Origin of the sequence: Mucilaginibacter sp. UYP27 (assembly GCF_040547175.1) — a bacterium.
Taxonomy (GTDB): Bacteria; Bacteroidota; Bacteroidia; order Sphingobacteriales; family Sphingobacteriaceae; genus Mucilaginibacter.
The window spans coordinates 57,672-170,861 of sequence record NZ_JBEPPE010000005.1 but is presented as its reverse complement, the minus strand read 5'-3'; the positions used below and the strand labels follow the sequence as shown (position 1 = coordinate 170,861).

At 44.2% G+C, this 113,190-nt stretch carries 119 protein-coding genes and 1 pseudogene (2 of these 120 running past the window's edge); 64 read left to right on the top strand and 56 right to left on the bottom strand.

Annotation, left to right across the window (positions count from 1 at the left end):
- Window positions 1–53: the 5' end (the start) of an exo-beta-N-acetylmuramidase NamZ family protein gene (locus tag ABIB39_RS16815; protein WP_354431333.1), read on the bottom strand. Its footprint begins 1,192 nt before the window's first position; 53 of the gene's 1,245 nt are visible here — the first part of the coding sequence; its start codon is at window positions 51–53; its stop codon lies off the left edge, out of view.
- Window positions 54–139: 86 nt separating this feature from the next.
- Here ABIB39_RS16815 and ABIB39_RS16810 point away from each other — a divergent pair, with 86 nt between their 5' ends.
- Window positions 140–1,360 (top strand): ABC transporter permease, encoded by a 1,221-nt coding sequence (locus ABIB39_RS16810; RefSeq protein WP_354431332.1) that lies wholly within the window; start codon window positions 140–142, stop codon window positions 1,358–1,360.
- A gap of 424 nt (window positions 1,361–1,784) precedes the next feature.
- Entirely contained in the window at window positions 1,785–2,939 is a 1,155-nt protein-coding gene (locus tag ABIB39_RS16805) for an amidohydrolase family protein (protein WP_354431331.1), read from the top strand.
- A gap of 320 nt (window positions 2,940–3,259) precedes the next feature.
- Here ABIB39_RS16805 and ABIB39_RS16800 read toward each other — a convergent pair whose 3' ends face one another.
- The 6 genes from ABIB39_RS16800 to ABIB39_RS16775 form a co-directional block, all read right to left on the bottom strand.
- The gene (locus tag ABIB39_RS16800) at window positions 3,260–4,663 is read right to left on the bottom strand and encodes an outer membrane beta-barrel protein (RefSeq protein WP_354431330.1); all 1,404 of its coding nucleotides are present in this window, start codon (window positions 4,661–4,663) and stop codon (window positions 3,260–3,262) included.
- The gene (locus ABIB39_RS16795) at window positions 4,656–5,210 is read right to left on the bottom strand and encodes an RNA polymerase sigma factor (RefSeq protein ID WP_354431329.1); all 555 of its coding nucleotides are present in this window, start codon (window positions 5,208–5,210) and stop codon (window positions 4,656–4,658) included. The genes ABIB39_RS16800 and ABIB39_RS16795 overlap by 8 nt, the downstream gene beginning before the upstream one ends.
- A gap of 127 nt (window positions 5,211–5,337) precedes the next feature.
- Entirely contained in the window at window positions 5,338–5,763 is a 426-nt protein-coding gene (locus tag ABIB39_RS16790; RefSeq protein WP_354431328.1) for a hypothetical protein, read from the bottom strand.
- Between the two features lie 60 nt (window positions 5,764–5,823).
- Window positions 5,824–6,630 (bottom strand): nucleoside triphosphate pyrophosphohydrolase, encoded by an 807-nt coding sequence (gene mazG, locus ABIB39_RS16785; protein ID WP_354431327.1) that lies wholly within the window; start codon window positions 6,628–6,630, stop codon window positions 5,824–5,826.
- A 170-nt stretch (window positions 6,631–6,800) separates the two neighbouring features.
- Window positions 6,801–7,502, bottom strand: a complete 702-nt coding sequence (gene mnmC2 / locus ABIB39_RS16780; RefSeq protein ID WP_354431326.1) for a tRNA (5-methylaminomethyl-2-thiouridine)(34)-methyltransferase MnmC2 — start codon at window positions 7,500–7,502, stop codon at window positions 6,801–6,803.
- A gap of 342 nt (window positions 7,503–7,844) precedes the next feature.
- Window positions 7,845–8,177 carry a hypothetical protein gene (locus tag ABIB39_RS16775; protein WP_354431325.1) on the bottom strand — a complete coding sequence of 111 codons (333 nt, stop codon included), beginning with the start codon at window positions 8,175–8,177 and terminating at the stop codon, window positions 7,845–7,847.
- 210 nt (window positions 8,178–8,387) lie between these two features.
- On the opposite strand from ABIB39_RS16775, the gene ABIB39_RS16770 reads away from it, so the two are divergent.
- Window positions 8,388–9,218 carry an N-acetylmuramoyl-L-alanine amidase family protein gene (locus ABIB39_RS16770; protein WP_354431324.1) on the top strand — a complete coding sequence of 277 codons (831 nt, stop codon included), beginning with the start codon at window positions 8,388–8,390 and terminating at the stop codon, window positions 9,216–9,218.
- A 57-nt stretch (window positions 9,219–9,275) separates the two neighbouring features.
- Complete coding sequence (locus tag ABIB39_RS16765; RefSeq protein ID WP_354431323.1) at window positions 9,276–10,379, top strand: Gfo/Idh/MocA family protein; 1,104 nt, start codon at window positions 9,276–9,278, stop codon at window positions 10,377–10,379.
- A gap of 48 nt (window positions 10,380–10,427) precedes the next feature.
- Here the strand turns inward: ABIB39_RS16765 and ABIB39_RS16760 are convergent, their stop codons facing one another.
- Window positions 10,428–11,057 carry a hypothetical protein gene (locus tag ABIB39_RS16760; RefSeq protein ID WP_354431322.1) on the bottom strand — a complete coding sequence of 210 codons (630 nt, stop codon included), beginning with the start codon at window positions 11,055–11,057 and terminating at the stop codon, window positions 10,428–10,430.
- A gap of 95 nt (window positions 11,058–11,152) precedes the next feature.
- On the opposite strand from ABIB39_RS16760, the gene ABIB39_RS16755 reads away from it, so the two are divergent.
- Together ABIB39_RS16755 and ABIB39_RS16750 are read left to right on the top strand one after the other, a co-directional pair.
- The gene (locus tag ABIB39_RS16755; RefSeq protein ID WP_354431321.1) at window positions 11,153–11,962 is read left to right on the top strand and encodes an alpha/beta fold hydrolase; all 810 of its coding nucleotides are present in this window, start codon (window positions 11,153–11,155) and stop codon (window positions 11,960–11,962) included.
- 113 nt (window positions 11,963–12,075) lie between these two features.
- Window positions 12,076–12,648: a YceI family protein gene (locus ABIB39_RS16750; protein WP_354431320.1), complete on the top strand. Its 573-nt coding sequence runs from the start codon at window positions 12,076–12,078 to the stop codon at window positions 12,646–12,648.
- A gap of 69 nt (window positions 12,649–12,717) precedes the next feature.
- Here ABIB39_RS16750 and ABIB39_RS16745 read toward each other — a convergent pair whose 3' ends face one another.
- Window positions 12,718–13,185 (bottom strand): DUF2147 domain-containing protein, encoded by a 468-nt coding sequence (locus ABIB39_RS16745; protein ID WP_354431319.1) that lies wholly within the window; start codon window positions 13,183–13,185, stop codon window positions 12,718–12,720.
- An 80-nt stretch (window positions 13,186–13,265) separates the two neighbouring features.
- Window positions 13,266–13,721 (bottom strand): DUF2147 domain-containing protein, encoded by a 456-nt coding sequence (locus ABIB39_RS16740; protein ID WP_354431318.1) that lies wholly within the window; start codon window positions 13,719–13,721, stop codon window positions 13,266–13,268.
- 127 nt (window positions 13,722–13,848) lie between these two features.
- Between ABIB39_RS16740 and ABIB39_RS16735 the strand changes: the two genes are divergently transcribed.
- The 9 genes from ABIB39_RS16735 to ABIB39_RS16695 all read left to right on the top strand — a co-directional run bounded on the left by ABIB39_RS16735 (window position 13,849) and on the right by ABIB39_RS16695 (window position 21,915).
- Complete coding sequence (locus tag ABIB39_RS16735) at window positions 13,849–14,646, top strand: hypothetical protein (protein WP_354431317.1); 798 nt, start codon at window positions 13,849–13,851, stop codon at window positions 14,644–14,646.
- 101 nt (window positions 14,647–14,747) lie between these two features.
- Window positions 14,748–17,144: a glycoside hydrolase family 3 N-terminal domain-containing protein gene (locus tag ABIB39_RS16730; protein ID WP_354431316.1), complete on the top strand. Its 2,397-nt coding sequence runs from the start codon at window positions 14,748–14,750 to the stop codon at window positions 17,142–17,144.
- A gap of 135 nt (window positions 17,145–17,279) precedes the next feature.
- Entirely contained in the window at window positions 17,280–17,969 is a 690-nt protein-coding gene (locus ABIB39_RS16725; protein ID WP_354431315.1) for a DUF4288 domain-containing protein, read from the top strand.
- A gap of 37 nt (window positions 17,970–18,006) precedes the next feature.
- A complete protein-coding gene (locus ABIB39_RS16720) occupies window positions 18,007–18,510 on the top strand; it encodes a GNAT family N-acetyltransferase (RefSeq protein ID WP_354431314.1) in 504 nt (167 codons plus the stop codon).
- Between the two features lie 124 nt (window positions 18,511–18,634).
- Window positions 18,635–19,834: an ROK family protein gene (locus tag ABIB39_RS16715; protein WP_354431313.1), complete on the top strand. Its 1,200-nt coding sequence runs from the start codon at window positions 18,635–18,637 to the stop codon at window positions 19,832–19,834.
- A gap of 309 nt (window positions 19,835–20,143) precedes the next feature.
- Window positions 20,144–20,464, top strand: a complete 321-nt coding sequence (locus ABIB39_RS16710; RefSeq protein WP_354431472.1) for an ArsR/SmtB family transcription factor — start codon at window positions 20,144–20,146, stop codon at window positions 20,462–20,464.
- Window position 20,465: 1 nt separating this feature from the next.
- Window positions 20,466–20,936: an SRPBCC family protein gene (locus ABIB39_RS16705; RefSeq protein WP_354431312.1), complete on the top strand. Its 471-nt coding sequence runs from the start codon at window positions 20,466–20,468 to the stop codon at window positions 20,934–20,936.
- 5 nt (window positions 20,937–20,941) lie between these two features.
- Window positions 20,942–21,328 carry a DoxX family protein gene (locus ABIB39_RS16700; RefSeq protein WP_354431311.1) on the top strand — a complete coding sequence of 129 codons (387 nt, stop codon included), beginning with the start codon at window positions 20,942–20,944 and terminating at the stop codon, window positions 21,326–21,328.
- An 8-nt stretch (window positions 21,329–21,336) separates the two neighbouring features.
- Window positions 21,337–21,915: a YdeI/OmpD-associated family protein gene (locus ABIB39_RS16695; protein ID WP_354431310.1), complete on the top strand. Its 579-nt coding sequence runs from the start codon at window positions 21,337–21,339 to the stop codon at window positions 21,913–21,915.
- Between the two features lie 78 nt (window positions 21,916–21,993).
- Here the strand turns inward: ABIB39_RS16695 and ABIB39_RS16690 are convergent, their stop codons facing one another.
- The 5 genes from ABIB39_RS16690 to ABIB39_RS16670 form a co-directional block, all read right to left on the bottom strand.
- Window positions 21,994–22,653 (bottom strand): MBL fold metallo-hydrolase, encoded by a 660-nt coding sequence (locus ABIB39_RS16690; protein ID WP_354431309.1) that lies wholly within the window; start codon window positions 22,651–22,653, stop codon window positions 21,994–21,996.
- A 50-nt stretch (window positions 22,654–22,703) separates the two neighbouring features.
- On the bottom strand, window positions 22,704–23,348 hold the full coding sequence (locus ABIB39_RS16685) for an HAD family hydrolase (RefSeq protein WP_354431308.1): 645 nt from the start codon (window positions 23,346–23,348) through the stop codon (window positions 22,704–22,706).
- A 61-nt stretch (window positions 23,349–23,409) separates the two neighbouring features.
- On the bottom strand, window positions 23,410–23,562 hold the full coding sequence (locus ABIB39_RS16680; protein ID WP_354431307.1) for a hypothetical protein: 153 nt from the start codon (window positions 23,560–23,562) through the stop codon (window positions 23,410–23,412).
- A 318-nt stretch (window positions 23,563–23,880) separates the two neighbouring features.
- Window positions 23,881–24,084, bottom strand: a complete 204-nt coding sequence (locus ABIB39_RS16675; RefSeq protein WP_354431306.1) for a hypothetical protein — start codon at window positions 24,082–24,084, stop codon at window positions 23,881–23,883.
- Window positions 24,085–24,150: 66 nt separating this feature from the next.
- Window positions 24,151–24,612, bottom strand: coding sequence for a VOC family protein (locus tag ABIB39_RS16670; RefSeq protein WP_354431305.1), 462 nt, complete (start codon window positions 24,610–24,612; stop codon window positions 24,151–24,153).
- Window positions 24,613–24,839: 227 nt separating this feature from the next.
- Here ABIB39_RS16670 and ABIB39_RS16665 point away from each other — a divergent pair, with 227 nt between their 5' ends.
- The 3 genes from ABIB39_RS16665 to ABIB39_RS16655 all read left to right on the top strand — a co-directional run bounded on the left by ABIB39_RS16665 (window position 24,840) and on the right by ABIB39_RS16655 (window position 26,722).
- Window positions 24,840–25,010, top strand: coding sequence for a hypothetical protein (locus ABIB39_RS16665; RefSeq protein WP_354431304.1), 171 nt, complete (start codon window positions 24,840–24,842; stop codon window positions 25,008–25,010).
- A gap of 42 nt (window positions 25,011–25,052) precedes the next feature.
- Entirely contained in the window at window positions 25,053–25,310 is a 258-nt protein-coding gene (locus ABIB39_RS16660) for a hypothetical protein (RefSeq protein WP_354431303.1), read from the top strand.
- Window positions 25,311–25,459: 149 nt separating this feature from the next.
- Entirely contained in the window at window positions 25,460–26,722 is a 1,263-nt protein-coding gene (locus tag ABIB39_RS16655; RefSeq protein ID WP_354457398.1) for a metallophosphoesterase, read from the top strand.
- A gap of 26 nt (window positions 26,723–26,748) precedes the next feature.
- Here ABIB39_RS16655 and ABIB39_RS16650 read toward each other — a convergent pair whose 3' ends face one another.
- Window positions 26,749–27,762, bottom strand: a complete 1,014-nt coding sequence (locus ABIB39_RS16650; protein ID WP_354431301.1) for an ABC transporter ATP-binding protein — start codon at window positions 27,760–27,762, stop codon at window positions 26,749–26,751.
- Window positions 27,763–27,913: 151 nt separating this feature from the next.
- Window positions 27,914–28,873, bottom strand: coding sequence for a hypothetical protein (locus ABIB39_RS16645; RefSeq protein ID WP_354431300.1), 960 nt, complete (start codon window positions 28,871–28,873; stop codon window positions 27,914–27,916).
- A gap of 179 nt (window positions 28,874–29,052) precedes the next feature.
- On the opposite strand from ABIB39_RS16645, the gene ABIB39_RS16640 reads away from it, so the two are divergent.
- Window positions 29,053–29,265 (top strand): hypothetical protein, encoded by a 213-nt coding sequence (locus ABIB39_RS16640; protein ID WP_354431299.1) that lies wholly within the window; start codon window positions 29,053–29,055, stop codon window positions 29,263–29,265.
- Between the two features lie 21 nt (window positions 29,266–29,286).
- Window positions 29,287–29,844: a YdeI/OmpD-associated family protein gene (locus tag ABIB39_RS16635; protein ID WP_354431298.1), complete on the top strand. Its 558-nt coding sequence runs from the start codon at window positions 29,287–29,289 to the stop codon at window positions 29,842–29,844.
- A 156-nt stretch (window positions 29,845–30,000) separates the two neighbouring features.
- On the opposite strand, the gene ABIB39_RS16630 is transcribed toward ABIB39_RS16635, so the two are convergent.
- The 4 genes from ABIB39_RS16630 to ABIB39_RS16615 form a co-directional block, all read right to left on the bottom strand.
- A complete protein-coding gene (locus tag ABIB39_RS16630) occupies window positions 30,001–30,360 on the bottom strand; it encodes a DUF1493 family protein (RefSeq protein WP_354431297.1) in 360 nt (119 codons plus the stop codon).
- Window positions 30,361–30,667: 307 nt separating this feature from the next.
- The gene (locus ABIB39_RS16625; RefSeq protein WP_354431296.1) at window positions 30,668–31,177 is read right to left on the bottom strand and encodes a GNAT family N-acetyltransferase; all 510 of its coding nucleotides are present in this window, start codon (window positions 31,175–31,177) and stop codon (window positions 30,668–30,670) included.
- Between the two features lie 234 nt (window positions 31,178–31,411).
- A complete protein-coding gene (locus ABIB39_RS16620; RefSeq protein ID WP_354431295.1) occupies window positions 31,412–31,747 on the bottom strand; it encodes a cupin domain-containing protein in 336 nt (111 codons plus the stop codon).
- A gap of 68 nt (window positions 31,748–31,815) precedes the next feature.
- A complete protein-coding gene (locus ABIB39_RS16615) occupies window positions 31,816–32,892 on the bottom strand; it encodes an acyltransferase (protein ID WP_354431294.1) in 1,077 nt (358 codons plus the stop codon).
- A gap of 114 nt (window positions 32,893–33,006) precedes the next feature.
- Between ABIB39_RS16615 and ABIB39_RS16610 the strand changes: the two genes are divergently transcribed.
- From ABIB39_RS16610 to ABIB39_RS16600, 3 genes are all read left to right on the top strand, one after another.
- Window positions 33,007–33,906, top strand: a complete 900-nt coding sequence (locus ABIB39_RS16610; RefSeq protein ID WP_354431293.1) for a DnaJ C-terminal domain-containing protein — start codon at window positions 33,007–33,009, stop codon at window positions 33,904–33,906.
- 6 nt (window positions 33,907–33,912) lie between these two features.
- On the top strand, window positions 33,913–34,206 hold the full coding sequence (locus ABIB39_RS16605; protein ID WP_354431292.1) for a chaperone modulator CbpM: 294 nt from the start codon (window positions 33,913–33,915) through the stop codon (window positions 34,204–34,206).
- 93 nt (window positions 34,207–34,299) lie between these two features.
- A complete protein-coding gene (locus ABIB39_RS16600) occupies window positions 34,300–34,605 on the top strand; it encodes a hypothetical protein (protein WP_354431291.1) in 306 nt (101 codons plus the stop codon).
- Between the two features lie 84 nt (window positions 34,606–34,689).
- Here ABIB39_RS16600 and ABIB39_RS16595 read toward each other — a convergent pair whose 3' ends face one another.
- From ABIB39_RS16595 to kaiC, 5 genes are all read right to left on the bottom strand, one after another.
- A complete protein-coding gene (locus ABIB39_RS16595; protein ID WP_354431290.1) occupies window positions 34,690–35,463 on the bottom strand; it encodes an enoyl-CoA hydratase/isomerase family protein in 774 nt (257 codons plus the stop codon).
- A 79-nt stretch (window positions 35,464–35,542) separates the two neighbouring features.
- On the bottom strand, window positions 35,543–37,192 hold the full coding sequence (locus tag ABIB39_RS16590; RefSeq protein WP_354431289.1) for a PAS domain-containing sensor histidine kinase: 1,650 nt from the start codon (window positions 37,190–37,192) through the stop codon (window positions 35,543–35,545).
- A 3-nt stretch (window positions 37,193–37,195) separates the two neighbouring features.
- Window positions 37,196–37,519, bottom strand: a complete 324-nt coding sequence (locus tag ABIB39_RS16585; RefSeq protein WP_354431288.1) for a circadian clock KaiB family protein — start codon at window positions 37,517–37,519, stop codon at window positions 37,196–37,198.
- Window positions 37,520–37,537: 18 nt separating this feature from the next.
- Window positions 37,538–37,828, bottom strand: a complete 291-nt coding sequence (locus ABIB39_RS16580; RefSeq protein WP_354431287.1) for a circadian clock KaiB family protein — start codon at window positions 37,826–37,828, stop codon at window positions 37,538–37,540.
- A complete protein-coding gene (kaiC, locus tag ABIB39_RS16575) occupies window positions 37,828–39,570 on the bottom strand; it encodes a circadian clock protein KaiC (protein WP_354431286.1) in 1,743 nt (580 codons plus the stop codon). The genes ABIB39_RS16580 and kaiC overlap by 1 nt, the downstream gene beginning before the upstream one ends.
- Before the next feature lie 335 nt (window positions 39,571–39,905).
- Between kaiC and ABIB39_RS16570 the strand changes: the two genes are divergently transcribed.
- Complete coding sequence (locus ABIB39_RS16570) at window positions 39,906–42,530, top strand: PAS domain-containing protein (protein WP_354431285.1); 2,625 nt, start codon at window positions 39,906–39,908, stop codon at window positions 42,528–42,530.
- A gap of 65 nt (window positions 42,531–42,595) precedes the next feature.
- Window positions 42,596–42,952: a response regulator transcription factor gene (locus ABIB39_RS16565; RefSeq protein WP_354431284.1), complete on the top strand. Its 357-nt coding sequence runs from the start codon at window positions 42,596–42,598 to the stop codon at window positions 42,950–42,952.
- 98 nt (window positions 42,953–43,050) lie between these two features.
- Here ABIB39_RS16565 and ABIB39_RS16560 read toward each other — a convergent pair whose 3' ends face one another.
- Entirely contained in the window at window positions 43,051–43,497 is a 447-nt protein-coding gene (locus tag ABIB39_RS16560; protein ID WP_354431283.1) for a DUF983 domain-containing protein, read from the bottom strand.
- Entirely contained in the window at window positions 43,494–44,369 is an 876-nt protein-coding gene (locus tag ABIB39_RS16555) for a helix-turn-helix domain-containing protein (RefSeq protein WP_354431282.1), read from the bottom strand. The genes ABIB39_RS16560 and ABIB39_RS16555 overlap by 4 nt, the downstream gene beginning before the upstream one ends.
- A 322-nt stretch (window positions 44,370–44,691) precedes the next feature.
- Between ABIB39_RS16555 and ABIB39_RS16550 the strand changes: the two genes are divergently transcribed.
- Window positions 44,692–45,324: an HAD family hydrolase gene (locus ABIB39_RS16550; RefSeq protein ID WP_354431281.1), complete on the top strand. Its 633-nt coding sequence runs from the start codon at window positions 44,692–44,694 to the stop codon at window positions 45,322–45,324.
- Between the two features lie 40 nt (window positions 45,325–45,364).
- A complete protein-coding gene (locus tag ABIB39_RS16545; RefSeq protein WP_354431280.1) occupies window positions 45,365–45,754 on the top strand; it encodes a DUF8785 domain-containing protein in 390 nt (129 codons plus the stop codon).
- A gap of 113 nt (window positions 45,755–45,867) precedes the next feature.
- Here ABIB39_RS16545 and ABIB39_RS16540 read toward each other — a convergent pair whose 3' ends face one another.
- The 3 genes from ABIB39_RS16540 to ABIB39_RS16530 all read right to left on the bottom strand — a co-directional run bounded on the left by ABIB39_RS16540 (window position 45,868) and on the right by ABIB39_RS16530 (window position 47,655).
- Window positions 45,868–46,188, bottom strand: coding sequence for a hypothetical protein (locus tag ABIB39_RS16540; protein WP_354431279.1), 321 nt, complete (start codon window positions 46,186–46,188; stop codon window positions 45,868–45,870).
- A gap of 2 nt (window positions 46,189–46,190) precedes the next feature.
- Complete coding sequence (locus ABIB39_RS16535) at window positions 46,191–46,667, bottom strand: ferritin-like domain-containing protein (protein WP_354431278.1); 477 nt, start codon at window positions 46,665–46,667, stop codon at window positions 46,191–46,193.
- A 211-nt stretch (window positions 46,668–46,878) separates the two neighbouring features.
- Entirely contained in the window at window positions 46,879–47,655 is a 777-nt protein-coding gene (locus ABIB39_RS16530) for a DNA-formamidopyrimidine glycosylase family protein (RefSeq protein ID WP_354431277.1), read from the bottom strand.
- A gap of 127 nt (window positions 47,656–47,782) precedes the next feature.
- Here ABIB39_RS16530 and ABIB39_RS16525 point away from each other — a divergent pair, with 127 nt between their 5' ends.
- From ABIB39_RS16525 to ABIB39_RS16510, 4 genes are all read left to right on the top strand, one after another.
- Window positions 47,783–48,841, top strand: coding sequence for a type III polyketide synthase (locus tag ABIB39_RS16525; protein ID WP_354431276.1), 1,059 nt, complete (start codon window positions 47,783–47,785; stop codon window positions 48,839–48,841).
- 4 nt (window positions 48,842–48,845) lie between these two features.
- The gene (locus ABIB39_RS16520) at window positions 48,846–49,337 is read left to right on the top strand and encodes an isoprenylcysteine carboxyl methyltransferase family protein (RefSeq protein ID WP_354431275.1); all 492 of its coding nucleotides are present in this window, start codon (window positions 48,846–48,848) and stop codon (window positions 49,335–49,337) included.
- Window positions 49,338–49,376: 39 nt separating this feature from the next.
- Window positions 49,377–49,871, top strand: a complete 495-nt coding sequence (locus ABIB39_RS16515) for a hypothetical protein (RefSeq protein WP_354431274.1) — start codon at window positions 49,377–49,379, stop codon at window positions 49,869–49,871.
- A 194-nt stretch (window positions 49,872–50,065) separates the two neighbouring features.
- A complete protein-coding gene (locus ABIB39_RS16510) occupies window positions 50,066–50,500 on the top strand; it encodes a lipocalin-like domain-containing protein (protein ID WP_354431273.1) in 435 nt (144 codons plus the stop codon).
- A 78-nt stretch (window positions 50,501–50,578) separates the two neighbouring features.
- Here ABIB39_RS16510 and ABIB39_RS16505 read toward each other — a convergent pair whose 3' ends face one another.
- Window positions 50,579–53,689, bottom strand: a complete 3,111-nt coding sequence (locus ABIB39_RS16505; RefSeq protein WP_354431272.1) for a DUF2723 domain-containing protein — start codon at window positions 53,687–53,689, stop codon at window positions 50,579–50,581.
- Window positions 53,690–53,831: 142 nt separating this feature from the next.
- Between ABIB39_RS16505 and ABIB39_RS16500 the strand changes: the two genes are divergently transcribed.
- The 9 genes from ABIB39_RS16500 to ABIB39_RS16460 all read left to right on the top strand — a co-directional run bounded on the left by ABIB39_RS16500 (window position 53,832) and on the right by ABIB39_RS16460 (window position 62,621).
- A complete protein-coding gene (locus ABIB39_RS16500) occupies window positions 53,832–55,484 on the top strand; it encodes a capsule assembly Wzi family protein (protein ID WP_354431271.1) in 1,653 nt (550 codons plus the stop codon).
- 128 nt (window positions 55,485–55,612) lie between these two features.
- Window positions 55,613–56,863: a DUF2130 domain-containing protein gene (locus ABIB39_RS16495; RefSeq protein WP_354431270.1), complete on the top strand. Its 1,251-nt coding sequence runs from the start codon at window positions 55,613–55,615 to the stop codon at window positions 56,861–56,863.
- A 129-nt stretch (window positions 56,864–56,992) separates the two neighbouring features.
- Window positions 56,993–57,646: a response regulator transcription factor gene (locus ABIB39_RS16490; protein ID WP_354431269.1), complete on the top strand. Its 654-nt coding sequence runs from the start codon at window positions 56,993–56,995 to the stop codon at window positions 57,644–57,646.
- 158 nt (window positions 57,647–57,804) lie between these two features.
- Window positions 57,805–58,173 (top strand): response regulator, encoded by a 369-nt coding sequence (locus ABIB39_RS16485; RefSeq protein WP_354431268.1) that lies wholly within the window; start codon window positions 57,805–57,807, stop codon window positions 58,171–58,173.
- A gap of 103 nt (window positions 58,174–58,276) precedes the next feature.
- Complete coding sequence (locus ABIB39_RS16480) at window positions 58,277–58,633, top strand: single-stranded DNA-binding protein (protein WP_354431267.1); 357 nt, start codon at window positions 58,277–58,279, stop codon at window positions 58,631–58,633.
- A 95-nt stretch (window positions 58,634–58,728) separates the two neighbouring features.
- Complete coding sequence (locus ABIB39_RS16475; protein ID WP_354431266.1) at window positions 58,729–59,793, top strand: M20 family metallo-hydrolase; 1,065 nt, start codon at window positions 58,729–58,731, stop codon at window positions 59,791–59,793.
- Between the two features lie 410 nt (window positions 59,794–60,203).
- Complete coding sequence (argH, locus tag ABIB39_RS16470) at window positions 60,204–61,538, top strand: argininosuccinate lyase (protein WP_354431265.1); 1,335 nt, start codon at window positions 60,204–60,206, stop codon at window positions 61,536–61,538.
- A 94-nt stretch (window positions 61,539–61,632) separates the two neighbouring features.
- Window positions 61,633–61,833: a YwbE family protein gene (locus ABIB39_RS16465; protein ID WP_354431264.1), complete on the top strand. Its 201-nt coding sequence runs from the start codon at window positions 61,633–61,635 to the stop codon at window positions 61,831–61,833.
- A gap of 98 nt (window positions 61,834–61,931) precedes the next feature.
- Window positions 61,932–62,621: a DUF1345 domain-containing protein gene (locus tag ABIB39_RS16460; RefSeq protein ID WP_354431263.1), complete on the top strand. Its 690-nt coding sequence runs from the start codon at window positions 61,932–61,934 to the stop codon at window positions 62,619–62,621.
- Window positions 62,622–62,746: 125 nt separating this feature from the next.
- Here ABIB39_RS16460 and ABIB39_RS16455 read toward each other — a convergent pair whose 3' ends face one another.
- Window positions 62,747–64,054 (bottom strand): MFS transporter, encoded by a 1,308-nt coding sequence (locus ABIB39_RS16455; RefSeq protein WP_354431262.1) that lies wholly within the window; start codon window positions 64,052–64,054, stop codon window positions 62,747–62,749.
- A gap of 148 nt (window positions 64,055–64,202) precedes the next feature.
- Between ABIB39_RS16455 and ABIB39_RS16450 the strand changes: the two genes are divergently transcribed.
- The 3 genes from ABIB39_RS16450 to ABIB39_RS16440 are packed head-to-tail and all read left to right on the top strand — an operon-like array spanning window position 64,203 to window position 66,192.
- On the top strand, window positions 64,203–64,634 hold the full coding sequence (locus tag ABIB39_RS16450) for a DUF1801 domain-containing protein (protein ID WP_354431261.1): 432 nt from the start codon (window positions 64,203–64,205) through the stop codon (window positions 64,632–64,634).
- 48 nt (window positions 64,635–64,682) lie between these two features.
- On the top strand, window positions 64,683–65,969 hold the full coding sequence (locus ABIB39_RS16445) for a DUF2851 family protein (RefSeq protein WP_354431260.1): 1,287 nt from the start codon (window positions 64,683–64,685) through the stop codon (window positions 65,967–65,969).
- 1 nt (window position 65,970) lies between these two features.
- Window positions 65,971–66,192, top strand: a complete 222-nt coding sequence (locus tag ABIB39_RS16440) for a PspC domain-containing protein (RefSeq protein ID WP_067063748.1) — start codon at window positions 65,971–65,973, stop codon at window positions 66,190–66,192.
- 92 nt (window positions 66,193–66,284) lie between these two features.
- Here the strand turns inward: ABIB39_RS16440 and ABIB39_RS16435 are convergent, their stop codons facing one another.
- The 7 genes from ABIB39_RS16435 to ABIB39_RS16405 form a co-directional block, all read right to left on the bottom strand.
- Window positions 66,285–67,199, bottom strand: a complete 915-nt coding sequence (locus tag ABIB39_RS16435) for a DUF72 domain-containing protein (protein WP_354431259.1) — start codon at window positions 67,197–67,199, stop codon at window positions 66,285–66,287.
- Between the two features lie 142 nt (window positions 67,200–67,341).
- The gene (locus ABIB39_RS16430; protein WP_354431258.1) at window positions 67,342–68,103 is read right to left on the bottom strand and encodes an SDR family NAD(P)-dependent oxidoreductase; all 762 of its coding nucleotides are present in this window, start codon (window positions 68,101–68,103) and stop codon (window positions 67,342–67,344) included.
- Between the two features lie 606 nt (window positions 68,104–68,709).
- Entirely contained in the window at window positions 68,710–69,114 is a 405-nt protein-coding gene (locus ABIB39_RS16425) for a helix-turn-helix domain-containing protein (RefSeq protein WP_354431257.1), read from the bottom strand.
- A gap of 67 nt (window positions 69,115–69,181) precedes the next feature.
- Complete coding sequence (locus tag ABIB39_RS16420) at window positions 69,182–70,795, bottom strand: amidase (protein WP_354431256.1); 1,614 nt, start codon at window positions 70,793–70,795, stop codon at window positions 69,182–69,184.
- 48 nt (window positions 70,796–70,843) lie between these two features.
- The gene (locus ABIB39_RS16415) at window positions 70,844–71,326 is read right to left on the bottom strand and encodes a hypothetical protein (protein WP_354431255.1); all 483 of its coding nucleotides are present in this window, start codon (window positions 71,324–71,326) and stop codon (window positions 70,844–70,846) included.
- A gap of 91 nt (window positions 71,327–71,417) precedes the next feature.
- Entirely contained in the window at window positions 71,418–71,921 is a 504-nt protein-coding gene (locus tag ABIB39_RS16410; RefSeq protein WP_354431253.1) for a hypothetical protein, read from the bottom strand.
- Entirely contained in the window at window positions 71,900–73,258 is a 1,359-nt protein-coding gene (locus ABIB39_RS16405; RefSeq protein WP_354431251.1) for an alkaline phosphatase family protein, read from the bottom strand. The genes ABIB39_RS16410 and ABIB39_RS16405 overlap by 22 nt, the downstream gene beginning before the upstream one ends.
- Window positions 73,259–73,369: 111 nt before the next feature.
- Here ABIB39_RS16405 and ABIB39_RS16400 point away from each other — a divergent pair, with 111 nt between their 5' ends.
- Window positions 73,370–73,852 (top strand): hypothetical protein, encoded by a 483-nt coding sequence (locus ABIB39_RS16400; protein ID WP_354431250.1) that lies wholly within the window; start codon window positions 73,370–73,372, stop codon window positions 73,850–73,852.
- Window positions 73,853–73,949: 97 nt separating this feature from the next.
- Here ABIB39_RS16400 and ABIB39_RS16395 read toward each other — a convergent pair whose 3' ends face one another.
- Together ABIB39_RS16395 and ABIB39_RS16390 are read right to left on the bottom strand one after the other, a co-directional pair.
- Window positions 73,950–74,711: an MBL fold metallo-hydrolase gene (locus tag ABIB39_RS16395; protein ID WP_354431249.1), complete on the bottom strand. Its 762-nt coding sequence runs from the start codon at window positions 74,709–74,711 to the stop codon at window positions 73,950–73,952.
- Window positions 74,708–75,007 carry a hypothetical protein gene (locus ABIB39_RS16390; protein ID WP_354431247.1) on the bottom strand — a complete coding sequence of 100 codons (300 nt, stop codon included), beginning with the start codon at window positions 75,005–75,007 and terminating at the stop codon, window positions 74,708–74,710. The genes ABIB39_RS16395 and ABIB39_RS16390 overlap by 4 nt, the downstream gene beginning before the upstream one ends.
- Window positions 75,008–75,164: 157 nt before the next feature.
- Here ABIB39_RS16390 and ABIB39_RS16385 point away from each other — a divergent pair, with 157 nt between their 5' ends.
- The gene (locus ABIB39_RS16385) at window positions 75,165–76,298 is read left to right on the top strand and encodes an acyltransferase family protein (RefSeq protein ID WP_354431246.1); all 1,134 of its coding nucleotides are present in this window, start codon (window positions 75,165–75,167) and stop codon (window positions 76,296–76,298) included.
- A gap of 113 nt (window positions 76,299–76,411) precedes the next feature.
- The gene (locus ABIB39_RS16380) at window positions 76,412–76,708 is read left to right on the top strand and encodes a GIY-YIG nuclease family protein (RefSeq protein ID WP_354431245.1); all 297 of its coding nucleotides are present in this window, start codon (window positions 76,412–76,414) and stop codon (window positions 76,706–76,708) included.
- Between the two features lie 110 nt (window positions 76,709–76,818).
- Here the strand turns inward: ABIB39_RS16380 and ABIB39_RS16375 are convergent, their stop codons facing one another.
- The 4 genes from ABIB39_RS16375 to ABIB39_RS16360 form a co-directional block, all read right to left on the bottom strand.
- Window positions 76,819–77,697, bottom strand: coding sequence for a diiron oxygenase (locus tag ABIB39_RS16375; RefSeq protein WP_354431244.1), 879 nt, complete (start codon window positions 77,695–77,697; stop codon window positions 76,819–76,821).
- Between the two features lie 62 nt (window positions 77,698–77,759).
- Window positions 77,760–78,563 (bottom strand): hypothetical protein, encoded by an 804-nt coding sequence (locus ABIB39_RS16370; protein WP_354431243.1) that lies wholly within the window; start codon window positions 78,561–78,563, stop codon window positions 77,760–77,762.
- Between the two features lie 67 nt (window positions 78,564–78,630).
- Window positions 78,631–79,302, bottom strand: coding sequence for an outer membrane lipoprotein periplasmic chaperone LolA1 (gene lolA1 / locus ABIB39_RS16365; protein ID WP_354431242.1), 672 nt, complete (start codon window positions 79,300–79,302; stop codon window positions 78,631–78,633).
- A gap of 81 nt (window positions 79,303–79,383) precedes the next feature.
- Window positions 79,384–81,987: an FtsK/SpoIIIE family DNA translocase gene (locus ABIB39_RS16360; protein WP_354431241.1), complete on the bottom strand. Its 2,604-nt coding sequence runs from the start codon at window positions 81,985–81,987 to the stop codon at window positions 79,384–79,386.
- 83 nt (window positions 81,988–82,070) lie between these two features.
- Here ABIB39_RS16360 and ABIB39_RS16355 point away from each other — a divergent pair, with 83 nt between their 5' ends.
- Together ABIB39_RS16355 and ABIB39_RS16350 are read left to right on the top strand one after the other, a co-directional pair.
- Window positions 82,071–82,721, top strand: a complete 651-nt coding sequence (locus ABIB39_RS16355; protein ID WP_354431240.1) for an ankyrin repeat domain-containing protein — start codon at window positions 82,071–82,073, stop codon at window positions 82,719–82,721.
- Window positions 82,722–82,860: 139 nt separating this feature from the next.
- Window positions 82,861–84,191 (top strand): annotated as a pseudogene (locus tag ABIB39_RS16350) (serine hydrolase domain-containing protein).
- A gap of 9 nt (window positions 84,192–84,200) precedes the next feature.
- Here ABIB39_RS16350 and ABIB39_RS16345 read toward each other — a convergent pair.
- Complete coding sequence (locus tag ABIB39_RS16345; RefSeq protein WP_354431239.1) at window positions 84,201–84,386, bottom strand: hypothetical protein; 186 nt, start codon at window positions 84,384–84,386, stop codon at window positions 84,201–84,203.
- Between the two features lie 259 nt (window positions 84,387–84,645).
- Window positions 84,646–85,380, bottom strand: a complete 735-nt coding sequence (locus ABIB39_RS16340) for a DNA-formamidopyrimidine glycosylase family protein (protein ID WP_354431238.1) — start codon at window positions 85,378–85,380, stop codon at window positions 84,646–84,648.
- Window positions 85,381–85,583: 203 nt separating this feature from the next.
- On the opposite strand from ABIB39_RS16340, the gene ABIB39_RS16335 reads away from it, so the two are divergent.
- Window positions 85,584–85,790, top strand: a complete 207-nt coding sequence (locus tag ABIB39_RS16335) for a hypothetical protein (RefSeq protein WP_354431237.1) — start codon at window positions 85,584–85,586, stop codon at window positions 85,788–85,790.
- Here ABIB39_RS16335 and ABIB39_RS16330 read toward each other — a convergent pair.
- Window positions 85,787–86,644, bottom strand: coding sequence for a YitT family protein (locus ABIB39_RS16330; RefSeq protein ID WP_354431236.1), 858 nt, complete (start codon window positions 86,642–86,644; stop codon window positions 85,787–85,789). The two genes, ABIB39_RS16335 and ABIB39_RS16330, sit on opposite strands and share 4 nt — an antisense overlap.
- A 66-nt stretch (window positions 86,645–86,710) precedes the next feature.
- Window positions 86,711–87,472, bottom strand: a complete 762-nt coding sequence (locus ABIB39_RS16325; RefSeq protein ID WP_354431235.1) for an NUDIX hydrolase — start codon at window positions 87,470–87,472, stop codon at window positions 86,711–86,713.
- Window positions 87,473–87,657: 185 nt separating this feature from the next.
- Here ABIB39_RS16325 and bglX point away from each other — a divergent pair, with 185 nt between their 5' ends.
- From bglX to ABIB39_RS16295, 6 genes are all read left to right on the top strand, one after another.
- The gene (bglX, locus tag ABIB39_RS16320; RefSeq protein ID WP_354431234.1) at window positions 87,658–89,967 is read left to right on the top strand and encodes a beta-glucosidase BglX; all 2,310 of its coding nucleotides are present in this window, start codon (window positions 87,658–87,660) and stop codon (window positions 89,965–89,967) included.
- An 804-nt stretch (window positions 89,968–90,771) separates the two neighbouring features.
- A complete protein-coding gene (locus ABIB39_RS16315; protein WP_354431233.1) occupies window positions 90,772–94,044 on the top strand; it encodes a SusC/RagA family TonB-linked outer membrane protein in 3,273 nt (1,090 codons plus the stop codon).
- Window positions 94,045–94,075: 31 nt separating this feature from the next.
- Window positions 94,076–95,926, top strand: coding sequence for a RagB/SusD family nutrient uptake outer membrane protein (locus tag ABIB39_RS16310; protein ID WP_354431232.1), 1,851 nt, complete (start codon window positions 94,076–94,078; stop codon window positions 95,924–95,926).
- Window positions 95,927–96,004: 78 nt separating this feature from the next.
- Window positions 96,005–99,580: a VCBS repeat-containing protein gene (locus ABIB39_RS16305; protein ID WP_354431231.1), complete on the top strand. Its 3,576-nt coding sequence runs from the start codon at window positions 96,005–96,007 to the stop codon at window positions 99,578–99,580.
- A gap of 14 nt (window positions 99,581–99,594) precedes the next feature.
- On the top strand, window positions 99,595–100,914 hold the full coding sequence (locus ABIB39_RS16300; RefSeq protein WP_354431230.1) for a vanadium-dependent haloperoxidase: 1,320 nt from the start codon (window positions 99,595–99,597) through the stop codon (window positions 100,912–100,914).
- Window positions 100,915–100,938: 24 nt separating this feature from the next.
- Window positions 100,939–102,501, top strand: coding sequence for an FG-GAP repeat domain-containing protein (locus ABIB39_RS16295; protein WP_354431229.1), 1,563 nt, complete (start codon window positions 100,939–100,941; stop codon window positions 102,499–102,501).
- Window positions 102,502–102,557: 56 nt separating this feature from the next.
- Here ABIB39_RS16295 and ABIB39_RS16290 read toward each other — a convergent pair whose 3' ends face one another.
- Entirely contained in the window at window positions 102,558–103,778 is a 1,221-nt protein-coding gene (locus tag ABIB39_RS16290) for a multiheme c-type cytochrome (protein WP_354431228.1), read from the bottom strand.
- A 260-nt stretch (window positions 103,779–104,038) separates the two neighbouring features.
- On the opposite strand from ABIB39_RS16290, the gene ABIB39_RS16285 reads away from it, so the two are divergent.
- Window positions 104,039–104,410 (top strand): hypothetical protein, encoded by a 372-nt coding sequence (locus ABIB39_RS16285; protein WP_354431227.1) that lies wholly within the window; start codon window positions 104,039–104,041, stop codon window positions 104,408–104,410.
- Window position 104,411: 1 nt separating this feature from the next.
- On the opposite strand, the gene bla is transcribed toward ABIB39_RS16285, so the two are convergent.
- Together bla and pgmB are read right to left on the bottom strand one after the other, a co-directional pair.
- Complete coding sequence (bla, locus tag ABIB39_RS16280) at window positions 104,412–105,137, bottom strand: subclass B1 metallo-beta-lactamase (RefSeq protein ID WP_354431226.1); 726 nt, start codon at window positions 105,135–105,137, stop codon at window positions 104,412–104,414.
- A 1-nt stretch (window position 105,138) separates the two neighbouring features.
- Entirely contained in the window at window positions 105,139–105,789 is a 651-nt protein-coding gene (gene pgmB / locus ABIB39_RS16275; RefSeq protein WP_354431225.1) for a beta-phosphoglucomutase, read from the bottom strand.
- A 98-nt stretch (window positions 105,790–105,887) separates the two neighbouring features.
- Here pgmB and ABIB39_RS16270 point away from each other — a divergent pair, with 98 nt between their 5' ends.
- Window positions 105,888–106,253: a hypothetical protein gene (locus ABIB39_RS16270; RefSeq protein WP_354431224.1), complete on the top strand. Its 366-nt coding sequence runs from the start codon at window positions 105,888–105,890 to the stop codon at window positions 106,251–106,253.
- 125 nt (window positions 106,254–106,378) lie between these two features.
- Window positions 106,379–106,909, top strand: a complete 531-nt coding sequence (locus tag ABIB39_RS16265; RefSeq protein ID WP_354431223.1) for a ferritin — start codon at window positions 106,379–106,381, stop codon at window positions 106,907–106,909.
- On the opposite strand, the gene ABIB39_RS16260 is transcribed toward ABIB39_RS16265, so the two are convergent.
- The gene (locus ABIB39_RS16260; protein ID WP_354431222.1) at window positions 106,906–107,160 is read right to left on the bottom strand and encodes a (2Fe-2S) ferredoxin domain-containing protein; all 255 of its coding nucleotides are present in this window, start codon (window positions 107,158–107,160) and stop codon (window positions 106,906–106,908) included. The genes ABIB39_RS16265 and ABIB39_RS16260 overlap by 4 nt on opposite strands.
- Before the next feature lie 89 nt (window positions 107,161–107,249).
- Here ABIB39_RS16260 and ABIB39_RS16255 point away from each other — a divergent pair, with 89 nt between their 5' ends.
- The 5 genes from ABIB39_RS16255 (at window position 107,250) to ABIB39_RS16235 (ending at window position 111,425) form a co-directional block, all read left to right on the top strand.
- The gene (locus ABIB39_RS16255; RefSeq protein WP_354431221.1) at window positions 107,250–107,603 is read left to right on the top strand and encodes a VOC family protein; all 354 of its coding nucleotides are present in this window, start codon (window positions 107,250–107,252) and stop codon (window positions 107,601–107,603) included.
- 32 nt (window positions 107,604–107,635) lie between these two features.
- Window positions 107,636–108,199, top strand: coding sequence for a thermonuclease family protein (locus ABIB39_RS16250; RefSeq protein ID WP_354431220.1), 564 nt, complete (start codon window positions 107,636–107,638; stop codon window positions 108,197–108,199).
- A gap of 146 nt (window positions 108,200–108,345) precedes the next feature.
- On the top strand, window positions 108,346–110,778 hold the full coding sequence (locus tag ABIB39_RS16245; protein WP_354431219.1) for a penicillin acylase family protein: 2,433 nt from the start codon (window positions 108,346–108,348) through the stop codon (window positions 110,776–110,778).
- A gap of 2 nt (window positions 110,779–110,780) precedes the next feature.
- The gene (locus ABIB39_RS16240; RefSeq protein ID WP_354431218.1) at window positions 110,781–111,119 is read left to right on the top strand and encodes a hypothetical protein; all 339 of its coding nucleotides are present in this window, start codon (window positions 110,781–110,783) and stop codon (window positions 111,117–111,119) included.
- Between the two features lie 51 nt (window positions 111,120–111,170).
- Window positions 111,171–111,425, top strand: coding sequence for a hypothetical protein (locus tag ABIB39_RS16235; protein ID WP_354431217.1), 255 nt, complete (start codon window positions 111,171–111,173; stop codon window positions 111,423–111,425).
- 397 nt (window positions 111,426–111,822) lie between these two features.
- Here ABIB39_RS16235 and ABIB39_RS16230 read toward each other — a convergent pair whose 3' ends face one another.
- Window positions 111,823–112,497 carry a lipid-binding SYLF domain-containing protein gene (locus ABIB39_RS16230; RefSeq protein WP_354431216.1) on the bottom strand — a complete coding sequence of 225 codons (675 nt, stop codon included), beginning with the start codon at window positions 112,495–112,497 and terminating at the stop codon, window positions 111,823–111,825.
- A gap of 76 nt (window positions 112,498–112,573) precedes the next feature.
- The gene (locus tag ABIB39_RS16225) at window positions 112,574–113,056 is read right to left on the bottom strand and encodes a DUF1203 domain-containing protein (protein WP_354431215.1); all 483 of its coding nucleotides are present in this window, start codon (window positions 113,054–113,056) and stop codon (window positions 112,574–112,576) included.
- A 129-nt stretch (window positions 113,057–113,185) separates the two neighbouring features.
- Here ABIB39_RS16225 and ABIB39_RS16220 point away from each other — a divergent pair, with 129 nt between their 5' ends.
- Window positions 113,186–113,190, top strand: the 5' portion of a protein-coding gene (locus ABIB39_RS16220) for a LuxE/PaaK family acyltransferase (RefSeq protein WP_354431214.1). 982 nt of this gene lie beyond the right edge of the window; 5 of the gene's 987 nt are visible here — the first part of the coding sequence; its start codon is at window positions 113,186–113,188; its stop codon lies beyond the right edge, outside the window.

The window sequence follows — 113,190 nt, the reverse complement described above, 5'->3', positions numbered from 1 at the left end:
AAAAAAAGCAGGCTTAGCGCAATTATGGGGATGTATAATTTGATGCCGGTCATAAGTTTTGATGTTTAAGCAAATTTAAAAGCAGTATGTTTAAGTGTAAAAACGCATCTTTGCGAAGGTACAAAAAATCATTTCAGCATTGAATTTCGCCGGGTTTATATCAAGTCGTATTACGTTTAAGAGTAAGCGTACTTTCTCCAAGTTAATTGTCCGCATTGCCATTATTGGCATTATGCTGGGCCTTGGCGTAATGATATTGTCGCTGGCCGTTATCCGTGGGTTTAAACAAGAGATCCGCGAAAAGGTTAGGGGCTTTGCCGGGGATATTCAAATTGTGCGTACGGATAACAACACTTCGTATGACCGCTCGGCATTTAACGATAGCGCCGCGGTGATAAAAAGCATCAGGTCGGTAAAGCAGGTAGAAGCCGTATATCCGTACGCTACCAAGCCCGGCATCATCAAGGCCAATAACGAAATTGAAGGCGTAATATTAAAGGGGGTTGATAAAACCTATAACTGGAATTACCTTAAAAAAATGCTGGTTGCAGGCACCGTTATCCAATATTCTGATACTGCCGCGGTGCAAACCCAGATCATGATATCGCAAATTACCGCTAATCGTATACGCCTAAAAACAGGTGATGATGTGATGATGTATTTTGTGCAGGAGCCACTGCGCAAGCGCAAGCTTAAAGTTGTGGGCATATTTAGCATAGGGGTTGATGAAGTTGATAAAACATTTGTAATTGGCGACCTTGCCCTTATTAAACGCCTTAACGACTGGAGCCACGGCGAAATTGGCGGCTACGAAGTACGCACAGCCGATTTTACGCAGATAAGCGCTACAGCAAATAATATCGACGATAAACTTCCCATCAAACTAAAATCATACACGATATTAGAGAACTATCCCACCATTTTTAGCTGGCTGGATATGCTTGATGTAAACATAATTGTAATGCTGATATTAATGATAACCGTAGCAGTTATCAATATGATATCGGCACTGCTCATCATGATACTGGAACGTACCGCAATGATAGGCATCTTTAAAGCAATGGGCGCGGCGGACTGGATGATCCAAAAAATCTTTTTGTATAACGCCACCTATTTGATAGGGGTGGGCCTGGTATTGGGTAATGTCGTGGGGCTTGGTGTTGGCTACTTTCAGCAGCAAACCCACTTTTTTAAACTCGGGCAGGCAGATTACTATATGACGTTTGTACCTATTAAGTTTGTATGGACGGATGTTTTATGGGTAAACGCAGGTACGCTAATAGTATGCCTGCTGGTACTTATCGTCCCATCTATGCTGGTTACCCGTATTTCGCCGGTAAAGGCAATCAGGTTTAAGTAAAAAAAGCTGCTTATATTGAGCGGGTAGCACTGGTGTATACACTACTTGTATAGCACCATTAACAGCCCAAAATTCTTCAGTAGATTCCCGGAATAATGCATGTCACCAATCCTGATGCTGGTAAATACCTCTGTTTTTTGAGCGAACATTGGTGTGGCAGTTATAAAACTTCCAAACAATAACATTGCTTTTTTCATACAAGGTTTCGTCCAAAATTATATAACCTAAACATGGGAATATCACGTTTAACTAATTGTGTTAAATAGTTAAATTGCGCTATGTCTAATCATCTAAACGCAATTGTATGAAATTCCATTATTCTTATATTTTAGTTTTTATATTGTGTCCATGTTTTTCTTACGCCCAATTTAAACCACATTGCTTAGTACTTAATGACGCAACCATAATTGACGCCGGTCATCCGGTGCCAGCTACGCACCAAACCATTGTGATCCAGGAAGGGCGTATTACTAAAGTTTTTCCGACAGGAACAGTAGCCATCCCTGATTCGGCTGTAATTATCAACTTAAGCGGTAAGTATTTACTTCCCGGGCTGATCGATAGCCATGTGCATATGGCTACCGACCCAGGCGGTACTGATAACCGTTCGCATACGTTACAAGTATTGCAGCAAATGCTTTACAGTGGCATAACCACTGTAAGGGATATGGCAGGCGATGCAAGGGTGCTCGCCGAGCTCGCCCGTAGCGCTAACGAAGGCGAAATTACAGCGCCCGGAATCTATTATTCTGCGTTAATGGCAGGTACCGTATTTTTTAGTGACCCAAGGACACAATCATCTACAAAAGGCGGCACAGCTGGCAACATGTCTTATATGAAAGCAGTATCGGATACAACAAATATTTCACTGGCGGTTGCTCAGGCCAAAGGAAGTGGTGCATCTGGTATTAAATTATACGCGAATCTATCTGCCGTGTTAGCCAATAAAATTGTAGACGAAGCAAAAAAGCAAAATATACCGGTTTGGTCGCATGCCTGGCTACAGGGCGCCAGACCATCCGATCTCGTTAAGGCAGGGTGCATTTCCATTTCACATGCGCCGTTACTGATCTATGAAAAAGTTGATAAAATACCTGCTAATTGGAAGAAAGGCCATTACGACGCTGCTTTTTGGGACAAAACGGTACCCGCATTTGATGATTTGTTCGGCCAGATGAAACAACATCACACCATATTCGACGCCACGTTGCTTACGTATAAAAAATGGGCTATGAGTGATACGTCAATGAAGTGGGACTACGAGATCGCCAAAAGAATCACCGCCCGCGCATACAGGGCAGGTGTAACTATTTGCGCCGGTACCGACGACGACCAGGAACAATTCGTACAGGATGAGATGCGTTTACTCGTTACCGATGCCGGATTTACTCCTTTCGACGCAATAGTAGCGGCAACAAAAAACAGCGCCTCTTCATTACACCTGGAAGCTGTTAAAGGAAGTATCAGTCCGGGTATGGATGCTGATCTATTGATCCTTACCCGCAACCCATTGGATAATATAGATAATATAAAATCGGTAAACATGGTGATAAAAAAAGGTGGGATCTATCAAAAATAATACTTACCTAAGTTTCACTTAGAAAATGACTATGCTGAATAGTGAAATAATTTATGAATTTGAATCAAGCTAATAAGACAATATTGTAAAATTCGCGGAACTTCTGATTGCTGCCATCCTTACAAGAAATAAAGCCGGCATCTTGTGTTTGTGCATCCAAACTAAGGCGCTGTCTAAATGAGGTATAATGTTCACCTCTTTAATACTTGTTGTTTCATAAATATAATCCGTTGGTAATTATGAGATACATTTTATTAGCCGGGGTGTTTTCGAAATTATAAGGTTTAGATTTTGTTGCGAACGTTTATAGATAAACAAGCTTACTTTCTTCCCTTAAAACTGAATTTTAGGTTTACACCACCGGCACCAAAACGGATATCCTGCGCGCCCAGGCCGCTAAGGGGATATTTAACAAATGGTTCTATCACCAACCTGTTGCCACCCACCGGGTAACCTATACCAAACGATACGTTCAGCGTTTTAGCAAAGTAAAAACTGTTAAAGCTGTTATGAGCGGTTTGCTCTTCGGGCGCGGCATTGGCAGCAAAGCCTGCGCCGCCGCTGTAACCATAACGGTAGGTGTAAGTTTCGTTTATAAATGTACCCGAACTTAAACCCGCCGAAATATAAGCGTCGGTTTTTTGCGGATTGATCTCGTATTTGATATTAATGGGAATATCCAGCCCCACTAAATTTGCATTATAATTTTTAAAGACCGGCAAAACAGCAGCTGTGGCAAAAAGTGTTGATTGCCTTGCAGCCGGTGCCGCACTTGCAAGCCTTTCTGCAGCGGGTGGCGCCTGTGTATTGTAACTTAATGAGTTTTGCGCAAGCGATACCCCGGTAGAAAGCTTAAAGTTTTTGCTCAGCCTAAAATCGGATGTTACACCAGCCCCGGCGTTTACCTGGTTGGTGCTGCCTTCGGCATAATTAAAGTAAGTGGCTGCGTAGATACTAAAGTTTACCTTTTTGCCGGTTTGTTTTTCTGCCTGCTTATTAATGCCAGTTGGGTTTAGCTTGTCCGCCTCAAACATATCAGTTATCGATCTTTTGGCTGGCTGCTGTTTAGTCAAACTATTGGTTGAACCATCCGTGGCTTGCACAACTTTATCATCCGCAGGGGTATTAGTATTTGCCAATTGCGGCTGCTTTGCCAAATTATTAGCAACTTTTTGGCTGTCTATTAATGGTTTTGTCTCCGTCTTTACCGGATTTGTTTGCGCTATGGTATTTGATGGTGTTTGCCAAGGCTGCGGGTGCCCGATCCAGGAATTTGGTTTTATAGTTTGTGTTGTATTATCTGTATTGCCAGGCTTCGAAGTTGAAGTTGTACCGTCAACATATTTTGGGATAACAATCGTGTTATTAAAAGTAGGCGTTGGGTTATTGTTCGCGATAACAGGCTGAATTTTATCCGCAGCGATAGGATTAATTTCTGCAGCGGTATCTTTTAAAACAGGTTGCTGCTGTTGTTTTGCAGCAGGTTTAACCGCCATTTTATTCACCGCTGCATCCTGGTTATTATACCAAAAGGCTACACCAAAAAACACCAGAATTACGGCCGCGGCACTGCTCCACCAAAGCCAGGCAATTTTATTGCCCTTCTCTTCGGCCGGGAACTTTGTCCTCAGCTTTGCCCAGCCATCTTCGGCGCCGGGGTGTTCGTAATTATCAAACACCTGCTTAATGTGGTTGCTTAGTTTTTTATCAAACTGCTCATCCATGGTGTCGTGTTTCGTTTGTTATCAGCTGCCTTAACTTGTCTTTGGCCCTGCTTAAATATACCCTCGATGAGCTTGCCGGTAAATTCAATATCTTACCTATCTCATCGTGGTTATAGCCATCTATCTCGTACATGTTAAAAATGGTAAGCTGTATGTGGGGCAATTGCTTCATCAGCTTTAAAATATCCTGTGCATTTAAACTCTCTATAGCGGTAGCGTTGCTGCCAACATTGTACGCGTCTTCAATATCGGTATTGGCCTGGTGCTTCAATTCCTTGCGGCGCCTGTCAATAGCGCTGTTTACCACAATGGTACGTAGCCATGCCTTAAAAGGTTTGTCGGCATTGTAGGTACTTATATTATTAAAAATTTTTATAAAAGCATCGTTCACAACCTCTAAAGCGTCATCACTGCTAAGGCTGTAGCGCATACTTACACCCATAGCATAGCCATAAAACTGTTTATATAGTAATTCCTGGTGTTTTATGCTCCCTGATTTACATTTACCGACTATCTCATCCTCGGTAATGCGGTGAAGTACATGCATTAATTGTATTACTGCTTAGTTGGACAAATACAGCACGCCTCAAAAACCCGAAACGCAACAACTACAACTAAATATAAAAGGCCGCCTGCTACTATCGTTATTTAAACAAAAGAGCGGTAACAATTAATTAGTTTGTCTTTTTAAGATCGTACTGGTAGCTTACCGTATCGCCGCTTGTGCGTACCAATTGTAAAATGGTGCCGTTGTATACATACAGGTAATCGCCTTGAAGATAGCGTTTGGTGTATTTGTTGGCTTTAAAAGTGCTATCTACAAAGCGTGCACTATTCCCCGAAAATCCGTAATGCCCCCTGCTGCCGGCATGCAAAGTAGTGGTATCTCCCAAAACCTTAAAGCCCACACCGGGCGTTATAACTAATTGTATAGTAGCCTTCTGCGTGTCTATTTTTGTAATGTTAGGCAATTTTCTCAGTAATCTAAACTCACCTGTAAAAGTACCTTCGGGGGCAATAACCGGTGCTGGGTTATCATTGTTAAAACAACCAGCTGCAAGTAGCAGCAAAGCCGGCAAAAAATAAATTAATCTTTTCATTTTATTTGGGTTACAATACCATTACGTATTAAATTGTTAAACGCTACACGCAAGTAATAATTATTTAACCTTTTTGGCTTCGTTCCAAAATACATCCATTTCGGCAAGGTTCATATCTTTTAGTTGTTTGCCATGTTCTTCAGCTTTGGACTCCAGGTACTGGAAACGTTTAATAAATTTACGGTTCGTTTTTTCCAATGCGTCCTCGGGGTTTATGCCGATGAAACGCGCGTAGTTGATGAGCGAGAACAGCAGGTCGCCAAATTCGCCTTCGGCTTTATCATGGTCAATGTCTTTTTCGTCGGCCACGTTATACTCGTCTTTAAATTCCTGTAACTCTTCCTCTACCTTGGCCCAAACCTGATCCTTGCTATCCCAGTCGAAGCCAACGCCGCGGGCTTTCTCTTGTATGCGCGATGCTTTTACCAAAGCGGGCAAGGACGTGGGTACGCCGCCCAAAACAGATTTGTTGCCTTCTTTCAGTTTAATCTGTTCCCAGTTACGTTTTACATCTTCCTCGTTGTTTACCTCGGTATCGCTGTAAATGTGCGGGTGGCGATTGATGAGTTTATCGCAAATGCCGTTTAGTACGCCGGTGATGTTAAAACTCTCGGTTTCTGACGCAATGCGCGAGTAAAATACCAGGTGCAGCATCATGTCACCAAGTTCTTTTTTTATCTCGTCCATATCGCCGCTTAATATAGCGTCAGATAATTCGTAGGTTTCCTCAATGGTTAAATGGCGAAGGCTTTCCAGCGTTTGCTTTTTATCCCAGGGGCAGTTTATCCGCAGGTCGTCCATAATGGTAAGCAAACGGTCGAACGCTGCCGAGGGTGTATAAGCGGTAACAGGAGCAGTAATTGGCATAGTGTATTATTAGATAGATCAAAGATAAGTATTCAGTTGGCGGTTTGCAGTTTGCAGTTTTAATTCAGTTTGCGGTTTTAATTCAGTTTGCAGTTATTAGTTTGCAGTTTGCTGCTTTTTAAATTACAAGTAATTTTGCCCACTGCCCACTGCCCACTGCCCACTGCCCACTATAAACTGCTAACTGCTCTCAACATCTCTCGCTTGCCTGGTGCGCCGGGTGCTTTCTGCACTTTTAGCCCAAGGGCTTTAATGGCGCGTTTTAGGTTGCCGGTAATGGCGTAGGTTACAAATACGCCGCCGGGTTTTAAAAACTGCAGGGTATGGGCTATTGCCTCGTCGCCCCACATTTCGGGTTGGTAGGTGGCAGCGAAGGCGTCAAAATAAATAACGTCAAATTTTTGTACCGTTGTAAAATCGTGAAGTTTTGACGCCGCTACATTTAAATCTACCTGGCCACTCATCTTAACAGATGCCGTTAAAGAGTCCGGGTAATGCGCCAAAAAACTTTCCCAAATAGGAGCGGGCACATATTGGTCATAACCTGTCTGGCTGATCATTTGGTTGTTAAGCGGGTACGCCTCAATGCCGGTGTATTGCAGGTTTATTTGTTGTTCGGTACAAAAATCGGCAGTGAGTAAAAAGTTGAGCCCCGTACCAAAGCCTACTTCAAGTACAGATACTTCGGTGTTACCTTTGCCTGTATTCGCCAAAAAATATTCCAGGCCCGATTGTACAAACACGTGCCTGCTTTCCTGCAGCGCCCCGTGGTGCGAATGATAGTTTTCGCCAACCAGCGCGTTGTAAATGGTATTTGAACCATCGGCAGTTGGTACAATTTGCAAATGGGACTGGTGGGTGTTTTCGGCCATAATGTTGACGGTAAATTTAGAGAAAATTAGGTTATTAGCCGCCCGGATAGTTTACTCAACCCCGTCCCGATAGCTATCGGGATAGCTTCGCTGGTCCCCCCCCCTGCTTCGCAAAGAGGGTGGGAAGGCTAAAAAGTTTTTTTATCCCTCTTTCCGCGCAGCGAAGAGAGGGTGGTCGAGCGAAGCAATGACCGGGTGAGTAAAATCTATTGGTAAAAAACCTGCGTAACAAAAAGCCCCTCGGTAAAAAGGGGCCTTTTATCACAAACTATTCTAACTATCCTATAAACATAAATTTTAAACACTAATATAAATCCTATTCCCGGTAGCTATCAGGACCAACTATGCTGTCATCGCAAGTAGCTGGTTTAGCTTATTGCAGTAATCGGGCAGGCTAATGTGGCCCTGGTCATATTCTTTCACCAGCTCGTCCAGTTGTTTTTCAACCATCCTGCGGTCAATTTTCTCGTCAGATAAGGCAGTTTTTATATTATTTACTTTTTGCTGGGCGGCTTTGCGCATGTACATCGGTTGTACATCTTTGGCTTGCACTAATATTTTATTTCGTTTTTTACGGTTTTGCTTGTCAAATTTCAGTATCAAATACACCAATACAGATCCAATTACCAGGAAGTAAAAAAAGTTAGCTGTAGATGTAGTAAACAGTTCGTTCATATAAATTATTCGTCTTCGTAGTTGAACCCTCGTTTTTCAATTTATAGTCATATGTTTTGGTTTTAATTATTACGAATATGTAACTATATAGGTTACGTGTTTTTTTTAAATGTTGATAAACAGCCCTGCCTGGAGAAAATAATATTTAATTATTTGGAAAATTTGGCAACGGCCATTAACTGCCTGTTATGTTTTACATACCTTTGCGGCATGTTATCCAGGCACTTAAAAGTTTCTTTATATAGTTCTATTTTTTTTGTGTTGATGCTGGGCACTTTGCCGGTATTGTCTCAAACCAAACGAAAGGCCAAAATAGCAACTGATGAGGCTTCGGTGCCTTCATTTAAGTTTAAAACCATAGTTATCGACCCCGGCCATGGCGGTAAAGACCCAGGCGCGCATGGTGCTTATTCCAAAGAAAAAACCATTGCGCTAAGCATTGGTAAAAAACTAAAAGTGGCCATTAACAATGCCATTAGCGGGGTAGATGTGATCATGACGCGCAGCACCGATAAATTTATCGAGCTACACAGGCGCGCCAACATCGCCAATGATGCCAACGCGAACTTGTTTATTTCTATTCATTGCAACTCCTCGCCCCAAAAGGTGAGCCCCAACCGCGGCGTGTTACTGTTGGTTTATGGTTTTCACCGCAAAGGCGAGCAACTGGAAGCCATCCGCGAGAATGCTTCCATATTTATTGAAAAGGATTACAAGAAAAAATATAATGGGTATGGCGAGGATGCGGCGGTTAATGCTATTGTGCTGGCCGCTTTTCAGCAACGCTACCGCAAACAAAGCGTACAATTTGGCAACCTGCTAAACCACCAACTAAAAGCTAACAACGGCCGTAAAAGCCTTGGCGTGCGCGAGCAGGGGGTATTGGTGTTGCAGCAAAGCGGCATGCCCGGCATGCTGTTAGAAACCGGTTTCATCAACAACCCGTCCGACGAAAAATACCTCAACTCCGAAGACGGGCAGAACGACATTGTACAGTCCATATTGGTAGCGATAAAAAAATATAAAGAGAGTTTTGAGTAGAACGACGTTGCAGGTATAAAATTTGTTGTTGTATATTACATCATCAAACCAACGCTTATGAAAACCACCACAGCATCCCGCAGAAACTTTATTCGTAACAGTGCTATCGGCGCGGGTACATTGTTGCTTAGTCCGGCTTTAGCTGCCCTTGCCGAAACGAGGGATAATAAACGCCTGGGTGTAGCCTTGGTTGGTTTGGGCGGTTATGCAGGCGGGCAATTGGCACCGGCCTTACAGCATACTAAAAACTGCTACCTGGCAGGCATCGTTACCGGCACCCCTAATAAGGCAAAGGAATGGGCTGCAAAGTATAACATCCCCTCAAAAAACATTTACAATTATCAAAACTTTGATGAGATAGCCAAAAACCCGGACATTGATATTATTTACGTGGTGCTGCCGGTATCGATGCATAAAGAGTACACCATTCGTGCTGCAAAAGCGGGCAAACACGTTATCTGCGAAAAGCCAATGGCACTTAACGCCGCCGAGTGTCGGGAAATGATAGCAGCCTGCAAAAAGGTAGGCCGTTTACTTTCTATAGGCTACCGCTTACACTTCGAACCTCATACGCAAGAGGTGATGCGCCTTGGCCAGAAACAAGTTTTCGGCAAGGTTATAACAGTTGATACTGCCAACGGCTTCACCTATAACGGCGACCCCAACGCCTGGCGATTAAAAAAGGTGCTTGCAGGTGGCGGCGGCCTAATGGATATGGGTATTTACGCTATACAGGGCGCCCGCTATACCTTAGGGCAGGAGCCGATTGCTGTTAAAGCAACGCAAGAGAAAACGCGGCCCCAACTATTTAAGGACGTAGATGAAACCGTTTTTTGGGAACTAAAATTCCCCGGCGGGCAAAAGGTAACCGGCAAAAGCAGCTATAACCATGATTGGGGTTACCTGCGCGCGCAAGCTGAAAAAGGTACGTTTGAACTGGAACCGGCTTATGGTTATGGCGGGCTTGATGGCAAGATAAACGGCAAACCCATGCAGATCCCCAACATTATTCAACAGGCCGCGCAAATGGATGATTTTGCCACCTGCGTTAAACTCAAGAAACAAAGCCGGGTACCCGGCGAAGAAGGCCTAAAAGACATGAAGGTGGTTGATGCCATTTACCGAAGTTTAGATACCGGCAAGTGGGAGAAGATTGGATAAATGACATTTAAGAGAGCGGGTTTTTAAGCCCTGCCGCTCTACAATATATTAATGTCCAAGCCTAAAAGTAAAGCCAAGAAAGATGCCGCCCGAACTGTAATTTATAGGTGCATAATAGGTTGATCTGAGTTTATTCATCCCACGGCCAAAATTTGAGCTATCGTAACCAAAGCTGATATCATAGCTTACCTTATTGCCGGGTATGGTAACAATAATAGCCGGCGCTACAGCTGCCGAAAATCCCGCCTTAACAGATCGGTTTTCGATCTGCTTATCATCCGAGTTGATGTATGTTTGGGTGACTATGCCCAAGCCCACGTTTTGGCCGCCTTTAACTGCTGCCGATATAAATATCCTCACGTACTCGTCACTGGGGTTAAAGCAGTAACGCGGGGTTAACGCAAGGCCATAGTAAAATGTGGTGGCATCAAGTTGGCGCAAATCGGGCAGGTCTTCTTTATAAATTAAAAAGTCTGCGAAGGCGGTTAGGTCGATGCCAACCCGGCCTTTCAAAAATTCTTTACCATAGCCAGCGTTAACGCCTACCGAGCGGTACCGGGAATCGAGAAAATTATTTGACGGTGTTAGGTTCCTGAGGCCAACCAAAAAACTGCTTTGCGCTTTTGTAGATTGTATGAAAAATAAACTGACGATAATGGTTAGGATAAGAGGCCGCATGCCGATGTGTAATAGGTAAGCCTAATATAAATGCATATAATGAAAAGCAAATGAAAGCGGGCGGAATACTATATTTACATCGTTAAAATAAAACCATGCACCTAAAACGTCTTATCTTAATGGCGCTGATACCCCAACTGATAGCCGCGTTCAGTTTCGCGCAAAAGGCGCCTTATGGCAAAAATGCTGTAGGCAAATATTACGATGTGCGCGGCATAAAGCTTTATGTAGAAGAATATGGCAGCGGCCAGCCCCTGCTGATGATACACGGCAATGGTGGCGATATGAGCGCCTTTAGCGAAAACGTACCCTATTTTGCCAAAAAGTACAGGGTGATCTTGGTAGATAGCCGCTCGCAAGGTAAGTCGATAGATACCCATCCGTATCTCACCTTTGAGCAAATGGCCGATGATTTTGCCGAACTGTTGAATGTACTGCACATCCCCAAAGCTTATGTATTAGGATGGAGCGACGGCGGCATCAACGCCATACTGATGGCCATACGGCACCCGGATAAGGTGATCAGCTTTGCATCAACAGGAGCGAATATTACACCGGATGCAAGCAGCTTTGCCGACCCAAACGGCTGGCCATCGTCAAAAAAATACTACGAGCAAAACAAGAACAAGAAATGGCGCACCGCCGCCGGGCGCAACCGTTGGAAAATGTTTATGCTGGATTGGGAACAGCCCAATATTAAACTAACCGAGCTACACAAAATAAAATGCCCTGCCCTTATCATAGCCGGCGACCATGACGTAATAGCCGATAAACATACCCGCCTTATACAGGCTAATATTCCCGGCTCGCAGTTGTGGATCGTGAAAAATTCGGGACATGGTACACTGATCGAATACGCCGCCGCGTTCAACAAAAAAGTGGACGCTTTCTTTCAGCATAAATAGGGTATTTGTCATTCATTATTCAAAAAAGATGTTTAAACATCTTTTTTATTATACATGTCAAACCTTTATATATCTTTGGCAAACAATTAAATATCAAACTGAAAAATAAAACAATGAAAAAGATCTTAACCTTAGCTGTAGCAGCATTATTTATGCAAACGGCATTTGCCCAAAGCACCTGGAAAGCTGATAAAGCACATTCACACGTTAAATTTACCATCACCCACCTTGCGGTATCTGATGTTGACGGTACTTTTAAAGATTTTGACGCATCTATCGTTGCTGCAAAACCGGATTTTAGCGACGCTAAATACACTTTCTCTGCAAACACCGCGTCTGTAAGCACTGATAATGACAACCGCGACGGTCATTTGAAATCTCCCGACTTTTTTGATGTAGCTAAATTCCCAACGTTAACATTTGTTAGCACAAGTGTTGCCGCTGCCGGTACAAACAAATACAAAGTAACCGGTAACTTAACTTTACACGGTGTAACTAAAGCAGTTGTTTTAGATGTTGCTTACCGTGGCACCATCACCAACCCAATGACAAAAGGCCTTGACGCCGGTTTCAAAATTACAGGTACTATCAAACGTTCTGATTTTGGTTTCGGTGCTAAATATGGCTCGCCAATGCTTAGCGACGAAGTTGAACTTAACGCGAGCGGCGAATTCCTGAAACAATAGTAGTTTTTTAAATAAATAAAAAGGCGGCCTTCAATCACGAAGGCCGCCTTTTTTATGGTTAATGTTTTTTTAGATCCGTTTAAAGGTTAGTGTTTTACCGATGAATTTGTAATGCCAGTAACCCTTTACTTTAAGGGTGCCCTCTTTATCGATGTATGCAGATGAATTCCAAAGGCGGCCGTGTTTAGAATCGTATATCATGCCATCTTCCCAACTGTTACTTTCCTGGTTATAGGTGAGTTTCTCCAGCACATTCATGCCTAAAAGTTTGCGGCTGCGCATTGCCGGGTTTGGGTTGTTCTCGTCTGTCCAGTAATCAAGTTCCTTGCTATCGTCGTGGTCATCAAACCAAACGATCTTGGCTTTAAATTCGTTACCTTCTTTGTAAACTTGCACTATCAGCCTGTCATCCTCAAGTTTCCATTTGCCGCAAACTTTTTCGGCTGCCGCTGCTGTAGTTTCAACAGCAGGTGTGTGGTGATTTACACTACCAACAAGCATTAAAGCCACAAAACTACACAAAAACTGATTTGCCATATTAGTGTCAATTTATAAACACAATATAGGCAATAGTAATGCCAGTTACGCAATTTTTTTTTGAGAAAATTTAAATGATTTTAGAGTATCCGCTTAAAGGTCATGGTTTTACCTATGAATTTCATTTTCCAGTAACCTTTTACCTTTAACAACCCAGCTTTATCGATATAACCAGCGGCACTCCAGTATTTGCCACTCTGCACTTCGTAGATCCTGCCGCCTTCCCAGGTATTTGAGGATGCATTATATTGCAGGTTCTCCACCACGTCAAGCCCAAGCACTTTGCGGCTGCGCAATGCAGGGTCGGGGTTTTTAACATCGGTAATGGTTTCCATGGGTTTGGCTTTCGATACGCCTCCGCTAAACCAAATTATTTTTGCCTTAAAAGTATTTTTGTATGGGTAGACCTCAACTGTAAGGTTCTTTTCGCTCGATTGCCATTTGCCGCAAATAAGATTGGCTTTGCCGGCCTCGTTGGGCCCGACAGTTTTAAAAGAACAAAGCACTGTTAACAATAAAATAAAAACGTAGCGCATATAGGGGAATTAGCCGCTATCAAAATAGCTTATACAATAACGCATAAAATAGCTATTGTTTGGTGAAGCTAAAAATAATAATCGGGAAGAAATATAAAATGTTATTTTAGTAGTTTTAAACCTCAATATGAAAAGAATCTCCCTTGCATTACTTATGTTGTTATCTGTTATTTCATTTCAATCTTGCAAAAAGGATTCGCCTGTAGTAGATAGTCCTCTTATTATAGAACCACCACTGAATTTGGAGCAACCCGACCCTAATAAACTTTACCTGGTTAGTAAAATAACTTTTCATTATGCAAGCCAAAGCAACAGGGTAGAAGAGTATAAATATGACGCGTTGAACCGTATCATTCAATCTCGTAAAGAAAACTATCGAACGGCTCCCGTAGGCTCATGGGAAACTTTTAACTATGAGTATGATAATACCAATAAATTAATTAAAGCAGAAATGGTAAACTTTGAAAATAAAGTTTTAGTTACCAATTTGTTCACTTATAATACAAACATAACCGCTGGCGATGAAGTATACTTTCAAACAACTAATGGTGTAACGGCGTATGTATACCCCATATCGTTAGACGCCAATGGCAAGGTTAAATTTATTGCTCGACGATATGCGGTAAAATACGATGTTAAAGGGCATTTTTCATACTATGGTGCACCCGAATGGATGGATGATTTTGATGCGACTTTTCAATTTGATACTAAAAAGAACCCATTTAATAACGTAGTGGGTTTAAATCCTAATATCAATTATTTGGTTGAGCTTTATCCTGTCAACAGCTTAAATAACTTACTTACAATCAATAATTCCGGAAGTAAATTGATTACCTATAATGTAAATGATTATCCATTACAATCTGTTTATACCGACGCTAATGGAGGTGTAGAGACCGTCGATTATGAATACATCATAAAATAATCCTCAACGAAAACGTTATAGTGAATTGATTGCCTCCGATATGCCTCGAGGGCTTTTCACTTTTATATATTTGAGATGTAAACCAATACACATCTATCTGTATGAAAAAATTGCCACTGCTGCTTCCGTTGCTTGGGCTTGCCTTGTCTGCATCGGCACAACAAAAAAATATATACCACAAGGGCTGGGTAGATTTTAATAAGAACGGCCGCATGGATGTGTTCGAGGACCCCTCGCAAAATATAGAAAAGCGGATCAACGACCTGCTTAGCCAGATGACAGTAGAGGAGAAAACCTGCCAAATGGCTACCCTGTACGGCTACAAACGCGTGCTTAAAGATGAAATGCCCACCGCCAATTGGAAGAATGAGATCTGGAAGGATGGCATTGCCAATATAGATGAAGAACTGAACAACCTTACCTCGCATACCGATGATGCGCCCACTCAATACTCGTACCCGTTTAGCAAACACGCTACGGCTATAAACACGGTGCAAAAATGGTTTGTAGAAGAGACCCGCATGGGCATCCCCGTCGATTTTACGAACGAGGGCATCCACGGCCTAAACCACGACCGTGCAACTCCCTTACCGGCACCGATAGGGATTGGCAGTACCTGGGATAAGACATTGGTTAGGCAGGCAGGCCAAACCGTTGGCCGCGAGGCAAAGGCACTTGGCTACACCAATGTTTACGCCCCGATACTTGACCCCGCCCGCGACCAGCGTTGGGGCCGTGTTGTAGAGTGCTATGGCGAAAACCCATTCCTTATCGCAGAAATGGGCAAGCAAATGGTGCTGGGCATCCAGGAGGAAGGTGTTGCATCAACCTTAAAACATTACGCTGTTTACAGCGTGCCTAAAGGCGGCCGCGATGGTAGCGCCCGTACAGATCCGCATGTTGCCCCGCGCGAGATGCACCAGATTTACCTGTACCCGTTCCGCAGGGTGATCCAGGAAGCGCACCCGATGGGGGTAATGAGCAGCTATAATGATTGGGATGGCGTGCCCGTTACCGGCAGCTATTATTTCCTGACGGAACTGTTGCGCCAGAAATTTGGTTTCCAGGGATACGTGGTAAGCGATAGTGAGGCGGTGGAGTTCCTGTTCTCGAAACACAAGGTAGCTATCGATTATAAAGAAGCGGTAAGGCAGGCGGTAGAGGCCGGGCTTAACGTGCGTACCAACTTTACCCCGCCGCAAACTTTTATTATGCCGTTGAGGGAACTTATCAAAGAGAACAAGATCTCGATGAAGGTAATTGACTCCCGCGTAGCGGATGTATTGCGGGTAAAATTCCGTTTGGGTTTATTTAATTCGCCATACGTAAAAGACCCAAAAGCGGCCGACAAAATAGTACATACCGCCGCCGATGCGGCCATGAGCTTAAAAATGAACCGCGAAAGCATGGTGCTTTTAAAGAACGAGAATAACCTGCTGCCTTTAGATAAAAGCAAGTACAAAAATATCCTGGTTACCGGCCCGCTGGCTGTAGAAAGTAATTACACCATAAGCAGATATGGGCCGTCGCACAATAAGATCATCAGCGTGTTGGATGGCATTAAAACCTATATGGGCAACGCCGGAAAAGTTAGCTATACCAAAGGCTGCGACATGGTAGATGCTACCTGGCCCGAGAGCGAGATCATTGAAACTCCGCTGACCGCTCAAGAACAGGCGGGTATAGATTCGGCAGTAGCACAGGCCAAATTATCTGATGTAGTGATTGCCGTGGTAGGCGAAGATATCGATAGGGTAGGCGAAAGCCTATCCCGTACAGGCTTAAATTTGCCTGGTCGCCAGTTAAAGCTGATCCAGGCGTTACAGGCTACGGGCAAACCCGTGGTTATGGTAATGATAAACGGCCAGCCGCTTACCATCAACTGGGAAAATAAATACGTACCTGCAATTTTAGAGGCCTGGTTCCCGAGCGTACAAAGCGGGCAGGTAATTGCTGAAACACTTTTTGGCGATAACAACCCCGGCGGTAAACTGCCTATCACCTTCCCGAAAACAACGGGTCAGCTGGAGTTTAACTTTCCGTTCAAACCAAACTCGCAGGCAGGGCAAGGCGGACAAAATAGTTGGGGGCATACCAGCGTAAATGGCGCACTTTACCCATTTGGTTACGGCTTAAGCTATACTAAATTCGAGTACAGCAACCTTACAGTATCGCCGGAGAAAGGGCATACCCAGGGTGATGTTAGCGTAACTGTTGACGTTACCAACACCGGCCAGCGCAAAGGCGACGATGTGGTGCAGCTTTACCTGAAGGACGACATTAGCACCGTAACCACCTACGAGTACGACCTGCGTGGCTTTGAGCGTGTAGCCCTTAACCCCGGCGAAAAGAAAACCGTTACCTTCACCCTGCACCCCGACGACCTGGCCCTGCTGGATAAAAACATGAACTGGACTGTAGAGCCCGGCACCTTCCAGGTTTGGATAGGTGCATCATCGCAGGATATTAAGCTGAAGAAGAGTTTTGCAGTGGAGTAAGATTTTATCAGATCGCCCGTTCAAGCGTCCACGCTTAAATGTTGTATGAATTAATCTTTAATTTATTGGTTCAAAAGTAGACGCTTTAACGGCGGGTTTAATAAAATACAGGTTAAACGAGTAACTTGGGTTAGTATGGCTAAAGGACTATTCAATATTGATGATTGGGAGCTGGATAAAAAAATATCGGCGAAGGATACTTTTGCTGATATTTCTATAGGGCTTGTATATCCCGATTATCACCAATTCCTCGAATTTAAACCAAAGCACCGGGTACAAAAGATCGACGAATATCATAAGGAAAACGTAAGTCGCCTGTTAGCATTGGACCTATTTGGTGCTTATGTTATCGACGGTGCAAAAAAACGACCGAGAAGCGTGAAGACGAGGGTGAAGCTTAACGTACTTACTAAGCTAAGCAAGCTTGATTTTATAAATGTAACCATCATTTCAATAGATGGCGCGACAAAGATAAAAAAGGAGTTGGCTAAAAGCGATACGTTCTTCTGTGTCAAGATGACTGTTGCAATCGAAATAGAGAACCTAAGAACAAATAAGCAGGATTTTGAACAGCGGTTTGTTTTAATAAATGCGTTGTCGTTTGAAGAAGCTTACGAGAAGATCGAAGCCGACCGTGATCATTACCTAAGACCCTATCTGAACTCGGACGGGCGGCTGGTTAGGTGGCGAATAGAAAGCCTGGATGATTGTTATGATGTAGGTGCCATTGAAACCGCCGATTTTTACAGCAACGAGGGCATAGAGGTTTACTCAAAATTGAAAACACGTAAGAGAAAGTCCTTTTGGGACGGAAATTCTGATTGATCAACTGAAAGTTGGCTGGGCGTTGTATCTTTACCTTATGCCAAAACGGTTCGACTGGACACCCTCTGCTTATTCAACTATGGAAAACATCACCACCCGCCCGGCTACCATGGCCGATATGGATACTTTGCTGCAATTTGAGCAGGGCGTTATCAGTGCCGAACGCCCGTTTGACCCAACGCTTAAGGCTGGGCACATCAACTATTACGACCTAAACGAGTTTATTACCGCCCCGCATATCCACCTTTTAGTTGCTGAAATTAACGGCGAGGTGATAGGCAGCGGCTACTCGCGTATAGAAACTGCCAAGATCTATCTTCAACATCCGCAGCATGCCTACCTGGGCTTTATGTATGTACTGCCGCAGCATAGGGGCAAGGGAGTCAATAAGATTATCATCAAAGCGCTGAAGGAGTGGTCGGTGCAGCAGGGTGTAACCGAATTTAGGTTGCAGGTTTATTTCGGGAATGCGCCCGCCATAAAAGCTTACGAAAAAGTGGGATTTAACAGCCATATGATAGAGATGCGCATGGGCTTATAAAACATCTGCCTGCCATAAAAATTAAAATTTTAAAAAGTTTTTCAACTTATTGTAGTTTTGCGCTTTATTTATAATTTTATAGCAGGAAACAAACCTGAACTATTTAAAGGCAAGCAGATACCTTATGGAAATTAAGAGCAATGGCGTTAAAAGCGGCTGGTTAAAAAATATGATCATTAAGCGGTTGTATTTTGATAAAGCAATGTCTTGTGCCGCGTTGAGCCAGCTTTTTGATAAAAGCATCCCATCAATCGCGAAAGCGATAAACGAGCTTATTAAAGAGGGTTTTGTGGTAGAGCAGGGCTTTGCGCCGTCAAGCGGTGGCCGCAGGCCGTTGATGTACGCCATAAATACCAACGCCATGTTTATACTGGCCGTGGCTATGGATCAGCTTTCGGCGCGCATCCAATTAATTGATCTTAACAACAACCCCGTTGCCGAAATGGCTACGGTGGAGTTAAAACTCCATAATAACGAAAACGCCCTTCCCGAACTGATCAGTCACCTGAATAATTATGTGGAGGAGAGCGGCATCGCCAAAAAGAAAATTGCCGGTATTGGCATTGGTATGCCTGGTTTTATTAATGCCGTAGAAGGTATAAACTATACCTACCTTGATGCCGGCGGCGAAAGCCTGAGCAAGTACATCGAAAAAGAAACAGGCATCACCACTTATATCGATAACGATAGCAGCCTGATAGCCCTTGCCGAGCAAAAGTTTGGTATTGCCCGCTCGCAGCAGGAAGTGATGGTGATAAACCTGGGCTGGGGTATAGGCCTTGGTATGATCATCGACGGTAAAATTTTCCGCGGCTATAATGGTTTCGCGGGCGAGTTGAGCCACATCCCGTTATCAGACAACGGCGCGCTTTGCGTATGCGGTAAGCGGGGCTGTTTAGAGGCCGAAGCATCTATGCTGGTAGTTGCCGAAAAAGCGGAAGAGGGTATCAAAAAAGGCCGCGTAACCAGCCTAAAAGCACATAACGGCCAGTCGAAATTAATGGGTGAGGACTTGATGGACGCCGCCAACCAGGGCGACCAGTTCGCTATTGAACTATTGACCGATGCCGGTTATAAAATTGGCAAAGCGCTGGCGATCCTTATCCACATCATGAACCCCGCTAATATTGTGCTGAGCGGCCGTGGTGCCAAGGTTGGCCGCATACTAATGGCACCGATCCAGCAGGCCCTTCATAAATATTGTATCCCGCGCCTTTCATCAGGTACCGAATTATTGATCTCATCCCTTGGTTTCGATGCCGAACTCATTGGTGCTGCCGTACTGGTGATGGAAAACTTCGATAAAGAAGAACAGGCGAGGTAGTTTGTTGGTGAGTGTTGTTTATGGCGTTCCGTTCGGGCAGGCTATCCGCTCATACTGCACTGGCCTTAGCCGCATGGCCGGTATCCGCTTCTATCCTTAACGCAAATTTCTTCATTACCATGTTGCGCATAGCGAAACTTCTATCGCTGCCAAGCTCCACTCGCGTAAGTTTAGCATAGCGTAACTTGTGTGGAAACTATAGCGCAAGCTACAACTTGCAAACCAAATTTTTTAATTCAACAAATATTTTCAAATAAAATTTGCGTAGTTAAATAGCTACGCATATATTTGTAGTCAAATAACTACATGATGAATTTACGACGAGATGTGTTCCAGGCCCTGGCCGACCCTACCCGCAGGGCGATACTGCTATTGGTAGCGTCGCAAGCTATGGCGGCGGGGGCGATAGCCGCTAATTTTGACACCGCCCGGCCAACCGTTTCTAAACACTTGCAAATACTTACCGAGTGCGAATTGCTTAAGCAAGAGCAAAACGGCCGGGAGATTTTTTACCATATCAACGCAAAAAAAATGAAAGAGGTGGCCGATTTTATCGAACCCTTCCGCCAAATGTGGGATGAGCGGTTTAACAAGTTGGAAAACATTATGCAACAATATAAAGGCAAATAATATGGAGTTGAAAACAAAAATAACCGCCGAAGACGGCCAGCAAGACTTGGTCATCACCCGTGAATTTGATCTGCCTGTGGCGCTTCTTTTTAAGGCCCATATCGAGCCCGAAATTATTGAGCAATGGATGGGAACCAAAGTGATAAAGTTTGATGCCAAACAACATGGCGGCTGGCAATATGAAACTTCTGATGCGAAAGGCAACGTAGTGTTTGAGGCCCATGGTACTATTCACGATCTTGTAGATAACCAAAAGATAGTGCGCACCTTCGAGATGGCGAACGCGCCTTTTGGCCCGCAACTGGAGTTTTTGGAGTTCGAAAAACTGACGGATGACACCAGTAAACTGAGCATACAGATCATTTACCGCTCCAATGCTCTGCGCAACCAAATGCTGAAGCTGCCATTTGCACAGGGACTAAACATGGCGCATAACCGCCTGCAGGATATAGCAACCAAACTAAAACAATAGCAACCATGAAAAAGGGAAACTTAATTATTTATTGGCTGGCAACGGCCCTGCTGTGCTTCGGTATGTTGGGCAGCGGTGTATCACAGGTGATGCATGTGAAAGACATGGTAGCCTTGCTTACCCCGCTGGGCTACCCCGTTTATTTTATGACCATTATTGGCGTATGGAAGATACTGGCCGTCATAGCTATCTTAATGCCGGGTTTTAAGCTAATAAAGGAATGGGCATACGCGGGGTTATTTTTTGTGATGACGGGCGCACTTTTATCACATTTAGCTGTTGGCGATGTTGGCTTTAAGGCGCTGGTAGGCCCGGTTATGCAAATCGTATTTATTATATTGTCGTGGTATTTTAGGCCTGCAAGCAGGAAAATAATTTTGACCGATCAATAATATACCCCATGAACCCAAAAGTTGATTTTTATTTTAATAAAGACAAAAAATGGCAGCCAGAAATAAGGCAATTGAGGTCCTTTATGCTGGATTGCGGCCTTACCGAAGTGTTAAAATGGGGTTGCCCCTGTTATACCTACCAGGATAATAACATTGTACTGATCCACGATTTTAAAGATTACTGCGCGCTGCTGTTTTTTAAAGGTGTTTTATTGAACGATGCCTACAGTATCCTGATCCAACAAACCGAAAATGTGCAGGCTACCCGGCAGATCAGGTTCACTAATCTTGATGAAATTGTAGAGCAGGAAGCCATCATAAAAGCTTACGCATTCGAAGCCATAGAGGTGGAGAAGGCAGGCCTGCAGGTACAAATGAAAAAGACCACCGAATTTGCTGTTGCCGAAGAATTTAAAATCAGGCTTGACGGTAGCGAGGAACTAAAAACAGCATTTGAAGCCCTAACACCCGGCAGGCAAAAGGCATACCTGCTGCATTTTGCAGCGGCTAAGCAAGTTAAAACCCGCGAAGCAAGGGTACACAAATGCATCCCCCAAATTATGAAAGGAAAAGGATTGGACGATTAAGAATATTTATTATTAAAGTATAACCCGGACTTATTATCCCACAGCCATACACCGGCCTATGGGAAATACATCCCAAGTTTAAATGGTTATACTATCTCCTAATTTGTTTAGATAGTTAAAAATAATGCCTTGTTTCTCAAAGTGCTTACTGTAAGTATTGTATCGCTGTTCAATAAAAAAGTCTTTAGCGTAACCATCATGTACGGGCAAAATTTGTTTAGGCTTAATGGCGTCGGCAAAGCCGGCAATGCGCAATTCGTTGGCGAAAGGCGCCATAGCAACTAATATCAATAGTTCAATGCCTTTGTATTGGAGCAGTTTATCCTCCATCGAATCTACCGGGTGTAATACCTTGTCGTTAATTATAAAACCCGTCATCTGCGGTATTGGGCTATCCAGCAGTGGCTCGTGCTGTACGGAGATAGCCTCTAATTTAAAAGGGCCAATGTTATAAATACCTTCTTCTAACAGGCTGGAGTAAATGCCTTCTTTTTGGATAGCGGCACCAACCTCCAGGTTTGCATAAACGGTAGCTTTACTCAGGGAAACAATCTTTTTAAGGTTGGGGGTATCCAGATGGTCCGGGTGGGTATGGGTGATAACGATGCTGTTCACATCTGCGAACATCCCGGGCGTAACATCGCCCTCGGCAAAGCTGAATTTTCCCGGATCGAACAATAGTTTATGGCCGTCCAGTTCAAAAACAAGGCAGGAGTGCAGGTATTTGGTGATTCTCATATGCTGATAATGATATACACTTAACCTATCCGGCCTTAAAAAGGTTTGGCCTAAAGCAACTGTTTTAACTCCTCGAAGTTGTTTATAGTAGCCACCTGGCCGGTTTCAACTTCGCCAAAACCGTACGATGCAAAAATGAAGGGAACATCGGCCTTGGTAGCAGCTTCGTAATCGCCAATGGTATCGCCTACGTAAACAGGGTTTTTAAGGTTGTGGTCGTTAACAATATCGCGGATATTATCGGCCTTGGGATTGCCCTTGGTGCCGTAGCATTGGTGCGCCAAAAAGTAGGGGTGCATTTGGTGCAGATCTAAAAATAGTTCGATGTATCCGCTTTGGCAGTTGCTTACAATGTAGAGTTTGTATTTTTCGCCGAGATAGGTAAGCGTGTCGGCAAGGCGTGGGTACAGCGTACCTCCTTGTTTGTGCAATATCTCCAGCTCGCTAACCGAGCATAGTTGCTTTACTTCTTCGCGCTGTTCGTTGCTTAAAAACGGGAACAGTTTTTCGAAGATCTTATCATACGTCATTCCTGTAATAGAGCATACCCGCTCGCGGGTCATCACCTCGTTGGCCATATAAGGTGCCTGATTAAGGGCGGTTTGCCACGCGCCTGTAATGGTATCGGTACTATCCCAAAGGGTGCCGTCAAGGTCGAAAATTATGCTGTCGTATGTGTTTTTTAAGCTATCCATTGCTGCGTATTGTGCCGCAAAAGTAGCAGTTTATTTTTAGCGGACAGTCGCCCAAACGTAATTAGTATATTGGGAATTGGCCTGCGCTGAATATTACCGACAGTAACGGAATCGCCATTAAAAAAAATACCCTTGCTTGTTCTACTTTGTCAGAATCGCCTTTTACAAATACGTGGTTAATGTCGGCTAATATGGTGTTGATCGCGTTTTTCATAGTAAACAGTGTTATTGTGATTGCTGTTTTTTTGACGCTGCGAGGGTGGGGAAGGTTTAATGGGAAGTTAAAATTAGAAAGTTAAAAAGTTAAAAGTAAAAGGAATCAGGTTGGATTTTCTCGCTATTTTCTGAGTACAGTGAGAATGCAGCGAGAATATTTACTCGCCCGGTCATTGCTTCGCTCGACCACCCTCTCTTCGCTGCGCGGAAAGGGGGTAAGGAGACATTTTTATTTTTCACCCTTTTTGCACAGCAGAGAGGGTCGCGCACGAAGTGCCGCGGGGTGAGTAAACTACACACGAGCACATAAAGTAAATTACTCCTTCTCGTACAAAACCGTATTGTGAATGTTCCAGTCCTCAATATCAATAAGGCCGGGCCGGGTGTGGTAATGGTTATCGTCCGTGGGGCATTTAACTACATATTCGCCTTCGCTAACAAGGGAAATAATAGGGCGCTCGCCGCACCGTTTACAGGGTTTGCAATAAATAGACCCGGGTATTGTCACATAGCCTTTCATAAAGTGATATACGTAGGTTTTATTCCTTCAGGTTGTGAAAACAGAAAAAAAATATTTCGGCGAATATTATTTCGCGTCGTTTATTTCTATCCAGTAACCATCGGGGTCCTGAATGTAAACCTGCGATACACCATCAACGCGGTGCTCCACCTGGCCGGCAACACCTTTCCAATTACTGTAGGTGATCTTTTTGTCGGTAAGTGTTGCTATAAATTTAGTGATAGATGGCACACTGAAGCAAATATGATCGCCAATGAGTTTTGGCGCGGTAGAGCAACCGGCCTGTATAACGTGCATGGCAACGTTGGGTGCAATGTTGTACCAGGTGTGTACGGTATCTTTAAATGGATTGGGGATTATTTTTAAGCCTAAAACAGAGGTATAAAAGGCATTGCTTTTTTTAAGATCGGCAGAGCAAAGGGCGGCGTGGTTAAATACTGCCTGCGCGTTGCTTGCCAACGGAGTACTTAACAATAGTACAGCGGCTATTTTAAGAGCGCGGGTTTTAATTGATTTATAGACTAACATAGGTGCGGGATTAGAATGCGTTTAAATATACAGTTTATGTAAATGCAAAATAATTTTCCCTTGCATTTTTTTCATATGGCAAGCTGGCGTCATCAAATCATTGTTTGCGTGCTTTAAACGCGCTTTGTAACAACTTAGTGATACTACCTGCTTTGGATTAAACTTCGCAATGCCGCTGTAGTTTAACTTATAACAAACAGGAATTAGAATATAAAAAACATAAGATCATGAAAAAGGAAATTGTAAGATTGTTAGCGTTATTGGTATTTGGCGCAGCAGCATTAACCGGATGTTCAATTGAAAACCAGGGCCGCCACGGTAAATATAATAATAACCGTAACCACCGCGACCACCATGATTACCATAATAACGACCATCATTATAACAACGGTTATTAATAAACATATCAACATCAATAATTACATCTAAATATAAACATCATGAAATATCTAAAAGTATTAGCCGTAGCAGTAGTAACCATGTTTGCCTTTGAAGGGGCAAAAGCACAAGTAGTTGTTAGCGCCCATATTGGCACACCTGCCCCACGCCGTACCGTAGTAGTTGAACGGCCCGTAGAACGCCGTGAGGTAGTAGTAAACAGTCGTCACCGCAGGTATTACCGCCGCCCGGTAGTGGTTGAAAGGCGTGCATACTATCATCGCCCGGCACATCGCCGTGTGGTGGTAAGGCACTATTAATATATACGATAATAAATTTGAAGCCCTCCTGAACTTTCAGGGGGCTTTTTATTTTACACCGGTGCGGGTATCAATTTATTGGCTGTCAGTATTTTTACATCCCAATTACCTTCACTTTTTTATATTGCGGGCTTTATTTCAAATTACAGATGCACAGAAGCGGTTTTCTTAAGTTTTTCCTGGCTATATCGGCCTTTATGTTACTTATGGACTGGTATGTTTTTAACGGCTTGCGTACCCTTACTGCCCATTGGCAAAACCGCCCTGCAAGGCTGATCCTTATCTGGGGTTTCCTGATTATATCGGTGGCTGTAACGGTAGTGTTCCTGGTAGGGCTTAATACTTTAAGTACCGCTAAAGGGATGACGCCTTTCCACGAGTGGATGCTGAGTTTATTTCTCACCTTTTTTGTTACTAAGCTCGTATTTGTAATTGTGCTTTCGCTGGGCGATCTGGGCCGTTTTATAACGGGTATTATACACGCGGTGACAAAGGACGGCAAAACGGGCGAATCCATATTCCCGTCCCGACGTAAATTTATCAGCGAGATTGCCATCCTGCTGGCCGCTATACCTTTTACCGCTTTTTTTTATGCGATGCTGCGCGGCAAATACGATTATAAGGTACATCGCCAAACACTTTATTATGATGAATTGCCGCAAGCTTTTGACGGCTTTACTATTACCCAGCTATCTGATATCCACTCGGGGAGTTTCGACAATGTGAAGGCCATGCAACGCGGTATCGACCTCGCCAAAGGCCAAAAATCCGACCTTTTTGTTTTCACCGGCGACCTTGTGAATAATGCCGCATGGGAAATTGAACAGTATATTGATGATTTTGGGGCGATAAAAGCACCTTTTGGTCAATTCTCTATTTTGGGTAACCACGATTATGGCGACTATATAGCCTGGGAGAGTGAGCAGGCGAAGCATGATAACCTTGCCAAGCTAAAACAACACCACGCCGAACTGGGCTACCGTTTATTGCTTGACGAGAACGTATTAATCGAAAAAGGAGGACAAAAAATAGCTTTGGTTGGGGTAGAGAACTGGGGCGAAGGCTTCGTACAAAAAGGCGATCTCGACCGCGCCCTTAAAGGCGCTGATCTAAACGCTTTCAAGATCCTGTTATCGCATGACCCTACCCATTGGGAAAAGAAGGTGCGCTACCACCCGGTTGATGTGCATTTAACCCTTTCGGGACATACCCACGGCGCGCAGTTCGGTATCGAAGCTGCCGGCCTAAAATGGAGCCCGGTCAAGTACCGCTACCTGGATTGGGCTGGCCTGGTGAACAATAAAAACCGCTACCTATACGTAAACCGCGGCTTCGGCTTCCTGGCATTCTCAGGCCGCCTCGGCATATGGCCGGAGATAACGGTGATAACATTGAAGAAGCGCAGCGTATAGTTAAATGCCGCAATGATGCGTGGCCTTCAACTCAACCATTTTCCAAACTCATAAAACTTTTTAATGCTGATGCTTATTTTGCTGCCAACAGTGTACTTGCGGCGGGCGTAATTGATCACACGCAGGGTTACCTCCTCACGTTCGATGATGAGTTCTTCAAAAAAGCCTTTAAAAAGCACTTGTTTAACCACCCATTTCGGGCCCATGCCCAAGGCAGTAATGCTGATGTGCTCGGCGTAAATTACTACCGTACCACGTTTCGATTTTATGCCGCAAACCTTAGCTTGCGCCGTGGTAAGTTCGCTGCAATTGATTAAAATTTTGGCGGTATAAAGTAATTTAGGGTCGTTATAAAGCGTTTCCGGAGAGCCATATTCCACAATTTCACCTTCCTTTATTACAATCAGTTCATCGGCCATGGAAAGGAGCTCGGCAGGGTCGTGCGATACCAGTATGACGGTAACGCCCCATTCTTTTACGATCTGGCGGATATCGTGCTGCAGGCTTTCGCGGTAGGCGGCATCAACCTGGTTAAAGGGTTCGTCGAGCATCAACACTTCGGGGCGATTAATGAGGGCTTTGGCAATAGTTACCCGTTGCTTTTCGCCACCGCTAAGCTTGCTAAAGGGTTGTTCGCGTAGTTCATAGATCCCCAGTAAGTTTAGCGCCTGGGTAGTTTTCTGGATCTTGTAATTGGCATCTTCGGTAGGCAGGCCGCGGCCTACATTATCCCATACGTTAGCGCTCATGTCCATACCCGTATTATCCTGGCTTACCATGGTAATGGCAACCTGCGCCGCTGTAAAATTAGCCGTGCGAACGGGGAGGGGCTGCCCATGAAAAAATACGTCGCCCGAGTCGGGTTTCATAGCGCCCGACAATAGTTTTAACAGCGTAGTTTTACCGCTGCCGCTTTCGCCCACAATGGCGGTAATTTTGCCCTTAGGTATAAAAATGGTAATGTTATTAACGCCCGAAGATTTATCTCCAAAAAAGTTTTTGGTAACCGATGTGGTTTCGAGTATCAGGTCGTTGTTCATTTATGGGATAAGGCATGGGTGTAACTCGTTTCAAACCTAACCTATAAAACGTACAACTCAAAGAAAAAATAACACAGTACAAAAGAAAGCTATAAAAAAATGCGGCATCTTTTTGGTGGATGCCGCATGTAATCATTGTTTAAAAGATGTGTTACCAAGAAACATTTGTTGTGTTTGTACTTAGCCCATCGGTATTCCAAGGTGGCAATACCCTTGCATAATAAGTCCCTGTTAATGTCAATGTAATATTATCGCTATATGACTGATATGTACATAACACATAATCAAGATTTTGTCCATCTGTCTGTGAAAGATTAATATTTGAACCGGTAATATGTGATTGCGCGCCGGTACCAGTATTTGCGTATGAAACGTCGAATGACATTCCTGTTATTTTTTTTTCGGTTGATTCCCCTGCCGGTTTCCAGTTATACGGACTACTCGCTAAATATTCTTGCTTAATTCTTGTATGTACAATTCCTACATATGTATCTCTGAAGTTTTGTACTTCGTAAACAAATTTGCGCTTACTGTTATTACTGCCGTTTCTTAAAAAATAGTATTGGTAACGTGCATCAATACCATTACCACCTAAACCTATGCTTTGTGTTGAAATGTTTTCTTTTAATGTCACAATAGTTTCATTGCCTACCTTGAACTTTAATTTCCCTAAAGATGGATTCTCTTTTATTTTTTGCAATAATGCCTCATCATTATGGGGGACTAAATACTTGTATCCCTTATTAAAGTATACAATTGTGTCTCCAATCATATATTCACCGCTTTTATTAATAACAGAAGCATAGAAATCAGGAAATCCAAAGCTTTCGAAATGTTCGTTAGCTAAAGAATCTTGTCTTAGGGATGAAAAATTTAAACTTTTCTCCCACTTAGTTAATTTATCTGGAGGGATGTTAGTTAGTGTTTTAAATACCTCTATTAAAGATTTTGTGTCTTTAAAAACAAGGCGACCATTTTGATTACTTACTAAAGCTAACGATGTTTGACTAGTGTTTGCAGGTGATGAGAGTTCATTTTCTTTTTTACAAGAAAACACTGTTAAAGTTAAGATCGATAACGTTAGGGTTAAAATTGATAGGCTTTTTCTCATGGTAAGTGTTTATTTATTTCTCAATGATACTAATTTTAATTATAAAACAAATATTAATTATAAAAAATATAATTTATACAGATGTTAATATAAAGTTAATATTTAGTATCGCTTCAGTTAATCCCCACCTTCGCAAACATTTAGGCCTAAATATTTATTCACCTATTAAATCTATCATCATGAACAGAACCATCGGAATTGTACTTATCGTTATTGGCGCGGCCATGCTCATCTGGACAGGCTTCACGTACACCAAAAAAGAAAAAATAGTAGATGCAGGGCCGATACAGATCTCTGCCGACAGACAAAAATCGGTAAACTGGCCACCATATTTGGGCGGCATATTATTAGTGGGCGGGATTGTTATTGTCGCCACATCAAAAAAAGCCTAACGCTTCCGTATATTAGCGGTAATGGATCCAACTTTTTTTGACGCCCCTGCCGATTTTCGCGACTGGCTGCAAAAGCACGCCCATGAAGAAACCGAACTGCTGGTTGGTTATTATAAAGTGGGTAGTGGTAAACCAAGCATTACCTGGCCGCAATCGGTCGACGAAGCCCTGTGCTTTGGCTGGATAGACGGCGTGCGAAGGTCTGTAGATGCAGAAGCGTATTGCATCCGTTTTACCCCACGCAAACCTACCAGTATCTGGAGCGCCGTAAATATCAAAAAAGTTGCCGACCTTACCGAGAAAGGCCTGATGCAACCCGCCGGAATTGCCGCCTTTGCTAAACGGAAAGCAGAAAAGTCGGCTATCTATAGCTTTGAAGTTGCACCAATGGTGCTGAAGCCTGAATACCAAAAACAATTTAAGGCCAACAAAAAAGCCTGGGCTTTTTTTGAGGCACAGGCACCATGGTATAAACGCTTAACCATCCACCGCGTTATGTCGGCCAAGCAAGAGAAAACACAGCTAAGCCGTTTGGTAAATATTATCGCGGCGAGCGAAAGGGGAGAGATAATAAGATAAGGCGTAACCACCACAACAAAATGCAAAAATACTGTCATCCCGGTTTGTTAGCTACCAAACCAGGCCCCACACTGTAAATAGCAGACCTGTCAAAGCCGTATTTAGTGTGAGATGCTGCCCTCCGGCCGGTGCGCAGCACGACAGTTATCTTCAATATTATATCAGTTTGCCGTTCTCGATAGCATCCTGCAAAACAGCGATCTTAAACTTGGGCTTATAACAGTAACCTGCTAATTTTTTTACCCACGGGCGGTGGTAACCAAATACCGTTTTTAGCATTCGCACCCTTGCAGACCCCTTTGGATAGCCATATTTATACCAGCTAAATTTGGAGTTGTCGATGGCGAAATGTTCGGCAAATTCGGCCAGGAAAAGGTCTATCTCTATATCGTAAATATCAAGATCAAGATCGATACTGGTGTTGGGGTGTAGCTGCGAGGTATCAACCCGGCTTACCTTGTACCGGTTACAGTAGTTGATGATAAAATCTTTTAACTGTGGTTGAATTTGGTCCATGCGATCCCGTTAGTTATCCATAGGACACCGCTTTTTGGCCGGCGTTGCAGTCTAAAAGTATGAAAAAGGATGTTAAGTTGATTTTATTTAACTTTTATTAACGGGTGCTTGTAACGCTAAGTGGTAATTTTTCCTTTAGAGAGATGGCTGGTTTTATTCATTGCCGTCCAATTTATGGGGCGGAATAACAAAGAAGCATTGAGGCTTCAGCCTAAACTCAATATTGTGGCTAAAGCCAAATAGTTTTCATATCAGTCCGTTGATTAAAGTCAACGGCAATGAATATTATTATAAGGGGACATACTGATCATACACTCTTTTCCAACTTATACATTTTTACCGGCTGCTTCAATATGCCGTTACGCTCGGGTATGTTCAGCGGAATAATTTCGCCGGTTTTGGCGTAGCCGCGGCGTTCATACCACTCCAGCAACTCGGTGCGGGTGGTGATAACCGTCATGGCTATGGTATGGAAGTTGATGCTGCGGGCGTAATCTTCGGCGGCTTGTAGAAGCTTGCGGCCAAGTCCGCCGGCCTGTAGGGTGGGCGATACGGTAAGCATGCCCAGGTAAAGTTTGTCGCCGCGTTTTTGCAGGTAAACACAACCGGTTATGTGGCCATCGTCATTAGTGTTTTTAAGGATAATGGAATTCTTGTCGTCCATTTGCCCGGTTAGGTCCTCAGCGTCGATACGTTGCCCGTCGATAAGGTTAGCCTCGGTAGTCCAGCCTTTTTTGGAACTTTCGCCCCGGTAGGCAGAGTTGATAAGGGTAACCAGTTCGGGAACATCAGTAAGGGTAGCGGGTATTATAGCCATTCGGCAAATTTATTAAATCGAAACAAAAAAATGATTAGTAATGCGTACTACTTAACGCATGCTGTTTTACTCACCCGGTCATTGCTTCGCTTGACCACCCTCTCTTCGCTGCGCGGAAAGAGGGTATTGCTTATTTTGGTTTTTACCTTCTTTGCGAAGCAGAGACGGTCGACCAGCATTGCGATCCCGATAGCTATCGGACAGGGTGAGTAATTGAACAAGCGACAAAAATCATTACAAATCCCGATAATCTTCCCGCACCGGGCTAAACACATCTATCAGCCTGCAATCTGTAATGGCTAACCCGCTGTGACGAACGTTGGACGGGATTACCGCGAACATATTGCTATCTAAAACCTGCACCTCGCCAGCAACCGTTAGCTGAAACTGCCCCTCCAGCACAAAAGACATTTGTTCGTGAACGTGCTGATGATCTGGCACGCTGTTGCCGGCCTTCACCTCTATAAAATTGATGGTGTTATTCGCGGTATGTATCAGTTTGGAGAAAAAGCCGGGTGCAATTTCTTTGGCGTCGATGTCTGAGAATTGGCGGAAAATGTTTGTGCTCATGGTTGCAAGATAGTAAAGAAACAATTTTTTTCACGCCCTTCCCTTCGCAGAGGGCCGGGGTGAGGCTTTTATCCCACTATATACATACTCCCCGGCAAGTAGGATAAGATCTTGATGCCGATATACGTCACTACAAATGTACATATTGCCAGCACAGGTATCACCAGCGCTACATTGTGCAGCCAGTTGTTTATGATGGGGAATAACTGCACAAGCACTAAAATATGCGCCAGGTACATACCATAGGTAAGGCCTGATACTTTAGCCATAAAAGTTTCCATACCGGCACTGTTAAAGCTAATAACGCGGAACATAAGGAATAATCCCGTTGCCATCATGGCTACATTAATGGTTGGGAATGCCCAGGAAAGTTCCAGTTCGGGCAGGTCTTTAGCAAATGGCAATTGGTGATCGAACACCATGTGGGTAATAAGGTAACCGGCGATTAATAAAACGGATCCCACAACAAAGCCGGCCCTTTTAGAAATGGTAACATGCTCTTTAATGTAATTGCCCAGCAATAGGTAGCCTATATAGCCCGAGAAATAGTAACCGCTGTGGTATTTGTTCCAAAAGCACTCGCCCCAAACTTCGGGAATAACGGTTTTGATGTAGGGGAAGCACAATGTAACTACCCAAATAAGCAAAAAGATCTGCTTGAATTGCTTGGATGCCGTTTGCACCCACGGCGAAAATATGGGAATAAACAAGTACACGCCGATAAACATATATACAAACCACAAATGCCCCGCACTTGGCGCAAAGTTGATGGGGATCATGTACAGATCATGCCACATTTGGCCTGCGTTGCTGCTGCCCAGCAGGTAAGGCACAATGGCGTACATGGTGCTCCAAAACAGGAACGGGATAAGCAGGCGGCTAAATCTGCGCTTATAAAACTGGCTTCCGGTCTCTTTAATGGGTAGCAATAAATAGCCCGAGATCATGACGAATAAGGGTACGCATGCCCGCATAAAACTGCCGTAATTATTTACCCAGGTGTGGTCCTGCCTTATGATCTGGCCCTTATCGCCGATGTAGAAAAATTCGCCCGAGTGCACGATAAGAACCATAAGGCAGGCGACGATCCTTAACACGTTAAGATAGGCGGTTGGGCTGCTTTTAAAGGCGGTTGGGGCTTGCATTGCGCGCATAGTTTATTAATTGGTGCCCTAATTTATATAAAACGGCGGTATTTATACACATAAGTTAAAACTTAGCCCCAACTTAGGCGTTTTAAAAATACATCGTATTTAGCTATGGCATTTATTGATTATTATAAGATACTGGGCATCAGCAAAACCGCTACTGATAAAGATATCAAAAGCGCGTACCGCAAAATGGCCCGCAAGCATCACCCCGATCTTAACCCCAACAACGCCGAGGCCGAAAAGCAATTTAAGGAGGTGAATGAAGCCAACGAAGTTTTAAGCGACCCCGAGAAGCGTAAAAAATATGATAAATACGGCGAGAACTGGCAACACGGCGAGGCCTACGAACAACAGTCCAGGCAGCAAAGCCAGCAACGCAACACAGGCGGTGGTGGCGGTTTTGACTTTGGCGGCGGTAGCGGCGGCGATTTCTCAGACTTTTTTAACTCGATGTTTGGCGGAGGCCCCCCGGGTGGTGGTGGTGGCAGATCGCAACAACGTTACCGCGGGCAGGATATGAATGCAAGCCTTAGCCTCGACCTCCGGGATATCCTGGAAAGTAAAAAACAAACCATAACCGTAAACGGTAAAAATATAAGGCTTACCATCCCCGCAGGGATAGCTGACGGCCAAAGTATAAAAATTGCAGGCCATGGTGGCGCAGGCAGTAACGGCGCACCCGCGGGCGACTTATATCTTAAATTCAACATCCCTGAGGATGCCGAATTTAAACGGGTAGGCAGCGACCTGTACCGAAATATTAACCTTGACCTATATACCGCAGTTTTAGGTGGCGAAATTACTGCCGATACCTTAACGGGCAAGGTGAAGTTGAAAGTCGCCCCCGGTACGCAGATTGGCACTAAGGTAAAGCTGAAAGGTAAGGGCGTGCCTGTTTATAAAAAGGAAGGCCTGTTTGGCGACCTGTACCTTACCTACAACGTGCAACTGCCAACCACGCTTACCGACAAGCAAAAAGAGTTATTTGAAGAACTGGCTAAATCATAAACCGATATGAGGACCGAAAATTTAATAACCGTAAACGATTTTTGTGTGTACCACAATGTGGAATACACCTTTGTTGATTACCTGGCCGATGCGGGGCTAATTAAAGTAACAACCGTTAACAAAACCAATTGCATCCCGCTGGACGAGATCCAACATTTAGAACAGCTGGTACGTCTGCATAACGAGCTGGAGATTAACGAACCGGGTATAGCAACCATAAATAATTTGCTGCAAAAATTGGAGGATATGGAACAGGAAATGAGTGTTTTACGCAGCAAATTGCGCCTTTACGAAGAGTAAAATACGAAAAATGGCCGATTTTTATTAAACCATAGTACCGTTATGGTGTCATACTTACAAATGAAACTATAATTGTAAATAAAATTCACTACCATGAAGACTCTTAAAATTTCAATAATCGCATTAGCACTTACCCTTGGCGCACATATTGCAAACGCACAAGTTAGGGTAGGGATAGGTATAAATTTAGGCACACCGGTACGTTATGTAGAACGCCCTGTGGTTTATGATGAACCCGTAGTTTATGAACGCCCGGTTGTTTATCACAGATACAGCCGGCCGGTATATTACCGCACCCGTTATTACAATCGCCCGGTTTACCGTAACGTAGAATATCGCGATCACGGTAGGGGTTGGGGCCGCGGACATGGCGGTGGCAGAGGCCACGGCAGGCACTAATCCACTATAAATATTAAGAAAGCCCTTAAGCAATGAGGTGCTTTTTTTGTGCCATGCGTCTCGGCTCGATACGGATAGGGTGAGTTACTTCTTCAAAAATCCATTCAACGCCGCTTGTGTAAACTCAGACAATGCCAACTCGCCGCTAATGGCGGCGCGGTCTATAAGGAGTTTCTCCCAGTCCTCGGTGCCTTCCCATAAAATCTGTTTGAGGCCGATAAGTGCCTCCGGATGGTAAGATGCAAGGCGCTGGGTTAACAGCGAAAGGGCTTCATCTAAAGCTTTAGTATCGGCATAAACCTCGTTGTAAAGGCCTTTTTCCATAGCCCATTGCGCGGTTTGGAAATCTACCGCACGGATGGTTAACTGAGAAAATGCAGGTAAGCCTATTTTGCGGATCACGGCGGGCGAGATCACAAACGGACCTATCCCTATAGCCAGTTCACTTAGCTTGATGGATGCGGCTTCGGTAGCCAGGCAGTAATCGGCAGCGGCTGCAAGGCCTACACCACCACCAACTGCTTTACCCTGTACACGTGCAATAATTATTTTTGGCGATTTGCGGCAGGCGTTGATCACGTTGGCAAAGCCTGAAAAAAATATGGCGCCTGCTTCCTTATCTTTTATCTGAAGCAACTCGTCAAAACTGGCGCCCGCGCAAAAGGTGCGTTCACCGGCGCTTTGCAGTACAATGATTTTGGTTTGAGGGTCGGCACCGGCGGTATTTATTTTATCGGTGAGTTCCTGCAACAATAGGGCGGGCAACGAGTTTTGGGCGGGGTGGTAAAAACCTATGGTAGTTACGCCATCGGCTGTTGTGTTAGATATTACGTTTCCGTTTGTGCTGTCGTTTATCATCGGGCTGATATAAATGCGCGGCAATATCCGCAATTTAAACGGACCTGCAAATTATTGCCGGTAAACAAACACTAAGAGCCTAAGCCAGTGGCAACTCAAAATAAAATGTAGAGCCTTTGCCCGGCTCGCTATTAACCCCAATGGTGCCATGGTGATTATCAATGATCTGTTGCGAGATATAAAGGCCCATACCCAAGCCGCTGGTCATGTTCTTTTTATCTTCTACCCGGTAAAAACGCTCAAAAATGCGATTGCGCTGATCGTTAGACAGGCCAATGCCATTATCGGTAACAGAAACACGCACATTGTCGCCACGCTTTTCGGTATTGATGATAACCGTTTTATTAACCTGCGAGTATTTTACAGCATTACTGATAAAGTTCATGAAAACCTGCTCTAAACGCTCGGCGTTACCTTTTACAATAAGTGATTCGTCGGCATTATTTATAAAAATATATGATGGATAAACGTGTAAAGAGGTATCAGTACTTTGGTTTATCAGTTCGGTAAGGTTTACTTCTTCAAATGCATACTCTAAACGGCCGGCCTTTATCTTACTTACATCAAGCAAGTCGTTTATTAAACTTTGCAGTTTATTGATAGATACGCCCGCCTTGCCTATGTATTGTTTAATAATAGGGGGCAACTCTTCTCGTTTATAACTTTCTATTAGCTGCAGGTATCCCTTTAAACTGGTTAACGGAGTTTTAAGTTCGTGGCTGGCAATGCCGATGAACTCGTCTTTGCGGTCCATTTCCCGTTTCTGATCCTCAATATCGGTAGCGGTGCCAACCCAAAATATGATCTCGCCCTCGTCATTTCTCAATGGTTGGGAACGGTTTAGGTGCCAGCGATAGACCCCGTCATGCCTGCGGTAACGGTTCTCTACCTCAAACATTTCGCCGGTTTTTAACGAGTTTGCGTACTTTTCGGCTGTTTCCTGCAAATCGTCGGGGTGTACCAGTTCTTGCCAGCCAAAAACACCGGTAGTATCAAAATCCAAACCTGTATAGTCGTACCAACGTTGATTGTATGAGTTTATGTTACCATCCGGCAGGTTGGTCCAGGTCATCTGTACAATATTGTTGGTAAGCAATTTAAAGTGTTCGCGGCTTATTAGTAAGTCGCCGGTGCGTTCTTTAACGGTTGCCTCCAGGCTATCATTCAGCTTTTCGGTATTTGCACGCGATTCCTCTAACTGGTTGTTACGTTGCTGCAGTTGCCTTTCGGTTTCTTTTAGTACGCTCAGGTCAGTAATAATGATACTAAGTGCGGTACCTGTGTCCAACTCAATCGTGTTGCACGAGAACAGGCAGTGCATATCCTTGCCACCGCCATCTTTCAGGATGATCTCCTGTCGGCAATCCTGGTCCCAGCTATTATGGATCACTTTTTTTAAAGTCTCTTTTGATGAATCGGGCACGAAAGACTTAAGCGGCATCCCTAAAACTTTTTCGAGCGGGGTGGCGGCCATTGCTGCAAAGCGTGTGTTGCAATATAAAACAATACCATCGCGGTTTATAGTAACGGCGCCTTCGCTCATGCGTTCAATAAACACACGGTAGGTTTGATCAGCAGTTTTTAGGGTATATAGCTGATGACCGTCGGTATCTTTTACCACAAGGGCATCCACCTGGCCGGTACGTATTGCATTAATGGTTTCATGCGCTTCTTCCAGTTGAAAGCGCAGTTCCTGAATTTCTTCTAAGGTGTTGTTCTGCTGCTTCATAAATTAACTGTTAGCAATACCCAACCCTTTTAAAACACGTGGAACATTGCTCATGTCGCCTATCATCCTCCGTTCGGGGTAAGGCGATTTTTTGATCATTAAAGGTACCGCAATTACATCCTCGCCTTCGGCAAGTTTGGGTTGCTGATGAATGTCGATGATCTCCAGCTCGTAGTTGCCTGCAAGATATTGCTCACAAATGGCTTTAGTATTCTCTACCGCGCGGATGGAATTGGGGGATGCCCCGGTAATAAATAAGCGTAATACGAAAGGCTCGGCCTTCGCATCATCGTCGTATCGGTCTAAACTCTCGTTCTTATCGGCCATAACTATAAGTTAATACAATTAAGCAGGGCGAATGTTTAAGCCCACCAGTACCTTTTCTTCGTTAGAGAGGTCGCCTATGATCTTGCGGATAGGCTCCGGTACTTTACGCACCAAAGTAGGAATAGCCAGTATCTGGTCGCCCTCAGCAAGTTGCGGTTTCTCCAACAGGTCAATAACTTCTATGCGGTACTGGCCTTGCAAATATTCTTCGCAGTATTTTTTAAGGTTAGTTAGTGCTGTAACACTTTTGGGCGTTTTGCCTGCAACGTACAGCCTTAGCTCCCATTTTTTATCTATTTGCTTTGCCATTACTTTTTAAGGGTTTTATTAACGGTTTCCGTTTGCTCGCCTCTTCTCATTCTGATCACTTCATCGCGGTTGGTTGATAAGATCTGTTTTTTTAATTCTTCTTCCAGGTACACCTTGTTCAGTTCTTCCTCTATCGATTCAAACTCGCTGTTAAGGCTGGCAATTTTTGCTTCCAATACCTGGCGTTTGCGTAGTATCTCGCGGTCTTTACGGCTAACGGCATTTGTACGGATAGCTTCGCCGGTTTGCTCAAGCAGCACTTGTTCTTTACGTGCCGAGCCGGTAAGTACACCACCAGGGCCAAAATAAACGTCAACAAGACTTAGGCCCTGGTCACTAATAATAAACTCGCGCACCTGGTTAGAGTGCTTCATCCCGCGCGATTTCATCACATACAAGCCGCGGTTGCGCTCGCCGTTAAATTCAATATCGCGCACCAGGATCCAGGCATCTACCAGTGATGATACACCCTCGTCGGTTTGCTCGTTTACGATGGTGTTTAATGATAGGGCGGTAAACATTACCGAGATCTGCTCTTCCTGCAAAAAATCTATCATGCGCACAAGCATGTTTTTAACATCGCTTACCGAACCAATATTAATGAAGTTGGTTATCGGGTCGATGATAACTACGCTTGGTTTATGCTTTTTAATAAGCTTGTGCATAGCCACCAGGTGCATTTCCAACCCATAAAGGTTTGGCCTCGACGCGTTAAATATCAGCAGGCCTTGATTTACGTAATCTTGTAGATCGACACCTATTGAACGGATGTTACGAATAATTTGCTGGGGAGATTCTTCCATTGCAAAGTACACGCACTTTTCGCCGCGGCGGCAGGTTTCGTTAGCGAAGGATGCCGCTAAACTTGTTTTACCTGTGCCTGCGGTGCCTGATACAAGCACGCTGCCACCACGAAACAGGCCTTTTCCACCAAGCATATCATCCAGCCCTTTTACCCCTGTAAATAAGCGCTCGCTGGATACATTGTTTGACATTTTTAGCGACGTAACCGGCAAAACTGATATTCCGTCTTCATCTATCAGGAACGGGTATTCGTTTGTGCCATGCACCGTGCCCCGGTATTTTATGATACGCAGGCGGCGTGTGGTTATCTGGTTAACCACGCGGTTATCAAGCAGTATTACGCAGTCGGATACATATTCCTCCAGCCCCTGGCGGGTTAACGAACCTTCGCCTCGTTCGCCCGTAATAATGGCTGTAACGCCTTTTTCCTTTAACCAGCTAAAAAGCCTGCGCAGTTCGGTACGTAAAACAGCAAGGTTATCCAGGCCGCTAAAAAGGTTTTCGAGCGTATCTAACACCACGCGTTTGGCGCCAATGCTGTCAATAGCGTAACCAAGGCGTATAAATAACCCTTCCAGGTCGTACTCGCCGGTTTCTTCTATCTCGCTGCGGTCAATATGTACGTGATCTATCTTTATTTTTTTCTCTTCCTGTAGTTTCTTCAGGTCAAACCCTAACGATGCCACGTTCATAGCCAAATCGTCGGTCTTTTCTTCAAATGCTACAAAAACGCCGGGCTCGTTGTATAGTACGGCTCCTCGCACAATAAACTCAATAGACATAAGGGTTTTACCGCAGCCAGCCTCGCCGCATATTAATGATGGCCTGCCAAGGGGCAAACCACCACCAGTAATTTCATCGAGCCCTACAATACCTGTTAATGCTTTGGGTAATGAGCCATACATTACAGGTTCTTTCTTTTTTTGAGATTTACTCATGGGTAATTTTTTTCAATAGTTCATAAAGTATAATACACTTATAAGACACCGGGGTTATTTATGCGATTATGTTATAAACTATCCGTATTAAAAATATTTACACCTAACTAAGCGGGTTTATAAATTGTTTGGTTTATAATACTTTTTTTACAATTAATTTGTAAAAACAACCTTCAAATAAGTTTTTTAACCGTCATTTAAGTTCAAGTAAAAATATTATTTGCCGGATTAGCTAAAATGGTACAGATGGTTTAATATTGTATAACATTCTGCGCGCCTACAGAATTTTACCTATATCGTAAGCAGTATGTTTATATCAATTTTTCTGCCGAAAAATGGAAAACGACTTCAAATCGAACGCGCAAAGCGAAAACATATTTAAAATACTGGTGGAGGAATCGCCCTCGCCGGTTGCCCTTTACATGGGCCGCGACCTGGTGATAACCCTCGCTAACGATGCCGTGTTAAAAGTATGGGGCAAAAACGCTGCCGTTATTGGAAAAACATTTAGGCAGGCACTACCTGAGCTGGAAGGGCAGGGCTTTTTTGAAATACTTGACGAAGTTTTTACAACCGGTGTAGCTTATGAAGCCCACGGCGCGCCGGTGGGCCTGATGTCCAATAATCAACTCAAAACATTTTATTTTAACTTTAATTATAAGCCACTAAAAAAAGAAAACGGCGAAGTTTGGGGAATATTAAATACTGCCGAGGATGTTACCGAATTGGTGCTTACCCGTAAAAAATTGGCGGAGGCCGAGGACCGGTCGCGCTTCGCGCTTGATTCTGCAGAACTGGGTGCCTGGGATATGGACCCCGCAAATGGCAATCTTACCTGGGACGAGCGCTGTAACGCCTTGCATGGTTTTGCACCCGGCGAGGTTACCGAATATACCGACATACTGAAAAATGTTCACCCGGATGACCTGGACCGTATCAAGCAAAACGTAGGCGTAGCTCTGGATGCAAGCGGCGACGGGTACTACGACGAATCCTTTAGGGTAATATGCCCCGAATCAAAAGAAATAAGATGGCTGCGCAGTAAAGGCAAGGCCTATTTTAACGAGCATGGTAGCTGCATCCGCTTTGCGGGCACTACGCAGGATATTACCAACGAGATCCATGACAAAGAAGAACAGCGTAAATTGATTACGCTGATAGATAACACATCCGACTTTATTAGCTTAAGCGACGTTGATGGTAACGTTACCTATGTGAACGCCGTTGGCCGTAAAATGGTGGGCCTGGAGGATACTGATAAGCTGACCCACAATTCTGAATTTATAATGCCGGGCGAATTGGATAAGTTGAAGAACAGCGTAAACAAATCGCTGCAAAAAGATGGCAAATGGAGCGGCGAGATCTTATACCGAAATTTTAAAACAGGCGAGGCTATCCCCGTTCAGGGTACAACCATGTATATATACGACCCGAGCGGCAATGCCCAGGGCCGTGCAACCATAGCCCGTGATCTGCGTGGCGAAATTGCCAATAAACAGGCCCTGGTTAATAGCGAACACCTGCTGCAAAATATTACCAGCGCGTCGCCAACGGCGCTATGGATGTCTGATGACCACGGCATGATCACCTACGCCAACAAAACCTGGACAGATTGGACAGGGCAGGCAACCGAAGATATTTTAGGCACAGGCTGGCTTCATTGTATCCTGCCCGAAGACAGGGTAAAGGCCGCCGAAAAGTTTTTAGAGGACCTTAAGGTGCAAAAGCCTTATGAGGTTGACTTTAGGATTCGCAGAAAAACAGGAGAAGTTCGTTGGTGCATCGCCACGGGCAACCCGCAGTATGATAATAATGGCGTGTTTAGGGGCTACATTGGCGCCTGTACAGATGTTACCGAAAAAACAATTACCGATATTGAGCTGCAACTGAAAAACAATGAGCTTAACGACCAGATAAAGCAGTTCGCGTTTGTGACAGACTTTATGCCCGTACAGCTTTGGACGGCCAAGCCTAACGGCGAACTGGACTACGTGAACCAGCAAACCCTTGATTTTTTTGGTTTGCCGATGGAAGATATAATTGGTGACAAATGGCCCAACAACCTGCACCCCGACGACCGCGACGGTTGCATCGCGGCCTGGGTGGAGTCGTTATCAACCGGGAGCCTGTACCAATACGAATTTAGATTGCTGGATAAGAACGGCGACTACAAATGGCACCTGGTGCGCGCCCTGCCTTTTGTGCGCGACGGCGAACTTGTACGCTGGTTTGGTACCAATACCGATATAAACGAGCAAAAAGAAATGCAGCGCCAAAAAGACGACTTTTTGGGCATCGCCAGTCACGAATTAAAAACCCCGGTTACCAGCATAAAGGCCTACGCGCAGGTACTTGGCGCTATGCTAAGTAAAGAGGGCGAAGAGAAAAAGGCCGCCATGGTGATGAAGATGGATGCACAGCTTAACCGCCTCACCAACCTGATAGGCGACCTGCTGGATGTCACCAAGATAAACTCGGGGCGTATCCTGTTCAATAAAGTTTGGTTCGATTTTAACCAGGCTATACAGGAGTGCGTGCAGGACTTGCAGCATACTACCCATAAGCATGTACTGGTAATGGATTTTAAAGAGACCGGAAGCATCTATTCTGATAAGGAGCGCATAGGGCAGGTGATAACCAACCTGGTTACCAACGCTATTAAATATTCGCCACAAAGCAACCGCATTGTCATTAGCACCGAGCGCGACGATAAAATGGTAACCGTTTGTGTGGAAGATTTTGGAATAGGCATAGCCGAAGATAAAAAGGAAAGGGTGTTTGAACAGTTCTATCGTGTTAGCGGGACAAAGCAGCATACTTTCCCCGGTTTGGGGTTAGGATTATACATTTCAAATGAGATAATACGGCGCGAAGGCGGTAAAATGTGGGTAAACAGCGTTGAGGGAAAAGGGTCTACTTTTTGCTTCTCGTTACCTGTTGAGATAACAGAGACGAAATGATATTTAAAAACCAGTTAAACCTGCCCGCAATTTATAACTCAAAATTGCACATTTAGATGAGCCAAATGCCCAAGAAGATAATGATTGCCGACGACGACCCAGGAATTGTAGATGCGGTAGAAATGATCCTCGAGTTTGAAGGGTACGCTGTTACTACAACTGTTGACGGGGCAACTGTGCTCGACATGAAACATGAACTGCCCGACCTGCTGCTGCTGGATATTTGGATGAGCGGCGAAGACGGCCGCGATATTTGCCGCAAACTAAAATCAGAATCCCTTACTAAAAATATACCGGTGATTATGATATCTGCCAGCAGGGACATTGCCTCATCTGCCTTTGCTGCCGGTGCCGACGATTTTTTGGCAAAGCCGTTTGAAATGGATGTGCTTTTGGAGAAAATAGAAAAGCTAACCAATTGAATTTATCCTTTCTATTTAGAGAATAATAAGGAACATCGAATTTTAAATGATGAAGTAAAAAATTTCGATATTGGGTGTTCGAAAATCATCATTCGATATTACTTCATTCCTTGTTGTGGGGTATCCACCTTCGCACTATCGGCCGCCCTCCAGGCCTCATAATTTAACCCGGGGGTTAGCCAATATAACAATGCCACCCTCGAGTATCGGTAATTAAAAGGCGACAAAACGAATATTACCCCCATCAATACCGCAACATATAACCACGGCGAGTTAGATCCTGTAAGCATGTGCAAGCCTATCGCGAAGATCAGCATTTCGGCCACGTTGAAGCTGTAGCTTACAAACATGGCTACATACCAATATCCCGGTTCGCGCTCGTAATGCAGGCCGCAGTGCGAGCAGCGCTCGTGCATTTTTTGTGAACTGAAACCATAGGTAGGCGTGCTATAAATATCGCCACGGCGGCAACGCGGGCACTTGGCTTTTATAAAACCTTCTAAAACGTGCACTTCTTTGGCGGGTTTAATATCAGATGTTATCATTGGGCTATTGGGTTTTTACGGAAATATTCGGGAGTAAATCCGGTGTATTTTTTAAAGAATTTGGTAAAGTAGGAGTTGTCGGCAAAGTTGAGTTTGGCGGCTATCTCGGTAATGTTTAGGTCGAGGTTTACTAGCAAGCGTTTAGCCTCCAGGATTACCCGGTTACGGATCACCTCACCTGCCGAAATGCCCAGCATATCGTTACACAAGGCATTTAAATGGTTGGGGGTGATGTACAGCAACGCCGCGTAATCTTTAGGGAGGCGCAGTTTAGCAAAGTTTTTATCGGTTAACCTCCTAAAGCTTTGCAGCAGCGTGTAATTATAAGTTGGCGTAGCGGCATTTTGACTTTGAGTATTGTGCCTTGCCACCAATATAAACAATTGCAGCATCAGCGTGCGGATCATATCCATCCCCATGCGGCTAATTTCATTGCTCTCCTGTATCAATTGCTCAAAAAGGGCCATTATCTGCTGGTGCAATTCAAGTTTTAGGTCGATCACCTCATCATCCACATTGCCGCTAAAGAATGGCAGGCTTTCCAAATAATCGGGCCTCAGCAAAAACGACTGGAAAAACTCCGCAGAAAAATTGATGATGTAGCCATCTACCGGGCCTTCAAAATTCCAGCGGTGTACCTGGCCCGGTACCATAAAATAAATTTGATAGGGTTTTACCGGGAAACTTGTAAAATCGATAGCATGGTTGCCGCCGCCCTCAGTAAATAATACCACATGGTAAAAAGTATGCTTATGTGGCAGGCTAAGGTTTTGATGTTTTAATAAATAAGGCGCAAAACGGCTGATAAGCAGATCGTTGTGCTGATGATCAGACAAAGAACAGATATCATAAACTGGGAACGCCTTTTTCATACTACAAAGATACTTAACTGTTACCTATGGAAATGGTGCGGAATGTGGTTGTTATGGTATTTTTTACTGATTGTGATAACAATCACTTTTTACAAGAAAGTAATTGTGATGTATATACCAACCTGTTTAATATCAATTTCCAATAATAGCTTGTTATGTGAGGCGGTGATTATTGTCAAGAATGGATAGACTCGGAAAATAGCGAACACCGAATGTTGAATTTAGAATGATGAAGCTAACCACTTCGATATTTAACATTCGAAATTCATTATTCGATATTATTAATTGTGTTCTTCAGGCTAATCTTTACTAATTTCACCCCATGCAAAAACCCGACAGCCTTATTTTTGATATGGACGGTACCCTTTGGGATGCCGTTGACACCTATGCCCACTCCTGGAACGTCGTTTTCGCCGAATTGGGTATAGATAAGACCATTACACGCGATGTGTTGGCCGGTATGGTAGGGATGGAGGGCAAAAAGGTGATTGAGATATTGATGCCCGAGTTTGACTACGATAAACGGGTAGAGATATACGGCCTGGTGAACGGCCGGCGCCATAATTTGATTACCGAAAAGGGTGGCATTTTATACGATGGTGTTATAGATGGCTTGAAATTATTAGCCGAAAAATATCCGCTATTCATTCTCAGTAACTGCGCTAAGGGCATCATTCGCCAGTTTATAGACTGGGCAGAGATAGACCACCTGATAAAAGACGAACTGGCCCACGGCGTAAACTTTATGCCCAAAAACCATAATATAAAATTGCTTATGGATAAGCACGGGTTAAAAACCCCTGTTTACATTGGCGATACCGAAGGCGACGGGCAGCAAAGCCGCCTGGCGGGCATACCGTTTGTGTTTGTAAGCTACGGTTTTGGCACTACAGAGGACTACGACCTTAAGTTCGATGATTTTACATCGCTGGTAAATTATTTTGTAAACTTATAAGCGGCCAATACGTTAGCTTTACATAACAAATTTATCCATCATGAAGGGTCGCGTTTTAACAATCATATTTTTGGTTTTGGCAGTGGTAATAATCGGCGTGTGTTACTACCGCTATTACTTTGTTTTTGGCGAAGGCACAAAGGCCGGCACCATGAATTATTTTGTTAAAAAAGGCTATATGTTTAAAACCTACGAAGGCAGGCTGATCCAAAGCGGCATCCGCAGCCAAACGCAGGGCAACATCTCGTCAAACGAATTTATGTTTTCGGTTACCGACGAAAAGGTGGCTGATAAACTTAACCACAGTGCGGGCGCCATGCTGGAGGTGCATTACAAAGAGTACATCCACACGCTACCGTGGCGCGGTGTTAGCAGTTTTGTGGTGGACAGTGTAATGTCGGTAACGCCGGTTGCACCAGTAGCGCCTTAGGGACTACCCTTTGGCGGTGTTGCACCTACGGAGCAAAAGAATTGTTTATTATTTTTTACAAAGCATAGCCGCTACGAGGTAGCCGTATTAGCACACGTTTGTTGACGCACTTATTAAAACAAAGGATCGGCTTTTCCCGAATTTTGGGTTAGGATCTTGCTCAGGTTATATTGCCTTTCTGCCTCATCATCGCCTTTTATCAAACCCTTCTTAAACAGTCCTTCCAGTATTTCACGTGTTTGTTGCAAGTGGGTGGCTTTATCAGTCTTTGGTTCAAACTCATCCATTTTAGCAGCGACCTGCGGGGCGGTAGCATATTCTAAATGTGCAAGGGCAAATACTACGTTATCCTGCAAAGAAGCCTCCGCATCGTACTTATGCGGTACGTGCAGGGGCTTGTAATCTCTCAAAAAATTTTGATCGGGGCTATCCATGATTAGGCTACTTGCTTGTAAGTATCGCGCAAGGCTTTAATGGCATCGTGCGCTATTTTTAAGCCATTAATGTGGTTAGTAAGCAGGTTCACTACTTTTTCATCTTCCCAAATAAGTTCCTTATCATCCAATGCCTTGCGGTAGGCGCTTTTGGCCACGTCCTCGCCATATTCGCAATCTGATAATATCGAGTAGCTATCTTTTTTCGCGAATGCCGATTTTACGTCCATCCAGGCGTGATAGAATTTGCCAGATAAAGTGGTGCCATCGGTTGGCGAGCCGCCCAACAGGTGTATGTAGTCGTTAAGTTCGTTTACGTAACCGCGGCTTTGGTCGGCATAGCCTTCAAAAACGGTTTTCAACGATGCATCTTCCGACCCCTCAATGGCTTTTTGATAGCCTGCAACGCGGTCGTTATTTATTTTGATCAAATCGTTCAGTGCCGAGATCTGGTGTTGTACGTGTTGTAATGTTCCCATGTTAGTAGATGTTTATACTTCGTCAACATATTGTGGAAGTTAAATGTTTTAAGTTTATAGAAAATATAAAGGGTGCAATAAAAGGAAATTGTCTTGCTGAACGTAGTGAAGCATCTATTCGCCGCCATGCACTTCGCGATTGCATTAGTTCAATAGTAGTTCCTTCGCTATCGCTCAGGATGACAAACTATTTTGGCAGGTAAGGCTACTACTACTCAAACAACTCCTGCTCTTCCGTATAATACGTCTTACGTGATTTTTCATCGATCAGTATCGGCGCACCTTTGGGGCTGTGTTTTTTCTTGGCGTTATGGATCAGCATAAAATCGCGGATCTCCCCGGCAATGATGTCAGGGTTGGCTTTAATGATCTCTTTCTCGGCGTTCTTCAGCACATCTTGGATGGATTTTACCAAGTCCTTAACCTTATCAGCAGGGATCTTGTTACTTACCGAGAATGGCGAAATGCGCGCGTCCCACAGGATCTCATCCGCGTAAGCGTTACCAATACCGCGGATGATCTTTTGGTCCAGCAGTACGGTTTTAATATTGGTTTTCTTTTTGGCGAGAATGCCCTTTAGGTATTCGGCGCCGGCGTTGGGCGATAAAGCGTCGGGTGCGGGTTTGGGCTCAGGGTTAAGGGTAGGGGCGGCTATCCCCTGAAAATCGGTTAGCACCAACCCCGTATCATCTGTAAATAAAAGTTCGATGATGGGGTATTTATTCTCGCTTTTGCCTTCAAACAAAAATAGCCTACCGTGCAGCATCAAATGCAAACCAAGCACATCGCCTTTGCTAAATTTAAAAAAAAGTTCCTTGCCATCGCGGTAAACCGACGATAGTTTTTGGCCGTGCAGGGTGTCTTGCAACTCCTGGTGGGTAACATTTAGCTTTGGCGCTTTATGTACGGTAACTTCTTTAACGGTTTTACCGCCAAGTTTTTTATCGAGGTTATGGCTAAAGACTTGCAGATCGGGTAGTTCGGGCATGGCGGTGTTTTTTGGTTTACGAATTTAAGCTTGTTGGTAATTAAAACAATAGCCATTATTAAAAGTTGTCAACCAAAGCTTTATTTATAACGTATCTGTTATAAGGCTTTATTAACCAAGTATAAAAATGCCATATATAGCAGCAGTTTCTAAAATTGATCTCCCGGATAAAACCGACCAGCAGGACGTAAAAGCACAGGCGCGTGAAATGTTCAGTAAAGATTTCCCGCAGGCCGATAGGCTGATGCCCGCTTTTGATAACACCGGGATTGTTACCCGCAACTTTGTAAAACCTCTTAGCTACTACGCGGAAACCACCACCTTTAAAGAGCGTAACGACGAGTATATCAGGCTATCCCTGCAATATTCGGTGCAGGCTATAGAAGATGTTTTGGCTAAGGCGGATATTGACAAGGCGGATCTTACCGATATTATTTTCATATCTACCACCGGGCTTGCTACACCAAGTATCGACGCTATGATCATTAACCAGATGCATTTAAACCCGCATGTAAACCGCACGCCCGTTTGGGGTTTAGGTTGCGCAGGCGGGGTGGCCGGCATGGCTAAGGCCAACCAGGCTGCAAAGGCCAATCCGGATGCGGTGGTGTTGTTGGTGGCAGTAGAACTATGTTCGCTTACGCTCATCAAAAGCGATTATAGCAAGAGTAATTTTATAGGTTCCAGTTTATTTTCTGATGGGGTGGTGGCCTGCATTATTAAAGGTGATAACCATGGGCAGCCAAAGCAACAATTGCAGATAAAGGCAGCAAGCAGCAAACTGTACTACGACTCGCTGGAGGTGATGGGCTGGGATTTTAGAGAGGATGGTTTTAAGGTTGTTTTCTCGAAAGATATCCCCACGTTTATCCATACCAATATTAGTACAGATATTGAGGAGTTTTTGCAGAAACAGGGTTTGCAGTTAGGCGATATTAAAAACTTTATCTTCCACCCGGGTGGTAAAAAGGTTTTGGAGGCTTATGTTGATGCCTTGCAGATTGAGGGAGATTTTTTGAAGAACACCCGCGAGGTAATGAACGATAATGGCAACATGAGCAGCGTTACCGTGCTATACGTATTGGAACGTTTTATGAAAACAGGCTTTGCCGATGGCTACGGGTTGATGCTGGCCATGGGCCCCGGCTTTAGCAGCGAAATGGTTTTATTGGATATGAAAAACTAAGCCGATGATATTTATTTTATTTATGTTATTCCTGATCTTTCAGCGCCTAGCCGAGTTATACGTATCATCCAAAAATGAAAAATGGCTGCTAAAAAATGGTGCAGTAGAGTACGGCAAGGAGCATTATCCATTTATGGTTAGCATGCATACTTTGTTTATCATCTCCATAATTGCAGAGTACATTTGGCGCGATGATACCGTTGTTAGCTATCCGCTTATCATTTTGTTTTTTGTGCTTATTATTATCAAGGTCATTGTGATATCAACCCTGGGGCATTACTGGAACACCAAAATTTACAAAGTGCCGGGCACACGCCCTGTTGCAACCGGTATTTACAAATACATTAAGCACCCTAATTACATTATTGTGATACTGGAAATAGCCATTATCCCACTGGCCTTTGGGCTGTATTATACCGCGGTTATATTTACCTTATTGAATGCCGCGATGCTGTACGTACGCATCAGAAAAGAGAACGAGGTATTGGCGATGTGAGTATTTAATTTACATTCGATAATACTTAATTAAATAATTATGGCCAGTTTAACTTATATAGATTTTAATTCGAAAGGTTTTTGGATACCCGAAGCTTTTGTAGAAGTATTGAGTGAATACATTTGTGAAATTTTTGAAGTTCACGAGATAAGTACGTTCTCTATAAATCTACAGCGACTTTATCGAAATTGCAATCACAACAGAAAAGGCGAAAGTATAGGTATGGTAGATATTTCTTTTGATAGTACCATCACCAATGTAACCGACAAAGCCACGCTAATAGATGTATTAAATCAAACTAAGTCCTTAATCACTTCTAAAGGACAAGAATTGAGTATAAATACCCTTAACGAATTTGAAAACATGAAAACCTCTGATGCTTTTAAGAGTTGGTGGGTATACCCTATTAAAACGCAAAGCTTAACAGCAACAATCGATATAATAGTCCAAATGTTGAATGGTACTTGGACTTCAGATAATTATGGTGTTAACTATGCCGGATTTCCCAACCCGACCAAAGAACCTGAGATTTAAGCTGAGCAAATAACGTAATATGATATCTAATCACAGGCATTAAAAATCGGTGATGAGCAACGGATAATTTTGTGTACCACCCGTTACCGCACCAAATAAAAGATCTTTTAGGTTAACTACCACGAAAAATATTCGATACGTTTGTGTAACAAAGCAGTAAAGATGCTATCCAAATTAAACACAAACTAAAATATATGAAACTAAAAGTATTAACCGCAGTAGCAGCCACCGTTTTGCTGTCTGCATTTACCATCGCTACATCAGAGAAAGACCTGGTTGGTTCATGGAAAATTGATGACGCGAATGTGAACAAAGTGGTGAAAGCAGTAATTGCAAAAGCCGTTGAAGCCAATCCTGCCATCGAGGACCAGATCAACGAGCAAAAGGAAATGATAGCAGGCGTAGTAAAAGGCGTTAGGCTAAATATAAAAGCCGACCATACCTACGAAGCAGTTAGTCAGCAAGGCACCAAAGCCGGTAAATGGGCGTTATCTGCAGATGGTAAAAATATTGATTTTACCAAAGAGGATGGCTCGGTACGTAAAGATGCAGTATTGGAGTCATCACCAACACGCCTTAAAGTTATCAACGGCGATATGAAAGATACCGTACTTTACGTACACCCGTAGTTATTAAACATAAACCGCGTTAAAAAGCCCTCCCAACATATCGTTGGGAGGGCTCTTTAATTTTGATTTTTTACTTTTTTAATTTTGTCCCAACAGCGGTGCAAACTTGCTTTCGTAATCTTTTAGCTGTGCTTCCAGTTTGTTGCTAACAGCCGTTTGATTGGCGGTTTTGGCGTAACCGCTCATGCCGTTAAGCACTTGCAGGCCTATCTGCACATCGCGGCTGTTTACGCGGTTGGCATCGTCTTTTAGCAGGTAGTAGTTATAATCAAGCTGGTCTATCAAAAACTTATCTACGTTGGCTACAAATTTGTTGCCCAGTTTGGCATCACCTAACTTGTAAGCTATTTGCGCCAGGAACATTTTACGGGCGGTAACATCTATGTACGGGTACAGGTCCTCGGGCAGTTCGTCATCGCATTTATGCAATACTTTAAGTGCCATATCCGGGTGGCCTTCTTTCACCAGGTTTTGCGCCAGGTCTAAAAATGTGGTAAGCATTACGGGGTAAAACATATTGGTAGACTCATGATCCAGGTACTTAGCCGTTTTAAATTTGCCGTATTTAAACTTGTTCATCATATTATCATACATTACCAGGCTGTTGGTTTTGCTCAGTTGGTCGTGGTTGGCGGTATCGGCCTTAAGTGGTAACAAACGGTAAGTAAAGCCCTCTTTATATAAGTATGGCTGTAAACCTATCAAATTACTGTTGCCAATGGTAGTGGTAAAGCAAATAGGCCTTTTCCAATCGTTATGGGCCAAAATATCCAGCAGGGCAAGGTTATCTTTAGTTACATAGTTTGATGTGTATTTCCATTCCATAGTGGTTGCCAGTTGGCTTTTTTGATCGGGCGTTACTACCTTGTTCTTCATCACATCATCGGGGTTAATGGTGATCTTGAAGTTTTTTGTAGGCAGGTAATTAGCGCTTTGGCCCGCCTGGTTTTGGCCCTGCACGTTCTTATCGTCAGACGTCAGGAAATCAAAAACTTCTTTCAGTTCAACGGGGCCGTTTATCTTGCTGTCGCTGTAATAGATCACATCGCGTACGCCGTCCTTATACTTATCATAAGGCATGGTGATAGGCAATGGCTCCGAGTTGTTCATTTTTTTCTGCATCTGGCGGATGTACCAGTCGCCGCTAAACAGGCTTAGGTTTACAATGCGCACATCCGGGCGGATGCCTTCTACCTCCTGATCGTACCAAAGCGAATAGGTGTCGTTATCGCCATAGGTAAACAAAATGGCGTTTGGCGGGCAGGAGATAAGGTAGTTGTACGCCATATCGTGCGGCGTCATCTTGGTAGAGCGGTCGTGTCCCGGCCATTCTTTAAGGGCCATTAGCACCGGCGCAACCAGTAAACAAATGCCCGTAGCGATGTATGCGGCTGTGCGTGCATTCACCTTGCGGCTAATACCATCAGCAATGGCAATTACGCCAAGGCCTATCCAAATGGCAAAGGCGTAGAACGAGCCAACGTACGAGTAATCACGCTCGCGCGGCTGTACGCTTGGTTGGTTCACATAAAGCACCACTGCCAATCCTGTAAAAAACCACAGCAGTGCAACAATCAATGCATCTTTCTTTTTACGTTCAAAATGGTAAACCAGGCCTATCACACCCAAAATAAACGGCAGGGCGTACAGCGGGGTATAAGTAGGGCTGTCTACTACAGATTTTGGCAGGTGCCTGCCGCCGTCAAAGATCCCGCTGGTCCAGTTGCCGTCGATGCTTTCGGTACTTTGCTGGCCGTCCTGGTCATTATAGCGGCCTACGTAATTCCATAAAAAATAACGGAAATACATCTGGTAAACCTGCCAGCTGGCCATCCATTTAATATTATCTGTAAAGGTTGGTTTTTCACTATCAGGCAATTGCAGCCAGCCGCGATAAAATTGAACATCGCTTGGGTCGGTGCTGTACATACGCGGCAAAAGGCCGGTATGGTCATAATCGTAAGTGGTACGCTTGCCTGCAATTTCATATTTGGTGGCACCCTTGCGGTAAATTGTGCTACCCTCGTGCTGGTCGGTTATTTGCGCATCAAAGTAAGGGCCGCTTAATAGCGGGTTCTCGCCGTATTGGATCCGGTTTAAGTACCCATAAAGGGTAAAGGCATTATCCGGGTGCGAGTTATTTAAGTTGGTATTGGCCGTTGCCCTGATAGGGATATAAGCGAATGAACCGTACCCAAAATAGATGAACGCGATACACAAGAACACCAGGTTTAAAGTTGGTTTGTTTTTACGGATGCTGTACATGATACCGAAAACAATAGCGGCGATAATAAGTATAAAGAAGAACAGCGCGCCGCTGCCAAAACCAAGGCCAAGGGTGTTCACAAAAAACAGATCGAAAAACGCGGCGAATTGTATGGTATATCCCCTGATGCCGTATTGCACAAAACCAAGTATGGCAATGCTGATAAAGAAAGCGATAAAGGCACTTTTAGTGGTCACATTTTTATATCTACGGAAGTAATACACCAGCGCGATTGCCGGGATAGTTAACAGGTTTAACAGGTGGATGCCGATAGACAGCCCCATAACGTAAGCGATAAAAATGATCCATTTATCGGCACCTGGCTCATCTGCATGGGCGTCCCATTTTAATATAGCCCAAAATACAACAGCGATGCAAAGCTGCGACAGCGCGAACACGATAGTTTCAACAGCCGAGAACCAGAATGTATCGGTATAAGTAAAGGCCAGCGCGCCAACAAGGCCTGCGCCCATAATAACGGTGGTCCGCGCATCGCCAAAGGTTTTTTCGCGCCCGGCAAGCAGCTTTTTGGCAATGGCTGTTATTGTCCAAAATAAAAACATAACCGATGCCCCGCTTGCAATAGCCGACCCCATATTGGTGAAGTAGGGCACTTTGGTGTTATCGCCAAATGACAGCAACGAGAAAACTTTGCCCAGCATGGCAAACAAAGGGTAACCCGGCTGGTGCGATACCTGCAGCCTGTAAGCGCAGGAAATAAATTCGCCGCAATCCCAAAAACTTACTGATGGCTCTAATGTTAAGATGTAGGTTGCTGAAGCGATAACAAAGCAAAGCCAGCCAAAAAGGTTATTAATTTTATTGTATTGCATCCTGTAACGGGTATATTTAAGCGTGGCAAATATCAGTATTTTTTGCAGCTTGTCGGTATAATAGCGTAGCAGCAACCATGATTTTAACACAAATTAACGGTTTAAGCCTTTCGCTGCCGCCTATCAAGGAAAGGGTTCCGATTTTTTTTAGGCCTTACGCAAAAGAGCGGGTTTGGGTGAGGCTGAATTTAACGTTTTATAATTTAAATAAATAACACTTATTTTGTTGCGTATGCAAAAAAACTATACTAAGCTGGCAGGTAAGGTTGCTTTACTGTTCTGCATCATGTTTTTATCTGTTATTAAAGTTATGGCGCAGTCGGTTTATTTACCGCAATCGTACCAGCTGTATCAAAAGTTTAATGCAGATGTTTACTCAAAAGGCAACAGCATGCATACTTCGCTGCGGCCTTTTTTAATAGATAGTACACTACAAGGCCGTTATGAACAGGTCATGAACCGCGGGGTCGACAGCAGCCGCAAAAACTGGTTCCTGCGTAAAATATTTAACGAACATTTAATAGATGTTAAGGCAAAAGATTACACTTTTTACGGCGACATCCTTTTAGAAAATACCTTTGGCCACGATTTTAACGACAAAACCACTAACCCTGTAAGCTTTAAACCAATAGGATTTGGGCCAAATTCGCGCATTGGGCTAAACACCAGAGGGTTTCAGTTTGGCGGTACCATCGGCACAAAGTTTTCATTTTACACCAGTGCTTACGAAAACCAAGCCGCTTTTCCTAACTACTATACAGCTTTTGTAAAAACAATAGATTTTGTGCCCGGTCAGGCTTATGACCGCTCACCAAATAAAAGCTACCGCGATTATTCGTACGCTACCGCGATATTGTCTTACACACCTTCAAAATATGTTAATATCACTTTAGGGCAGGATAAAACTTTTATTGGCGACGGTTACCGTTCGTTACTATTGTCAGATTATGGTGCAACTGCGCCATTGTTACGTGTAACTGCAAATATTGGCCGGGTGCAGTACATGGCTATGTGGACGTATATGCAGGATGCCAACCAGCCAAAGTTTGATACCTTTGGGAGTAACCGCCGCAAGTGGGGCCTTTTTCATTATGTAGACTGGAGCGTAACCAACAGCTTGTCGCTGGGCTTTTTTAACGCCTACATTGTACCCGAAGCTGATGACAACGGCAATCGCCGCGGTTTCGACATAAATTTTGTTAACCCAATATTGTTTGCAAGTAGCTTAGGCCCGTCGTCGCAGCCGGGTAATGCATTGGTTGGTTTTACCGGTAAGTATAAAATATTTGACAAGACCGCCATTTACGGCCAGGCAATTTTTGACAAGTTTAAAGCCGACAACTTTTTTCAAAGCAACAACACCGATAATACCAATGGCTTTCAACTGGGCATCCGCGGTGCGGATATTTTTGGGGTAAAGGATCTAAACTACTTGCTTGAGTATAATACGGTTAAACCTTACACCTATACCAATACCAGCGTTATAAGCGCATACACTTATTACGCACAATCAATAACTGACCCATTTGGTGCTAATTTCAGGGAGCTAAATGCCATCGTTAATTATACCGCCGGCAGGTTTGATTTTCAGGGGCAGTTGATGTACGCTAAATATGGCCTTGATGCAGCGGGCCAAAACAATGGTAAGGACCTTACCAAGCCATTTGTGCCAACCCTTAACAGCAATACGGTGGGCCAGGGCATAAGTACTAACCTTTACTATGCCGAGGGTACTGTATCATTTATGGTTAACCCTAAATATAATATGCGTTTGGAGCTTAACGGCATTTACCGCCGCGAATCAAATACTTTGGCTACTAAAAACGCTACTATAATTTCATTTGGATTAAGAAGCAGCTTCAGGAATTTATACCATGATTTTTAATTAGCCCCACCCAGGCCCTCGCGTCCCAATAGCTATCAGGACGCGAGGGCTTAAGATTTTTTCAGAACCTCTCCTTCGGAGAGGGCGGGGAGAGGCTTTTTCCCTATCTTTGATATTCAATAATTATTATGGCTACAGAAGTTAAGTGCCCAAGCTGCGGACATGGTTTCCCTATTGAGGAAGTTATGGCCGAAGAATACAAGCAGCAGTTAAGGCTGAAGATGCAGGATTATACCCGCCAAAAAGAAGAAGAATTTCAAAAAAAAGAAGCGGATTTCAATACCCGCGAAAAAAAGCAGCAGGAAGCCTTTGACCTGCGCCTTGTAAATGAAAAAAAAGCCCTGCAATTGACGCTGGAAGAAAATCTGCGCAAATCTATCGCGAGCGACTTTGAGAACGAAATGAAGGTGTTGCAGGAGTCGATAACCAGTACAGCCGAAAAACTAAAGGTATCGCGCCAGAAAGAACTGGAGTTTTTACAGCGCGAGCAATCCCTCCAACAAAAGGAAGAAGAAATGGAAATTGCCCTGCAGCGCAAATTGCAGGAGCAGCGTGCCGAAATAGGCGAACAGATCCGCAAGCAGGAGAATGATAAGCACAACATAAAAGATACTGAGTACCAGCTAAAAGTTAAAGAGCTTGAAAAACAGCTGGACGACCAAAAGAAACTTGCCGAAGAAATGAAACGCAAGGCCGAGCAAGGTTCCATGCAGTTACAGGGCGAAGTGCAGGAGTTGATATTAGAAGAACAGTTGCGCAGCTATTTCCCGTTTGATGTGATCAGCGAGGTGGGCAAGGGGGTGCGCGGTGCAGATTGTGTGCAAACCGTGCGCAACCAGTTTGGGCAAGAATGCGGCCGTATCATCTACGAAAGCAAACGCACCAACGCGTTCGGCGGAGACTGGATAGATAAGCTTAAAAAGGATATGCGCGCCCAGGGTGTTGACGTAGCCGTTATCGTAACCCAATGCTACCCCAAGGGCATGGATTGCTTTGGCGAAAAAGACGGCGTATGGGTCTGTAGCTTTGATGAGTTAAAGGCAGTATCATATATACTGCGCGATGGGGTAATCAAGCTGGCTAATATGGCTAAGGCTCAGGATAACAAAGGCGATAAAATGCACCTGTTGTATGATTACCTTACCAGCAGCGATTTTTCTGAGCAGTGGAAAGCCATTCGTGAGGGTTACATGAGTATGCGCCTGTCTATTGTTAAGGAACGTGATGCGATGGAAAGGATGTGGAAATCGCGCGAGAAACAACTGGATAAAGTTCTGTTAAATGCCGCCGGTATCAAAGGTTCAATAGAAGGGATAGCGGGTAACGATGTGATACAGCTAAGCCTTGATGACGATGATGAACCTTTACTGCTTGATTAGCTTACTGTTAACCATTACCCTCAAAAATAATAACGGTTAATACCAACCTTTATATGTAAATTTAGTTTTTACAGCTACTCAATTACACTTCCCGGTACTTTTTATCACACTACTACTTAGTATTTGTTAATGATTAAAATATTACTGGCCGAAGGTCATAATGTTGTGCGTAACGGCATTAAATCCCTTTTGGACAATGAGCAAGCCATTGAAGTTATTGCCGAGGTAAATAACGGCGAAGCTGTGTTAGAATTGTTAAAAGAAGGCTGTGTAGTTGATATAATTATATCTGCCATCAATATGGCCGAAATGGGCGGCGTTGAGCTTACCAGGCAAATTAAACTGTTATATCCGGCTATTAAAGTGGTAATACTATCGCGCATAAGCGATGAGCGCGTTATTATGGATGCTTTTAAAGCCGGTGCCAGCGGGTATATGTTAAAAAGTATTGATGCTGACGAGTTTATATTTGGCCTTAACCATATTTATAAGCATACCGAGCGCTACGTATGTAACGAGGTAGCATTAGCCCTTTTAGATAAGCTTATTAAAACCCACATCAATAACTCTAAGGTTGATGTTGACAATACCGATATATCGCACCGGGAGATAGAAGTTTTAGCGCTGATAGCGCAGGGGTTTACCAACCAGGAGATCGCAGATAAGCTATTCACCAGCAAACGCACCATCGAAAGTCACCGCCAAAGCCTTATAGAGAAAACCGGTACAAAAAACACTGCCGCTTTAGTGAGATATGCCGTTCTAAATAGAATTATCGGATAATTTTTTTACTTAAATTTAAATGAAAGCCAATATATTTCATTTTAGGATAATAAATACGTATTTACACTTATATTATCCGTATTAATACTGTAGTGTCGGCTTATTCTTTCACGCAAATTTGTAATTCCAATTAGTATAGCTATTTGAATAACTTATAAATGAGCAAACGCATTCTTATTATTGATAACGACCCCGGCGTACTTAATGTAATGCGGGAGATCCTGGAGTATAGCGGGTTCGAGGTGGTTGCATTACCATCAACCCCCAATATCTTCAATGATATTATAGCGTTCAACCCCCATTTGTTATTGATAGATTATTTGCTGAACGAAATTAACGGCGGCGAACTTTGCCACCAGGTAAAAGAAAATCCCGCTACCTGTTACCTGCCCGTAATTATTGTATCGGCCTACCCAAAAGTGATCGATTCTTTAGGATATTACGGCTGCGATACTTTCATTGCCAAACCTTTTGATATGAACGATTTGCTGGATAAGGTAGACCGATATTCCTTAAATATTAATTAATGAAATACGTATAAATACTATGCTTAAATAGGTATTTATACTATACGGGTTATTTTTTTGAAACCTAAAATTTGCTTGGTACAACTTAGCGAAGGGATAATGAATGCTTAGCAACTCCGGAATTAACAAAGTATTACTGTTTGGCGAAATAACCGGCGACCCTTTTTTAAACAAGACAGATAAAAACCAAAACTACCTTTGTGTAACCATAGTAACTAAAGAGGCTATCAAAAAAGGGGGGGACTTGGCCGAACACCAGGAATTTCATAAAATAAAGATCGCTGAAAAACTGGTAAACCAGGAAGACTTGCAGTTGCAAGAAGGCCAAACGATATACGTGGAAGGAAGGATTCACACCACAGCTGTATTTGACGAGCGAAATATTAAGCGTTATAACCTGGAAGTATTTGCAAGCAAGATAGAGGTTATAAGATTTGTAACCGCACCTGCAATAGCTTAACATCGCCAGGGGACTGTCTAACCATTGCCTTTTGCTACCTTACACCAAAAGCATTACTTTTGCCATTCAAATTTGTGTAAACATCCGCAATACTTATGGCCGATATATCAGCATTATCGCAACTGGCATTACAACTGCTACAGCAATTGATCTCGATACAATCTTTCAGCAAAGAAGAAGACCGCACCGCCGATCTGATAGACCAAACCTTACAAACACACGGCGTTAAAACGCACCGCAAGCTTAATAACATCTGGGCATGGAACAAGCACTTTGATGCCGCCAAGCCAACCATCCTGCTCAACTCACACCACGATACCGTTAAACCTAACAGTGGCTACACCCGCGACCCTTACGACGCTAAGATCGAAGACGGCAAACTGTTTGGGCTGGGCAGTAACGATGCCGGCGGTTGCCTGGTATCGCTGATAGCGGTGTTCCTTTATTACCACGAGCAGAAAAACCTTAAATACAACTTTTGTTTAGCCACCACCGCCGAAGAAGAGATCTCGGGTGTAAACGGGTTGGAACTGATTATTCCCGACCTTGGCGAACTGAGTTTCGGCATAGTAGGCGAACCCACCTTGATGGACCTTGCCATTGCCGAACGCGGCCTGATGGTATTGGATTGCACGGCTTATGGTAAAGCAGGCCACGCCGCCCGCGAGGAGGGTGACAACGCCATATACAAAGCTCTTGCCGATATAGAGTGGTTCCGCAACTTTAAATTCCCAAAGGAATCTGAAGTATTTGGGCCGATAAAAATGTCGGTAACCATTATCAACGCCGGTTCGCAGCATAACGTGGTGCCCGCCACTTGCACTTTTACGGTAGATGTTAGGGTGACCGATGCTTACCGCAATGAGGAAGTGTTGGAGATCATCCGGCAACACGTAACCTGTGAAGTAAAACCCCGCAGCATCCGCCTAAAGCCATCATCGATAGATAAAAATCATCCGTTCGTTCAGTCGGGAATCTCCTTTGGCCGCAAAACCTACGGTTCGCCCACCACGTCAGATCAATCCCTGCTGGATATCTCATCTATCAAAATTGGCCCTGGTGATTCTGCTCGTTCGCACATGGCCGATGAGTTTATTTACGTAGAAGAAATAGGCGAGGGGATAGATCTGTATATCGAAATGCTGAACAGGATTCTTTAAAAAGCCGTCATTGCGAGGTACGAAGCAATCTCTTTAGGAAAATTATATACTCTGTCATTTCGAAGGAGGTACGATGAGAAATCTTATTGGAGGAGATTAGTTCTTCGTTAGGAATGGCAGTGTGCTTTATGAATCGTTGGTGGATGTCACTTTCTTTTCTCTCAAAAGAAAGTAACCAAAGAAAAGTCGCGACTTGGTAACACCCTATTTAAGTTAGTGCTTTATCAGTACTCGTGCTACCCGTGTGTTACGCTATGTCGCAGTTTTAGCACATTGTCAGGTTTGTCGGTCTCGTTTTTTTTGCTAATTCGTTAATTCATTTAATTCAAGTTCAGACAAAATCCTATAAATCGAATTAATCTGTGTAATCCCGGTTTAAGACAAAACGCATTTAATTCTATATTTGTGCCATGAGTAAACTTTGGCAGAAGACCACAAACGTTGATAAGCTGGTAGAAAATTTTACTGTTGGCCGCGACCGCGAGTTGGACAGGCAAATGGCTGCTTTTGATGTGCTTGGGTCGCTTGCCCATACCAAAATGCTCGAATCTATAGGCCTGATGGATGCCGCCGACCTTATACTGGTGCAGCAGGAACTGAAAGCCATTTATACGGAGATAGAGAACAATAATTTCGAGATAGAACCCGACGTAGAAGACGTGCACTCGCAGGTAGAGATGTTGCTTACCCGCCGTATAGGGGAGGCTGGCAAAAAGATCCATAGCGGCCGTTCCCGTAACGACCAGGTGCTGGTAGATCTGAAACTATTCTTCCGCCACCAGCTGCAACAGGTAGTTGCCGAAACCGATACTCTTTTTCGCCAGTTGATCCAGTTAAGCGATCAACATAAAGAGGTGCTTTTACCGGGTTATACGCACCTGCAGGTAGCTATGCCATCGTCCTTCGGGTTGTGGTTTGGCGCTTACGCGGAGGGATTGGTTGACGACCTGGAAATGGTTTTAGCCGCATGGAAGATCACTAATAAAAATCCATTAGGCTCTGCTGCCGGCTATGGTTCGTCGTTCCCGCTCAACAGGACGATGACCACCAACCTGCTTGGTTTCGAAAGCCTGAACCACAACGTGGTGTACGCGCAAATGGGCCGTGGTAAAACCGAGCGCGTTATAGCGCAGGCTTTATCATCTATATCCGCAACCTTAGCCAAAATGGCAATGGACCAATGTTTATACCTGAGCCAGAACTTCGCGTTTGTGAGCTACCCGGAAAATCTGACCACGGGCAGCAGCATTATGCCGCATAAAAAAAACCCGGATGTTTGGGAGATAATGCGCGGCAAATGTAACCGCCTGCAAGCGCTGCCAAACGATATTGCCCTGATGACTACTAACCTGCCATCGGGTTACCACCGCGAACTGCAACTGCTGAAAGAATTGCTGTTCCCGGCTTTTACCGATTTGATAGACTGCCTGCAAATGGCAACCTTTATGCTGCAGAACATCAGCGTAAATAAAAATATACTCGACGACCCTAAATACACCTACCTGTTTAGCGTGGAAGAGGTAAATAAGTCTGTGCTGAATGGCACACCGTTTCGCGATGCATACAAGCAAATAGGGCTGGATATCGAGGCGGGCAACTTTAACCCCGATAAAACTGTTAACCACACCCACGAAGGCAGCATAGGCAACCTGCAAAACAAAGAGATAACCGAAGCCATGGACAAAGTGATAAGTAGTTTCGACTTTAAAAAGGTTGAGGACGCGATTAGTTGGTTGGTTAAGTAAGTTTTGAGTTGAAAGTATAAAGTCGAAACTATTTCATCTTGACGAATAAAAAATCAGCGTCATTATAACAAAATTAGTGTAATCATCAATAATCATGAGCGGCCAAAACCGAAGCGACATCTATCCCGGACTTGAAGTAGACATCATCCTAAAAAAAGACCAGCGAAGCGGCAAGCTAACCCGCGGCGTGGTGAAGGATCTGTTAACCAGCTCCACTTACCATTCGCGTGGCATAAAAGTGCGCCTGGAAGACGGGCAGGTAGGCCGTGTGGCAGAGATTGTTGAGGAAGATTGATGCTTCGCAGCCTATAGATCATAATTAACGGTAAATAGCCGGAACGCAGCTACCATGATCTTCTAACTACAAACCATTAACTAAATACCATCAACGAAGTGCAACACGTAACCGAACCGAAAAAGAATTTACTGCTGCGCCTGGATGCGCATTACAGGCTGTATTTATCGCTCCTGATAGGAGCCGTGGTGTTTTATCTTGCCAGGCACAATCCATCCGTACCGGCCGTTACGCTAATAACGTGGATTGCGGTTGCATCAAGCATTATCATATTGGATTGGGTAACCATTTTATGGGCACATCCGAAGGATATCCGTAAAGTTGCCAGCCTGGAAGATAGCAGCCGGGTAATGATATTTGTATTTGTAATGGCCGCTTCGCTGGTAAGTTTGGTGGCGATGTTGTTGCTGCTAAAATCGGCCAAAGGTGCTTCAGACGATACCGTTGCCGGTTATATTTTACTGGCAATGACGGCCGTGGTTATTTCGTGGTGGTTAGTGCATACCGTATTTACCATGCGCTACGCGCATCTGTATTACACCACCGATAAAGGTAAAAAAACACCGCTCGGCGGGCTGGAGTTTCCCGGCGATGATAAAGAACCGGACTACCTCGACTTTGTATATTTTTCCTTTGTAGTGGGGATGACATTCCAGGTATCAGATGTGGAGATCTCATCCAAGCATATCCGCCGCCTTGCCTGGGCGCATGGGCTTATCGCGTTCGCATTTAACACAGCCATAGTAGCGTTAAGCATCAATGTGATCTCAGGATTGGTGTCGAAATAGGAGCCTCTCCCCAGCCCTCTCCGAAGGAGAGGGGGTTATCAATTAGTTTAAATTCTCGCCTTCCGGCGGAGATTATTCACAAGTTTTTTTGTTGGGTGTTCATGAGGGCTACGCCGTTTAAGGGGCTATTCTTCTTCTATTTTTGAGTGTTTCTTGGTGTCGTTCATGGTAGTGTAAACCACCAGCGAAACCACTATACAACCCGTAACGTACCAAAAAAACCAATTCTCGTGGCCTGCTTCCTTAAACTTTAGCGCGATATACTCGGCAGAGCCGCCGAATATGGAAACCGCGATAGCATAAGGGAAACCCACACCCAAAGCACGGATATGCGCCGGGAAAAGTTCTGCCTTTACCACGGCGTTTATTGCCGTATAATTACTCACCACAAGCAAAGCAAACATGATGAGCCCGAATGCGACCCAAAAGTTATGCGTCGCGCTTAAATAGGTTAGCAGCGGGATGGTGGTTAATGTGCCTAAAACGCCAAATGCGGTTAGCATCGGCTTGCGGCCTATCTTGTCAGACACAAAACCATAAAGCGGCTGTATCAGCATAAAAACAAAAAGGGTGAGGCTGGATATCAGGGTCGCTTCGTTTTTGCTGAAGCCGTTGGTGTTCACCAGAAATTTTTGCATATAGGTAGTAAATGTATAAAAGGCAACCGTGCCGCCCATGGTAAGGCCAATAACCGTTAGGATAGCTTTCGGGTGCTCGGCCAGTGCACGTAAAGATCCGCGCGCGTGTTTGCTTGGATTTTCTTGGTTTTTATTCAGCGTTGCCGATTCCTGCAAGCTACGCCGCAAATACATCACAATAATGGCAAGCGCCGCCCCAATGCCAAACGGGATGCGCCACCCCCAGGAATGCAGCTGTTCTTCGGTCAGGAAGGCGCGTTGTAGCAATATCAGCACCCCAAGGGCAATCAGTTGGCCCATAATAAGGGTAACGTATTGGAAACTTGAATAAAAACCACGGTCCTTTTTAGTAGCCATTTCGCTGAGGTAGGTGGCACTTGTACCATACTCGCCCCCAACGCTAAGCCCCTGGATAATACGGGCCAGCACAAGTAAAATAGGCGCGGCAATACCGATAGATTTATAGCTTGGCGTAATGGCGATGATCAACGAGCCGGCACTCATCAGCAACACCGAAAAAGTAAGTGCTTTTTTACGCCCGCGTTTATCTGCATAAGTACCCATTAGCCAACCGCCGATAGGGCGCATTAAAAAACCAATGGCAAAAATGCCGGCAGTATTTAATAGCTGTGCGGTGAGGTCACCCTTGGGGAAAAACGACCCGGCAAAGTAAAGCGAGAATGCCGAATAAACATACCAATCATACCATTCAACCAGGTTCCCTAACGAGCCACCAACAATTGACCATACACGGCTTTGGGTTGTTTGTGGTTCGGGCATAGTATTGGTGTTCATATTAGGTTGGTTTATGCCGCAAGATAATCAAATTATTTACCGCGGATAATAAAGCGTGGAGCGGATATTGGCCTCTTTTTAAATTAGTTTACAACCAAAAATAAAACGAAATTTGATAAGCGATTTAAACCCATCAAATTATATTCATATGAGCATAGCGGAAAAGATCCGGGAATATCTTAACAGCCAGCCCGAACCAAAACGTAGGGATATGGAGGCGATACATACGCGCATACTGCAAGCATTGCCGGGATGTAAACTATGGTTTTTGGACGGTAAGGACAGCGAAAATAAAACGGTTAGCAACCCCAACATAGGATACGGGTTTTACACTATGAAGTACGCTAATGGAACCTCCCGCGAGTTCTACCAGATTGGCATGAGTGCCAACACAACCGGCATTTCCATCTATATTTTGGGTATAGAGGATAAAGCATACTTAGCCCAAAAGTATGGTAATACACTTGGCAAGGCAAGCGTAAGCGGGTACTGCATAAAATTTAAAGCGTTAAAAGATATAAATGTTGATGTGCTTGAAGATGCTATACGCTATGGAGTTGAGGTAACAACCGAAAAATAATTTAATATCTTTATATTCATGTCCTCGATTTCTTAACTATCTTAACCCATGCTTTTTACCGAAGATTTTCTCCATTACATCTGGAAGTTTCGCCTGTTCGACAGGATGGACTTGCGGACTACCGAGGGTGAAGAACTGGAGATCTATTCGGTAGGGATGCATAACTCAAATGCGGGGCCCGACTTTCAGAACGCGCGCATCCGCATAGGCGAAACAACCTGGGCAGGAAACGCGGAATTGCACATCTCCTCGTCAGAATGGAAACGCCATGGCCATACTACAGATGGCGCTTACGATAATGTTATCATCCACGTAGTTTACCGCGATGACGAGCCACTGTTTCGTACCGATGGCCGCCGCGTACCTACGCTGGAACTGAACGGCCGCATTTCGCCCGAGCTTTATAATCGCTACCATAACCTCGTATTCGGCAACCAAACCATTATCCCCTGCGAGGGTACCATAGCCACCGTAGATGGCCTTACTATGCAAAACTGGCTGACCCGAATTTTAGTGGAGCGGTTGGAAAAGCGATCGGAAGCTGTTGTTGCCGCGCTACAGATCAACAAGGGCGATTGGGAAGAAACCTTTTATCAGTTTTTGGCTGCCAACTTTGGCTTTAAAACCAACGCCCTGCCGTTCGAGCTAATGGCGAAATCCTTACCGCAAAGCATCCTGGCAAAAAACAAAAATAATGCGATGCAAATAGAGGCGCTGATCTTCGGGCAGGCGGGTTTTTTGAAAGATGACCTGCAGGGCGATTATCCGCGTATGCTCAAAAAAGAATACGATTACCTCGCTAAAAAATACACTTTGCAACCCATCGAAAACCACCTGTGGAAATTTCTGCGGATGCGGCCGCAAAATTTTCCTACCATTCGGCTGGCGCAATTCGCGGCATTGGTGGTGCAATCAAATCACTTGTTCTCGAAAACATTGGAGATCCGCGAGGTGAAAGACCTGCGCGAGCTGTTCAATAATACCCACATAAACCAGTACTGGGAAACCCACTACAGGTTCGATAAAGAGAGCAAACCCGCAGGCAAAACTTTGGGGGCGGGGTCTGTAGATACCATTCTGTTAAATACCGTGGTGCTCTTCCTGTTCAGTTATGGCAGGCATATGAAATTGCAGCACTTTGTAAGCCGGGCATTAAAATTGCTGGAGAGTATCCCGGCGGAGCAAAATAATATTACCGCAGATTTTGCTAACTTAGGTGTGAATATTAAAACAGCGTTTGAATCGCAGGCCCTGCTGGAACTTAAAAATACCTATTGCGATTATAAGAAATGCCTGCAATGCGGCGTTGGTATTAAAATATTAAAACCCAACTGATATGTTACAACGGATCATCACCTTTTTTGAGCGCTACTCCTTTGGGGTATGCACCTACCTGGGCGAGCGTTTTAATATTTCTATCGCCAAGATCAGGTTGTTCTTCATCTACTCATCATTTCTGGCGGTGGGTTTCCCGCTCATTTTCTACTTTTTTGCCGGCATCGTTTTAGATATCCGCAACTTTGTAAAGCGCAAACGCACAAGGGCTTTAGATATGTAATTCTTTTTGTCATCCTGAGCGATGATCTATTCTCCACCCGCGCAAGTTTAGCTTATCGTATGATACTTATGTGTAAACACATTTCAAGTTTTTTAAAATAACTCCGCTAGCTTATCAATAAACTGTGGTCGGTGAATCTTCATCCCCAATTTTTTATTTAACTTTTCAATTATATAATCGCATAACCTTGGCGAAAACTGCTCATCGTGCTGGTGCATAAAAAACCATACGGATTGCAAGCCTTGTTTTTCCCAATCGGCAATGCGTTCAACCCATTCATCGCAGCGGGCGTAATCGGTAGGGTGCAGGCCGTTGCCTACAAAGCGGATAAAGGCATGCGGGGTAGGCAGCGTCATGTGTACGCAATCGCGGCGGCCGGTAGCGTCTGTTATTATCGACCCGATATTCAGCCGCTTAAACAGGCTAAAAACAGCCTCGCGGTTCTCGGGCACGGCAAACCAATCCTTATGGCGGATCTCTACATAAACGGGCACATCTGTTGGCAAGTGCTCCAGGTAGGCGGTAAGTTCGGGCAGGCTTTTGGGTGTAAAATTATCGCTTAGCTGCAAAAATAATGGCCCCAGTTTATCACCGAAGGCCATAATGCCTTCATAATAGGTGGTGGTGATCTCGTCCGCGTTTTTTAACCTGCGGATATGGCTGATGCTCTGCGAAAATTTAGGGCAAAATTTAAAGTTGAGGTTGCTGTCGGCTTTTTGTTTCCACTTGGCAATGGTTTCTGCACTGTAAACCTGGTAAAAGGTGGCGTTAAGCTCGATGCAATCGAAATGCTTTACATATTCATCCAAAAAATTGGCATCCTTGGTTTTTGGCGGATAGATCTGGCCTACCCATTCCTTGCGGCCCCACTTGGCGCAGCCTACGTGCACTTGTAGCAGCTGGCTTTTATCTGCAGCCGCAAGCGTTTCGCGGGTAAAGGCAGGGTCGGGTGGCAGGGTAAAGTCTATTAGCGGTAATTCTTGTTCAGTAACGCGGCCAAATTCCATATTAATAATTTAGGGTAGCAAGATAAGCTATTAATACAATCAGCATAAAAATTGGTTTAACAAAAAAAGGCGGCGATCTAAACAGATCGCCGCCTTTTTATCAAATTGGAAGTTTACTTCCCGATAGCTATCGGGCCTCCAACTACAAAAACATCCCGCCTGATGCTTCGATGCGTTGCGCGTTTATCCAGCGGGCATCTTCGGTACAAAGGAAAGCGATAACACCGCCAATATCATCCGGCTGGCCCGGCCTGCCTAAGGCGGTTACCGATGAAATAAATTCATGCATCTGCGGGTGACTGTCGAACGCGCGTTTGGTAAAGTCGGTTTCTACAATGCCCGGCGCCACCAGGTTAGCCGCAATACCGCGACTGCCCAATTCTTTCGCCAGATACTTGGTGAATACCTCTATAGCGCCCTTCATTGATGCGTATGCCGCGTAACCCGGCGTGGCGAAACGTGTAAGCCCGGTAGAGATATTGATAATGCGGCCACCATCGGCAATAGTAGTCAACAAGGTTTGCGTTAAAAAGTAAACGCCTTTAAAGTGAACGTTAAACAAGTTATCAAAATCCTCTTCGGTAGTTTGCGCAAAGGGTGATGCAGCATCTATACCGGCGTTGTTTACCAAAAAATCAAAGCTTTCCCTGCCCCATTTTTCTTTTAAAACAGCAGTTAGCTGCTCTTTAAAATCGGTAAAGCTGCTTACTTTTGATGTGTCGAGCTGTAAAGCCGCGGCGGTTTGTCCCGCTAGCTCAATTTGATTCACCACTTCATCGGCCTCCTCTTTTTTACTGCGATAGGTTACAATTACGTCGATACCTTTGCCGGCCAGTTTTAGCGCGGCGTTTTTACCAAGGCCCCTGCTTCCGCCTGTTATTAATGCTATTTTATTTGTGCTCATTTTGTTATGTGTTTTAATACACTACAAAGGTGCGGGCAAAACGTTGCTAAAAAATGGTGACAGGTTCAGATAAAATGGTGACAGGTACAGTATTTTGATGAGTACTGGAGATTTAACCACGAAGAGAGAACCACATAGTTATCTCAATTCTACTCTGTGAAAACTCCGTTAACTATATGGTGAACAGTTCTCTGTTGGGGCGTTCGTACTAAAATTAACGTCATTCCGCTCATTCGCCGCGGATGGCTATTACTTTGTCTTGATACAAAGTAATCAAAAATCAAGACAAAAAAATCCTTCCCCGCATAGGCCTTTGCCCATCGGCCCCGGTTTTTTGTCGGCCCCCCGCTCTTCGACACCAAACATAAGTAGCAAAGGCATTTAATGAATTGTCATCCGAGCCTGATGAACAGAACGATAACCAAAACTGCGACATAGCGTAACACACGGGTAGCACTACAACTGATAAAGCACTAACTTAAACAGGGTGTTACCAAGTCGCGACTTTTCTTTGGTTCGTTTCTTTTGGGAGAAAAGAAATGAACATCCATAGCCCCTAAACTTCGAAACTGCCATTCCTAACGAAGAACTAATTAACGACTTGAACTATAGATTGCTGCCGTTCTTAACCACCTCGTCAAACACTTTTTCCTTATATTCCTTTGGCGTAATGCCTTCAAATCGTTTAAAAAATTTGGTAAAGTTGGATGCATCAAACGTAAGCTTAAAGGCTATTTGTTTGATGGGGATATTTTGCTGCAACATACCTTTAGCAAGCAGCATAATCTTTTCCTCGAAATAAAAGCATGGCGATTTGCCCGTGGTTTGCTTGATGGTATTGGTTAAGTGGGTGGGGTGGATGTGCAGTATCCCCGCAATATCCCGGATCTCGAACATCTCGGTAACCCGCTCCTGCATCACATCGTCGAGGTGCTTGTCAACTTCTTTTATAAAGTCGGCAAAGATCTCGTGACGGCGGGTAAATATTTTCTTGGGGATGGGGGCGGGCATTATTTAGTTAGCAGTTTAGTTTGCGGTTGGCAGATAACCAAAGTTATTAATATGCGTGTTATTCGCGTTACGCAAACAAATCCTTCCTAAATTTTGGTGCAAGCCTTTTCTTAGATGCCTGCTCATATGCATAGGCCAGCTTTATCAATTCGCCCTCGGCCCACGCCGTGCCCACGAACGACAAGCCGATGGGCAGGTCATGCCAGGCACCCATGGGTACCGTAATATGCGGGTAACCTGCCATAGCAGCCGGGCCCGAAAAAGAGAAGCCGTTATCATAATCTCCATTGATAAGGTCGATGCACACGGCGAAACCGTTGGTAGGGGCGATCAAGGCGTCCAGTTTGTTTTCTTTTAGTAAACCGTCAATTGCCTGCCTGCTGATGGTAGTGGTTTTGGCAACGGCATCCAGGTATTCCGGGCTGTTAAGGTCGCCTTTGGTCTGCGCCAATTCGGCTGTTTCCTGTTTAAAGAACGGCATGGCTTTATCTTCGTTTTGCTTGTTGTAGGCAATAACATCTGCAAGGGATTTCATTTTGGAATTTGCCTTGCTTAGGTAGCGGTTAAGGCCATCCTTAAACTCGTAAAGCAATACCGTAAACTCCGCGCCTTCTATAGGTTTTAAACGGCTATCCAGGTCAACCTCCACAACTTCGGCACCTTGTTTTTTTAGGGTTTCTATAGCGGCTTTGAGTAACTTATCTGTAGCAGGCTGCAGTTTTTCAACCTTAACCAACCCAAGACGTTTGCCTTTTAATCCGTTTACGTCGAGGTATTTGCTATAATCTTTTTCTTGTTTGCTTTTCAGGGTGGCATCGTCTGCAGCATCGGTGCCCGCAATAACGCCAAGCATCAGGGCCGCGTCTTTAACCGTACGTGCCATTGGGCCGGCGGTGTCCTGCGTTTTAGAGATGGGGATAATGCCGCTTCGGTTCCACAAGCCAACCGTTGGCTTAATGCCCACCAGGCCATTTACCGATGATGGAGACACGATAGAGCCATCCGTTTCGGTACCTATCGCGATAGCGCAAAGGTTAGCCGCCGTTGCAGAGCCCGACCCTGCGCTTGAGCCACTTGGGTTCCTGTCCAGCACATATGGGTTTTTGGTTTGCAAGCCCCTGCTGCTCCAGCCGCTGGTAGATCGCGTAGAACGGAAATTTGCCCATTCGCTCAGGTTGGTTTTGCCCAAAATCACTGCGCCTGCTTCGCGCAGTTTGTGTACGATGAAGGCGTCCTGTTTAGCAAAGTTATCTGCCAAAGCTAATGAGCCTGCCGTGGTATGCATGTTATCGCCGGTATCAATATTGTCTTTGATGAGCACGGGTATGCCATGTAAAGGGCCGCGTAATTTTTTGGCCTTGCGCTCTTTGTCCATGTTGTCGGCCATATCCAGGGCGCTTTTATTCAGTTCGATAACGGCATTTATTTTCGGGCCGTTCTTGTCAATCGCGTCTATCCTTTTTAAATACAGTTCGGTGATGGAGCGGGAGGTGTGCTTGCCATCGGCCATCAGTTTTTGCAACTGGTCGATAGTGGCTTGGTTCAACTCAAAATCATCTGTGAATGCATCATCAGCTTCATTGTTTTTAACTGCTGCTGATGGTTTGCATGATGCTGCAACCAGGGTAGAAATTGTTAGCCCGGCTAATGAACCTGTTTTTAAAAAGTTACGTCGTTGCATGGTGGAGATGTATGAATGAAATCCATCCCAATTTAGTAAAAATAGCGGTTAATCGGCAAAGAATAGCGGTTTACCGGCAGGCGGGATGCGCAGGTCGGCATTATAGTTGGGGACAAGACGTTGCAATACTTCGGCAGGCATTTTGCCAACATCCATAAAAGTCCAGCTTTTACCTTTATCGTCGCTTAAGGCAAGCAAATACGTGCTGGTAAGATAGTGGCCATTAAATAACTGAAGCACAATTGTTTCGGGTACAAGGCAATGCAGCTGGGTGCCGGCTTTTATGATAGGGCCGGGCGCGCCTACAGATCCTGAAAACGTCATCACCCCTTGTTTTTTAAGGGCGGCAATGCGTTCATCCATTAACTTTTGCAAACTATCCCTGCCACCCGAGTATGCGATAAGCTGCGGGTAGGTAAGGTCAATAACCGTTTTATAATCGCCGTTAAAACTGGCTTTTGCAAAGCGGTTGGCTTGTCGTTTTACGGCGACGGTATCCTGCGCAAATGCCCATACTGGGATCAGAAACAAAAAAACAATATATCGCTTAAAACAGGGCATTGAATAAATGGGCGCGTAAGTTAATATGATTGAGAACGTATTTGCCAATCAATAATTGCTGTTACAGTTTTACCGGCACCTCTGGCTTAGGAATAATAAGGTTACTGTTGAAATTGGGAAACAGCGTTTTTACTGAGCCCATGGTACCCTGGTTCATATCTAAAAAGCTCCACGTTTTACCGCCATCGCTGCTAACGCAAAGCAGGTTACTCTTAGTAGCAAAACGCCCCTGCGATGTTTTCATCACTAAAGACTCGGGCACAAGGCAATGGATCTCGGTACCCGCTTTGTAGAATTTACCCGGTGTGCCAATACTTACTTTTTCAAAGGCGAAGCCCTGGCTTTTCATCTGGTTAATGCCCGCTGTCATCATCTGCAGCATTTTTGCTTTACCGCCACCCATAGCTACCGCTTTTGGATAGGTATGGTCTAAAACGGTTTTGAAATCGCTTTTTAGCAATGCGTTGGCAACAACTGTAGCCTGTTGTTTTACAACAGCCGGGTTTTGCGCAAAAACAGAAACAGGTAATACAAGCAGTACTATTAATTTAAGGGATAGCTCCATTTTTTCGTTTTGTATTTATTTGTTTTGGTACTTAAGAGGGATACGCCGCTCTTTTTAGTCGTTTTTTTGATCAGGACCTTATTGGCCAATTGATTTGTACCGTCAATTTTGTCGGTATGTTTAATGCCCAATATCTCACTAATTAAATTAAAAACCGAAACATTTTCAAAAGGGCTTACAACCAAATGCTTTTTAAAGGCCGGCCCCCAGGCAATAAAGCTGGCACGCATATCTGCCACAACGGTGGGGTCGTAGCCGTGCCATCCGGGGTTGAGGGCTTTTTTGCTGTTCCAAAGGTTAAACACTTTTGGGGCGCGTGGTATCAGCAATATGTCGCCAATGTGGTTGTGCCAATCGTCGGCAGTGCCGTAATGCATGTGGGCGGGTACGTTGGTTTTAAGATAGACGTCGTAATTCTTTGCTTCTTTTTTAAGTTCGTCATAAGTGCTTTGGATGTCTGCTTTATTCTTTTTAGCGTAAAGCTCTACCAAAATGCCATCGCCTGAGATTGCAAATTTTGAGGTGTCTATAGCGGCGGGGATGCCGATAGGGTTAAGGTTGTCTACCCGCGTCATGCCATGGTCTGATACAAATACGAAGTTTACATTTTTTAACCCCGTAGTTTTTACCGCCTTTTGCAATTCGTTAACCGTAGAGTCTACAAAGTGTACTTCCTGCTCTGCCTCGGGCGAAACAGGGCCGTTTAAATGTGCGGCATGGTCTACTTGGGGCAGGTAAAAAGTGATGAGGTGCGGGCGTTCTGCAGGTGGAAGCCTCAACCAGTCTACAACGGCGGTAATGCGGTTATGTATGTCAATCTTTTCGTTGTAGATATAGTAATAGGTAGGGCGCACACCCTGTATAGCCGCTTCCGACGCTATCCAGTAAAAGCTGGCCGAAAGCATTTTTTGCTGCTCGGCACGTACCCAAAGCGGTGCGCCGCCATACCAGCTGCTATCGGCAACCTTGGCTTTATTGCTCATGGCGTATTTTTCCCTGCGGGCAAGGTCATAATAGGTATTGTTAACCAAACCCGAGTGCGAGGGATACAGGCCGCTGATGATGGCATAATGGTTGGGAAATGTAACCGATGGATAAGAGGGCATCATGTAAGGTGTGCTTATGCCTTCGCTTGCCAAACGTTGCAAGTTTTGCGCTTTGTAGCGCTTGGCAAAATCATACCGGAAACCATCGGCAGAAATTAATATTACGTAAGGCTTATTTTGCTGCGCTACACTGTTTTTACGGTTGGGAATGATGTGTTGGGTGGTATCCTGGCTAAAGCCGCCATAGCAGATGGAAAGTAGCGCTATCAGTATAAAGCTGTATTTTTTCATGCTTATATTTAACGGGTAAAAATAACTTTTTAAGGTTAAGATAATTGTATGATAACGTTAATGTTGCAGTAGTAATGCTTCGGTAAAATTACTGTGCCATAACAACTGTGTATGTTAAAAAACCTACATTTATATATGGCGCAAAGCAGGGCATATATAACATTCGTAATTACAATGGCGCTGCTGGCTTGCAATACCCCCAAACGCAAGATCTACATCAGCGAGTGTGATTTGAATGTTCAGTTTAAAAAGGTAAGTTTTGCCCACCTGGTAGATAGCGTTAAGTATTACGATAAGCAAAACGTTGAGGTAACCGGCAAGTACATTGAAGGGAAAAATATATCGGCCCTGGTGAACGACAGCACCTTTACTGATCACGGCAACAGCCACTCGCTTTGGGTAAACTTTACGCAGGATTGCCCGCTGTACCTTGTGGGTAAGCACATTGGCTTATTTGAAACCGAGGATGGCGAATACAACAAACTGAATAACCGCAAAATGACTATCCGCGGCCGCGTAGAGATTGCGAAGAAAGGGCATAAAAACACTTACCGTGCAACCCTAAACCAAGTTAGTTACCTGGAGCTTGATTAGTGCGTAACGGTAGTTTACTGCTTTCTAAAAAAGTATTATCGCCTGTACGATGCAGGTGTTTTATAAATTAGATAGCCCAAATAAACAAACAGGGATGCTAAACTTCCAGCTTAAGCCCGTCATAAGCTAATTGGATGCCGGCGGGGAGTTCCTTGGATACATCGGCATGCTTACCTAAACGGTGGCTGATGTGGGTAAGGTAGGTTTGTTCGGCATTAATATCTCGGGCAAAGGCAATGGCCTCATCCAGGGTAAAGTGCGAGATATGCTTTTCTTTTTGCAGGGCGTTTATTACCAATGTTTTCGACCCGCGGATCTTGTCTTTCTCTACATCGGATAGCGTTTTGGCATCGGTGATATAGGTGAAATCTTTTATCCTGTAACCTTTAACCGGCAGCTTATAGTGCATCACCTCGATTGGGGTAAAGCGCACATCGCCAATATTAAAAGGCTCTAAATTAATAGTGTGGAGGTTAACCTGCGGGATGCCGGGATAGCCCTTACTGTCAAAAATATAAGGGAACTCGCGGCGCAGGGCCAGCTGTACGCGGTCATCGGCATACACGTCCATAGGCACCTGCTGCTTGTAGTTAAACGCGCGGATATCATCCATACCGGCAACATGGTCCTTATGCTCGTGGGTAAAAACAATGGCATCCAGGTGCATCACTTTTTCGCGCAGCATCTGATACCTAAAATCGGGCCCCGAATCTATGGCGATAACTTTCCCATCGCCCTCTATTAAAATAGAGGTACGCAACCGCTTATCGTGCTTATCGGTTGATAAGCAAACGGGGCAGGTGCAGGCTATAACGGGCACACCCTGCGAGGTTCCGGTTCCTAAAAAAGTTATGGTCACAGCTGCAATGTTGTTTGTTTAAGCTGATGCAAAAATGCAGCCTGTTTATCGTCTAACAAGTTATAATCTATCTCCAGCGTGCGGGCAAGCTCGGCCACCGCGGCTATTTTGCTCTCCAAGTTGGCAAATTTATTTACCACAATAACGCGGCTGCTTAGCAGCATACATGCACCTGTTTTAAAGTTCCCTTTCTCATACCTCACCCGGTAACCTGCCGATTTTAGCAGCAGCTCCAGTTTTTCGAGCGTATGGTTGGTTACGGTAAGCATCTTTTCAAAAATAGTAACATTTAACATTAAGGAGGTAAAATGTTGTAAATAGATATCAGCAGTATGACGAAAAATCACTTTTTAAATTTTTTTAATAAGATTTGTAGTTTGTTGAATTTCATTTTAATAATTTCCTATATTGGTGCGGTAAATCCCCCGTATTATTTAACCAAGTATACCCATTATGAGCCAAAAACCCGAACGGTTCCTGTCGCTGGATGTTTTCCGCGGACTAACCATTTGTTTTATGATCATCGTAAACACACCCGGCAGCGGCGCGCATCCTTTTGCACCGCTTGAACATGCGGCGTGGTTTGGTTTTACACCTACCGACCTGGTGTTCCCATCATTCCTTTTCGCGGTTGGTAACGCCATGAGCTTTACCATGAAAAAGTTTGATGGTTTAAGCACCGGCACCGTTTTGTACAGGATACTAAAACGCGGGCTACTCATATTTTTAATTGGCTACATTATGTATTGGTTCCCGTTTGTAGACCATGGCGCAAACGGATGGGCGTTGAGGCCTATAAGCGGTACACGTATTATGGGCGTGCTACAACGCATTGGCCTTTGCTATATTTTCGCATCCCTTATCATTTATTTTGTACGTAATAAAACGGCGGTTATTGTGTTAAGCGCGTTATTGCTTATAGGCTATCAAGTTATCCTGCTTGCCTTTGGCGACCCTGCCGCACCATACGCCATGCTTACCAACGCGGGTACTTACCTTGATAAATTCTTGTTGGGGGATGGTCACCTTTACCATGGCGAAGGCGTTGCCTTTGACCCCGAGGGGATATTGAGCACCTTGCCTGCCATTGTGAATGTTATTGTAGGTTACTATGCCGGTAAATTTATCCAGGAAAAAGGTAAAGGATATGAAACTATCGGCCGTTTGGCGTTGATGGGTTGCCTGTTCATCTTCATCGCCCTTACGTGGAACATGAGTTTCCCGATAGGTAAAAAGCTATGGAGCAGCCCTTTTACATTACTTACCACAGGCATAGATATGGTGATGATATCGGGGTTGATATACGTAGTGGAAGTACAGGCCTGGAATAAATACAACTGGACGTCTTTCTTCACCACCGTGGGTAAAAACCCGCTGGCCATTTATATCCTGTCGGAGATATTGGTTATCGCATTCTGGATGATCAGCATCGGCGACAAAAATCTTTACGCGTGGATAAACGATGTGTTTTACCAGAAAATAGCACCGGGCGCCATTGGCTCCCTGCTATTTGCCATCAGCTACATGCTGATATGCTGGAGTGTAGGTAAGGTGCTGGATAATAAGAAGATCTATATAAGGGTATAAAAAGTAGGAAAATAAATCCGTCATGCCGAATTTATTTCGGCATCTCTCAGGACAAGCGAATTTGCATGAGGGATGCTGAAACGAGTTGAACATGACATTAAAAAAAACCGGTCATGCCGAATTTATTTCGGCATCCCACAGGATCTAATACATACCGAACCACTTTCTACATCGGCGTAACCGCTGATCTGCGAGCACGTGTATGGCAACATGTGAATAATGAGGGCTCAGCTTTTGTAAAGAAATATAAACTATATGATCTTGTTTATTACGAATATTTTGAACGCATAACAGATGCGATAGCCCGTGAGAAACAATTAAAGAATTGGCATAGAGACTGGAAAATTAAGCTTATTCAATCTGTTAACCCCGATATGAAAGATTTAAAAGGCGACTTATTTGACGAATAAACCGTCATCCTGAACTTGTTTCAGGATCTCTCGGGACAGGTCGTAGCCATGCAAGTTTGCTACTCAGCAAGTTGGATGCCGAAGTAAATTCGGCATGACGGTCCTCTTCTTTATACTTTAGCTTTTAAAACTAACCGCCATGCCCAGCGGGTTAGGAGGTTGAAGCCACCCCAGCTATTTACAAAGCCAATAATTTGACCGAGGCAGTTTTGAGTGAACATGGAACGGTAATTTTGCTGTGCCTGTTTGTAAACCTCATCCGGGTTTGACAGGCCGATTCGCTCGTAGATCTCGCGCCGCACGTACATGGTGCGTACAAAGTAAATGTTCATTAATATCACAAGGCTGTAAAACGATTTTTTGAGGTAACCTGCCTTTGCGGTATAACCTTCTAATAAGCCCTTGGTAAAGTGTATGTGCCGGCCTTCCTCAATATTATGCAGCTCGAAAACCTTTTGCACCACCCGGTAAATTTGAGGTGCGCGGCGGGCATGGTTGCCGTAAACATCGGTGATCAACTCAACCGACAGGCTGCCCATAAACAGGTAGTCGGCAGGCAGGTAGTTAGTGGTTATCCGGCCAAAAAACCGGTGCGCGGCGTTTTGCTGTAGGGGGCTGCCATTTACACGGGTAATAGTTTGCGCAAACATCTCTTGGTGCCGGTATTCCTCGATGATCTCCCGGATCAAAAAACGGTGTTCGGGACTATCAGGTGGCAGTGTCAAAATAAATTTCGACATAAATACGCAAAAGAGCGCTTCGCCCCAGCCATATGAATACAGCACTTGCACTAATTCGTGGCGGCCAAGATCTTTTTGCTGTTGCAGGGTTAGCGTGTCATATACGGGCAATCCACCCAGGGAAGTAAGTGCTTCGGGCAGATAAAAGTCTTGTTCCAGCGGATCGTCCTGCCAGGGTATATAAGTTTCGGGTAGCAGGGGGCGCTCTTTACTTATTTTTATTAATCGTTCTATTTCCTCTGCTTTCATGATCCTTATTATGAAGATAGCAACAGTAATGTCAGTACGGGGTTTACGTTTATTAAAAGAAATTACTCAACAGGTTCGTTAATCACGTCATCTTCTGGTGCTTCATAGGTGTTTTTTGACCTGTAGTTACCGCTTTTAAGTTTTAGTAATACGATCAACCCACCCAGCGGTATCCCAAATATCCAATATGAACTAAGGTAATCTGAAATGTTAAAACCGAAGCCCAGCATTACCTGAAGGCTTAGGTATTTTATAGATAAACCATGCACCGCATTAAAAGTGATTGCCGGTATATTAAGAATGATAATTGTGAGGTATTTCATCCATTTTCTCCGCATATCGCTGCGTCTTACCTTAACTAACATATAGATATTAAACGCAGGGACGCATATAGCAACTACTCCCAATAACCAAAAAGGAAGCATTGAAGGAATCTTTTCTCTGATCTCCAAAGTTTTTATATTCAAGATCTTGCCGGTTTCGTCGTCGTATAGACCTTGTATTATGCCAAATTCAGTATCATTATGGTACTGTGTGTATACCAAAGTAGTATTTGGCGGTGTGCCGCCACCCCCTGTCATATAAGTTTTTTCTGATTTGATGAAAGAATATTCCACCTTGTCGCCAAAATTTCTCACAATGGTATTCCTGAAACCGTCAAGTCCAGCTTTTACGCTATCCCGATTAGGAGGCTTGGCGGGATTAAAAGCCAGCATATCAATACATTTATCGTAATCTTTATGTAAAAGGTTCTCGATAAAAAGTTTTGAGCTATCATTGAATTTTTTTTGATTCGCAAGGAAACTACAGCCGCTTACAAAAGCTATAGTTATAATAGCAATAGCAACTATCAGATATTTTCTCATTTTAGGATTGTGATAAGTAATTGCCTAAATATAGACAATTACTTTATTTCTCCTAAATCTCAACCGATCACCTCAAATCCACTACTTCAACGCCCGGATAAACCTTTTTATCAAACACAAATGCAGTTTCGGCTACTTTGTAGTTGGGGGTAAAGGTGCGTAGGGTGTAGGTGTATTTACTGCCGTTCTTATCAAAGATCTGGGCGCTGTAGAGTTGGTTTTTTACCTTATCTACCATCAAGCGCACTTTAAAGAACGTTTTCTTGCTGTCCTCTGGGGTAAGGTCAATTATTTGGTAAACCTTGCCTGCAAGCTTTTGCTGGCCGGTGTAAATGTACTTGTAACCTTTTTCGTACATGGTAAAGATCTTGGCGGGATTAAAGCCTTCCTCACTGTTGTCGGCGGTGCTTAATTGCACTTCGTTAGCATCCTTAAGGTACGTCCATTGGTTTTTACCATCGCTGATGATATCCTGCATCACTTTTTTAGTACCCGCGGCATACGCTATCACCTTATATTTATTGGTTTTTGAACGGACGATAAGCGTACCTGTATAAGTTTCCTTAACGTTAGCTTGCTGGTTATCTATCGCGAGCGAATAGTCGGTTTTTACGCCATCGTAAGTGCGGTATTGTTTGCTTAGGTTGTTCAGGATAACCTTGGCGTCGGCATCCTTTTGCGCGAACGCGGTAGCAATACTTAAAGTAGATAATACTATGTAGATGAATAATTTTTTCATGTTCTTTAGTTCAAATTTAAAACTCACAGGCAATAACCAATACGGCTTGTAATGGTTTAGAGTGTTGCAAACTAAATTAGTTTAATTGCGGGGTTTTTGCATTTCTTCGAGGGCGCGCTCCAGGCTGTACTCATCCGGGTAAAGCACATCGCGGGCCTTGCTGCCTTCAAACGGGCCAACAATACCTGCTGCTTCAAGCTGATCGATTATACGGCCTGCACGGTTGTAACCCAGTTTCATTTTACGCTGGATAAGAGACGTAGAACCCTGCTGATGCAATACAATTAACCGTGCGGCATCCTCAAACATCGGGTCGCGATCGTCCGGGTTAAAGTCTTTGGCACTGTTGCCTGCTTCGCCTTCGCCCACATATTCCGGCAGGAACATGGCAGAAGGATAGCCGCGCTGGTTACCAATAAAGTCGGATATGCGTTCAACCTCCGGGGTATCTACAAAGGCGCACTGCAGGCGGATGAGGTCGCTGCCTGTAGACAGCAGCATATCACCACGGCCTATTAGCTGGTCGGCACCACCGGCATCTAATATGGTGCGCGAATCGATCTTTGACAATACCCTGAACGCCAAACGTGCAGGGAAGTTGGCCTTAATAGTACCTGTAATAACGTTTACCGATGGCCTTTGCGTGGCAATAACCAGGTGGATACCCACCGCACGGGCAAGCTGCGCGATACGGGCTATAGGTTGCTCAACCTCTTTACCGGCAGTCATCATCAAATCCGCAAACTCATCAATTACCAGCACAATAAAGGGCAGGTAACGGTGTTTCTCGGGGTCAGCTATTTTGCGGTTAACAAACTTGGTGTTGTATTCTTTCAGGTTACGTACCTGCGCGTCTTTCAGCAAGTCGTAACGCTGGTCCATCTCAATACAAAGCGAGTTTAGCGTGTTTACTACCTTTTTGGTATCGGTGATAATGGCATCCGCCTCATCAGGCAGTTTGGCTAAAAAGTGCCGCTCTATCTTGCGGAACAGCGTAAGCTCCACCTTTTTTGGATCTACCAGTACGAATTTTAACTCAGCCGGGTGCTTTTTGTAAAGCAGCGACACCAATATGGCGTTGATACCAACCGATTTACCCTGGCCTGTAGCACCAGCAACCAGTAAGTGGGGCATCTTGGCCAAATCGGCTATAAATACCTCGTTAGAAATGGTTTTACCAAGGGCTATAGGCAGGTCCATGGTGTTGTTTTGCCATTTCTCGGTAGCCAATATTGACCGCATTGATACCATTTCGGGGTTTTGGTTCGGTACCTCGATGCCGATGGTTCCCTTACCCGGCATAGGCGCGATGATACGGATGCCCAAAGCCGCAAGGCTCAGCGCGATATCATCTTCCAGGTTCTTGATCTTAGAGATGCGCACGCCCGGCGCAGGGATAATTTCATAAAGCGTAACCGTTGGGCCAATAGTGGCTTTTATCTTATCTATCTCGATATTATAATGGTTCAGCGTTTCAACGATCTTGTTTTTGTTGGCTTCCAGCTCTTCAGAATTTACCGCGATTTTTGAAGCGCCGTAGTTCTCCAAAAGGTCAATAGTTGGGTATTTGTAGGTGGCCAGGTCAAGCTTATGGTCGTACATACCAAACTGGTCTACCAGGCTTTTTGCTTTATCATCATCGCTTATTTCAATGTTGAGGATAGGCATCGGGCGTTCCACATCAATGGTAAGCGGGATCTCTGTTTCTTCCTCCGGCTCGTGGCTTACCTCGGGCTTTAACACTACCGGCTCGTGGAACACAGGTGTTTGTTGCAGCGGTGTTTGCTGTAAACGTTCCTGCTGCATCGGTTCGGCAGTTGCGCCCTGGGCGGCAAGCGTATCCTTAACGCGGTTGCCACCGTTGCGCGGCCATTCTACAGGTAAAGAAATTTCCTCGTCCACCAACTCAACAGGTTCTGATGATAATGCATCGGCAGCAGTTGGGTCGTCTGTTTTTATTTTACGTTCTGGTAGTTTAAAGTCGATGTTGTAGGCGATGATGAGTACCGTTAATGCCAAAAATATCAGCACAAAGCCGGTACCTGACTGCCCTATCTGCGCGGCTAAAAGGCGGTTTGTCCAAAAGCCGAACTCGCCTTCTAAAAAGTGGGGATAATCCAATATGAAAGCGTGGAAAAAGCCGAATGTTACCGATAAAAACACAATCGCAAACAACGTGTAGGCCAGCATTTTGCTAACCGAAAACAGTTTTATTTTAAACAGCAGACGGTAGCCTATAATGAAAAATACAAACACGAACAGGAACGACGCCACACCAAACCACTCGAAGATAAATTGGTTGGAAAGCAGCGCGCCGAATTTGCCCAGCCAGTTATCAACCATGGGGTTGTTAACGCCGTTCTCCAGCAGTTCTTTAGTGGTTTTGAACAGGTTGCCCCAGCCGCCATTGGCTTTTGATACGTAGCTTTGGTCCTGCTGCCAGGTGAACAGGTAGGAGGTGAACGCGATCAGGAAAAATACCGAAAGCACCAGGCAAAATAATCCCGCTATCTTAATAATACGGCCGTCTCGCAGGTCAAAGAGTGGCATGCGCTCACCCTGTTGTTTTACAGACCTTTCGCGCTCGGTTTTCGCGCTGCCCGATGACGGTTTTGAACCAGATTTACCCGGCGGATTCTCTTCCCTAAAACTATTTGATTTGAACTGGTTTCCTTTGATCGGCATCCTGAAAATTGAACGTTTAATTGCAAATATAAAGGTATTAGATTAAACAGATATTTTTTAATTTTTTAGTATTATTACACTTTATGAGCCTAACCGATCTGGAAGAACTTATAGCCAATGCCGATACCGTGGCTTTAGACCTTTTGCTTGCCCGTAACCCCGAGCTTGCCACGGTAAAAACCAGCCTTAATGTATCACCGTTGATGCTTTCCTGCTATTACCTCAAACCCGCGGTAACCAACGTGCTGCTTAAATACACTATCGATCTTACTCTTTTTGAAGCTGCCGCTGCCGACCGCTTTGACGATGTGGCCTATCTTATTGCCACCCATCCCGAACGGATCGACGCTTATGCCGATGATGGCTTTACCGCTTTAGGCCTCGCCAGCTATTTTGGCCGGTATGATATTGCCCGCTACCTGGTGCTTAAAGGCGCCGATGTAAACCGGCCAAGCGATAACGGTTATAACGTTTATCCCCTGCACTCGGCAGCCGCAGGTAATTTTACAAGCACTGCTACCATGCTGATAGAGAATGGCGCCGATGTAAACGTAAAGCAGCAAAAAGGCACTACGCCTCTGCATTCTGCCGCGCAAAACGGCAACCTGGAACTGCTGATCCTGCTGCTGGAAAAAGGCGCCAAAACAGATATCCGCATGGAAGGCGGCAAACTCCCCGCCGACCTGGCCTGCGAAAAAGGCTTTGATGAGATTGCCGAGATACTGGAAGGTTAGCGAAGAGCGAAAACCCTTTTGCGACTGTAAAGCCTTAAACCTTAATAGTCTCTGATGTTTATGTTACGCCACAAATAATTCCTGTTAGGAGTAACAACATCTGTATCTTATACTCCAAATAGCAAACGCCCCACTCATCATGATCAAAAAACTACTTATCCTGTTTGTACTATCAGCTGCCATTAGCAACGCTCTAAACGCGCAAACAATTAATAAAGCCCGGTTAGATAGCCTGCTGAATGTAATAACTGCCAATAATAGAAACATGGGCAGCGTAACCATTTCGCAAAACGGACAGATAGTTTACCAAAGAAGTATTGGCAACGCGGCCATTGATAGCCCGGCTACCATCCCGGCAACAGCTAAAACCAAATACCGCATTGGCTCTATCAGTAAAATGTTTACAGGTGTTATGGTGATGCAATTGGTAGACGAGGGGAAACTTACGCTGGCAACTACGCTGGATAAATTTTATCCGCAGGTGCCAAATGCTGCAAAGATCACTATCGGAATGATGTTGAGCCACCACAGCGGCCTCCACAATTTTACTAATGACCCTGCCTACATGACTTATATGCTTGCCCCGCAAACGCACGAGCAAATGCTGACAAGGATAGCCGCAATGAAACCGGATTTTGACCCGGGCACCAAGGCGAGTACAGTAATACCAACTTTGTCATGTTAAGCTATATTATTGAAAAGATAACCAAAAAAACCTACCCGGAGCTGGTTAAACAACGTGTGGTAAATAAGATAGGTTTAAAGGATACTTACTACGGTGTTAAAACGAACACTGCTAATAACGAGGCGCTTTCTTACACCTATACAGGCAATAAATGGGGAAAGTTCATGGAAACTGATATGAGCATCCCAACAGGTGCGGGGTCCATGGTATCAACCTCAACAGATCTGGATAGGTTTATCGAGGCATTATTTGCAGGCAAACTTGTAAAACCCGCCAGCCTGGAGTTGATGAAAACTATGAAGGATAATTTCGGTTTGGCGATGTTTAAAAAAGACATTAAAGGCAAGGTGTACTACTGGCATGGCGGCGCGATTGATGCCTACCGTTCGGAGTTAGCTTACTTCCCTGCCGAGAAATTAGCTGTGAGTTATACCAGCAATGGCGGCAGTTACGACCCATCCAAAATTTTACAGGGAGTATTAAGTATTTGTTTCAACCAACCCTATAACATTCCAACTTTCAAAACGCTGGCGCTAAAAACAGCAGATCTTGACAAATACCTTGGTGTGTATGCAAGCCCTGACTTTCCTGTTAAGATCACCATGACAAAAGGTAACACTACGCTGATAGGTACAGCTGCCGGGCAGAGCGCCATTATGTTTGATGCAGTTGCCAAAAATGTATTCGAATTTGAGCCTTACGATATCCATTTGCAATTTGATACCGAAAAAGGCCAATTCACGTTAACGCAAAGGGGCAAAATAACGGTGTTTACGCGCGAGTAAAATTGCAATTTATTCAAACTGCAATTCCCATTTATCCTCGCCGCCATCTACCACACGGAAGATGGTTTTTTCTACGGAGACGCCATCTACAGAAGATTCTAACCTTACGGTTTCATGGTCGTGGTATTCGGCTTCGCGGGGCACCATTACTGCGGTAAGGTCTGCAGGGTTGCCGTCAATTTTTATCGTTTTCATGATTGTATCGGGTTATATCGGTTTAACAAAGGGAATTGGAATAAGTTTCGGTTAAGCTGATAGCTGTGCTTTACAAGCGTAGAGTTTACTCACCCCGACTACGCTCCGCTGGTCGACCCTCTCTGCTTCGCAAAGAGGGTAAAGAGCAGGATGATTTTTTCTAACCCTCTTTCCGCGCAGCGAAGAGAGGGTGGTCGAGCGAAGCAATGACCGGGTGAGTAAAATCGTTGGAATGCTTAGACAGGCTCACCATGACTCACTATTTATACAACACCTGGCACTTCTCGCAATAAAAACTTGCCCTGCGGGATTTGCCGGTGTCTTTACTTTTAAATGGTACATGGTTACGCGGGCATTCCTTTTTATGGTAGGCTTGCCAGTGCTTTTTGAGCGTACCTGCTTTGCGCTGCTCAAAAAACTCGAAGCTGTATTTGATGGCCTCGTGTATCATTTCTTTAACCGCTTTGGGGGGAATGGCGGCTATCAAACTTTCCGGGTGGATGCAGGCACGAAACAGGACTTCATTCTTTATTATATTACCCACACCTGAGAAGATCTGCTGATTCATCAATGCATCACAAGCCAGTAGTTCAGGCTCGGCCTTCATTTTTTTGATGGCATGTTTGGTATCCCACTCATCGCTCATAATGTCGGCTTTCCAGTCGTAAACCTCGTCCAATGGTTCGGTGATCAACTTTAGCTGGCAGGCGTAAAAGTTGAGTTCGCCATCTTCAAATTGCAGGTGCAGGCGCGGTGGTTTTTCGGTATGCTCGTTTATGCGGTAAGTACCAAACATCATCATGTGGATGCGTACCGTGAATTTTGGGAAGCAGATCAAAAAATGCTTGCCCCAGCTTTTAAAGTCGGTAATGGGTTGGTCGGTAAGCATGGCGGCATCAAGCGTGCCGTTATTACAACTGGCGTGGATCACTTTGTCGCCCTTAAATTGCTGTACTTTTTCCTTTAATATAAGTATGCTTGGCCCTTCAGGCATGGTAGTTAGTTTTGAAGGGACGGATGCAAATATTAAGCCAGGGTGGAGATGGGAGCGAGGAAGGAGAGTGCAGGAGCGGGGAGAACTTTTAATGACTTTGTATGGATGCCCCACGCTCCCGGCAACTCGCCTCCCCCCTTTTTTAACTCGAACCGAAATAAATTGATTACCGAGCTCTACATTTTTAAAGTTACATTTACCGCATGCATACAGACGAGCAGGTATTTAAAACAGCCGATAAAACAGTAGAATTATTATATTCTTTAGACGATTATGACAATGAGAAAAATGTAGACGTTTTTGTAACGCTTGAAAAAGACGGGCTATCGTATGATTATGTAGCTGTTTATACAAAACGGAGTATTGATAAAATACCAACTTGGGTCCGTAATAAAATCAAAGGGGGTTAATGCTTCTTTTTTTTCAGCAAACCACCTGTAGTGTCATCCACACTTTGCTGTACGATGAATGCGGCGGGGTCTATCCTTAGTACTTCTTTTTTAAGCAACGGTACTTCTAAACGGGTTGCCACAGTGAAGATAATTTCGCGCGGGGCGTTAATGTGCCCATCCTTACCATAGCCGCTTTTGCCCTGGTAAACGGTTACCCCACGGCCAAGCTTTTGGGTGATAGCCAAACGGATCTCTTCGCCTTTGGCAGATACGATGGTCATGCCGGTATATTGCTCTAATCCATTCAATATAAAATTTATCATTTTAGATGCTGAGAGATAGGTAAGTATGGAGTACAGTGCCTTCTCGACCCCTAACTGAATGATCGCGGCGCCAAAAATAACCACGTTTAGTATCAGTATCACATCGCTTACGCGCACCACCTGTGTTTTTTTGCTCACTAATAGGGCGGCAATCTCTGTACCGTCAAGCACCGCGCCGCCACGTATAGCCATCCCAATACCCGCGCCTATAAATACACCGCCAAACACGGCGGTGAGTAGTTTATCGGGCGTAACATCGGGGAAGTGCATAAAAGCCAGTACAAGCGAAAGGCCGCCAATAGCCGCAGCGCCCTTTAAGGCGAATGTTGCGCCCAGTTTGCGATAGCCTAAAAACAAAAAAGGCAAGTTAATAACAAAGATAAGCACCGATAATGGCAGGCCGGTAGCATCGGCCACTAAAATGGAGATGCCGGTAACGCCACCGTCAATAAAATGGCTGGGTAACAAAAAGCCCTTCAAGCCCATCCCGGCAGATAGGATGCCCAAAATAATAAGTAATGAATCAACAAGTGTGACCCTGAATTTCATAAGTGCTAATAATCAGTAACCAATAGATATGGGGTTAATATAGCAAAAATCAGCTAAAGGGCAAGTTTACCAGCCACTCTTTAACCCCTCTTTCAACGCTGCCTGGTAATTTTTCAGGTCGAATGAGTACAGGTAAGGGGCTTTGTGGGCACCACCTTTGCGGGTTGTCTCCAGCTTGTTCAGGATGCCAAAGCCAAGCATGCGGCGCTGAAAGTTGCGGCGGTCCAGCTTTTTATCAAGAATGGTTTCGTAAAGTTTTTGCAGCTCGGGCATGGTAAACTCTTTAGGCATCAGGTTGTAACCAATGGGCTGGTAGTTTAGCTGCAGTCGTAGGGTATCTAAGGCTTTCCTGAATATTAATTCGTGGTCCAGCTGAAACTTGGGCAGGTCGTTAAGGTCACGCCAGGTGCATATTTCAGAGAAATCATCAGGAGTGGGGGTAACGTTAAAAAAATCGACCAAAGCGTAATAACCTATAGATATAAAGCGCTGTCCAAAAAAGTTTTTTTCGGCAGGCAGCATATCTTTATACATCTCGTTATGTATCTTGGATCGGTCCGGGTCACCAAAAACGTGAAACTGTTGTAAAAATATTTCATCAATACCGGTGCGCTCTTTCAGGATCCGGTCGGCAGCGTTTTCCATTGGCTCAAGTTTGCGCACAAAGCCGCCGGGCAGGTACCAGGCATCTTCGTTGTTGCTTTTAAGCATCAAAACCTTCATTTGCCCTTCATGAAAACCAAATACCACACAGTCTATAGATATATGGTTAAGATATACCTTACCGGCCTCGGCCCAAAAATCTTCCAGCTGCTGTTTAGTTAACATTTAACGCGTTGATAAAAATTACTTTGATTGTTTAAATTTAATATTTACAATTGTGTACCAATTACACCATGTGTAGGTCGCTTATTAAAAACCAATTATAACTAATAAGTTTTACAGTAATTTAATATTGCGAAAATTAACCTGAATAAATGGTGATAAACCGTACACGCCAAAAAACTCATTTAATGAAAAAATATTTTACCAATAAGCCGTTTGCCATACTTGGTGCCGCTGCATTGTTTTGTATGCCGCTAACCAAAGCCTTGGCCCAAAAGCAAACCGAAGCTGCAAAAATGAACGCTTTTGTAAGCACGTTAATGAAAAAGATGACCGTGGACGAAAAGATAGGGCAGCTTAACCTGGTAACAGGCGGTATGGCTATCACAGGGTCGGTAACTAATAATGGTATTGGCGATGGCGTTAAAAAAGGCGCTATCGGCGGTATTTTTGGTTTATACGGAACAGAGAATGTACGCAAAATGCAGGAAGCCGCTGTAAAGGGCACCCGCCTGCATATCCCTTTAATATTTGGTTTAGATGTTATACACGGGCACCGCACCATATTCCCTATACCGTTGGGTATGTCGGCAACGTGGGATATGGCTATCGTGGAGCATGCCGCGCACATAGCCGCTAAAGAAGCTACTGCAGAAGGGCTAAACTGGGTTTTTAGCCCGATGGTTGATATTGCCCGCGACGCGCGTTGGGGCCGGATCTCTGAGGGTGGGGGTGAAGACCCTTACTTGGGTGGTAAAATTGCCGCTGCCATGATAAGGGGTTACCAGGGCAGCAGTATGAAAAATGCCGATGCGGTAATGGCTTGTGTAAAACACTTTGCACTTTACGGCGGCGCCGAAGCCGGCCGCGAATATAACACGGTTGATATGAGCCGCCTGGCGATGTACAACTATTACCTGCCGCCATATAAAGCGGCGCTTGATGCAGGCGCGGGTAGTTTCATGAGCTCGTTTAATGTGGTTGATGGTGTGCCGGCGACTACCAACAAATGGTTACTTACCGATCTGTTGCGCAAGCAATGGGGCTTTAACGGTTTTGTAGTATCAGATTACACTGCGCTAAACGAAACCACCAATCACGGTATGGGCGACTTGCAAACGGTATCTGCCCTGGCCTTAAAAGCCGGCCTTGATATGGATATGGTTGGCGAAGGCTTTTTAACCACACTAAATAAATCGTTACAACAAGGTAAAGTTACCCAGGCAGATATTGACCTGGCTTGTCGCCGAATTTTGGAAGCAAAGTACAAACTGGGATTATTTGATAACCCATATAAATCTTTAGATCCGCAACGCGAGAAAACCGACATCATGACAGATGCTAACCGCAAAGCATCCCGTGTTACAGCCGAGCACTCTTTTGTGTTGTTAAAAAATGCAAACCAAATACTGCCGTTAAAAAAATCTGGTGGTAGTATCGCGCTTGTTGGCCCGCTGGCCGATAATAAACGCGATATGCTGGGTACCTGGGTAATTGGCGGCGAGTGGGAAAAGTCTATAAGCGTGATAGAAGGCATTAAACATATTGTGGGTGATAACGTAAAGATCAACTACGCTAAAGGCAGTAACATTACCGATGATACCACCTTTATGAAACGGCTTAACTTTGGCCCGGGCATGGTGTCGCTTGATAAACAATCGCCCGATGATATGATTGAAGATGCAGTGAAGGCTGCAAAAAAATCGGATATTATTGTTGCCGTGGTTGGCGAATCGCAAAGCATGAGCGGCGAATCATCAAGCCGTTCTGATATCAACATCCCCGAAAGCCAGCAGTTAATGCTTAAAGCACTTGCCAAATTGGGTAAACCTATTGTAATTGTATTATTTAACGGCCGCCCGCTTACCCTAACCTGGGAGAATGAGCACGCTGCTGCTATATTAGATGTTTGGGCACCGGGTACAGAAGCAGGTAACGCCATTGCCGAAGTATTATTTGGCAACTACAATCCATCCGGTAAATTAACGGCAACCTTCCCGCGTAGTGTGGGGCAGATACCTATTTATTATAACCACTTAAATACAGGCCGACCTTATGCATCGGGCTCAACTAAATTTAAATCGAACTATTTAGATATTAGCAATGACCCTCTTTATCCGTTCGGTTACGGTTTAAGCTACAGTAACTTTACTTACAGCGCCCTAACGCTTAGCAAAACCAAATTAAAAGGGGACGAAACCTTAACTGCAACAGTTACGGTTACCAACAACGGCCCTTACGCAGGTGAAGAAGTAGTACAATTGTATATAGGCGACCCGGCAGCAAGCATCAGCCGCCCTGTTAAGGAGCTTAAAGGGTTTAGAAAAATAAGCCTGCAAAATGGAGAGAAAAAAGAAGTAAGTTTCCCGATTACAACAAACCAGCTTAAGTTTTACAACAGCCAGCTAAAATACGATTGGGAGCCGGGAGAATTTGTGATACAGGTAGGCACCAGTTCGGCTGATGTTAAAACCGCTAAAATAGCCTGGGCCAAATAGGGCAAACGCCTCAGCGTAAATAAATTCAGTTAGATTTTTTTTATATAAATACAGATACATTATGCCCTGGTAATATTACCAGGGCATAATTTTTTTATACAAATGATATATAGGCTATAAAAATCACTTGGTGTAAAACAACGCAAAAAAAGTATAGTGATTTAGTGGAATAACTGTAAAATTAACAGGAATTTAACAGAGCCGTTATTTTAAACAGCCTACTTCTTAAAAAAATCAAATAAGTTTTTTAATTAATTTGAGATAGGGGATGGTTTAGGTTGTTATGAAAAGCAAATTTCGTTTTTTGACAAAAAAAACGCTTTACAACAAGATTTTTACATTGCGAAATTGTTAAACTTAATATCGAATTATTAAGATGTATTTAACAAATGGTTATTAAATTGAAATATTGAAACGTATTGTACAGTAACTAATAAATAATTTATAATTCGTATAAAGCGGCTTGTGTAACCTATACACTCTATTTATATTAGAGCATACCAATTATAAACCTTTTCTTTTTAAAGAAAAGCAAACAAATTTAACGGATAAACAAGATTGATGGGCGTTAAGTATTGCGCAGCAACTTTTAAACCGAATAAAATTTTTAACAGGATAGTGTAACTACATGATAAAACTTTTACTAATTCTACATGCTAATAATCCCAGCCCGGCCAGGGGGGCGCCATAACTAAAAAATTCTATTTTTTGAGGTGGTTGCCATTGTTATCTCACCAGCATACCGGCCATCCTCATTGATATCGATCTTAAATCAAATATATTAATCAACTAAATCTCAATCTCATGTTTAAAAGTTTACTCCTTAAGGGAAGAACACTATGCCTGCTACTATGCTGCATGGTTTCTTCATTGGTAGTTAATGCTCAAACAAAACACTCTGGTAAAGTTACCGGCAGCGACGACAAGCTGCCAGTAGTAGGGGCCAGTGTGCGTATCAAGGGCACTACTATCGGTACACAAACTGATGTTAACGGACAGTACAACATCAATGTTAATCCGGGCGACGTATTGGTCATCTCATACCTGGGTTACCAAACAAACGAGCTTACTGTCGGCGCAAGCGAAACAATTAACGTTGTTTTACAAAGCGGCAGTAACGCGTTGAACGAAGTAGTAGTAACGGGCTACACTACGCAACGTAAAAAAGACATTTCCGGTTCGGTTACTACGGTAAACGTTGCCGCTGCAAAATCTGTTCCGGCAGTAAGTGCTGAAAATTTACTTCAAGGCCAGGCGGCTGGTGTTAATGTTATTACACAGGGTGCGCCTGGTGCAGGTGCACAGGTTACCATCCGTGGTACTAGTAACTTCGGCAATTCATCGCCGCTTTATGTAATTGATGGTTTGCAGGCAACTAATATGTCAAACATCAATCCTAATGATATTGAGTCGATATCAGTTTTGAAAGATGCCGGTGCCGCAGCCATTTATGGTATCAGCGGTGGTAATGGTGTTGTGGTGGTTACAACGAAAAAAGGCAAGCAAGGAAAGACAGTTATTTCTTACGATGCATTTTATGGAACAACCCAGCCATTACAGGGTAACGTATTCAATACCTTAAATGCTGATGAATATCAGCAGCTTTTAAACAAAGTTGCGCCTGATAATCCTTTAATAAAGGGTAATAATGGTAAAATCTACGATTATGGTTATCAAAGCGGTACAGGTGTAAAAGGTTATTTTAACGAAGCTAATGCAGGTACTTTTATACCAAACTATCACCTTGATAATGACCCTGCTAAAGATTACCTGATCCAGAAATTTGTTAAGGGCGCAGGTACAGATTGGTTCCACGAGATATTTAAATCGGCACCTATCCAACAGCATACATTAAGCGCAAGCGGCGCAAGCGATAAGAATTCGTACTTTATGTCGTTAGCTTATACTAACCAACAAGGTACCTTAATAAATACCTACTTTAAAAGGTATCAGGCTCGTATTAATACTACCTTTAGTGTTAAAGACCATGTTCGTGTTGGCGAAAACTTTAACTTTTTCTACATCCAGTCGCCAAACGGCGGCGGTGGTTTAGCTGGCGGTGGTAACCAGAACGAAGGTAATCCCATCTCTGAAACTTATCGTACCTTACCTATTATCCCTGTACGTGATATCGCCGGTAACTTAGGTGGTACTTATGCAGGTACTGCAGATTTAGGTAACGCACTTAACCCGGTTGGTATTCAGGAGCGTCAAAAAACTACCAATACCAATCAATGGGGGATGCAGGGTACTGTGTTTGCAGAGGCTGATTTTCTGAAACACTTTACAGCCCGTACAGCTTTTAGTACCGATATATCTAACCGTTATTTTTATAACATCGGCTACCGCCAGTATGACAGCGGTGAAGCCCATGGTGGTAATAATAGCTATAACGAAGGGTCTTCTTACAGTACTAGGTACAACTGGAGTAATACCTTAAATTACAAACAGGTATTTGGTAAACATAGTATTAACGTATTAGCTGGTTTCGAGGCAAGGAAAGTTAACTATCGCCAAATTACCGCATCTACCAAAAACTTGTTCTCGCTTGATCCATTCTACGCAAATATTTCTAACGGGCCGGCTGCAGGTACGACAGCAGGTAGCGGTTTTTTTGATCCTAATGATCCGACGGTTTTTCCGAATAAAATTATTTCGTTTTTCGGTCGTTTAGATTACGTTTTTGCTGACAAATATATACTGGGTGCAACTGTGCGCCGTGATGGTAGTTCCGTATTTTATACTGGTAGACAATATGGTACATTTCCATCGGTATCACTTGCATGGCGCGCTTCTCAAGAAGAATTCCTAAAAGGTATTAGTTGGTTAAACGATTTGAAGATCCGCGGTAGCTACGGTATTTCCGGTTACAACGGCAACGTAGTAAGAAACAGTTTTTACAGCGGATTTGATGGCGGTTCTGGTAATTCAGCTTACCCAATCGATGGTTCATCAAGTTCAACTTTACCTGGATATTTTCAAAATTTGGGTAACATTAATACAGGCTGGGAGCGTGACAAAGTATTTAACGTAGGTTTTGACGCATCCTTATTCAATCATTTGGATATTACTGCCGAGTATTACAAAAAAACAATTACAGATTTACTACAGCAATTAGATCAGCCGGCAACAGTAGGTGGCGGCGGCCGCCCTACTGTTAACGTTGGTAAAGTAGTAAACAGGGGTGTTGATATTAGCGCAACATACCATGGCCAAAATGGTGGCTTTACCTACAGCGTTGGTGCTAATGTTACTACTGTTAAAAATAAGATTACCGAACTTGGTTCAAGTTTCTTTACAAGTGGTATACGTAACGGCAACGTGGTTAAAAATGATGTGGGTACAAGTATAGGTGAGTTTTATGGTTACAAGGTTCAAGGTTACTGGAACACCCAGGCAGAGATTGACGCGCTAAACGCAGCCCAAAAACCAGATCTGTTTGGTTCAGTTCCTGTATACCAGGATAAAGCTGCTCCCGGCCGTTTCCGTTATGAGGACGTTAATGGAGACGGGCGCATAACGGATGCTGACCGTACTTTTATAGGTAATCCTAACCCTGACTTTACTTATGGTGTCAACTTGAATGCCGCTTACAAAGGATTTGACCTCAGCGCAGTATTTTATGGTGTGAAAGGTAATGATGTATATAATTCTATCAAATACTGGACTAACTTCTACGGTTCGCAAACAGGTAACAAAAGTAGGGATCTTTTGTTTAATTCATGGGACCCTGCGAAAACAGCAGCACAAAACGCAAGTGCTAAAACACCAATCGCTGAAAATGCCAATAACTTTAGTACAACAGATGCGATTAGCTCTTACTACGTAGAAAGTGGTTCTTTCCTAAAACTACGTTCTGTACAAGTTGGTTACACTTTTGGTTCAACTGTTTTAAAAGGTGTTGGTGTTGATAAGTTACATGTATACGTGCAAGGTACTAATCTGTTCACTGCTACAAAATACTCAGGTGCGGATCCTGAATTGCAGTCTTTTGACAGGAATAGCCCGGGTGTAGATAGAGGTAACTATCCAAATAACGAGCGCAGGTTTATATTTGGTGTTAACTTGTCATTTTAATAATAGCTAACTACATAAAAGAATTATAGTTATGAAAAATTCGAAATTAAAAATTATGATTCCTGCAGCTATACTGCTGTTGGCTTCATCTTATTCTTGTAAGAAATTTCTCGACCAGCCCGCTATCGGCGCATTAACGCCAGAAGTAATTGCGACCAGAACAGGTGTCGATGGTGTATTGATCGGTGCTTACTCGCTGGTTGATGGCGTATACAGTACCCAAAAAGGCAGCCCTTGGGAAACCGGCACCGACAATTGGATTTACGGTAGCGTTGTTGCTGGTGAAGCCTTCAAAGGTTCTAACCCTGGCGATCAGCCTGGGGCGGCTAACCTCGAGGCGTTTAGTGCTACCGGCGCCAACGACTATCTTGATGATAAATGGCGTGTATGCTATGCAGGTGTGCAACGTGCAAATGATGTTCTTCGTTTGCTGCCAACTGTAAAAGATGGTTCTATCACTCCAGCGCAAACTAAGCAATATATCGCCGAGGCAAAGTTTCTACGTGGTTTTTATCACCTTGAGGCTGCTAAACTATGGAAGAACGTACCGTATGCTGATGAGACGATCACCTATGACGCCGGTAACTTTAACCTGCCTAATGACGGCCCGATCTGGGATAAAATTGCGGCTGATTTTGCAGCTGCCGCTGTTGATCTTCCGGAAACACAGCCGCAAATTGGCCGTGCAAACAAATGGGCTGCTTTGGCTTTTCAGGCTAAAACATTAATGTTTGATCACAAATACCCTGCTGCATTCGATATCTTAAAAACAGTTATTTCAAGCGGTAAAACGAGTTCTGGCGCCGCATATGCTTTAGGTGCTTATGCCAATAACTTTAACCCATCTACCAAAAATGGACCTGAAGGCGTTTTTGTTGTTCAAACAGCAGTAAATGATGGTGCCAACGGCTTAAACGGTAACGCGGGTTCTGTATTGAACTTCCCTTCTGGTGGCCCTGCAGGATGCTGCGGTTTCTTCCAGCCAACGTTTGATTTTGTAAACTCGTTTAAAGTTGATGCCAACGGTTTGCCGTTGATCGATGCTTATCAAAACGATTACATCAAAAACGACCAGAGTGTAAGTGCAACAGATGCTACATACTTGCCGGGTAACGAGTTACTTGATGCAAGGTTAGATTGGTCAGTAGGCCGTCGTGGTATCCCATACTTGGATTGGGGAATTTGCCCGGGTGCTTCATGGGCTCGTGATCAGCCAAACGGCGGTCCGTATTTGCCTATTAAAAACGTTTACTACAAAGCTGCGCAATCAACTACTTCAGATGCTTATGGTGGTTGGGCTGCAAACCAGGCAACATCAAACAGCTATAATGCTATTCGTTTTGCCGACGTACTTTTGTGGGCTGCTGAATGTGCTGTTGAAGGAAATCAGTTTGCAACTGCCGAAGGTTATGTTAACCAGGTTAGGGGCCGTGCTGCCATACAAAGCGGTTGGGTTAAAGGTAAGTTAACAGGTTACGGCCTAAATGACAAAGGCCAACCTGACGCTACAAAGCCAATTGTTGATAAAAATGCTTTTGCTGCCAATTATAAAGTTGGTTTATATACCGGCCAGTTTGCTGCAAACGGCCAGGCTTATGCCCGCAAAGCAGTTTACTTTGAGCGCAAACTTGAATTGGGTATGGAAGGTCATCGTACCTTCGATTTATCTCGTTGGGATGCCGTTAACGGCGGCCCTGCTGGTAATATCATGACAACAGAAATTGAGAAATTCCTGAAAAATACCCGTGACTTTGGTGATAAGTTTACATCAGCCGTAATAAAGGTGGCTAAATTTGGAAGTAATAAAAACGAGCTGTTCCCGATACCTCAGCCTCAAATTGATTTTCCAAACAGTAAATTGAAACAAAACAAAGGTTATTAATAGTAAATAACTCATAAAAGAGGGGGGGATAATCTATCTCTCCCTCTTTTTTTTGAATAAAAATCCTAATATCGCTATATGAAAGCCCTTAAATATCTGCTATGTATTATTATACCGCTCATAATATTTTCTTGTAAAAAGGCTACCATGTTCGAGCGGATCTCTTCATCTCATTCGGGTATAAAGTTTAATAATGAGATAATAGAGAACGATACCATCAACCCGCTTGATAAACTAAATATTTATAACGGCGGCGGTGTCGGCATAGGCGATTTTAATAACGATGGCCTGCAGGATATTTATTTTATAGGCAATGCGGTACCAAACCGTTTATACATAAACAAAGGCGATTTTAAGTTTGAGGACGTTACCGATAAAGCAGGCGTAGGCGGCAGAGGCGGCTGGGGCCGTGGGGTAGCAGTTGTTGATATAAACAATGATGGTTTAAAGGATATTTATGTATGTAACACACTATTAAGCGATTCTGTTAAAAGGGTCAATTTATTATATATTAACCAGGGGCCGGATAAGAACGGAGTGCCTATATTTAAAGAACAGGCAAAAGCGTACGGCCTTAACATAAATGTACATTCTACCATGGCGTCGTTTTTTGACTATGACAACGATGGCGACCTTGACATGTACCTCACCGTTAACGAGGCACAATCTACAGATAATACAAGCGCCTTTAGGCCGCTCATAAAAGATGGTAGCAGCCGCAGCACAGGCAGGCTTTACCGTAACGATTATAACCCCGCTTTAAAGCACCCGGTTTATACCAATGTATCTAAACAGGCCGGGATACTGATCGAAGGCTACGGCCATGCAGCCAGCATAGTAGATATTAACCGCGATGGCTGGAAAGATATTTATGTTACCAACGATTTTTTACCAAACAACATCCTGTATATTAACAACCACGACGGTACCTTTACCGACCGCACACAGGAGTATTTTAAACATACTGCCACCAGCGCCATGGGGCAGGATGTGCAGGATATTAATAACGATGGCCTGGCCGATGTTTTTGAACTGGACATGGACCCGGAAGATAACTACCGCAAAAAGATGTTTATGCCCGCCACAGCCTATCAGTTATACCAAAACTTTGACTTTTACGGATACCAGTACCAATATAACCATAACACTTTACAGCTAAACCAAGGCCCTCGCTTAGGGCAAAACGACTCCATTGGCGCACCCGCATTTGCCGAGGTTGCCTTTATGAGCGGCGTGGCACAAACCGACTGGAGTTGGGGGCCTATGATAACCGATTTTGATAACGACGGCTTTAGGGATATTGTAGTGACCAACGGCTATCCACGCGATGTTACCGACCATGATTTTATCGCTTTCAGGAACGAATCTTTCGCGGTGGCTACCAAAAAGCAGATCCTGCAACAGATTCCCGTTGTTAAAATTGCCAATTACGCTTTTCATAATAATGGCAACTTGCAGTTTGAAGATGTAAGTAAAGCATGGGGAATGGATCTCCCGTCGTTTTCTAACGGCGCGGCTTACGCCGATCTGGATAACGACGGCACGCTGGATATGATCATCAACAATATTGATGACGAGGCTTTTGTCTACAAAAATAACTCGCGCGAAAACGATAAAGCCAATAACCATTATTTACAGGTCCAGTTTAAAGGCGGCGCGCAAAACAAAGACGGGATAGGAGCCTGGGCTGATATTTATTACGACCATGGCAAGCACCAGGTTTATGAGAATACCCCGTTTCGCGGGTATTTGTCAACCATTCAAAATATAGCTCACTTTGGTTTGGGTAAGATAACCAACTTAGATTCGGTAGTTATAAAATGGCAAAACGGCAGGCAGGAAAAACTTACCAATGTAAAAGCCGACCAAACACTAAAGGTTGATATCAACAACGCGAAAACGCCTTACAGCTTTGATGTTGCTAAGATCAATACACAATCGTTGTTTACCGAGGTTACCAAAGCAGTGGGCATTAACTACAAACATAATGATGTTGACTTCGCTGATTTTAACGTACAAAAGCTGATCCCGCATAAATTATCTGAGTATGCACCGGCTATTGCCGTGGGCGATGTTGATGGCAACGGCTTTGATGATATGGTGGTGGGCGGTACTTCAAAATATCCTGCGCAATTATTTTTACAGCAAGTGGGTGGCAAATTTGTTCAACGCAACCTGCTGGTATCGGCGCAAAACCTAACCGATAAGTATAAAGATGAGGGCTTATTGTTATTTGATGCAGATGGCGATGGTGACCTCGACTTGTATGCTGCAAGTGGTGGTTACGAGGATGCCCCGGGCTCAAAATCATATCAGGACAGGATTTACGCTAACGATGGTAAAGGTAATTTTACTTTGCAGGCCGGCGCTTTACCAACTAATTTCACCAGCAAGCTTTGCGTAAAATCGGTTGATTACAACAAGGATGGCGCGCTTGACCTGTTTGTATCCGGCAGGGTAGACCCATGGAACTACCCCAAACCTGTATCGAGCCTTGTACTGCGTAACGACAGTAAAAAAGGGCAGATAAAGTTTACAGATGCCACCCCTATAGCTGCAAAAGGTTTAAATAAATTAGGTTTGGTGTGCGATGCATCATTCACCGATTATGACAACGATGGATGGCCCGACCTTGTAATTACCGGCGAGTGGATGCCTGTTACCTTTATGAAGAATGATCACGGCGTATTTAAAAACGTTACCGCAAGCACAGGCGTAGCCGATAAATTGGGCTGGTGGAACACTATAGCCGGCGGCGATTTTGACCACGACGGCGATATTGATTACATAGTAGGCAACACGGGCTTAAATACCTTCTACAAAGCTACAGACCAATATCCGGCATACATCACCGCTAAAGATTTTGATAATAACGATAGCTATGACGCCATCCCATCGGTATTCCTGAAAGACAGGGACGGGGTGATGAAGGAGTTTCCGGCGCATACGCGCGAGGATATTGTGAAGCAAATTATCAGCATGAGAATTAAGTTTCAAAACTTTAAATCGTACGCGGTTGCCACAATGGATAGTGTAATAACGCCAGAGATGCGTAAAGGCGCTATCCGCTTAAAGGCAAATGAACTGCGGTCGTGTTATCTGCGTAACGATGGTCACGGCAAATTTACTATGATTCCGCTGCCGATAGAAGCGCAAATGTCACAACTGGCAGGTATTATTATAGATGACTTTGATGGCGATGGTAATCTTGACATAGCCCTTAGTGGAAACGATTACGGTACCGAAGTTACCACCGGCCGTTACGATGCCTTTAACGGGTTGATTTTGAAAGGGGATGGCAAAGGGGGGTTTAAACCGCAAACCATTATGCAGAGTGGTATTTATATCCCCGGCGATGGTAAGGCACTTGTTAAATTGCGTAGCGCAAAAGGTGGTTACCTGCTTGCTGCCAGCCAGTATAAGGGCGCCTTAAAAGTTTTTGAACTGAAAAAGCCTGTAAAAACCATCAGTCTGTTGCCTTTAGATATGTTTGCCACCATCAAATATAAGAATGGCAAAACCGCCAAACAGGAGTTTTATAATGGAGGATCTTTCTTGTCGCAATCTGGCAGATTTTTTAATCTTGATGCTACAATGCTGTCGGTAACTGTAACCAACAATACGGGCCAGGCCAGAAATATACCCTTAAATTAATTTATAGCCGAAACATGAAAAATTATAAGTTTTTAGTTGCAGCCACATTTTGCCTTTTGGCAATAAGCTGCAAGCAAAAGCAAAAAATAGCACTAAAAAGCGATGCAGATGTACTGCACGAAAACGTTGACCAGCTTACACAAGTAATTATATACGATGTGTTTAGCCCGCCTGTTGCAAGTCGCATTTATGGCTATACCAGTTTGGCGCAGTATGAGGCTATGCGTTTTCAAGATCCAAAATATAATTCAATAGCCGGGCAGCTGCACGGTTTTAAAGCCATCCCCCAGCCAAAAAAAGGGGTTAAGTATAATTTTGCACTTGCAGCTACAAAGGCGTTTTTTACTGTAGCGCATAAAGTAACATTCTCTGTAGATACGCTTAAAAAGTACGAAGATAAAGTTTTTGCCATGTACGCAAACAACCTTGATGACAGTACCTTTGCCCGCTCTGTAGCATTTGGCGAAAGCGTGGGTAAGGCGGTATTGGCGCGTGCCAAGGCAGATAATTATGCTAAAACCCGCGGTAAACCCAGGTTTTTGGGTAGTAGCGATAACGGCAAATGGCATCCAACCGCGCCCGATTATTTGGACGGTGTGGAGTTTTGCTGGGGCACCATGGAAACCTTCGTAGTAAAATCATCATCAGATTTTACTTTGCCACCGCCACCGCCGTTTAGCGAGGACAAAAACAGCGAGTACTTTAAACAAAACGTTGCCGTGTATGAGAAAAGCAAAAGCCTTACAAAAGAAGAAATCACTATTGCCAAGTTTTGGGATGATAACCCGTTTGTGATACAACATAACGGGCACATGATGTTCGTAAATAAAAAAATAACACCAGGCGGCCACTGGATAGGTATAGCGGCAATTGCCTGTAAAAAAACCAAGGCTGATGCGGTTAAAACTGCACAGGCTTACGCCTTAACATCAATTGCTTTGTATGATGCCTTTGTTTGCGGCTGGCAGGTTAAATATACTACCGAATATATCAGGCCGGTTACGGTGATAAATGATAAGATAGACCACACCTGGTTGCCCTTGCTGCAAACCCCGCCATTCCCCGAATACCCGAGCGGGCACAGCGATATCAGCGGCGCATCGGCAGTGATATTAACACATTTGTTTGGCGATAATTTTTCTTACCAGGACACCAGCGATTTACGTTACATTGGCATGCAGCGCCATTTCGATTCGTTTTTGAAAGCGGCCGACGAAACATCTATCAGTCGTTTTTATGGCGGTATCCACTACAAAAACAGTGTAGACCAGGGCGCGGTTCAGGGCCGACAGATAGGCGAATACATTTGGAATAATTTAAAGTTACAGAACTAAGTAAACGGCATCAGCCATATATCCATGAAACTAAAGCAGACCTTCGTATTTACTTCTCTTATATTATCAGGGGTTGCATTACTATCATTAAGCACAGTGCTTGAAGGGTGTAAAAGCAAAACGGGTGGCACATACAAGCTTACAGGCAATGTAGTTGCCGATGGCGAACACCTTGTAAAAATACACTGTACCAAATGCCACCAACTTGTGCCCGCGAATGCGCTTACTAAAGATGTATGGCGTGTACACTCATTGCCTTCTATGGCGCATTACTTTGGGATAGGTACCTATGGGCAGTCGTTTTACAAAGAAACGGGTAAAGAAACCAAAGATACCACCCTTATAACAATTGTAGAGTGGCAGGCCATGGTAGATTATTATCAGAAAATAGCCCCGGATACCCTAACACCCGTTAAACGCCCAAGCCCGTTATTAAATGATTGGGCGGGTTTTACGCTCAAAAAATCTACAACTAATAATGATATTGCCTTTACAACTATGGTTGCTCCAAACCCAACCACCGGTAATATTTACACCAGCGATGTAGTTGCAAATACCCTTACCGAGTGGGATAGCAACCTGAAGGTGAAAGCCGTTACCAGCGTACCATCGGCAGCGGTACATGCCAATTTTACAAAAGACGCAACCGGTGCGGATATGGCCATACTATCGTGCATTGGCCGGATAGACCCCGTTGATTTTGCAAGCGGTAAAATTTACAGCGCGAAACTAAATGATAACCTAAACGCGCAGGAAGTTGCTATCGATATGCCAAGACCGGTGCAAACCCTAAGTGTAGATCTTGATAAAGACGGCAAGAACGAATTGGTTGTTTTAGGCCAGGGTTTTACCAAGGGTGGCGTTTTCCTGGTGAAGTTAGGCGCTAACGGTAAGGCCGAAAAGCAATTCACCATAACCGACAGGCCCGGCGCTGTACAAGCCGTTGCCCAGGATTTTAACAAAGACGGATACCCCGATCTAATGGTGCTGTTTGGCAGTGGCAATGAAGGCCTGTCGTTATTTTTGAATGATAAAAAGGGCGGTTTTACAAGCAGGGAGTTGTTGCGTTTCCCGCCGGTTTATGGTTCAACAAGTTTTCAATTGGCAGATGTTGACCATGACGGCAACCCTGATCTGATATACACCTGTGGTTATAACTTCCGCGATTCACGCATTTTAAAGCCGTACCATGGCCTATACATCTACAAAAATACCGGTGACTATAACTTTAAACAAACCTGGTTTTACCCTATAAATGGTGCCACGAAAGCCATAGCTGCCGATTTTGACAAGGATGGCGATCTGGATATTGCTACCATTGCCTTTTTTGCGGATATGAAAAATAACCCTGCCGAGGAGTTTATTTACTTTGAGCAAAGCAAACCTATGGACTTTAAAGCCCACGCCGTACCCGTTAGCAAATACGGCCGCTGGATGAACATGGACGTTAGCGACCTTAACAAGGATGGCAAGCCAGATATTATACTGGGAAACTATGCAAGCGGTTTCTTGTTCCAGCCAAACTTTGCACCCAATTGGGACGAGCACCAGCCGTTTATTGTATTACAGAACGGCACTAAAAAGTAAAGCTTAACAAATAATTTTGAATGATGCTTATGCTACGCAACAGGGTAGGGTAAGCATCATTTTTGTTTTAGGTAGGCCGCTATTTTGGTGATATTATCCGGGTAAATGCCAATATGATGGGTATGTATCATTACGGATTGATTATCGTTTATGATAGCCTTAGATGGCAATGCCGGCATATGGCAGGAGATACATTTGGCTTGTAATATCGTAGCATCAAGCTTGCCCGTTAGCTTACACAGGTTATGATCTGCTGCCTTGTGGCAGGTTTGGCAGCGTTGGGCAAAAAGGGTCATGTTACCACGCTCGTTTTGGTGCGTATTGTGGCAGGTATTACAATCCATTTTACTGCTGATGTAGCACTTGCTTGTTTTAAGCATATCCAGCTGGTCGCCGTGAACATCAAGGTGGGCAAGGTCTAAAGGCCCGGCAGATGGTGCGTGCTTTTTAAAGTCGGTTAGTTTATCACCCGGTTTAAAATTAAATATCGACCCTGTGTTTTGTGTTTGCGTGCCCGAGTGGCAAGTACCGCATAGGTCAACCTTTTGCTCGCGGGTAAGTTCGCTTATGCGGGTAATGTACTTAGCAGTTTTAACTGTAGGGTTTGCTGTTTGGAAATCTACATGCTGTTTAGCCCCGCCATGGCAGCGCTCGCAATCGATACTCATAATGATAGATTTTTTATCAAACCCGATGGCATCGCCTGCAAAACTTGGTGCTTTCCCCGGCTCCGTTTTTGCAAACGAGGCGTGGCATTCCATACAACGGATGTTGATCATCCTGTCGAAACTTGCCATAGTAGTATCGTAACCGGGGCTCACAATCCAATGGTCTTTGGAATTATCGAACGATACCGGCAGTTGAAAAAGCTCGTTCTCTTTCCAGTACAAATAGCTTTCGCCTTTAACGCCACCCATCGCAATAGCAATGCGCGCTGTTTCCACCTTTTCGCCGTTAACGTAATTGGTCTGGAATAGGCCGCTATCTGTTTTGGTCATCAACAGCTTGGTATGATCGTTATAAGTTACGCTATTTTGCCCTGCCGAAAAGCTGCCGTGAACACTGTTTACCGATGCCCACGACGATGCAATACTATGCGCCATGTGCGGGTATGTATTGGCGATGTTACTATGACAACTTACGCAGGTTTTAGCCCCGGCATAAGCATCGCCCCGAGGGTCGGCAGTAATTTCTTTTTTGGTATTTAAGCACTGCGTTAATATCATTACCAGCGGGAACAGGAATACGGGTAACAGCAGTAACTTTTTATTAGACATCGAGCGTATTGATTTATCAGCGGCAATAGCAGGCGAGGGTGCTGCTATTACACTTCTAAAATAGCGTTTTTATTGCAAAGGGCAAGGTTTTAGCAAGATTTGTGTTTGAGTAATGTTGTGATAGATTATAATGAATTTTAAAAAAAAATCACCGAAAAATAAATTATATAATTGACTAACAACTATTTGTAAATAGTAATAGTACTATGTATTGCATGATACCATGTAATGTTTATATTTGCTTATTCAATTAAAATAACATGAACCGAATAAATAAAACAGTAGCAAACATAGCCATGGCGCTTTTTATGCTTGCAGCAGGTACAGCTTGTGATTTTGGCAAGGCCACCACCATCGTTAATAAGACCGATAATCTTTATCAAAAGATAAAATATTCTGGCAAGGTGGTTTTTGCTGAAGATGGAAAAGATATCGACCGTATTTCTGATTATGGCTATCTTGAGTTTGAACAAAATGACCGCCGGTTTAAAGCACAAGATAACGGCCACGGGAAAATAGCCTACGAGTTTGACGGCGAAAGCGCAATTACAGAATTAGACTGTCACCAAAAAGAATTTGTAGCCGAGGCCGTAACGGAGATCATTAAAGCGCGGGGCAAATTGCGCAAATAAATTACGGTGCCGCAATAATTTGCAGGGTGTGCTCCATTTGTTTTGTCCCGCCCTGCCATCCCAAGTGGCCCGGGATAACGTATTGTGCTTTGCTGTATAAACGTGCAACGTTATTTACTGCTGTAGGCCAGTTTTTAAGATCGGCATCACCTATAAAGCCCTTTGTATCTGCATCCAGGCTTTTTAAAAGGCATCCGCCCAACAGTGTTTTGTATCGGGGTAACCAAACCACAATATTATCTTTGGTGTGGCCGGCGCCTGGGTAGTAGGTTTGTAATATTAAACCTCCAAGGTTAAACGTGGTATCGCGTGTAAAGGTGTATTGCGGTAGGCTGTTTTTTTCCTTTTTTGCAAGGGCATATGTTTGTTGGCTGCTGTAGGTTTTAGCGCCGTGTTTAATCAGCACATCCATGCCACCAATTTTATCGTCGTGGAAATGAGTGGCTACGCAAAAGATGATCTTTTTATTGAAACGACGCTTAACACTGTCTAATAATTGCTGAGTTTGCTCGTTACCCCAGGGAGTATCAACCAACACTATACCGCTGTCCGTAACTGCAAACAGGCTATTAGCCGGGTAAGCCGGAGAATTTTCATCAGGGTACCCGTAAGACGTACATACATACAGATTTTTGGTAAGATGTGTTATGCTGATCTTTAGCGCAGGCTTTTGTGCGACTGCTACAGCTGAAAATAACAGACAAACAAGTAAGGCCCTTATTTTCATTTTATAACTCCTCCAAAATATCTAAAGTCATCTTATCCAGTCCGCTCACTACGATTTGCGCCTTGATAAGGGTATCTGCCGAGCCGATGCCTACGGTTTTCATGCCGCCGTTTATAGCGGCTTCTATCCCGGCTACGGCATCTTCAAATACCACGCAGGCCGATGGTTCGATACCTACCGCTTCGGCACCTTTCAGGAACACTTCAGGGTCGGGTTTGGGGATGCTAACGCTATTGCCATCTACAATGGCATCAAAAAGTTGGGTTAGTTGCAACTTATTTAAGATAGTGGGCGTGTTTTTACTGGCCGATCCTATCGCAGTTTTTAACCCGGCATCGCGGCAGGTTTGTACAAATTCGCGGGCACCGGGCAGGATCTCGGCAGGCGTCATCTTGCCGATCATCTCGGTGTACCAGGTATTTTTCTGTGTAGCCAAAACTTCCTTTTCTTCTTCGGTTTTGTTGGTAATATTGCCCCATCCCAGTATCAGGTTAAGCGATGCCATGCGGCTTACACCTTTAAGCTGCTCGTTTTGGTGTTCGGTAAAATCAAAACCCATTTCATTAGCAAGGCGTTTCCAGGCTTGGTAATGATACACAGCAGTATCAACAATAACACCGTCGAGGTCAAAAATGCAGGCTTTAATATTCATAGGAGTAAAGGTATAAGTTGCCTTGTTAATAATCATTATAAATAAATTCTAACATTATTTGGATTAATTATAAATAATGGCGTCTTTTGTATGGTCTGATGATTACAACTCTTACAACTCCGCAAACAAATACCTGGATTGATGTATTTAGCACCGTAAAAGGCGCTGTATATCAAAGCGATGAAGATCGTTGCTGGTATGTCGATTTTGCCGATAAGGTCGCTAAATTTGATTACCGTTGTTTACTTAAACTAAAAAAAGCGGTTTACAACGTTAATATCGAAGCCAAACTGTTAGACGCTAAAGACCCCGACGTAGAAATTATCTTTATCTGCGCTTGCGACCATACTTACATCCTTACCCTTTTACAGATCATCGCCCTTAAAGAGCTGCTTGAAGGCACGTTTGTAATGCTGCAATTGAACAGCATTTTACAAGATCGCCTGTATCGTATTGCAGTTTAGTAATTTAGACTGAATTCATATTGCCTTTATATTCTTTCAACAGCGTATTATAGCTATATTATTGTATAATTATTTAAGTCGGCACGCTTGTTGTTTTGCTTAAACAGTTCTAAAATAATAACACCATGAAAGATCTTATCCGTATCAGAAGCCTGATTTCTGCCGATGTAGAATCACTTTTAAATCAACAAGTTAAAAAAGAAGCAACTTCCTCATCCATATATTTAGCCATGGCATCATGGTGTAACCGTAACGGTTTCGATTACTCGTCCGATTACTTTTTTAAACAAGCCGAAGAGGAAAGACAACACCAGCTTAAATTTTACAAATATATCCTGGATATGGGCGGTAACGCGATATCACCCGAAGTAACCGGCATTAAACAAGAGTACAACTCGTTCCGCGAGGTATTCGAAGATGCGCTTGACCAGGAAGTCAGTGTAACCCAATCTATTAAAAATATATACGCACGTTGTTTAAGCGAGCAGGATTATGTAACCAACGAATTTTTGAACTGGTTCCTGAAAGAACAGCGCGAAGAAGAATACAAAGCCCGCCGTGCGCTCGAACTATTTGAGGTTATTGGCGAAGACGGCACGGGTAACTGGGAAATTGATAAGCACGTTGGTAAAATAAAATACGACAGCGAAGCTTAATCCTTATCAAGCAACAGCTTTAAAACATCCTTCTCCGAGTATTCTTTTAACCAAACGTTACCCGGAGAGAACGTACAGACCGGTGCCCAATCGCACCGGTCTGTACATTCAATACGTATCACTTCTATATCTCCTTTGCCGTGCTTGGCAAACTTTTCTGCAGTTTTATACATGGCTTTGCCGCCACGTTTAGCACACTTGCTCCCTGTACATACAAACAGCACCTTATCCGGTACAGTAAATTTCCCCATCTATTTTTTTTGAAATTATTTAATACAAATATCAAATTTATTTTTTGATAGCTATATTTCAGGCATCAACAAGTAAAACCCATAATTGTATGAACGCTATCGAACTTATTTCCATCCCCGTTACCGATCAGCAGGTGGCCAAAGAATTTTATATTAAATTCGGCTTCACGCTAATGATGGAAAACCCATTTCAGGGCGAATCCAAATGGATCCAGTTGGGGCTGCCGGGCGGCGGCACATCCATTACACTGGTAAACTGGTTCCCTAACCTTACGCCGGGTTGCATCCAGGGCTTCGTCATCAAATGCGACGACCTCGACTCTACCATTTCCGAACTTGAGGCTAAAGGTATTACCGTTGGCAATGCCGATAAAACCCCTTGGGGCAGGTTTGCCACTGTTAAAGACCCCGACGGTAATAGTTGGAGTTTGCATGGTAAATAGGCGCAAGTAGCTATTCTTACTATCTTCGCCCCATGTTAAAAAGATCGTTCGTTTTTTGCCTGTTTGTTTTTGCGCTTGCTTTAGGGTGTAATAAAAACGAGACGCTTTACAAGGTAGTAGGGGTGAAGGATGGCGATACAGTAGTGCTGCTCTCGCCCGATAACCAAAGCATCACCGTAAGGCTTGCCGAGATAGATTGCCCCGAAAAAAGCCAGGCGTTTGGGCAGGCTGCTAAGCGATTTACATCTGATCTTTGCTTCGGCAAAAAGGTAAAATTGATCGGCAATCAAAAAGACCGGTATGGCCGCACCGTTGCACAGATAGAACTGGAGAGCGGCATAAACGTAAACCACGAAATTTTAAAGCAGGGTTACGCCTGGCAATACCGCGCCTACTCAAAAAGCATGGAACTGGCCATGTTAGAGCAACACGCCCGCGAAGGCCACCTTGGCCTGTGGCAGGATGCTAACCCAACCCCGCCATGGAATTTTAGGAAAGAAGCCAAAACGCAGCACGTTGAAAAGAAAGTAGTAAAAGCCAAGAGGCCATATAAAAAGCGCAAACCTCGTAAAAGGCGCGATGCGGTTGAATTTTAGATTGGACAACTTTTAAAAAGTTGTCCAATCTTTAACTGCTATTTATGTAACTTGCCTTTAAATGTTTATGCGGCACCGGTTAGTGGGCGTCGTTTCAGATAATCAATATCCTGATAGCTCGGGACACTAAATCACTAATTGTCTACATGAAAGTATTTAAGGCCATCCTTTCCGTCATATTTACAGTCGCGCTGATATGGGCGCTGCAAACAAAGTTTGGAGACATCCCGCCGCTTGGCGAGTTCCTGAACCCATCCACAGGTTTTTGGCAAAACGCCGAAAGCAAGAACATTATCCCCACAGAAAACCTGAAACTAAAAGGCTTGCAGGGCAAGGTTACCGTTAAGTTTGACGAGAATATGGTACCCCATATTTTCGCGGAGAACGACCACGACCTTTACTACGTACAGGGCTATTTAACCGCTAAAGCCCGCCTTTGGGAAATGGATATCCAAACCCGTAGCGCGGCAGGCAGACTATCGGAAATTGTTGGCGCCAAGGCTTTGGATATAGACCGTTACCACCGCCGCATGGGCATGACCTACGGTGCCGAACACACATTGCAAGGCATCATGAAAGACCCTGTAATGAGCAAGGTGATCAATGCCTATAGCGATGGGGTTAACGCATACATCAAGCAACTTAAACCAGGTGGTTACCCTATCGAGTTTAAACTGCTTGCTTATGCGCCCGAGGAGTGGAAGCCCATCAATTCGGCATACTTGTTAAAGTTAATGAGCGAAACACTGGCCGGTGGCTCAAACGAACTGGCCATGACCAACGTGCTGGATAAATTTGGCGCGCAGGTAACCAAAGATCTGTTTCCCGATTACCCGATGCACGAAGACCCCATCATACCAGCAGGCACAAAATGGGATTTTAAACCCCTGCCCATCCCGCAGCCACCTGCCGCTTTTAAAGCGCAGATGCTGGCAAGCATGCGTGATAAGGAAAAGATTGAAGGCATTGGCAGTAATAACTGGGCGGTAAGCGGTTCCAAAACGGCGTCGGGCTACCCCATATTAGCAAACGACCCCCACCTGAATTTAACGCTGCCATCTATTTGGTACCAAATGCAAATGACCGCCCCCGGCGTAAATGTGTACGGCGTTACCCTGCCCGGTGCGCCTTGTGTGGTAATAGGTTATAACAAAAAGGTAAGCTGGGGCGTAACTAATGTGGATGCCGATATTTTAGATTGGTACCAGGTTAAATTTAAAGATGCCAGCCGCACCCAATATTGGTACAATAACAAATGGAATAAGGTAGACCGTAAGATAGAAACGATAAAGATCCGCGGAGAAAAGCCATTGATTGATACCGTTTTGTACACACACCACGGCCCTGTTGTTTATAACAATGTCGATATGGCCAAAAAAGGGCGCGTTAATGTGCCTGTAGGTAACGCCCTGCGCTGGATAGCACATGACGAGAGCGACGAGTTCAAGACCTTTTACTTATTAAACCGCGCTAAGAATTACGCGGATTATCGCGAAGCATTAAAATACTACACCGCCCCTGCGCAGAATTTTATTTTCGCATCTGCGGATAACGATATTGCCATTACGCCCAACGGTAAACTGCCGCTGAAGTATAAAGACCAGGGTAAATTTATTATGGATGGCGGCGACCCTGCTAACGACTGGCACGGCTGGATCCCGTCAGAGCAGAACCCAACGGTTAAGAACCCGCAGCGTGGTTTTGTAAGCTCGGCAAATCAATCGTCTACAGATCAAACTTACCCATATTACATCAACTGGAAATTTGAAGGTTACGAACGCGGTAAACGCATTAACGACCGCCTTGGTGCTATGACCAAAGCTACTGCCGACAGCATGCGCGTTTTACAAACCGACGATTACAGCATTCGCGCCCAAGATATAATGCCAACCATGCTTAAATATCTGGATGCATCTAAGCTGGATGACAACCAACTGGCCGCTTTAGATACTTTAAAAAAGTGGGATAAGTTTTGCGGAGCAAAATCGGTAGGGGCAAGCATATTTGGCAAGTGGTGGGTTAAGTTTTACACCTTTACATGGCGCGATAGTTTCGAGGAGAAAGATAGATTATTGTACTTCCCAACCATGGATAGGACAGAGGCCCTGTTGATAAAAGAGCCAAACTCCAAATGGTTCGATAATGTCACAACTCCCGTAACCGAAACAGCAAGCGATGTGTTGATGGGCTCGTTTACTGCGGCTGTTAACGAGTTGATTAAGGAGCAGGGCAATATTGGCGAAGCATGGCAATGGGGGCACGTAAAGCCCTTTGAGGTGAAACACCTGGGCAATGTTCCCGGCCTTGGGTCGGGTAATTTTGTAAGCGGCGGCACAGGCTCAACTGTAAACGCGCTTATAGATGGGCACGGCCCGTCGTGGCGGATGGTAGTGCAGCTTGGTCCGCAGGTAAAAGGCTACGGCATTATCCCCGGCGGGCAATCTGGCAACCCCGGCAGTTTTTATTATGACGATATGCTAAAAACCTGGCAAGCTGGTCAGCTGAAAGAACTGCTGTTCCTGCAATCGGCCACCCAAAATTCTAACAGAATAAAACGAACGTTAACCTTAAGCAAATAAGTATGTTGTTCCCCGTTATATTATTACTCACGTTTATTTGCGGTTACCTGTTCCCCTGGTGGGTAAGCTGCATTATGGCGTTTGGCGCAGCCATCATTTTTGGCAAAAAATCAAGCTGGGCATTTTGGTGCGGCTTCTGCGGTATTTCGCTGGCATGGGTAGCGCTGGCGCTACTCAAAAGCTTCCCTAACGAGCATATGCTGGCAACCCGCGTAGCGCACGTTTTCCATTTACCAAACTGGGGTTTGCTGCTCGCAGTAACAGCGCTAATCGGTGGCCAGGCAGGAGGGATGTCGGCATTGTCTGGATGGTTGGTGAGAAGGGCTTTTGAGAAGAGGTGAGTATGGTAGAAAACAACAAAGAGACTTTTAACAGATTTAACCTATTATCTAATGCTTATAATTGAACCAGTAACTGATATAAGCTTTCCTTTCCACTGGGTTGATTTAAATTATTGCCCGGATAGTGATGCAAAAAGGGTAGAAATTTATTTGCCCGACGGCGAAGAACCAATAACCGGGATGGTCGATATGTTTGCAGAATTATTTTCGCCGATAGAAGAAGCAATATTGGTTACAGCAAGGGATGGTGGGATTTTTGCCTCGATACATGGAATATTCATACAGACGTATACAGTTATGAGTTAGAAGGTAATCGATGCAAACGCAGCAATACCTCTCAATGCTTAACGATTCCAAAGTCCCCATCGGTTACAGCGGAGTTTGTAAGATGCTTAACTGTAAAATTATTTTAGCGAAGATTTTGCCTTGTATAACAGATCATATTGCACCTTATAGCCCCATCTTTTTCTCCTCCAAATATCAACTGTTTTTTTATTTCCATCACACAGGCAGCATTGGGTTATATTACCGTGAAGAAGAACAGGTATTTCAAATACTTGAAAGGGCAAAACTTAGATATGTTGGTAGCCCACCCACTGGACGCAGTTTATAACTTATTCCCAAAATGTTGGGTTTTTCAACTTAAACAAAAAAGCCCAAACCATTATCTGGTCGGGGCTTTCAATTAAATATTATCGTCTAATTACAAAGCGCTTAAAGTAGCTTTTAAATTTGTAACGGCAGGTGTTTTATCGGCTGCCCTTGCAAAAATATCTGCAGACGCGGTTGCTTCGCCGTAGTAGGCTTCGTTAGCGCTTTTGTTGATAGCCAGGTTTGATCCGTTTATGCTAATCCCTGCAAATAAACCTTTGCTGCGCGAGTAAGAGTAAACTTCGGCCTGTAATTTATAGTCTGTGCTGGCGGTACTGCTGCGGCCAACCGGTCCCGCTGCTGCCGATACATCGCCGCCAATAGTAAAGTCGCCGCTTTCAACCTTGGCTAAAACGCCCTTGTTGCGGAACACCAATACCATATCAACCGATTGTACACCTATCTGGAAACCGATGCTGCCACCGGTAAGGGTAATAAATACCGGGTCGCTCCATTTACCGTCGGCCAATTTAACCATGGCAACGCCTTGTCCGCGTTTGCCGCCAATACCAAAGCCCGCATTGATTAATTTGGGGATGATAACAATGCCCTCGTATTCCTCAATCAGTTCATGCGGGATACTTTCCTTCATCTTACTGAATTCTTTAATAACCTTAGTAGCATCGTTGATTTTCGCTATGCCTTTATCGTCGGCAGGTTTGGCAGATGCCAGTATAAAAAACGCGCTCAGTAAAAGCGGTAATGTTAAAAATTTTAATGTTTTCATTGTCGTGTCTGTTATAGATTTATGTTTCTATAACTCCAATCCGGAATATTTGTTGCAGTATTTCTTACAAAGCCTATTATACACGCTCAATTTTACATATATAACAGCATGCCCTCGAATTGCGGGCGTGCAAATATTCTATATCCGGTCGCTGTTCAAATATTTCGGCTATTAGTTCGTCTGCATCTTTGTTACCTACGGGCTCAGTCAGCACCATCATTTGATCCTTGCTGTAACCGATGAGTGTTAGAGGAAAACTTATAACGTCGGCTTTGATCTCGGGCGGGAAGCGGTAAATGTCATTATACTCCTCTACATCTTTTTTCTGGATAAACACCGGCCCGGGCTGGTTGTAGGCATTTTCAAGTTCGAACGGAGAATGTTTGAAAAGTAGCCGGGTATCAACACCTTTTTCAAATGGTTTTAATGAAACGCGACACGGGCCACGCCCGGTTGCCGGTTGCGCTATCACAGGGTTATTAAAAGCGTCAACCATGGTTTGCCTGATTTTTCGGGCCAAAGACGCATGCAGCGGTACAATTTTGAATGTGTTCATCATGTTTTTTATTTAAATCAAAAGTGCAGCTACCCAAACTCAGACAAAACCCGATACTTGCGCAATTATTTACATTCGTCTGCAAAATGCCAGTCCGCACATGTGCATAATCGCGCTATCTTTGTCCTCAACATGAC

What these genes read in the sequence shown, in the direction of transcription:
- ABIB39_RS16800 (WP_354431330.1), bottom strand. Translation starts at nt 4,663, where the DNA reads ATGGATGAGCAGTTTGATAAAAAACTAAGCAACCACATTAAGCAGGTG.
- ABIB39_RS16795 (WP_354431329.1), bottom strand. Translation starts at nt 5,210, where the DNA reads ATGCATGTACTTCACCGCATTACCGAGGATGAGATAGTCGGTAAATGT.
- ABIB39_RS16790 (WP_354431328.1), bottom strand. Translation starts at nt 5,763, where the DNA reads ATGAAAAGATTAATTTATTTTTTGCCGGCTTTGCTGCTACTTGCAGCT.
- mazG (WP_354431327.1), bottom strand. Translation starts at nt 6,630, where the DNA reads ATGCCAATTACTGCTCCTGTTACCGCTTATACACCCTCGGCAGCGTTC.
- mnmC2 (WP_354431326.1), bottom strand. Translation starts at nt 7,502, where the DNA reads ATGGCCGAAAACACCCACCAGTCCCATTTGCAAATTGTACCAACTGCC.
- ABIB39_RS16775 (WP_354431325.1), bottom strand. Translation starts at nt 8,177, where the DNA reads ATGAACGAACTGTTTACTACATCTACAGCTAACTTTTTTTACTTCCTG.
- ABIB39_RS16770 (WP_354431324.1), top strand. Translation starts at nt 8,388, where the DNA reads ATGTTATCCAGGCACTTAAAAGTTTCTTTATATAGTTCTATTTTTTTT.
- ABIB39_RS16765 (WP_354431323.1), top strand. Translation starts at nt 9,276, where the DNA reads ATGAAAACCACCACAGCATCCCGCAGAAACTTTATTCGTAACAGTGCT.
- ABIB39_RS16760 (WP_354431322.1), bottom strand. Translation starts at nt 11,057, where the DNA reads ATGCGGCCTCTTATCCTAACCATTATCGTCAGTTTATTTTTCATACAA.
- ABIB39_RS16755 (WP_354431321.1), top strand. Translation starts at nt 11,153, where the DNA reads ATGCACCTAAAACGTCTTATCTTAATGGCGCTGATACCCCAACTGATA.
- ABIB39_RS16750 (WP_354431320.1), top strand. Translation starts at nt 12,076, where the DNA reads ATGAAAAAGATCTTAACCTTAGCTGTAGCAGCATTATTTATGCAAACG.
- ABIB39_RS16745 (WP_354431319.1), bottom strand. Translation starts at nt 13,185, where the DNA reads ATGGCAAATCAGTTTTTGTGTAGTTTTGTGGCTTTAATGCTTGTTGGT.
- ABIB39_RS16740 (WP_354431318.1), bottom strand. Translation starts at nt 13,721, where the DNA reads ATGCGCTACGTTTTTATTTTATTGTTAACAGTGCTTTGTTCTTTTAAA.
- ABIB39_RS16735 (WP_354431317.1), top strand. Translation starts at nt 13,849, where the DNA reads ATGAAAAGAATCTCCCTTGCATTACTTATGTTGTTATCTGTTATTTCA.
- ABIB39_RS16730 (WP_354431316.1), top strand. Translation starts at nt 14,748, where the DNA reads ATGAAAAAATTGCCACTGCTGCTTCCGTTGCTTGGGCTTGCCTTGTCT.
- ABIB39_RS16725 (WP_354431315.1), top strand. Translation starts at nt 17,280, where the DNA reads ATGGCTAAAGGACTATTCAATATTGATGATTGGGAGCTGGATAAAAAA.
- ABIB39_RS16720 (WP_354431314.1), top strand. Translation starts at nt 18,007, where the DNA reads ATGCCAAAACGGTTCGACTGGACACCCTCTGCTTATTCAACTATGGAA.
- ABIB39_RS16715 (WP_354431313.1), top strand. Translation starts at nt 18,635, where the DNA reads ATGGAAATTAAGAGCAATGGCGTTAAAAGCGGCTGGTTAAAAAATATG.
- ABIB39_RS16710 (WP_354431472.1), top strand. Translation starts at nt 20,144, where the DNA reads ATGAATTTACGACGAGATGTGTTCCAGGCCCTGGCCGACCCTACCCGC.
- ABIB39_RS16705 (WP_354431312.1), top strand. Translation starts at nt 20,466, where the DNA reads ATGGAGTTGAAAACAAAAATAACCGCCGAAGACGGCCAGCAAGACTTG.
- ABIB39_RS16700 (WP_354431311.1), top strand. Translation starts at nt 20,942, where the DNA reads ATGAAAAAGGGAAACTTAATTATTTATTGGCTGGCAACGGCCCTGCTG.
- ABIB39_RS16695 (WP_354431310.1), top strand. Translation starts at nt 21,337, where the DNA reads ATGAACCCAAAAGTTGATTTTTATTTTAATAAAGACAAAAAATGGCAG.
- ABIB39_RS16690 (WP_354431309.1), bottom strand. Translation starts at nt 22,653, where the DNA reads ATGAGAATCACCAAATACCTGCACTCCTGCCTTGTTTTTGAACTGGAC.
- ABIB39_RS16685 (WP_354431308.1), bottom strand. Translation starts at nt 23,348, where the DNA reads ATGGATAGCTTAAAAAACACATACGACAGCATAATTTTCGACCTTGAC.
- ABIB39_RS16680 (WP_354431307.1), bottom strand. Translation starts at nt 23,562, where the DNA reads ATGAAAAACGCGATCAACACCATATTAGCCGACATTAACCACGTATTT.
- ABIB39_RS16675 (WP_354431306.1), bottom strand. Translation starts at nt 24,084, where the DNA reads ATGAAAGGCTATGTGACAATACCCGGGTCTATTTATTGCAAACCCTGT.
- ABIB39_RS16670 (WP_354431305.1), bottom strand. Translation starts at nt 24,612, where the DNA reads ATGTTAGTCTATAAATCAATTAAAACCCGCGCTCTTAAAATAGCCGCT.
- ABIB39_RS16665 (WP_354431304.1), top strand. Translation starts at nt 24,840, where the DNA reads ATGAAAAAGGAAATTGTAAGATTGTTAGCGTTATTGGTATTTGGCGCA.
- ABIB39_RS16660 (WP_354431303.1), top strand. Translation starts at nt 25,053, where the DNA reads ATGAAATATCTAAAAGTATTAGCCGTAGCAGTAGTAACCATGTTTGCC.
- ABIB39_RS16655 (WP_354457398.1), top strand. Translation starts at nt 25,460, where the DNA reads ATGCACAGAAGCGGTTTTCTTAAGTTTTTCCTGGCTATATCGGCCTTT.
- ABIB39_RS16650 (WP_354431301.1), bottom strand. Translation starts at nt 27,762, where the DNA reads ATGAACAACGACCTGATACTCGAAACCACATCGGTTACCAAAAACTTT.
- ABIB39_RS16645 (WP_354431300.1), bottom strand. Translation starts at nt 28,873, where the DNA reads ATGAGAAAAAGCCTATCAATTTTAACCCTAACGTTATCGATCTTAACT.
- ABIB39_RS16640 (WP_354431299.1), top strand. Translation starts at nt 29,053, where the DNA reads ATGAACAGAACCATCGGAATTGTACTTATCGTTATTGGCGCGGCCATG.
- ABIB39_RS16635 (WP_354431298.1), top strand. Translation starts at nt 29,287, where the DNA reads ATGGATCCAACTTTTTTTGACGCCCCTGCCGATTTTCGCGACTGGCTG.
- ABIB39_RS16630 (WP_354431297.1), bottom strand. Translation starts at nt 30,360, where the DNA reads ATGGACCAAATTCAACCACAGTTAAAAGATTTTATCATCAACTACTGT.
- ABIB39_RS16625 (WP_354431296.1), bottom strand. Translation starts at nt 31,177, where the DNA reads ATGGCTATAATACCCGCTACCCTTACTGATGTTCCCGAACTGGTTACC.
- ABIB39_RS16620 (WP_354431295.1), bottom strand. Translation starts at nt 31,747, where the DNA reads ATGAGCACAAACATTTTCCGCCAATTCTCAGACATCGACGCCAAAGAA.
- ABIB39_RS16615 (WP_354431294.1), bottom strand. Translation starts at nt 32,892, where the DNA reads ATGCAAGCCCCAACCGCCTTTAAAAGCAGCCCAACCGCCTATCTTAAC.
- ABIB39_RS16610 (WP_354431293.1), top strand. Translation starts at nt 33,007, where the DNA reads ATGGCATTTATTGATTATTATAAGATACTGGGCATCAGCAAAACCGCT.
- ABIB39_RS16605 (WP_354431292.1), top strand. Translation starts at nt 33,913, where the DNA reads ATGAGGACCGAAAATTTAATAACCGTAAACGATTTTTGTGTGTACCAC.
- ABIB39_RS16600 (WP_354431291.1), top strand. Translation starts at nt 34,300, where the DNA reads ATGAAGACTCTTAAAATTTCAATAATCGCATTAGCACTTACCCTTGGC.
- ABIB39_RS16595 (WP_354431290.1), bottom strand. Translation starts at nt 35,463, where the DNA reads ATGATAAACGACAGCACAAACGGAAACGTAATATCTAACACAACAGCC.
- ABIB39_RS16590 (WP_354431289.1), bottom strand. Translation starts at nt 37,192, where the DNA reads ATGAAGCAGCAGAACAACACCTTAGAAGAAATTCAGGAACTGCGCTTT.
- ABIB39_RS16585 (WP_354431288.1), bottom strand. Translation starts at nt 37,519, where the DNA reads ATGGCCGATAAGAACGAGAGTTTAGACCGATACGACGATGATGCGAAG.
- ABIB39_RS16580 (WP_354431287.1), bottom strand. Translation starts at nt 37,828, where the DNA reads ATGGCAAAGCAAATAGATAAAAAATGGGAGCTAAGGCTGTACGTTGCA.
- kaiC (WP_354431286.1), bottom strand. Translation starts at nt 39,570, where the DNA reads ATGAGTAAATCTCAAAAAAAGAAAGAACCTGTAATGTATGGCTCATTA.
- ABIB39_RS16570 (WP_354431285.1), top strand. Translation starts at nt 39,906, where the DNA reads ATGGAAAACGACTTCAAATCGAACGCGCAAAGCGAAAACATATTTAAA.
- ABIB39_RS16565 (WP_354431284.1), top strand. Translation starts at nt 42,596, where the DNA reads ATGCCCAAGAAGATAATGATTGCCGACGACGACCCAGGAATTGTAGAT.
- ABIB39_RS16560 (WP_354431283.1), bottom strand. Translation starts at nt 43,497, where the DNA reads ATGATAACATCTGATATTAAACCCGCCAAAGAAGTGCACGTTTTAGAA.
- ABIB39_RS16555 (WP_354431282.1), bottom strand. Translation starts at nt 44,369, where the DNA reads ATGAAAAAGGCGTTCCCAGTTTATGATATCTGTTCTTTGTCTGATCAT.
- ABIB39_RS16550 (WP_354431281.1), top strand. Translation starts at nt 44,692, where the DNA reads ATGCAAAAACCCGACAGCCTTATTTTTGATATGGACGGTACCCTTTGG.
- ABIB39_RS16545 (WP_354431280.1), top strand. Translation starts at nt 45,365, where the DNA reads ATGAAGGGTCGCGTTTTAACAATCATATTTTTGGTTTTGGCAGTGGTA.
- ABIB39_RS16540 (WP_354431279.1), bottom strand. Translation starts at nt 46,188, where the DNA reads ATGGATAGCCCCGATCAAAATTTTTTGAGAGATTACAAGCCCCTGCAC.
- ABIB39_RS16535 (WP_354431278.1), bottom strand. Translation starts at nt 46,667, where the DNA reads ATGGGAACATTACAACACGTACAACACCAGATCTCGGCACTGAACGAT.
- ABIB39_RS16530 (WP_354431277.1), bottom strand. Translation starts at nt 47,655, where the DNA reads ATGCCCGAACTACCCGATCTGCAAGTCTTTAGCCATAACCTCGATAAA.
- ABIB39_RS16525 (WP_354431276.1), top strand. Translation starts at nt 47,783, where the DNA reads ATGCCATATATAGCAGCAGTTTCTAAAATTGATCTCCCGGATAAAACC.
- ABIB39_RS16520 (WP_354431275.1), top strand. Translation starts at nt 48,846, where the DNA reads ATGATATTTATTTTATTTATGTTATTCCTGATCTTTCAGCGCCTAGCC.
- ABIB39_RS16515 (WP_354431274.1), top strand. Translation starts at nt 49,377, where the DNA reads ATGGCCAGTTTAACTTATATAGATTTTAATTCGAAAGGTTTTTGGATA.
- ABIB39_RS16510 (WP_354431273.1), top strand. Translation starts at nt 50,066, where the DNA reads ATGAAACTAAAAGTATTAACCGCAGTAGCAGCCACCGTTTTGCTGTCT.
- ABIB39_RS16500 (WP_354431271.1), top strand. Translation starts at nt 53,832, where the DNA reads ATGCAAAAAAACTATACTAAGCTGGCAGGTAAGGTTGCTTTACTGTTC.
- ABIB39_RS16495 (WP_354431270.1), top strand. Translation starts at nt 55,613, where the DNA reads ATGGCTACAGAAGTTAAGTGCCCAAGCTGCGGACATGGTTTCCCTATT.
- ABIB39_RS16490 (WP_354431269.1), top strand. Translation starts at nt 56,993, where the DNA reads ATGATTAAAATATTACTGGCCGAAGGTCATAATGTTGTGCGTAACGGC.
- ABIB39_RS16485 (WP_354431268.1), top strand. Translation starts at nt 57,805, where the DNA reads ATGAGCAAACGCATTCTTATTATTGATAACGACCCCGGCGTACTTAAT.
- ABIB39_RS16480 (WP_354431267.1), top strand. Translation starts at nt 58,277, where the DNA reads ATGCTTAGCAACTCCGGAATTAACAAAGTATTACTGTTTGGCGAAATA.
- ABIB39_RS16475 (WP_354431266.1), top strand. Translation starts at nt 58,729, where the DNA reads ATGGCCGATATATCAGCATTATCGCAACTGGCATTACAACTGCTACAG.
- argH (WP_354431265.1), top strand. Translation starts at nt 60,204, where the DNA reads ATGAGTAAACTTTGGCAGAAGACCACAAACGTTGATAAGCTGGTAGAA.
- ABIB39_RS16465 (WP_354431264.1), top strand. Translation starts at nt 61,633, where the DNA reads ATGAGCGGCCAAAACCGAAGCGACATCTATCCCGGACTTGAAGTAGAC.
- ABIB39_RS16455 (WP_354431262.1), bottom strand. Translation starts at nt 64,054, where the DNA reads ATGAACACCAATACTATGCCCGAACCACAAACAACCCAAAGCCGTGTA.
- ABIB39_RS16450 (WP_354431261.1), top strand. Translation starts at nt 64,203, where the DNA reads ATGAGCATAGCGGAAAAGATCCGGGAATATCTTAACAGCCAGCCCGAA.
- ABIB39_RS16445 (WP_354431260.1), top strand. Translation starts at nt 64,683, where the DNA reads ATGCTTTTTACCGAAGATTTTCTCCATTACATCTGGAAGTTTCGCCTG.
- ABIB39_RS16440 (WP_067063748.1), top strand. Translation starts at nt 65,971, where the DNA reads ATGTTACAACGGATCATCACCTTTTTTGAGCGCTACTCCTTTGGGGTA.
- ABIB39_RS16435 (WP_354431259.1), bottom strand. Translation starts at nt 67,199, where the DNA reads ATGGAATTTGGCCGCGTTACTGAACAAGAATTACCGCTAATAGACTTT.
- ABIB39_RS16430 (WP_354431258.1), bottom strand. Translation starts at nt 68,103, where the DNA reads ATGAGCACAAATAAAATAGCATTAATAACAGGCGGAAGCAGGGGCCTT.
- ABIB39_RS16425 (WP_354431257.1), bottom strand. Translation starts at nt 69,114, where the DNA reads ATGCCCGCCCCCATCCCCAAGAAAATATTTACCCGCCGTCACGAGATC.
- ABIB39_RS16420 (WP_354431256.1), bottom strand. Translation starts at nt 70,795, where the DNA reads ATGCAACGACGTAACTTTTTAAAAACAGGTTCATTAGCCGGGCTAACA.
- ABIB39_RS16410 (WP_354431253.1), bottom strand. Translation starts at nt 71,921, where the DNA reads ATGGAGCTATCCCTTAAATTAATAGTACTGCTTGTATTACCTGTTTCT.
- ABIB39_RS16405 (WP_354431251.1), bottom strand. Translation starts at nt 73,258, where the DNA reads ATGAAAAAATACAGCTTTATACTGATAGCGCTACTTTCCATCTGCTAT.
- ABIB39_RS16400 (WP_354431250.1), top strand. Translation starts at nt 73,370, where the DNA reads ATGTTAAAAAACCTACATTTATATATGGCGCAAAGCAGGGCATATATA.
- ABIB39_RS16390 (WP_354431247.1), bottom strand. Translation starts at nt 75,007, where the DNA reads ATGTTAAATGTTACTATTTTTGAAAAGATGCTTACCGTAACCAACCAT.
- ABIB39_RS16385 (WP_354431246.1), top strand. Translation starts at nt 75,165, where the DNA reads ATGAGCCAAAAACCCGAACGGTTCCTGTCGCTGGATGTTTTCCGCGGA.
- ABIB39_RS16380 (WP_354431245.1), top strand. Translation starts at nt 76,412, where the DNA reads ATGCCGAATTTATTTCGGCATCCCACAGGATCTAATACATACCGAACC.
- ABIB39_RS16375 (WP_354431244.1), bottom strand. Translation starts at nt 77,697, where the DNA reads ATGAAAGCAGAGGAAATAGAACGATTAATAAAAATAAGTAAAGAGCGC.
- ABIB39_RS16370 (WP_354431243.1), bottom strand. Translation starts at nt 78,563, where the DNA reads ATGAGAAAATATCTGATAGTTGCTATTGCTATTATAACTATAGCTTTT.
- lolA1 (WP_354431242.1), bottom strand. Translation starts at nt 79,302, where the DNA reads ATGAAAAAATTATTCATCTACATAGTATTATCTACTTTAAGTATTGCT.
- ABIB39_RS16360 (WP_354431241.1), bottom strand. Translation starts at nt 81,987, where the DNA reads ATGCCGATCAAAGGAAACCAGTTCAAATCAAATAGTTTTAGGGAAGAG.
- ABIB39_RS16355 (WP_354431240.1), top strand. Translation starts at nt 82,071, where the DNA reads ATGAGCCTAACCGATCTGGAAGAACTTATAGCCAATGCCGATACCGTG.
- ABIB39_RS16345 (WP_354431239.1), bottom strand. Translation starts at nt 84,386, where the DNA reads ATGAAAACGATAAAAATTGACGGCAACCCTGCAGACCTTACCGCAGTA.
- ABIB39_RS16340 (WP_354431238.1), bottom strand. Translation starts at nt 85,380, where the DNA reads ATGCCTGAAGGGCCAAGCATACTTATATTAAAGGAAAAAGTACAGCAA.
- ABIB39_RS16335 (WP_354431237.1), top strand. Translation starts at nt 85,584, where the DNA reads ATGCATACAGACGAGCAGGTATTTAAAACAGCCGATAAAACAGTAGAA.
- ABIB39_RS16330 (WP_354431236.1), bottom strand. Translation starts at nt 86,644, where the DNA reads ATGAAATTCAGGGTCACACTTGTTGATTCATTACTTATTATTTTGGGC.
- ABIB39_RS16325 (WP_354431235.1), bottom strand. Translation starts at nt 87,472, where the DNA reads ATGTTAACTAAACAGCAGCTGGAAGATTTTTGGGCCGAGGCCGGTAAG.
- bglX (WP_354431234.1), top strand. Translation starts at nt 87,658, where the DNA reads ATGAAAAAATATTTTACCAATAAGCCGTTTGCCATACTTGGTGCCGCT.
- ABIB39_RS16315 (WP_354431233.1), top strand. Translation starts at nt 90,772, where the DNA reads ATGTTTAAAAGTTTACTCCTTAAGGGAAGAACACTATGCCTGCTACTA.
- ABIB39_RS16310 (WP_354431232.1), top strand. Translation starts at nt 94,076, where the DNA reads ATGAAAAATTCGAAATTAAAAATTATGATTCCTGCAGCTATACTGCTG.
- ABIB39_RS16305 (WP_354431231.1), top strand. Translation starts at nt 96,005, where the DNA reads ATGAAAGCCCTTAAATATCTGCTATGTATTATTATACCGCTCATAATA.
- ABIB39_RS16300 (WP_354431230.1), top strand. Translation starts at nt 99,595, where the DNA reads ATGAAAAATTATAAGTTTTTAGTTGCAGCCACATTTTGCCTTTTGGCA.
- ABIB39_RS16295 (WP_354431229.1), top strand. Translation starts at nt 100,939, where the DNA reads ATGAAACTAAAGCAGACCTTCGTATTTACTTCTCTTATATTATCAGGG.
- ABIB39_RS16290 (WP_354431228.1), bottom strand. Translation starts at nt 103,778, where the DNA reads ATGTCTAATAAAAAGTTACTGCTGTTACCCGTATTCCTGTTCCCGCTG.
- ABIB39_RS16285 (WP_354431227.1), top strand. Translation starts at nt 104,039, where the DNA reads ATGAACCGAATAAATAAAACAGTAGCAAACATAGCCATGGCGCTTTTT.
- bla (WP_354431226.1), bottom strand. Translation starts at nt 105,137, where the DNA reads ATGAAAATAAGGGCCTTACTTGTTTGTCTGTTATTTTCAGCTGTAGCA.
- pgmB (WP_354431225.1), bottom strand. Translation starts at nt 105,789, where the DNA reads ATGAATATTAAAGCCTGCATTTTTGACCTCGACGGTGTTATTGTTGAT.
- ABIB39_RS16270 (WP_354431224.1), top strand. Translation starts at nt 105,888, where the DNA reads ATGATTACAACTCTTACAACTCCGCAAACAAATACCTGGATTGATGTA.
- ABIB39_RS16265 (WP_354431223.1), top strand. Translation starts at nt 106,379, where the DNA reads ATGAAAGATCTTATCCGTATCAGAAGCCTGATTTCTGCCGATGTAGAA.
- ABIB39_RS16260 (WP_354431222.1), bottom strand. Translation starts at nt 107,160, where the DNA reads ATGGGGAAATTTACTGTACCGGATAAGGTGCTGTTTGTATGTACAGGG.
- ABIB39_RS16255 (WP_354431221.1), top strand. Translation starts at nt 107,250, where the DNA reads ATGAACGCTATCGAACTTATTTCCATCCCCGTTACCGATCAGCAGGTG.
- ABIB39_RS16250 (WP_354431220.1), top strand. Translation starts at nt 107,636, where the DNA reads ATGTTAAAAAGATCGTTCGTTTTTTGCCTGTTTGTTTTTGCGCTTGCT.
- ABIB39_RS16245 (WP_354431219.1), top strand. Translation starts at nt 108,346, where the DNA reads ATGAAAGTATTTAAGGCCATCCTTTCCGTCATATTTACAGTCGCGCTG.
- ABIB39_RS16240 (WP_354431218.1), top strand. Translation starts at nt 110,781, where the DNA reads ATGTTGTTCCCCGTTATATTATTACTCACGTTTATTTGCGGTTACCTG.
- ABIB39_RS16235 (WP_354431217.1), top strand. Translation starts at nt 111,171, where the DNA reads ATGCTTATAATTGAACCAGTAACTGATATAAGCTTTCCTTTCCACTGG.
- ABIB39_RS16230 (WP_354431216.1), bottom strand. Translation starts at nt 112,497, where the DNA reads ATGAAAACATTAAAATTTTTAACATTACCGCTTTTACTGAGCGCGTTT.
- ABIB39_RS16225 (WP_354431215.1), bottom strand. Translation starts at nt 113,056, where the DNA reads ATGATGAACACATTCAAAATTGTACCGCTGCATGCGTCTTTGGCCCGA.